This window comes from Yersinia massiliensis CCUG 53443 (assembly GCF_000312485.1).
GTDB classification, from domain to species: Bacteria; Pseudomonadota; Gammaproteobacteria; order Enterobacterales; family Enterobacteriaceae; genus Yersinia; species Yersinia massiliensis.
In genome coordinates this window covers 548,806-664,148 of the sequence record NZ_HE997643.1, presented here as the reverse complement: position 1 = coordinate 664,148, position 115,343 = coordinate 548,806, and the positions used below count along the sequence as shown (strand labels likewise).

The following is a 115,343-nucleotide window of genomic DNA, read 5'->3' as shown; positions in this document are numbered from 1 at the left end:
CCTGCCCGTGTCCTATGATGTGGTGAGGGTCGTCAGCAGAGTTACCACAACCACAGCATTGCTGGGATTTAACCCACTTAAGCCACTTGGCGCTTTCCCACCGATACCGCTTAGGGATGCGCATAAAGCTGGCTGGTGGCTCATCATCAATTTTCAGCACCAGCACTTTCTTAACCTGTTCCACCTTGGTTTCAATGATTTGTGTCGGGTTTGGCGTCCAAGTGATATCACTCTCCCTTGTTGGGCCTGACTTCATCACTGCTGGCAGCATCCGCAAACTTGCTCGAGCGATTGAATCGGGGAGGAGATCGGAAACCTCATTAACGACAGCCCACCAACATAGCTCCGGCATGGTGAGCTGGTGGCCCTCCGGAAGCCGAAAATGACTGCATACAGTCGAGATTATCCAAGTGATGAGATTGGTTGTTGCTAGTTGCTCTAATCGGGGAAGTGTGTGCTCTCTCAGCTTATTATCATGATGCCAACACAGACGAATAGAACGCTGACCATAGCGTAATGTCGTGAGATTTTGAACGTGGGAATCATCCGAATCATGCCACTGGCACTCTTTCATCTGCTTAACCCACGCCTCCAACACTAGAGGCCCACCAGCGGCGTTAATAACCCGTTCCTGCTCAAAGAATGGCAAAAAGCGCGGATCATTAGCTAGTTGTTGATCAGTTGATGGTAGCCGACCGGATGGAAGTGATTTAAATTCCTCCGGCTCAGTGGCCACCAGCAAGCGACTAGATAAATATGGCAGCAGTTCAGCGCCCGGCTTCAATATCACAACACCAAGCTCATGCTGAATGAATGGGGTTAATAATGCCCTCATGCAGCACCTTTTTTAGCTAGATACTCAGCCCATAATCCACCAACCCATTTAACGCCCTTCGGTGTAAAACGGGATTGGGCGAATGCATGATTATTGATGGTATTAGTACCGGTCTTAACCTCAAATCGCCCTAAGTCGCTGTGATACTGACGTGGTGTTAATGCACCGTTCAAACGGTACATAATGTGTTGATTCAGTAGAAAACAGTTAAATTCATGCTCTTTAGCATTCAACAGCTTAGCTACCTGCCGGAATGTCATTGAACCATTAGCTTTAACATAGCGATCGACAAATTCGACCTTTGGCGCTGCTATAGAAAGCTGATTTTCAAGTTGCTGCTTTTCTTCTGCCAAATTAGCCGCCAGGCGCAAAGCCTCTGGCAAGGTTTGGGGGATCAGGTTCTGTTCCAGCTCTTGCCAGCGGTCAACCACTGCAGCAGTGAATTCAGGGGATAGTCGGGCAACTAATACCAAAGAATCGCGCTTATTGAACCGATACTCAAAATACTGGTTACCGTTGTGCTCAAAATCGAACTGCGCCAACGGCGCGGTTAAAATACCGCCTGCGCATAGACGTTCTGCAGAGCGCTTCACATCACCGTGTTTGCTGTTTACCAGTACAGCGATTTCACGGCTGCTCATAGTCACAACCGATGCGGTAACGCCTACGTAAGTATTCATACACGTACCTCGCTGATCTGTATTTCTACCTTCCCGCCCTTAGTCATAGGCATCCACTCCAATAACATCCGCTTTATCTGACTGTCGTCTGCCCACACTCCGGCATGCGTCAAGGCATCAAGAGGTGCTTTCAGGTAGTTGTCCATGTCCCTTATGCGCCGATCTGGTGGGTAAAAATTAATAGTTACGGCTACATGGCCAGTAATGGCTTTCGGTACCCGCCGTAATTGCTCGAGCACACATGCCAATGCTTCACTGCGGTATTTGCGACCGTCGACACTGATTAGGTGACGACCAGCTAGCGGTCCTTTGTTTGGGGCGCGCCAGTAGCCATTAACTGATGGTGGGAATGGCAGGGTGAGTTTCAAACCATCACCCCGCTTTCCGGTACCGGAATAATTTCAGGAATATTTTGTAGCTGGTTTTGTGGTGCAGCCAGAATAGTGGCAGGGGTTAATTCCAGACTATTGATGCACTCATTACCCCAACTATCCCAGCCCTCAGCCTGCGTTCTGGCAAACAGCTCTATGCGGGGAACATCCCCTAACAGAGAGACAAGCAGATCGCGGAAAATATCAGGTTTGGCACTGTGCTCACCCCGTGGGGCTGTTTGATGCTGACAAATAGCCGCATTCAAGCGTTCAGGCAAACGGCCTTTCACAGCAAACAACACATCTTCACTATTAGCGCGGGTCATGTGGCCCATACCGATCGCACTGTTGCCCTTTCTCTTGTTGGTTTTGTGCCAAGTGAAACCCTTCATTGTCATCAGCCTGAATCCCCAAGCCTCAACAACTTTTAATGCCTCCAGTGGTTGAGTCGGTACCCACCACATAGCCAACAAACAGCTATCACCAGCTATCTCCCAAATCGGCAGGCGGCAAATATCAGCAAGGTTCATAGTTTCGTATTTAAAATCAACACCACGTTTGCCGCTTTTAGCTTTATCTCGATATGGCCACGGTGGATCGGCATAAATAACTTGGTAGGTCATGCTGCGTCCTCCCCACTCATGCGCTGGCTGCATTCTTTCCAGATGGAGTTCCAACGCTGAACCGCAAAACTGGCGTTCATTGAACGGATGCCTGCTTTGCTGGCTTCACCGCTTACGGTTACTTCCAGTTGGCTTGGCTTAACGTTTTGACCGGTACCAGAAATAAAACGTTTATAAGCCGCATCTCTCTCGGTGTGATCTGCAGCCTGAAGCTGTTGCGATGGAGATTTCCTACCCTCACTGTGCCAAGCACTGGCAGCCAGTAAGTTTCCATCGAATTTAGTCGGGCGAAACATAGTTTCAGGATTCAAGAATTTCGCCCACTCAGTACCCAACCAGCGGCTTACCAGATAATCAACAACTAGCAGCAGTGATTGCTTGTCATGACCATCAGTCAAACGAGCACGAATATTCTGAAGATTGGTTTTTATGGTGGTGTACTTGGCCCCCGTGAGCTGATTCAGATGTTTAAGCACCTCGATAGCTTCATCGGTGAATTTAATTTCTTTAGAAAGATTCTCATCTCGGGCTGCCGCCAGCGGCGGTTGCCCAAAAGTGTTTTTACTTGATGGATCAGGTGTTGAATTTACTGACGGATCGCCCCCAGATTCTGGTGGGTCAAAAGTGCCATTCTTGCCAGATTCTGACCCGTCGAATTTTGAGCCATCAGATTTTGACCCGTCAGATTTTGAGGGGTCGGATTCTGACGCATGAGCAGCGGCCTTGAGTTTGGCAACATTCAGCTGATAAACATTGCTGGCGTTCCTGTTACCGGCACGGCGCTGCTTTCTGCTAAGCCAACCATCTGTTTCCAGCTCTGCCAATGCAGTCCGAACAGTGCTCTCGCCTGCCCCTATCTGGCGGGAAATCGTCGTTACTGACGGCCAGCAAACACCCTCATCATTAGAGAAGTCGGCAAGACGAGCCATGATTGCCACTTTCGATATTTTCATACCTGCAGCCGCACAGCCGTCCCATACATAACTGGATAGCTTTACGCTCATATAACCGCCTTATATTCTTTTCTAAACCGCCTGATGGGTATTGAACAATCATGTTCATAGTCATCACGCCGAAAAATGACCTCACCGGTAGTACTGTCGTAACCAATAACGTGAACGCGAATACCGCGCTTGTCGTTGTAGTACCGATCAAGCAATTGAATGGGGTTTGTTGTGGTTGAGCCGGGATTAGTCATACACGACCCCACTTGCGGCGAACTACACCCACAATTCCCCGCGCTCTGCTGTGGTTGCACGTTACCCACCGGCCCTTTATCATTCGTTCATACCGGAACGGACTGACACAAACGCAACGCAGTTGCGGAATAGAACGTTTAGCCGCTACAATGTTCATGCGTTAATTACTCCACACGTTTAGTTAATGCACCCGACGCCTCAGTGCCGCACACTGGGGCGTCACCCTCACCTAAGAGCATTTCTGTTACTACCCATATCTCTGCTATCAATGACTGCGCTCTGTAACCTTTTGCTTTTAATCGCTTGCTTTCATTGCGATCCAAAATGCCATCAGCGGTAAACTCATTGTGAGCGCGACTGAAATCACCTAAAGCCCCCAACAAATCATTAAACTTAACAAGCAGTTCCTCATTCTCTACTTCATCTATCACTGGTAATTTCACGAAAACACCACCAGCACGTTTGCACATGGCTTCGGTGATATCGGAACGTCCAGAGATTGATTCCATCTCTACCGCCATCCCAAATGGCACCACCTGCCCTGCAAGCTGACGCACCCGATTACGTAACGCATTCTCGGTACCAGTCAGTGGACAAAGCTGTTTTGCCATCGCGTCATACTTGCCCGGCGTTTGAGTGATCAGCTGATGTATTGCGTCACTGATATCCGGCTGAGTTGGAAAGTGTTTGTTATCCACAATGTTTCTCTCTCTTTGGCTGTTTTGGTTGTTAATTTATTGCTTTAATCTCTATTGGTAATCGGTCTTATTGATTGACCATTTCCAAAACTGTGTGTCTTCATAGGCCCGCTCCAGCCCGTGGCATTCCTTCATATCTCTAAACCAATGGCGCTGTTCCCATATTTGCCAGCAACGGGGCTTAATGCGGCGGGGTATGGACAAGATTAAAATCATCGCCAGCGGGAGTGCTTTCGGTACTCGACGCTTTGATTTATGCTTAGCCCAGTCGTGGCGAAGCGTTCCCCGCATGCCGAAATAAGCGCCTAATGGTAATAAAAACAAAGAAGTAGCAATCATGCTTAAAAGGAGTTGCCAAAATTTATGACTACCCTCTGGAGTGAGTTCGCTCTGTTTTTCAACACTAACCCTCCCCTCATCATTTTTTTGTGGGCTGTTATTTCTTTTGGTTTGGGTACTTGGTTCGGCCACTGGCTTAGTGTGAATAGAGACAGGCGTAAGGAATTCAACACCGTTTCCGTTCCACTGCGGCGGAGATTTCTGCGGGTTTTGAGAGAGTTTGAGGCTGGAGATGCTGACTACCCCTACATCAGTCGAGATGAACTCGAACATCTCAGCATTCACATGAGCATTAGACAGGCAGAAAAATACAATAGAGCCATTGATAATTACTTTACTGCTCTTGATGCCGTTGAGTACTACCATGACAACAGCATGATCGCGAGCATCCGCCATGGTGAGGGAATTATTCCCGCCATAAATGAGCTTCTTACGTTTATCAGAAAGAAATAACCACGCTATATCCACAATCTATCTCCCCTTTTGGTGGTTTAACTTAAGCCGCTGGTGCCGTAGTCTTTTTGTAAAGCGCGGGGTCGTATTTCAAATCACCTTTAGTTATCTTCTCCACTTTTAGCGCTTGTTTCTCAGGGATTATTTCACCCCACCGACATACTGCGGGATGACTGATATTTAGAGCCGATGCTGTTTTCGCTACGCCTCCAAAATAATCAGTAACTAATATCTTTTTCATGCTCACTCCTGTAGTTGGTTACAAAATAAAGGTAACAAAAGGTACATGATAGAGCAAACACTTTTCACATTAAACTCATGTAACATTGGTTACATGAAAAGTGAAATGAATGAGAGAATTCGTTCTCGGCGGTTACAGCTAGACATGACTCAGGCAGGATTGGCTAAAGTGCTTGGGGTTAGTCGCGTCTCCGTTACCAAATGGGAAACTGGTGTAACTAAGCCGGATGGAGAGAATCTTCACCAATTGGCTATTGTTTTATCTACAACACCAGAGTGGCTTTTATATGGGACCGGAGATAACCCTAAAGATGATACAGTCCTTAAGCCCGTCCCCTTAGTACCATTCGCAGTGCCTGTAATATCTTCTGTACAGGCTGGGGAGTGGACAGATACAAACGCAGCAGCACGTCTATCTGATGTCATTGGGTGGTGTCACACAACAATGAAAGTTTCAGATGAAGCATTCGCATTGATAGTTCGCGGGGAGTCAATGACAAACCCGAATGGTCTGCCGACAATCCCAGAGGGTTCTATGGTTATTGTGGAGCCTCATTATGGCTCCCTTGACGAGATTTACGGAAAAATTGTTGTGGCGGTAATAGATGGTACAGCGGAGGCTACAGTGAAAAAACTTGTTTGGGATGGCCCTAATCGTTACTTGATGCCTTTAAATCCAGCATTTAAGCCTATAGAAATAAATGGTAACTGCCGAATCATAGGAAGAGTTATCCAGGTTACTCAAGACCTCTAATTCAACCAAACAACAAAAACCGGCATATGCCGGTTTTTTTGTACCTGTCATTCTACAATCAAAATTAAATGTAACCTTAGGTACTCTTTGTGTTGACATGTAAAGGTAACTTTAGGTACATTCAACTCATCAACAGCGAACAGGAAGGACGCCCACGTAGTAGCTACCGGTGGCATACGAAACACCGGATGATTCGCTAAACAGGGTTAACAGTGTGGAGTAATTGAAATGGCTAACTACAGAAATATCAGTATCGAATGGCTTCAATACATGTATTCAGATGGGTATATCGCCCTGTGTGATGGCGATCTGCAGGAAGTTTTAAACGTTGTCTTTGAGTAATACCACGAACACCACACTGCATACGGTCGCTCTTTCCTTCGTTATCAGCGCTGATAAAGCGACACAAAAGGGAATCGACACCGGAGCCGTAACCGGCACACAACAGGTAAGAGCATTGACGAGCAAGGCATTGAGTCCGGTTCAATTCCAGACGCCAGATAGATTTTTTATTATCTGGTGATGGGCAAGGAAATGGTCTGTTCGATTCAGACACCGGCAATGCTCTTACCGTTGTGGTATAGCTCAATCCGGATAGAGCGCCCTCAGAAGAGGGAGGTGAGCACTAATCAAGGTTCATAACCCAGATTATCTCATGCGGACCGGCCGGACGTTATGTGGGTTCGAATCCCACTACTACAACCTTGTTCCATTGCTGTGCTGTGTCTTTAGCGGCTGCGCCTGCCAACACCAGTTATGGCCAGCCGCACTTTTTACACACAGAGAAGTGCTCCGGACGGGTTTTTCCTTTAAACCTGTACAGTATAAAGCCCCCGGATCGGTGCACTTCTCTGTGTGTGGAGTAACTAACCTGCAGTGCAAGCTGCATAACAGAGGATCACCCCGATGAGCGAAGAAAGAAAAACCGTGGTGCCGGAATTTCTTGGTGAGCTGGATGCCGGTATTTTCGAAAATAAAATATCAGCTGCTTTAAATGCTGCCGCGTTAGGCGTTCTAAATAATGGCGGCAAAGGAAAGGTAACCATTGAATTTGATCTATCTCGCATGAGTAATTCAATGGAAGAAAAGCGCGTAATGATCGCCCATAAACTGAAATTTACTACCCCAACACCTCGCGGTAAGTCCTCCGAAGAAGATACGACCGAAACGCCTATGTATGTTGGGAAAGGCGGCAAGCTGGCAATTATGCAAGAAGATCAGGGCCAGCTATTTACAATTAAAGGTGAAACAGACGGTAAATTAAAAACCGTAAATTAATTACTCATCACTCGATCATAATTTATTTATATTCTTAAGGACTTTATATGTCTCAACAATTAGATTCATCAGCCATCACCGAAATTCGCGATATGGTTTTAGCATCATTAGTTGAACGGAAATTAGCTTCCACCGCTTGCGATACCATTGCTTTACCCTCTAGCGTTTCAGTTAAAAGTCTTGAGCAGTTCCAGCTTGAGCGCTACCGCTTCCGTGGTTCTATGGAAACCAGCAGCATTGATGAGTATGTAAAATATTCTTCTGGTTATGCTGGTGAAGGTGTTCGCTGTTTTATTGATGCTGATGAAATGCGCGCACAAACCATCTTTAATATTGGCACGTTATCTAATCCCGGACATGCAGATAACACCGCCAGTCTGAGTCTCAAGAAAACCGCTCCATTCCGCGAACTGCTTAATATTGATGGTCGCAAGCAGTCTCAGAAAGAACTTGCTGAATGGTTAGAAGATTACCGTGAGTTCTTGCTAGCCTTTGATGCAGACGGCGTGGTACTCGATATAAAGAAAGCCGTTGGTGCAGTTCGTCGTATCACTATCGAGCAAACCAGCTCTGCCGATCATGAAGACCAAGATTTCAGCGCGAAACGCTCCGTAATGGAAAGTGTCGAAGCCAAAAGTAAAGATGTTATGCCAACAGCGTTTGAATTTAAATGTATTCCCTATGAGGGATTGGGTGAACGCCGTTTTAAATTGCGTTATAGCATCCTCACTGGTGGCAATGTTCCCGTTTTAGTATTACGCATTGTTCAATTAGAAGCGGAAGAAGAAAAAATTGCTGTTGAATTTCTAGAACTACTTACCGATAAATTTAAAGACGTCGAAGTTGAAACGTTTATCGGTAAATTCAAAGCATAATTAATTAAACCTTAATTTAATAGTATCACTTCAAATATCCCAGCAATGGGGTATTTGGCTGGATATTACCTAAAAACCGTGTGGAGTATATTTATGACTTGTATTACTACTTATTCAGGTTTGACCTTTGATTATTTGAATCCTATTCCTAGCAGTATTAGCGATAAAGATATTATTCAAGGCTTATCCAATGACTGCCGTTTTGCTGGGCAATTACCAGTATTCTACTCCGTAGCTCAACACTGCTGGTTAATGAGCCAAATTGTGCCGGAAGAATTCGCTTTTGAAGCCTTATTGCATGATGCAAGCGAGGCATATTGCAGAGATATTCCCTCCCCTCTTAAACGCCTACTGCCTGATTACAAAGTTATTGAGCATCGAATCGATATGGCCATTCGTGAAAAGTTTGGGCTTCCTGCGGAAAAGTCAGAAGTCGTCCATTACTGCGATCTGATTATGCTGGCAACCGAACGCCAAGAACTAGACATCGATGATGGTAAGGAATGGCCGATGCTTGAGGGTATCCCTCTGGCTGACATTGCAATAGTGCCAATGACGCCAAGCCAGATCCGTGTCGTATTCGCGGCACGACTCAATGAGTTAACTGCGGCCACTCAATCATGATGTACGGCCTGTTTCTACTCGTCTGCTACACCTTTCAGCCGTGCCAGTACGAGCCGCAAGGCTACGTCTATCCGGATGATAAGAACTGTATAGCCGACATCCAACAGCAAGGTCTACCACCTGAATATGAATGCCTGCCAGTAGATGGCGTCATTGCTGAGCCGGTACAGCTTGATCCACCAGCAACAGAATGATTTTAGTCACGGCCCGTGTGCGGAGGGCCTTTAAATAAATAGTGTGGAGAATGACTATGGCGAGAACGCAGGCCTTAACAGTGTGGGCAAAAGAGGAATTTGATGAACCAATTCCTAGTTATGCCACTCTTATAAAATACGCCAAAAGCGGCATGATCTCGCCACCACCAATGAAGGCGGGAAAATGCTGGCGGGTCGATAAAACTGCAAGGTTCATCGGAATGGAAACTAAACCAATGGTTAAACAAAACGATGATCCACGCCTGAAGAGGATAATGGAAGATGGCCAGACCTCGTAAGTACAACATAAATGTACCAGGTCTATCGTGTTATACAGACGCCAGAACCAAAAAGGTCTACTGGCGTTATAAGCACCCTATCACCCTTAAATTTCATGGGCTAGGTGATGATGAGAATGCGGCAAAGGCTATCGCTATAGAGGCTAATACTCGTTTTGCTAAGCAACAAATGGGGCAGCTATTAAAAGCGAGAGATGAGATCAGTCTCAAAATTGGTAAGGCAATTACAGTTAACACTTGGTTAGATCGCTATCTCTCTATCCAGCAAGAACGTTATAACAATGAAGAAATAAAGCTCAATACACTTAAGCAAAAAAATGCACCAATCGAAGCGTTTAGACGTCATTGTGGAATGTTACTCCTTCCTGATATTGGCGCTAGGGATATAGCTTCTGTAATCGAGGAATATAAAGACAAGGGACAAAAACGAATGGCGCAGGTTGTCCGTATGGTACTGATCGATACGTACAAGGAAGCGCAACATGCTGGTGAGGTTCCTCCCGGCTACAATCCTGCACTTGCAACTAAACAACCGACGAATAAGGTTACTCGTTTACGCCTGAGTTTTGATGAATGGGAGTCAATATTTAGCACAGCTGCTGGCATGCAGAACTATATCCAGAACTCTATGCTTCTTGCTCTTATTACTGGCCAACGGCTTGGGGATGTCGCAAAAATGAAATTTAGCGACGTGTGGGATAATCACCTCCATATTGTGCAGGAGAAAACCGGCACCAGACTGGCTATACCACTAACTCTAAAATGTGACGTTCTTGGATATACGCTACAGGATGTTATAACTCGATGTCGCGACCTCATTATCAGCCCATACATGCTTCATTACCACCACACGACATCAATGGCTAAACGTGGGGGGAAAGTATCAAGCAACGCTGTCACCACAGGTTTCTCTGCCGCAAGAGATAAAAGTGGATTAGATTGGAAAGACGGTACGCCTCCAACATTTCATGAGCAACGCTCATTATCTGAAAGGCTATACCGCGATCAAGGAGTAGATACCAAAACATTACTTGGACATAAAAACCAAGTCATGACGGACAAATATAATGATGATCGCGGCAAAGATTGGATTGTTTTAGCTGTATAAATTGGTTCGTTTTATGTTCAGTTTTGCAGAAGGGTTTTGCAGGAGTTTTGCAGAAGAGTTGAGACAGGCACTAAAAACACACGGAAGCCGAAGCCTCCGTGAGATATTGCAATCAATATGCAATTACATATGCTGAATAATGGCATCGCCAAATTCACTGCATTTCAACAGTTTAGCGCCGTCCATCAGACGTTCGAAATCGTAAGTCACTGTCTTAGCCTGAATCGCGCCTTCGGTGCCTTTGATAATTAAATCAGCCGCTTCGAACCAGCCCATATGACGCAACATCATTTCAGCCGACAGAATGATAGAACCCGGGTTCACTTTATCTTGACCCGCATATTTCGGCGCTGTGCCGTGTGTCGCTTCGAACAACGCGCACTCATCACCGATGTTAGCACCTGGAGCAATACCGATACCGCCAACCTGCGCTGCCAATGCATCAGAAATATAATCGCCGTTCAAGTTCATACACGCGATAACATCATATTCCGCAGGACGCAGCAGAATTTGTTGCAGGAAAGCATCTGCAATCACATCTTTTACGATGATGTCTTTGCCGTTATTTGGATTCTTAATTTTAACCCAAGGGCCGCCATCGATCAGCTCACCACCAAATTCCTCACGCGCCAACTGGTAACCCCAGTCCTTAAATGCGCCTTCAGTGAATTTCATAATGTTGCCTTTGTGAACCAGCGTCACAGATTCACGATCATTGGTAATTGCATACTCGATCGCTGCACGAACCAAACGCTTGGTCCCTTCTTCTGAACAGGGTTTTACACCGATACCACATTGCTCAGGGAAGCGGATTTTTTTAACGCCCATTTCTTCACGCAGGAATTTGATGACTTTTTCGGCTTCTGGTGAACCGGCTTTCCATTCGATACCCGCATAAATATCTTCTGCGTTCTCGCGGAAAATCACCATGTTAGTCAATTCAGGGTGTTTGACTGGGCTTGGCGTGCCTTCATAATAACGAACTGGGCGCAGACACACATACAAATCGAGTTGTTGACGTAAAGCAACGTTTAAAGAGCGAATCCCACCACCGACTGGTGTGGTTAATGGACCTTTAATCGCAACACGGTAGTCACGAATCAGATCCAACGTTTCTTCTGGCAACCAAACGTCTTTCCCGTAGACATGCGTTGATTTTTCACCGGTATAGATTTCCATCCAAGAGATTTTACGCTCACCCTTGTAGGCTTTCTTAACCGCAGCATCGACTACGTTAATCATGGCTGGCGTCACATCAACGCCAATACCGTCACCTTCAATAAATGGAATGATCGGATTATGCGGAACAACCAGTTTACCCTGAGCATCGACAGTAATTTTCTTACCTTCTGCCGGAACTACTACTTTGCTTTCCATCAACCTCTCCTTCAGCGCAATTTTGTTAATGCCTTGTAAGATTCGTGTCAATACTACTTGAATATTCGTTCCACGCCAATCCGAAACGGATTGAGGTATAATGCGCTAATCATTCGAAATCGCAATAATCATGAATAAATTCTCTGTTAAAAATCACAAAGTTAACCGATTCAGCACTAAGTCACAGGCGAAGTCAGACACGCCAGTATCCCCACGTCGAGTGCTGTTATTCAATAAACCGTTTGATGTGTTACCACAGTTTACGGATGAGTCTGGACGCAGGACATTAAAGGAATTTATCCCTTTTAATGATGTATATGCTGCAGGTCGACTCGATCGGGACAGTGAAGGTTTGCTGGTATTAACCAACGATGGCAAGTTACAAGCCAAACTGACGCAACCGGCCCAAAAAATAGGTAAGGTCTATTTCGTTCAAGTAGAAGGTGTCCCTGGAGAGGAAGCACTCACGATGCTCCAACGAGGTGTGACCTTAAAAGATGGCCCAACCTTACCAGCCGGTGCTGAATTAGTGAGCGAACCCGAATGGCTTTGGCTCCGTAACCCCCCAATCAGAGAACGTAAATCTATTCCGACTAGTTGGCTTAAGATCACGCTCTTCGAGGGTCGTAACCGGCAAGTCCGTAGAATGACGGCTCATGTTGGCTTCCCGACCCTACGTCTGATACGTTTCAGTATGGGAAATTTGAGCCTTGGTGACTTACAGCCAGGCGAATGGAAGGAGATAAAGCATGTTTAAGCCCCATGTGACTGTTGCTTGTATCGTTCATGCACAAGGAAGATTTTTAGTTGTCGAAGAGACTATCAACGGTAAGAAACTATGGAATCAACCTGCGGGTCATTTAGAAGCCGATGAAACCCTATTACAAGCCGCCGAAAGGGAACTCTGGGAAGAAACGGGCATCCGCGCCACACCCCAATCATTTTTACGGATGCATCAATGGATCGCGCCAGACCGAACTCCGTTTTTACGTTTCGCATTCGTGATTGAACTGCCGGCCCCATTACCTACCGAACCCCACGACAGTGATATCGACTGCTGCTTATGGCTCACTGCCGATGAGATTCTACAATCGACTAATTTGCGTTCACCTCTGGTGGCTGAGAGCATTCGTTGTTACCAACAACCGGAGCGCTATTCGCTTGATTTGGTAGGCAGCTTTAATTGGCCACTCTAAAAGGTAGATTCGATTTACACGGGTAATTTCATTCAGACTGCGATTGTGCAATGCAGTGGCGCGATCAACGTGATAAAATCCGGCGCTTGTTTTTATAATGCCTTCCCGCGCGGGTCTATCGTTTGAATAGTCTATCCACCATCACGCTGCTGGACCTGAGGTATTTACGTTAGTGAGACTCCCATGTCAGATAATAGCCAGAAAAAAGTAATCGTCGGTATGTCCGGCGGTGTCGACTCTTCCGTTTCCGCGTACTTGCTCCAGCAACAAGGCTACCAAGTTGCGGGTCTTTTCATGAAAAACTGGGAAGAGGATGATGGTGAAGAGTATTGCTCAGCAGCGACCGATCTGGCCGATGCGCAAGCGGTATGCGACAAACTGGGCATGGAGTTACACACCGTCAATTTCGCCGCAGAATATTGGGATAACGTTTTCGAACTGTTCCTGGAAGAATACAAAGCGGGGCGCACCCCTAACCCTGATATTCTCTGCAATAAAGAAATCAAATTTAAAGCCTTCCTTGAGTTCGCTGCCGAAGATCTCGGCGCTGACTATATTGCTACTGGCCATTATGTCCGCCGTCAGGATGTTGACGGCAAAAGCCGCTTACTGCGTGGATTGGATGGCAATAAGGACCAAAGCTATTTCCTTTATACGCTGAGTCACGAACAACTTGCTCAAAGTCTATTCCCCGTGGGGGAGTTAGAAAAACCAGAGGTTCGTCGCATTGCAGAGCAACTGGATCTTATCACCGCCAAGAAAAAGGACTCGACTGGCATCTGCTTCATCGGTGAACGTAAATTCCGTGATTTCCTCGGCCGTTATTTACCCGCGCAGCCTGGCCCTATCATGACTGTTGATGGTCAGCATGTGGGTGAACATCAAGGTTTGATGTATCACACGCTGGGGCAACGTAAAGGTTTGGGCATCGGTGGTACCAAAGACGGTGGCGATGATCCTTGGTATGTGGTGGATAAAGATGTTGCGAACAATATCTTGTTGGTCGCACAAGGCCATGAACACCCACGTTTAATGTCTGTGGGCCTTATTGCTCAGCAGCTACATTGGGTCGATCGTGAACCTGTTACGGCATCTTTCCGCTGTGTGGTAAAAACCCGTTATCGCCAACAAGATATTCCCTGCACCGTGACGCCGTTGAATGATGAGCGCGTTGAGGTTCGGTTTGATGAACCCGTTGCTGCGGTAACACCTGGCCAGTCTGCCGTCTTCTATCAAGGTGAAGTCTGCCTTGGTGGTGGTATTATTGAAGAGCGTTATCCACTCACTGATTCAACTGCCAATTAATACCAAAGTGCATCGAGTTAGTCATGAACCAGAACGTTTACAGGAGTGACCGTGGCGAAGAATTATTATGATATTACGTTGGCATTGGCAGGAATTTGTCAGTCAGCTCGCTTGGTTCAACAATTGGCCCATGAGGGCCAGTGCGATAATGACGCATTAAATACAGTGATGGGCGGGTTGTTGCAAACCAACCCTCCTTCAACTCTGGCCGTGTATGGTGGTGATGAACAATCCCTGAAAATGGGGCTGGAAACACTGCAAAGCGTTCTAAACGCCAATCGTCAAGGGCCAGCAGCGGAATTGACTCGCTATACCCTGAGTCTGATGGTGTTAGAACGTAAACTCAATGCAAATAAGTCAGCCATGAATACCTTAGGTGATCGTATCAATCAGCTTGATCGCCAACTGGCACACTTTGACCTTGAATCTGAAACCATGATGAGCTCATTGGCATCTATTTATACGGATGTCATTAGCCCGTTAGGCCCACGCATTCAGGTCATAGGTTCACCTGCAATTTTACAAAGCACGCTGGTACAGGCAAAGATTCGCGCCACCCTACTCGCAGGTATCCGCTCAGCCGTACTTTGGCAGCAAGTTGGCGGAAGCCGCTTGCAATTAATGTTTTCTCGAAATCGTCTGTTTAAGCAGGCACAGAGTATTCTTGCTCATAATTGAAATCTGATCTCAGGAGTCGCCACCGATGGAATTATCCTCACTGACCGCCGTTTCACCAATTGATGGACGCTATGGCGATAAAGTCAGCGCACTGCGCCCAATCTTCAGCGAATTCGGGTTGCTGAAATTCCGTGTGCAGGTCGAAGTACGTTGGCTGCAAAAATTGGCCGCCTGTGCAGAAATCAAAGAAGTCCCGGCTTTTGATGCCGACGCAAACGCTTACCTTGATGAGATTGTGCAAGAATTCAATGAACAGGACGCACAGCGCATCAAAGTCATTGAACGCACCACCAATCATGATGTAAAAGCGGTTGAGTATTTCCTGAAAGAGAAAGTAGAAAGTATTCCTGCTTTGCATGCAGTCTCAGAATTTATTCACTTCGCATGCACCTCAGAAGATATCAATAACCTATCCCACGCCCTAATGTTGCACACTGCTCGTCAGGACGTTGTCTTGCCGATGTGGCGACAGATCATTGATTCGATTAAAGCGTTAGCACATCAGTATCGTGACCTGCCATTACTGTCTCGTACTCATGGCCAACCCGCCACGCCGTCAACTATCGGTAAGGAATTTGCGAACGTCGCTTACCGAATGGAGCGCCAGTTCCGTCAACTGTCACAAGTCGAGATTCTGGGTAAAATCAACGGTGCGGTAGGTAACTATAATGCGCACATCGTGGCTTACCCTGAAGTTAATTGGCATCAGTTCAGCGAAGAGTTTGTCACTTCGCTGGGTATCACTTGGAACCCATACACCACTCAAATCGAACCTCATGATTATATTGCTGAGCTTTTTGACTGTGTTGCCCGTTTCAATACCATCTTGATCGATTTTGACCGCGATATTTGGGGCTATGTTGCTCTAAATCACTTCAAGCAAAAAACTATCGCAGGTGAAATTGGTTCCAGTACCATGCCGCATAAAGTGAACCCGATTGACTTCGAAAATTCTGAAGGCAATTTGGGGCTTTCTAACGCAGTGCTGGGCCACTTAGCCAGTAAATTACCAGTTTCTCGCTGGCAGCGTGACCTCACAGACTCCACTGTCCTGCGTAATCTGGGTGTCGGTCTGGGCTATGCATTGATCGCCTATCAAGCAACATTGAAAGGGATCAGTAAATTAGAAGTTAACGAAGCGCACTTACTAGAAGAACTGGATCATAACTGGGAAGTGTTAGCTGAACCAATCCAAACGGTTATGCGCCGTTACGGCATTGAAAAACCTTATGAGAAACTTAAAGAGTTGACTCGTGGTAAGCGTGTTGATGCCGCAGGTATGCAAGCGTTCATTGATGGTCTTGCCTTGCCGGATGAAGAGAAAACCCGTTTGAAAGCTATGACACCCGCTAACTATATTGGTCGGGCGGTCACCATGGTTGATGAATTAAAATAATAAATCGCCACTGCTTGAGCCTCAAGGATGAGGCTCATTAGCGTTAATCATTTTTATCCCGTCACGCTCCTGCCCTGTTTACACCCTGTTTAGTCGTTGTGATTGATAATAATAACGATATCAAAAGGATTTCTTACACGCAGGAGTTATTATCAGATGTTGAAACCAACCCTACTCGCACTCACCTTGATGGGAACTTGTGCCACCTCAATGGCGAGTGACTACACATACGTCGCTGGTGGACTTCAATACGGCGCAATCAATAATAATGCGAGTTTTGACAAACAATTTAGTCAAAATAACTACGCGCATGTCGGTAACCGCGATATGGGTGGTATCTATATCAACGGTGGTTATGGCTTTGATAACAATGTGTTTATTGATGGTCGCCTAAATAGCATTGCCAATAGTGACCGAGGTCTTGCAGAAGCCGTTCTCGGCGTTGGGTATCACTTTGCTTTTTCCCCTAATATCGATTTTTATAGTTTAGTGGGCGCAAGTCGCCGCGCAATGGTATTTGATGCCAGCAAAGATGGTAAAAAAACCAATACCTACAATAGTGTCACAGGCGAAATTGGTATTAAAAGCAAGCTATCGCAGAATGTCGGTATGGATGTTGCCTATCGAATGGCGAGCTATGACCATCGTGCCTTCCATGAAGCTCGCATTATGACTAGCTACGCGTTCACACAAAGCCTCGCGGGCGAAGTGGGATACACCTATCATAATTGGAAGGTGAGTGACCAAGCAATGCAAGTAGGTTTGCGTTATAACTTCTAATTAATAACTTACCGGGTAATATTGCTTATCCGGTTATTTACTTATCGAGGGACGTGGTATGCGGGTTCTAGTTGTGGAAGATAATGCTTTGTTGCGCCACCATCTTACGGTGCAAATGCGGGATATGGGCCATCAGGTTGATGCCGCAGAAGATGCGAAAGAGGCAGACTATTTCTTGCAAGAGCATGCCCCTGATATCGCTATTATTGATCTTGGGCTGCCTGGTGAAGACGGATTAAGTCTGATTCGCCGCTGGCGGAGCCACCAAACTAACTTGCCTATACTGGTATTGACGGCACGCGAAAGTTGGCAAGATAAAGTCGCTGTATTAGAAGCCGGTGCTGATGATTATGTGACCAAACCTTTCCATCTGGAAGAAGTCATCGCGCGGATGCAGGCCTTGATGCGGCGTAATATTGGCCTAGCATCTCAGATCATAGAATTCCCGCCGTTTCAGATTGACCTTTCGCGTCGAGAGTTGTGCGTAAATCAGCAACAGATTAAACTGACCGCCTTCGAATACACCATCATCGAAACCCTGATTCGTAATTCCGGTAAAGTTGTCAGCAAAGAGACCCTAATGCTGCAATTGTATCCTGATGCAGAGCTACGTGAGAGCCATACTATTGATGTATTAATGGGGCGATTACGTAAAAAACTGTTAGCGGAACATGAAGGTGAAGTGATTACGACCATTCGTGGTCAGGGATATCGTTTTGACGCCAACTAAATATTATGTTCCGGAAAAATAGCAAACCGTTCTCTCTTCGTGCTCGTTTTCTTATGGCAACAGCGGGAGTTATCCTTGCGCTATCGCTATCTTATGGCATGGTTGCTGTCGTAGGCTATATTGTCAGTTTTGATAAGAACACGTTCAGAGCCCATCGCGGTGAAAGTAACTTATTTTTCAGCTTGGCACAGTGGCATGATAAGAAACTCAGTATTTCAGTGCCCCCTGAACTTGAGCTGAATATCCCGACGCTGATTTTAATTTACGATAAAGATGGCAATATATTGTGGCGCCAGCGCCACGTTCCTGAACTTGAATCACATATCGAAAAAAGCTGGTTACAAAAACCAGGTTTTTACGAATTGGATACAGGGACCCACATCAGTAGCATGATGTTGGGTGATAACCCAAAAGCCCAAGACCAGCTCAAGAAATACGACGATAACGATAGCACCGCTCTTACTCACTCAATCTCAGTCAATACTTATCCTGCAACGACTCGCTTGCCACAGCTTACCATTGTGGTCGTCGATACTATCCCACAGGAATTACAGCGTTCTGATTTGGTTTGGGACTGGTTTAGCTATGTCTTATTGGCCAACTTACTTTTGGTTATTCCTTTGTTGTGGCTCGCCGCCTACTGGAGCTTAAGGCCGATAAAAGCGTTGGTTAGCCAGATTAGTCAGCTTGAAAAAGGTGAGCGCGAGCAACTGGATGAAAACCCGCCGCGAGAATTGCAGGGGTTAGTACGTAATCTCAATATATTGCTCAACAATGAACGTCAACGATATACCAAATATCGCACCACATTGGCGGATCTGACCCATAGCCTTAAGACCCCACTGGCGGTGTTACAGACCTCATTGCGATCTTTGCGCTCAGGTAAGCAGACGACTATTGAGGAAGCCGAACCCATCATGCTTGAGCAGATAAGCCGAATATCTCAACAGATTGGTTATTATCTACACCGTGCCAGTATGCGTTCGGAGCATAGCGTGGTTGTGAGAGAAATTCACTCTGTTCCTGCGCTGCTTGATAGCCTATGCAGTGCACTGAATAAAGTTTATCAGCGTAAAGGGGTCGTTTTGACACTGGATATCTCACCGGAAGTGACGTTTATCGGTGATAAAAATGACTTTATGGAAGTGATGGGCAATGTCCTCGATAACGCCTGTAAATATTGTTTGGAGTTCGTCGAGATTACCGCCCTGCACTCTGAAAAACATCTCACTATTGTGGTCGAAGATGATGGCCCTGGTATCCCTGAGAACAAGCGCCAACTTATTTTTCAGCGGGGTCAGCGGGTGGATACACTACGCCCAGGGCAAGGGCTGGGTTTGTCCGTCGCCGCAGAAATTATCGAACAATATCAAGGCGAAATCACCATCACTGAAAGTCCCTTAGGTGGGGCGAAAATGATGGTCACCTTTGGTCAGCAAAACGATCATCATGATGATTAATAAAATTTGTCTATCAACGCTGATACTGACAGCGGGCATCCGTTATAATCACAGCCATGCCCTCTCCTATTTGGAATAAACATGGATTACCAACTTGATCTCGATTGGCCTGATTTTCTGCAACGCTATTGGCAGAAACGTCCCGTAATCATCAAACGTGGCTTTAAAAACTTTATCGATCCGCTCTCGCCCGACGAGCTTGCAGGGCTTGCAATGGAAAATGAAGTTGATAGCCGCTTGGTAAGTCATGAAGATGGCCGTTGGCAAGTCGGTCACGGCCCTTTTGAGAGCTTTGATCACTTAGGCGAAACCAACTGGTCGCTACTGGTTCAGGCTGTTGACCATTGGCACGAACCCGCCGCAGCACTAATGCACCCCTTCCGAGCACTTTCAGACTGGCGAATGGATGACCTCATGATCTCCTTCTCAGTACCCGGGGGGGGCGTAGGCCCACATTTCGATCAATATGATGTCTTTATCATTCAGGGCACAGGCCGTCGACGCTGGCGGGTTGGCGAAAAAACGGAAATGAAGCAGCACTGCCCGCATCCAGACTTACTGCAAGTTGACCCGTTCGAAGCCATCATTGATGAAGAAATGGAACCCGGTGATATTCTCTATATTCCGCCAGGTTTCCCCCATGAAGGTTATGCGCTCGAAAATGCGCTCAATTACTCTGTCGGTTTCCGCGCGCCGAATGGGCGAGAACTGGTTAGCGGCTTTGCCGACTATATCCTATCGCGTGAACTCGGTAGCTATCGCTACAGTGACCCTGATTTGCCATTGCGAGAGCACCCCGCTGAAGTGTTACCACAGGAAGTCGATAAACTGCGCGCGATGATGCTAGATTTAGTTCAACAACCTGAACACTTCCAAAGCTGGCTCGGTGAGTTTATTTCTCAATCTCGTCACGAACTGGATATTGCGCCACCAGAGCCGCCTTATCAGGTCGGCGATATCTACGAATTGCTCCAGCAAGGTGAGTCATTACAGCGTCTGAGCGGCCTGCGTGTTCTGCGTATTGGTGACCGTTGCTATGCGAACGGCGAATTAATTGATACACCGCACCTGCAGGCGGCGGATGCATTGTGTCAGCATTTCAGTGTTGATGCCGAGACGCTCGGTGATGCGCTAGAAGACCCGTCGTTCTTAGCGATGCTAGGTACGTTGGTGAACAGCGGGTATTGGTACTTTAACGATTGATCGCTGAAACAATGAATCTTTACAACTTATGACGCACAAACGCCCCACTTTATGGGGCGTTTTAGTTCGCGTATTGCATGCTTCTTTATTCATTCGCAACTTAATGCATCAGCGCACCACTTATGCCTTGTTAGCCCGTTTAGCCGTCAACTCAGCGATTCGCATGATAACGGAGATGGCTTTCTCCATCCCTTCCAGAGTAATAAACTCATGCTTACCGTGATAGTTATAACCGCCAGTAAAGATATTCGGGCAAGGTAGCCCAAGGAAGGATAATTGGGCACCATCTGTGCCACCGCGAATCGGTTTCATAATCGGGGTGATATCACAATCGCGCATTGCCTGTTGGGCTAACTCAATAATATGCGGATACTTGATGATATGTTCACGCATGTTGTAATAGCTATCATCCATAATGATCTCGATGTAGCAATCACGGTGTAAGCCTTTACCTACCCGCTTAGCAATATCCACCATATTCTTCTTCCGCGCTTCGAAACCATCGCGGCTGAAATCTCGTACGATATAGTGCATCTCCGCACGCTCGACGGTGCCTTTAATACTTTGCAGATGATAAAAACCTTCATAGCCTTCAGTACATTCCGGTGTTTCACTTGCTGGTAGTTCTTGATGGAAACGGGTTGCCAGCGACAATGCATTGACCATAACCCCTTTCGCACTACCTGGATGAACATTGTTACCAACAATTTTAATCGTCACGGATGCCGCATTAAAGTTCTCGTACTCTAACTCCCCTACACCGCCACCATCAACGGTATAAGCCCATTGAGCACCGAATTCAGCCACATTAAAGAATCGCGCACCTTTGCCCACTTCTTCATCCGGCGTGAACGCAATACGAATATCCCCGTGAGGAACATTACTATTTTTTAAGCGCACCATTGCAGTGATAATTTCGGCTATGCCCGCTTTATCATCCGCACCTAACAAGGTCTTTCCATCCGTGGTAATCAATGTATGCCCGAGTAGCTGATGCAGTATCGGGAACATTACCGGTGATAAAACTTCGTCGCCGATCCCCAAGGCAACATCACCGCCACGGTAATTTTCTAAAATCTGCGGATTGACATTTTTACCTGAGAAATCAGGTGAAGTATCAAGATGGGCAATAAACCCAATAGTGGGGACTGGCCATGAGACATTAGCAGGCAATGTAGCCATGACACAGCCATGGTCGCTCAAACTAACCTGAGAAAAACCAAGCGTTTGCAACTCATGGAATAATGCCTGAGCAAGCTTGCGCTGTCCTTCAGTGCTCGGCACGGATTTTACATTGGCTTTTGCTTGTGTATCAAAAGAAACATAGTTGAAAAAGCGGTCGAGTAATTTGTCCATGGTTCCCACCCTCATAATAGTGATTATCATTATGGGGAAGTGATCACGATCAAATATTGCGTCAGGTCAGTTTTAGACAAACTTAAGCCAGAATAAAGGCGGTGACTGGAAAAACCACTGGTTGATTCATCTATCAACCTGTGGTGACATCTTGAAGCCACAATGAGCTAACACCAACGAGTGATTCAAATCAGCGAATACATCAGACTGCTGACAAACACGATGCCCCGACCGAGAACGGTTAGGACAGGCCGTCCGCGCCAAATATGGCGCGGCTTTGATTTAGCAGGCTACTGCTAAGAACCATTAGTCGCCTTGAGGATCATCTCCTCTGACCGTCAAAAATTCACGCACATACTCTGGAACAACCTGACTCGCCAATCCATAGTGCTTTTCATCAAACTGGCTTTCTACTTGGCTAGGTTCCAGATTCAACTCGACGGTATGAGCACCATGCAGGCTGGATTCATGAACAAAACCTGCGGCGGGATAGACATGCCCTGAGGTACCGATCGAGATAAAGAAATCAGCTTCAGCGAGCGCTTGATAAATTTCATCCATCCCCATCGGCATTTCACCGAACCAAACAATGTGCGGTCGCAGCGGTGAAGGGAATTGGCAGCAATGACACCGTTCATCAGCAGAAAGGTCACCTGGCCAGTCCAATACTTGTCCAGACTGTGTACAACGGACTTTCAGCAGCTCGCCATGCATATGAATGACTCGCTTACTACCTGCTCTTTCATGCAAGTTATCGATATTTTGAGTCACTAAAACAAAGTTATCACCGAGCGCAGCCTCTAGATCTGCCAGTGCGAAGTGAGCCGCATTGGGGGCAATGTCTGGTTGTTGTAACTGACGGCGACGCGCATTATAAAAGGCTTGGACTAATTCAGGGTCACGACGATATCCCTCTGGCGTGGCAACATCTTCCACCAGATGTTCTTCCCATAAACCATCTGCGGCGCGGAAAGTACGAATGCCAGATTCAGCCGAGATACCTGCGCCAGTCAGGACAACCACGAAGGGCTTTTTCATTTCTGAGATCGCGGCGCTGTCCCGATGAAAAATACGGGAGCGAAAACGTTGATGCCGCAAATGCTTATTCTTGCGAAACCGACATAGCCGATGGCGAATGCGCATAACTTCTTGCCTCTTCTATAGCCTTCCCATTTGATGCGACTGAATTGCCAGCGACGCTAACTATCGAATCACTAATTTATGTCAGTTATTCGGGCTTATTGACTGGCCTGCGACATCAATTGGTTTGGCTATTGTTATAGTTTGAAACGACGATTACTCAGCCAAAGATAAATACTATTGGTCATTCAAATGCAAAAATGCCGCCCCGCGCACACCACCAGCATCGCCATAACGCGCTTTTTCAATGCGCGGCAGCCGCGCCACTCGTAATAAGTGTTGTGGTAAGCGCTTGGGCAACTCTTCGTATATCTTGCCAAAATTCGACAGCCCACCACCGATCACCACCAAATGGGGGTCTAGCATAGTCAATAAATTACCCAAACACACGGCTAGCACATCCATAAAACGCTCTACATGTGCGACAGCGTTAGGTTCGCCAGCATTATAATTGATGATAATCTCAGTCGCTGGCAAGGATTGTTGGTTGAAGTGCTGATACATCCATTCAAAACCACGACCCGAAATATAATTTTCGATGCAGCCATGATGGCCGCAACCACAAGGCACGCGTGGAATGTCCGCACCCAAGATATCCAGTGCGTCGACAGGTAAGCGGAAGTGACCGAATTCACCGGTGATATGGTTTCGCCCGCTAACGATACTGCCATTGACTATCAAGCCCCCCCCTACGCCGGTGCCAAGAATCAGCCCTAGAACGGTTGGGTAAGCACGAAATTCAGGATCCCAAGCTTCGGACAAAGCAAAACAGTTGGCATCGTTATCAATTCGAACGTCGCGCCCAATCAATTTAGACAGGTCACCTTGCAGCAATTGTCCCATTGCTGCGGGGACATTGGCGGTAAAAACTGTGCCATCATCTGCATTGGGTAACCCAGGGATGCCAATACCGACACTGCCGGTAGCACCGCAATAAGCATCTGCTTCTAGCGTTAGACTCTGCAATGTTTGGAGTAGTTGTTGGTAGTCTTCACGCGGTGTAGGGACTCGTTTATGCCAGATTCGTTGCAAGTTGGCATCAAAAATGCCCAACTCAATCTTGGTGCCGCCCATATCAAAACCGTAATACATAAAGTTGTCCTTATATACCCTAAATCATTACGTTGCAGGCAGGCGGCAACGGCGCGAATTCTATCTTTTAGTTATGTATTTTTCAGCCAACGACTTGCCACAGCCTGAGTCCAGCGGAGGCGACTGACACATCAGTCGCTTATCGCATAATGGGCAGTATCATTGCCCGCTCAATACTCGCGCTGGATCAATACGGCTAGCACGGCGAGCGGGATACCAACTGGCAATCAAACTCAACACCAACGCCGTTGCCAACACGCAGGCCACATCAAACCAATGCAGCTCTGAGGGTAGAAAATCGATGAAGTAGATATCACCCGATAAAAATTGATGCCCAATCAGCGTTTCTAGCCCACGAATAATAGAGGTTAATTGCAGCGAAATAATCACCCCAACCACAACCCCGCTAATACTGCCAATAAGCCCAGCCAGTAAGCCATACCAAATGAAGATGGCACGGATCAGGCGGTCTTTAGCGCCTAATGTCCGTAATACCGCAATATCGCTACTTTTATCTTTCACCGCCATGACCAACGTGGACACGATATTGAAACTGGCAACACCAATCACCAATACCATCGCTAAGTACATGATAGTGCGGATCATCTGGATGTCTCGGTACATATAGCCATAAGTCCCAATCCAACTGCTGATATAGACATAGGCATTGCTCACCTCACCGGCATCGCGCACCAGTTTATTGGCGTTGTAAACATCATTAACCTTGATGGCGATGCCTGTCACGCTGTCGCCCATATCAAGATATTGCTGCGCATCAGCCAAAGGCACCAGTGCCAAGCTGTGATCAAGTTGGCCACTGAGTTGGAAAACCCCAGCGACTTGTAAACGAATCCGCTTAGGTTGCAGTAATTTCAACTCTGGATCGCTATTGGGGATCATCACTGTCAGCCAAGAGCCTTGTTTCACGCCCAAAGCATCTGCTAAGCCTTTCCCCAAAATAATCTGTTGCTGCCCAGCGTTGAAATTATCCCACGCGTGGTCAGCAACGAAGCTAGGTAATGCGCTAAGACGTTGTTCGGCTTTAGGATCGACCCCTTTGACCTGTACCGCCCGCAGTTGCGTGGCATTTTCAATCAACCCAGTGAAATTGATATATGGGGCGGCTGCCACGATACCAGGGACTTTTTCAATACGCTCGAGAGCTTGCGGCCATTCAGCAAAGGGTTGATTAACGGCAGCAATTTCGCCATGCGGAACGACGGCTAAAATACGGTTTTTCAATTCACGTTCGAAGCCGTTCATGGCACTTAGACCGACGATCAATACCGCGACCCCTAAAGCGATACCCAGCGTCGAGATAACCGAAATTAACGACACCATGCCGCCACGGCGGCGGCCACGGCTAAAACGTAAACCGATTAAGAGTGAAAGTGGCAAAGCGCCCATCACTAAGCCCCCACCAGCGTTAAGTGCTGCTGTAACTGACCATCACGCATTTCTAGCTGACGGCTCATGCGTTTTGCCAACTGTAGGTCGTGGGTAACCACCAAAAATGCCGTCCCCTGACGCACATTCAATTCACCCAGTAAATTAAAGATGCTATCCGCATTACGTTGGTCCAGATTCCCTGTCGGTTCATCTGCCAGCACTAGCGACGGATTATTGACCAGCGAACGGGCAATCGCCACACGTTGACGTTCACCGCCAGATAATTCAGATGGGCGATGCTTGCTGCGTTTTTCCAGCCCTACAGCCACTAACATTTCACGGGCTTTATCCTGCGCTTCTGCCGGTTTAGCACCGCCGATAAGCAGTGGCATCGCCACATTTTCGAGTGCAGTAAAATCAGGCAATAAATGGTGGAATTGATAGATAAACCCTAATTCGCGGTTACGCAGTTCAGCTTTCGCCGTAGAAGAGAGCTGATTCAGCGAGCGCCCCTGATAAATCACTTCGCCGGAGGTTGGGGTATCTAAACCGCCCAACAAATGCAGTAAGGTACTTTTCCCCGAACCGGAACTCCCGACAATCGCCATCAGTTCGCCCGACTCGATAGTGAATGACACATTGCTGAGAACATCAGTATGCAGTTGGCCTTCCTGATAGCGTTTGCACAAGTTTAAACACTGTAATAAAGGATGATTACTCATAGCGTAAAGCCTCAGCAGGTTGTGCGGCGGCAGCGCGCCAAGAAGGATAGAGCGTGGACAGTAATGCAATCGCCATCGCCGATAGGGCAATAATGGTGACTTGAACAGGGTTAATTTCCACCGGCAACGTGGCCCCATCAATCAATAATCCGAGCACGGGGATAATCGTGTTCAATTGGCTAGCCAGTAAAATACCCAACCCAGCCCCCAGCAAAGCACCAATGACTCCCGCCGTCGCCCCCTGCACCATAAATATCAGCATAATTTGGCGGCGACTTAATCCTTGTGTCTGCAGAATCGCCACCTCTCCCTGTTTCTCCATGACCAGCAGGCCCAGCGAGGTGATGATATTAAAGGCCGCAACGGCGATAATCAGGCTAAGCAGCAACCCCATCATATTCTTTTCCATCCGTACGGCTTGGAACAGTTCACCTTTACGTTCACGCCAATCTTTCCACACCGTGCCTTCCGGCAGGGTTTGTTGGCTCAGGCTATCAACTGACAGCGGCTGTGAAAGGAATAAGCGCCAGCCTGTAATATTACCGGCAGGATAACGCATTAGACGTGACGCATCCTGCTGGTTAACCAGTATTTGATAGCCATCAACTTCACTCTCAGCGGCGAATGTGCCGATGACATTAAACAATCGCTGGCTTGGGATGCGCCCCATTGGGGTAAATTGGCTGGCACTCGGCACCATCAAACGCAGGGTTTCGCCACGCTTAATCCCTAACTGACCCGCCAGCTTTTCACCGAGGATCATATTGTAGCTACCGGGTTGCAAATCCTTTAGGTGCACGTTCACCAAATAATCGGCTAAGGGTTCGCGCTGCGAGGGATCAATGCCCAACATCACCCCTGCGGCCAGATTACGCGCACTCTGCAGCACCACATCAGCGGTGGTCAGCGGCACAATATCGGTCACCCCCGTCAATGACTTCAGGGAGGAAGCCGGTATTTTATTTGGATCGAGTGAGCCTTGCGGTGTGGTGATGAGCGCCTGTGGCATCAGCCCCAAAATATTATTTTGCAAATCACGCTCAAAACCATTCATCACAGATAATACTGTAATCAATGCCATCACTCCCAAAGTGATGCCAATGGTTGAAAGCCACGAAACGAACCGACCGAATCGGTCAGATGCACGCCCGCGCATATAACGCAGGCCGATAAATAGTGCGACAGGTTGATACATGAAATCTGTTTAGATCCTGTTGCTAAAGCAAAGTGATCGAGGATAATAAAGGGTACTACCGCTTTATGGAACCATTAACCGCCTATATCTCCGGCTTTTATTCCAAAAAAGAGCACCAATCTGTGGCTATGCGCGTTCACGTGCTAGGATAGCCGCCGAGATAATTTGTCCTGATAAAGAGACTGTTTAACTGCTTATGTCCCAACAATATCGTTATTCACTACCTGAACGACGTGGCGATACCCGTCAGTTAGGTCAGTTGACCGGCTCTGCCTGCGCGGTCGAATGTGCGGAAATCATTGAGCGCCATAACGGCCCAGTAATGTTAATTACTCCCGATATGCAAACGGCGCTGCGGCTACGTGATGAGATCCAACAATTCTCGCCTTGGCCGGTGAATACCCTCTCTGATTGGGAAACTCTGCCTTACGACAGTTTTTCACCGCATCAGGATATTATTTCGGCCCGTCTGTCCTGCCTTTACCATCTTCCTACTATGGAACGTGGGGTTATTATTCTCCCGATTAATACCTTGATGCAACGGGTATGCCCCCATGAATTCCTGCATGGACACGCATTGGTGATGAAAAAAGGCCAACATCTGTCACGGGATAAATTACGTGCGCAGCTTGAGCAGGCTGGTTATCGCAGTGTGGATCAGGTCATGGAACACGGTGAATTCGCTACCCGTGGCGCGTTATTGGATCTTTATCCGATGGGCAGCGAAGAGCCCTATCGAATTGATTTTTTTGATGATGATATTGATAGCCTGCGTATATTTGATGTTGATACCCAGCGCACATTGACCGAAGTTGAGCAAATCAACTTACTGCCCGCTCATGAATTTCCCATTGATAAAGCTGCTATTGAGTTGTTTCGCAGTCAATGGCGTGAGCAGTTCGATGTCCGCCGTGATGCGGAACATGTTTATCAGCAAGTCAGCAAAGGCATTTGGCCCGCCGGTATTGAATATTGGCAACCGCTGTTTTTTAGCCAGCCATTGCCTTCACTTTTCAGCTACCTGCCCGAAAATACGTTATTAGTGAATACCGGCTCGCTAGAAAGTTCAGCCGAGCGTTTTTGGCTGGATGTGAATCAGCGATTTGAAAGCCGCCGCATTGACCCAATGCGCCCGTTGCTCGCCCCCGAAACGCTCTGGTTACGAGTGGATTCGCTGTTCAGCGAGCTAAAAGAGTGGCCACGGGTCCAATTTAAAACCAATGAAGTCCCTGCCAAAGCGGCCAATACTAATCTGCATTATCAGGCACTGCCTGACCTGTCGGTTCAAGCACAGCAAAAGGCTCCGTTGGATAACCTGCGCCGCTTTATCGAGGCATTCAGCGGCAGCATTGTATTCTCCGTGGAAAGTGAGGGGCGGCGAGAAACGTTGCAAGACCTCCTTGCGCGGATAAAAATCAGCCCAACTTTAATAACTGAATTATCGCAAGCCAGTGCACCGGGACACTATTTGATGATCGGGGCTGCTGAACGCGGCTTCCTTGATACAGATAAAAAGTTAGCGCTAATTTGTGAAAGCGACTTACTCGGGGAGCGCGTTAGCCGCCGCCGGCAAGATAACCGCCGCACGATTAATACCGATACGCTGATCCGCAATCTGGCAGAGTTGCGTCCTGGTCAGCCAGTGGTCCATTTGGAACACGGTGTAGGGCGTTATCTGGGCTTAACAACTCTTGAAGCGGGTGGCATCAAAGCCGAATACCTGATTTTGACCTATGCTGGTGAAGATAAGCTCTATGTACCTGTCTCCTCCCTGCACCTGATCAGCCGTTATTCTGGCGGCGCAGATGAAAATGCCCCTCTGCATAAGCTGGGCGGGGACGCGTGGAGCCGTGCACGGCAAAAAGCGGCTGAAAAAGTGCGTGACGTGGCGGCTGAGTTGCTGGATATTTACGCGCAACGCGCTGCTAAATCCGGTTTTAAATTTAAACTCGACCGAGAACAATATCAGCTGTTCTGCCAAAGTTTCCCCTTTGAAACCACGCCCGATCAAGAGCAGGCTATTCACGCCGTTATCAGCGATATGTGCCAACCATTAGCCATGGATAGATTAGTGTGTGGTGACGTTGGTTTCGGTAAAACCGAAGTGGCAATGCGGGCCGCTTTCCTTGCTGTAGCCAATAATAAGCAGGTTGCCGTCTTGGTACCGACCACCCTACTCGCTCAACAGCACTTCGATAACTTCCGTGACCGTTTCGCTACTTGGCCGGTGCGCATCGAGATGATGTCTCGCTTCCGTAGTGCTAAAGAGCAACAGTTGGTGCTGGAGCAAGCCGCCGAAGGGAAAGTCGATATTATTATCGGGACTCACAAGCTGTTGCAAAGCGACCTCCGCTGGCAAGACCTCGGCCTGTTAATTGTCGATGAAGAACACCGCTTTGGTGTGCGTCATAAAGAACGTATCAAAGCGATGCGTGCCGATGTGGATATTTTGACGCTCACCGCGACCCCTATCCCACGCACTCTGAATATGGCCATGAGTGGCATGCGCGATTTGTCGATTATTGCCACGCCACCGGCGCGCCGTCTGGCGGTGAAAACCTTTGTACGCGAGTACGATAGCTTGGTGATACGAGAAGCCATTTTGCGTGAAATCCTGCGTGGTGGTCAGGTTTATTACCTGTATAACGACGTGGAAAACATCGAGAAAGCCAGCCAGCGACTAGCTGAGTTGGTGCCAGAGGCCCGTATTGCAATTGGTCACGGTCAGATGCGTGAAAGGGATTTGGAGCGCGTGATGAATGATTTCCATCATCAGCGCTTTAACGTTCTGGTCTGCACCACGATTATTGAAACCGGTATCGACATACCAAGTGCCAATACCATTATCATTGAACGTGCTGATCATTTTGGTCTGGCACAACTTCACCAATTGCGAGGCCGTGTTGGGCGTTCACATCACCAAGCTTATGCTTACCTGTTAACGCCGAATCCGAAAGCCATGACAACCGATGCCAAAAAACGGTTGGAGGCGATTGCCTCACTGGAAGATCTCGGTGCTGGCTTTGCGTTAGCCACTCATGACCTCGAGATTCGCGGTGCGGGCGAGTTGCTTGGCGAAGACCAGAGCGGCCAGTTGACCACCATTGGTTTCTCGTTATACATGGAGCTGCTGGAGAACGCTGTTGATGCGCTGAAAGAAGGCAGAGAACCGTCTCTGGAAGATCTCACCAGCAACCAGACAGAAATCGAAATGCGCATGCCTGTGCTGCTGCCCGATGATTTCATTCCTGATGTAAATGTCCGGCTTTCATTCTATAAACGCATTGCTAGTGCACGTAATGAAACAGAACTCGATGAGTTAAAAGTGGAACTTATCGATCGCTTTGGTAAGTTACCAGACGCAGCCCGCTATCTGCTACAAACCGCCGAACTGCGTCAGCAAGCGCTGAAATTGGGCATTAAGCGAATTGAGGGCAATGAGCGCGGTGGTTTTATCGAGTTTAGCGATAAGAACAAGGTCGACCCCGTTTATCTGATTGGTTTGCTACAGCGCCAACCTAAAATATATCGACTGGAAGGGCCTACCAAGTTGAAGTTTATGCAGGATTTAACTGACCGAGCGCAGAGATTGAAATTTATCAGTGAATTGCTGTCCGCGTTTGAACAGCATCGCATAGCCTAATCAATTCATTCATATTTTCAGCAAAACTAACGCGGGTTTTTCAGCAATGAGAAACCCGCGTTAATGTTAGTGCCACTCGCTTAACCGTTATACTCATTATGTTGAGTAAACATGATGTTAAGCGATCAGAATTAACACTAAATCGCGGGTTCTTGGAACAAGGTCTTGGACAACGGATTTTGTATTATGCTTGGTTGTTCAGCATCAGTTGACCATTTTTATCGATTGGGATCTGCGTACCTGGATCACGATCCATACGAATTTTTCCCTGCTGATCGCCAATTTTGTAGGTTACGTCATATCCCAACATTTTCTGTGACTTATCGTAAACAGTTTGGCAACGTTGTTGGGTGGTCGTATAGGTATCATTTTCCTGCATATTACTTTGTACACGGTTACCGGCATAGCCTCCAGCCAACGCACCTGCGACTGTTGCAATGTCTTTACCTCGCCCACCACCGACCTGATGACCAAGTACCCCACCCGCGACAGCCCCAAGCACTGAACCAGCGATTTGGTTCTCGTCTTGTACTGGTTTACGGTGAGTGACCGTGACATTACGACATTCTTGACGAGGCGTTTTAATCGTCTCTTTAATCGGTGTCGCGGTCAGAACTTGCGCATATTGTGGTGCGCCAGAAAAAACATTCATACTGGCGACAGCGGCAATTCCCAGAGCGGCTGCAATACCGATACCTACACCTGCTAACATTGATTTGTTCACAGGAAAACCTCCTAAAGTGTTATCACGCATCTTCTGCCCCAGGATTCCAATGTGAGAAATGGAAATCTGGCAGCGTCCAGTACTGAGGATTGCCCCTCTTATTACTGGAGTACGGCGTGCGTGACTCGCCGTCTTGACTCAGTAGACAGGTGGAGTCTGCACAATGTGCTTTGGCCTAGCAATAAGACAAATGGACTAAACGTCCAGATAATAGGTGTGAATGAATGTGTTTAGGAGGATTCCGACTGGCGATGATCGTTCGTGCGGAATTAAATGCTGATAGTTTAACTTTATGTGCGGAATCTTTTAGCGATCTGTGCGTTGCATTGAGGGGAATGAACGCCGCTAACAACGCTGCGGCGTTCAGGAGCAAACCGGTTCCCCAAAGTCATGGACGTTGCAGCTAGGCAGCAAGGAGCGCATCCCGATGAGCTGACATCAGTCAGTGATTCGGGTAAGCGAACGCCGCTAACAACGCTGCGGCGTTCAGGACGAAGGGGAAATTAGTGAAGCTTAAGACGTGGCCGAATAACCCGATTAATCCCACCCACCAGCATCATCAAGCCAGTCTTGGTATAACCATGCAATGCCACTTGATGCATACGATACAGCGAGATATAGACGACGCGTGCTACCCGCCCTTCGACCATCATGGAGCCACGCATAAGGTTGCCCATCAGGCTACCTACGGTGCTGAATTTAGACAGAGATACCAGTGAACCGTGGTCTTTGTAAATGTATGGCTTTAGCGGTTGGTCGTTGAGCAGTGCCAAAATGTTGCTGTAGCAACGGCTGGCCATCTGATGCGCTGACTGTGCACGTGGTGGCACAAAACCGCCACTCGGTTGAGGGCAAGAGGCACAGTCACCGATAGCAAAAATATTTGGATCACGGGTGGTTTGCAGAGTCGGCTCGACGACCAACTGGTTAATGCGGTTGGTTTCCAGCCCAGCGATATCTTTCATAAAATCCGGCGCTTTGATCCCCGCAGCCCAAACCATGAGGTCCGCATTAATAAACTCACCGTCTTTGGTATTCAGACCGTTCTCGTCAGCGCTAGTAACCATCGTTTTGGTTAATACGCGGACACCCAACTTAGTCAGTTCCTGATGCGCAGCCGTTGAAATACGCGGCGGAAGTGCCGGCAGAATACGCTCACCCGCTTCGACTAGAGTCACATTCAGTGCTTGGTTATCCAAACCTTCAAAACCGTAACTGTGTAGCTGTTTTACCGCATTATGTAACTCCGCAGAGAGTTCTACACCTGTCGCGCCACCGCCAACGATAGCAATGTTAACTTTGCCCTTCTCACCCGGTTGCGCTGAGTATTTTAGGAACAGGTTAAGCATTTCGTTATGGAAACGATGTGCTTGATGCGGATTGTCCAAGAAGATGCAGTTCTCTTTAACGCCCGGCGTACCGAAATCATTCGAGGTACTACCCAGCGCCATCACTAAGATGTCGTAGCTTAATTCACGCTCGGTGACCAAAATATCACCGTGTTCATCGCAAATCTCAGCCAAGCTCAACGTTTTCGTCTCACGGTTGATGTTCGTTAAAGAACCCAACTGGAAATTAAAAAAGTGGTTACGGGCATGGGCCAGATAGCTCAGTGCATCGACACCATCATCCAAGGAACCCGTTGCTACTTCATGCAACAATGGTTTCCACAAATGGCTGTGATTGCGATCGACCAGAACTATCTCAGCTTTTTTGCTGCGGCCCAGCTTATGGCCCAAACTTGTTGCCAGCTCAAGACCGCCAGCTCCACCACCAATAATAACGATTTTTTTCTTCGGCGTTGTCAAAATGACCCCCTAAATGTGAACCAATTGTTAGCTAAGGGTAAACAAATAATATCCTTAGATAACATAGGGTTCGCTGATACTAAGTCGATAATCTGTAGTCAGAATATCATGCAGGGTCATTTGGTCATACCAAAATTGATATATATCAAGTTTTTTTGATTAAAGTGGCAACAAAGAGATTTTTCTCGAATAGGATTCAAATAGTTAGGCGTATGTCACGTTTTGAAAATTTTCTATGTGTTGTGCAAAAGGAAAGGGTTTTGACATTTTCAGCGATGGAAATGGCCTAAAAAAAGGGCTCGACGAACCCTTTTCAAACCAGGTGACTATGTGTGATGGGCAGTACTATTAACCCATCATTAACATAAACTGGTTTAGCCTAGCGTCTTAAATGCCTTAATACGCTGTAGATGAGGCGAAAGATCTTTAAATTTGTGGCTTTGTTTCTCATCCCAAACAATTTCATAGAAAGGATGCAAATCACCCGCTGTTCGCTGGCTATCAAGCATTTCATCATGGCGAGACAGCACGACGAGGCAACGATCACGGTTCTTCTCGCGGAAGTTATTGATACATTTGCTGGCGATATCCACATACTCTTCAGGACGGTCTATTTTTCCGCCCATATTATCCTGCGGGTAGAGATTGGGGTTGAAAGCGACTTGACGGATCCCACACAGGAAACCAATACGCTCAGCCCAAAATCCGCCCAACCCGACACCACAAATCAATGATCGAGTATCGCCACCTTGCTGAATGGCTTTATCCACTTCTTTCAATAAATGCTGCATATCATGGCGAGGATGCAAGGTGCTATAGCTGATAAAACGCACATCCGGATCGATGAACTGCAACTGCAGAACTTTTTCATGATTGCCGGGGCTGTTGGAATCAAAACCATGTAAGTAGACGATCATATTTATCCTCGCGACTTAAAACCTATCCCAATGAATTCTTATGTGCATCCCAACGTTCGCTGAGCTCAGTTAATGCCTTATTTGCCTGCTGCCAGCGCGATGATGCCATCAACGCTTGACGACTGAACTGCCCAGAATGATACAAGCGCGTCAGTTGGTCTGCTTTGACCGGGGACAGGTTATCGAGCACACTGACAGCCCCCTGACGGTTATTGCACACCAAAATCATGTCGCAACCCGCATCCAACGATGCTTGGCCGCGCTCAGCGTAACTGCCCATAATCGCAGCACCTTCCATCGATAAATCATCGGAAAAGATGATGCCATCGAAGCCTAACTCTTGCCGCAATATCTGTTGAAGCCAATAAGCGGAACCGCTTGCCGGACGCGCATCTGCTTCAGTATAAATGACGTGGGCAGGCATAATGGCGTCCAATAATCCACGCGCAATCAGTTCACGAAATATAACCATATCATGAGTGCGGATTTCTGCCAGTGTTCGATTATCACGGGGGGTTTCTTTGTGGGAGTCTGCTGTGACCGCGCCATGACCGGGGAAATGCTTGCCCGTCGTTTTCATCCCTGCGCTATGCATCCCGCGAATAAAGCACTCGGCCATCTTCAATGCCTGTTGCGGGTCACTGTGGAACGAGCGTTCACCAATCGCGGCACTGACATGCCCAATATCCAGTACTGGCGCGAAGCTGATATCGATATCCATTGAGATCATTTCTGCTGCCATCAGCCAACCCGCTTCTTGTGCAAGTTGAGCGGCGGTTGCCACATCGTTGATGGCCGCAAAAGACTGGGCCGCAGGTAAGCGAGTAAAACCGTCACGAAAACGCTGCACCCGACCACCTTCCTGATCAACTGCCACCACCAACCGATCATGGGATGCCGCCCGAATTTGGCGAATTAGCTCACGCAACTGTTCGGCATCATGGTAATTGCGGCTGAACAAAATCAGCCCGCCCACCAGCGGGTGTTTTAAAATCTCACGTTCTTCTGCGTCCAGCTCATAGCTGGCAACGTCTAACATCACTGGACCCACAACAACCTCGTAAATTTAGATTAAGCCTTAAAAAGGCAGATTAAAACGCTGACGCAATGGCGCAGCCCATTGTAGAAATACCGCATCCCGTGTCTGCTGCCAACGCACTTCAAACCACATTAGCATCAAGTAATCAACCCACGGCAGCCATTGCTGTATCTGGCAAGAAAGGCGCGCAATATCATGATAGCCCTGCTCGCCACGGCAATAGTGCTGTAAGAAAGTTGTTTGCTGTTCCGCCGACCACGGGTTGCCACGAAACAATGCTGCAATATCCAGTGCAATATCACCATCAGCGGCATATTCCCAATCAATTAGCTTCAACCCAGTCGAAGTACTCAAAAGATTGCCGGGATGAATATCCATATGCAAAGGGGCTAATTTTATTGGCTGCGGCTGTGGCCTGCGCAGAAAATCATGATGATGCCTTAACCAACCGGGCGAGCAACGCTTGGGATCACACAAATGACCGTAGCGGATTAACTGAGCACGCAAATCAAGACGATAACCACTGGGTGTTAACCCATGTAGACGCGTTAATATTTTCGCCAGCTCACCATTATCTGCAAATTCAATGAATTGCTTACTTGTGACAACGTCACCATCAAGCCATTTGACGAGTAACCAGTGCTGATCCGCGCCAATAATAGACGGTGATATTTCACTGCCAGCGACATGTCGCAACAGTTTTCGTTCTCGCCGACGCTCAACGCCCAGTTGCGTTCTATGCGCCGACTGTTCCCGCGCTAGCCAATCGATATTGGGGGCTGTGATTCGCCAGCTTTCACCGGTCAGGCCAGAAACAGCGCTAATCTGATAATCGGCGACTTTCATCGCCGGATTGATGCTTTTAATTAGCGCTAGCAGGGTAGAATCAGCGTTGGATTGGGCCATTACCTGACCAGATAATTTCGCCCGTTTGAGCTTGCATCAGTTGCATTTCAATAGTCGGCGTTTTCACATCACCGCTAACATCGCTGTACAACACATATTGCGCACCGACATAACGGGCCAGACCAATCGCTTTGCTTCGTGAGCCTAAACTATCCTCTTCCGATAATCCCAACGTCTGTTTCGCAACAGCTAATTGTTGCGGCGAGATCAGTACAAATTTCTTATTTGATGTCAGTACCTGATGCAATGCAGCAGTGGCTTTTGCCATCTGTAATGTGCCATTAGTATTATTTTTTACGCTATCGACTAGCAAGATACTGCCATTAGCCACCTCGTTACTGTTCACCATTTGCGCCACTAACGGCTCTACGCTGGGTGCCCAATCAATCGACTGCTGCACTTTCGGTGGTTGCGGTACGGTATCTACCGGTGGGGGTGTTTCGATGACTGGTGGAGTGACCGGCTCTATAGTGACTGGCGGTGTAGGCGTTTGCTCTACCGGTTGCGGATTTATACACCCCGTCAACACCAGCGCTGCGAGTGCTACAGATAAATACCTTTTCATTGTCCCACTCCAATAGTGACTGAATTTTTTTAAAATCAGTCAGTTATAAAAAAACATAAAGTCGCGCACTGCGCGCATTAAAATTATTATTGATGGATTGAACGTCTACATCATCGTCCGGAGCAATCAGAATCGTGCGCGGCACTTCAACCGGTGCAACTTCTAAGCCCTGCTCATCATACCAATAAAAACGATAGTTGATTTTGACTGACTTATTCTGGCTATTGCTGATGACTGAACGCGCAACATTGTTGCCCGAAGAGGTTGAGATTGAGGGTTGAGAAGCCAAAATACCCGCCGTCAGTACTGACGAATCCATAACCACGGTTTGCTGTTTATTGACTGCAATCCCTTTTGGACTGCTGCACCCCAGCAATACCGCTACACTCGCGAATACTATTGCTGGTAACAAAAACGCCTTCACACGGCGCATAGGCTTACCTCTGTTAGTCTCAACATGATTATCGCTATTTATGTGGCGACTGATTTATCTGGCAATTGACTTATGCAACAGCTTTACAGGCGTGACAGCTTTATTTATGTGACAACAAGGAACCCAAATCACGGCCACCCACCAGATGCATGTGGATATGGTAGACCACCTGCCCCGCATGGCGGTTGCAATTGATAATCAGGCGATAGCCATCTTCAGCAATGCCTTCCTGCTCTGCAAGTTTAGCAGCTACAGTGATCATGCGGCCCAATGTTGCTTCATGCTCAGCGGTGACATCATTCACAGTCGGAATAAGAATGTTGGGAATGATTAAGATATGGGTTGGTGCCTGTGGGGCGATATCGCGAAACGCGGTCACCAGTTCATCTTGGTAGACCACGTCGGCAGGGATTTCACGGCGGATAATTTTGCTGAAAATCGTTTCTTCGGCCATAACGCATTTCCTTGATCATGATAAAAATGAGGAATGCGTAGTATGAGCGACAAATTCTATTGATTTCAACCTCAATCATCAACCTCGGGCGTAAGCCGCCGCTTTTTCAAACAAAGCTTGATCAGGACGAATACCGGTATACAGCACAAATTGTTCAACCGCTTGAATAGCAAAAACTTCCGCCCCAGTAATAACGGTTTTTCCTTGCGTTTTAGCATAACTGATCAGCGGCGTGACGGCCGGTAGCGCCACGACATCAAAAACTATCTCTGCGTGATTCACTTCATGCTCAGTAAAAGCCATGCTGTCCGCTTCTTTACCGCCAGCCATCCCCACTGGGGTAGCATTAATCAGCATATCGGCCTGCACTCCTTGCATATCAGACTGATAGCGATAACCTGATTGATCAGCTAATTGTTTGCCCGTTTTTTCATTGGTGGCAATAATGAATCCCTGCTTGAAACCCGCATTTTTAAGCGCAAACGCCACCGCCTTCGCCATTCCGCCGCTGCCACGCAGCGCAAAAACCTTGTCGCTAGGCACCTGATAGGTTTGTAGCAATTTCGCGATAGCAATATAGTCAGTGTTATAGGCTTTCAGATAGCCATCTGTGTTCACCAAGGTATTGACCGAGTTAATTGCTGCGGCTGATGGGTCCATCTCATCGACCATAGGAATAACGGCTTCTTTAAATGGCATTGAAATGGCGCAACCACGGAACCCTAATGCTCTGACCCCACCAATAGCCGCCGCCAGATCGGTCGTCGTAAACGCTTTATAGAGATAATCGAGTTCGAGCGCGTCATACAAAAAATTATGAAAACGGGTGCCAAAGTTACTGGGTCTAGCGGCCAGAGAAATACAGACTTTGGTGTCTTTGTTTAAGTATCGCGTCATCATTTCACCTCAAATATTATCGTCATCTTCGTTTTGCCCTGTATGTCTCTCGTGATGGGCAACAAAGTCTTGCTGTGATAAAAATTATCGGCTAAAAAGATGAGATTAAAAACAGCTCAATTTTCATCAAAAAGGTTCCGCTTTTATGACCAGTCGACGCCTTGAGCAACAATATTTGCGATTAATGAATTTGCTCGGCGCACAATCAGTGTCAATTACGCTACAAGAATTAGCAGACAAACTGTGTTGTACTAAGCGCCACATGCGGACATTACTGGTCCAGATGCAACAAGCGGGCTGGTTAATATGGCAGGCTGAGGCAGGTCGTGGTCGACGCTCATATTTACAACTATTGCGGAACACACATCAGTTATTAATTGAAAAAGCGGAACAACTGCTAGATTCAGGCGATTTCAATGAAGCCATTGCCTTGTTGGGGGACGATAAACAACTCATTACCCCCTTATTACGGACCAAACTGGGATATCGGATCCGCGATGATTATCAAGCGCTATGCATTCCTTATTACCGCACCATGCCTAACTTATACCCCGGTACGCCATTGCGCCGATCTGAACTGCATTTGGTGCGGCAAATATTTAATGGGTTAACACGAGTCAATGAGGAAAACGGTAACGTTGCACCTGATTTAGCCCATCAATGGCGAATGCTTGATCCGTTACATTGGCGCTTCTATTTACGCCCAGCCGTGCAATTTCATGATGGCCGGGAACTGTCCAGCCATGATGTGGTTAGCTCGTTAACCCGCTGCGCTCAGTTGCCGCTGTTTTCACATATTCAGCAAATTAGTGTGCAAGGACCATTGAGTGTGGTTATCGAGTTGAACCAACCGGACCCACGTCTTCCCTTGTTATTAGCCCATCACTCTGCACTAATCTTGCCGCAAGACCATGCTACACAGCCAAATTTTGCCTCTCATCCTATTGGCACTGGCCCCTATCGGGTTGCTGAAAATGATAACTGGCATTTGCTAATGAAGTCCTTTGACCATTATTTTGGTTTTCGCGGACTGTTGGATGAAGTTGAGGTGCTGATTTTCCCTGATTTGGCACGGACTCAAGAACGCCCGCCAGTTGACACATCGGCGCTCTCTTGCGAACAACTGAATATTGCCCATGTACAAAGCGCGACTTGGCTAAGCTCCAGCATCAGTGATATTGATTATGTCTCGGGATTCGCTGCCAGTCTAACCGGTAGCCCTTCGGATGCGACTCAAGAGATGTTCCTTGAACGTGGTGGTTACTTTTTGCTCTGTGATAGCCGCTCACCACATTGGCGCAGTATTGAACAACGACGTTGGCTGCGAGAAATACTCAACCCTTATCATTTGATCCAAGGGCTAATCGCACCGATTCGCCCTTTCTGGGTCCCTGCCAGCAGCGTGTTACCGACATGGTTCCATGGGATTGATACAGGGGACGCATACTCGCCCTTTTATCCGAACTTAGTATTAGAGGGGGTCGGGTCTGAGGATGGGCCAGTGTTGACATTGGCTTACCACACTGAGCATCCAGAATTTTCAATGCTAACGGCCGAAATGGCAAAAATGTTGGCGACACAGGGTATTCGTTTGTCCTTATTGGCCTTGGATTATGCCACTTGGGCCAAAGGAGAAGCCGATGCAGATTTGTGGCTTGGAACAGTTAACTTTGCAATACCGGAAGAGTGGAGTGTCGGCGCATGGTTATTGGGCACCCCGCTGCTGCGCCAATCTATTACCGGTGGTGATGACGGATGTATAAAGACGTACCAAAATGAATGGCGTAACCGAACGCTCAGTAGCGAGCAATTGGTTAGAACGGTAACAAGCAGCGGTTGGTTACAACCTCTATTTCATCACTGGATGCGGCTAAAAGCTCCTGAACACGCACAAGGAGCCCACCTGAATAACCTCGGCTGGTTCGATTTCCAAACCACGTGGTTAGAGCCGGAGTAAGAGCAGTTAGAGTGAAAATCCCCACAATATCGCGTATATTTGTTTTACTTGAATTTCTATACGCGCTACCGGAGATCGTAATGGCTGATGTAATGACGAGTCTGGCTGAGAAGAAACAGTATTTTAACCGTGTAAAGTTAGAAAACTACCGCGAAAGTATGCGTTTGGAAGGACTCAGCAGCAGTAATCAAACGCTGCCAATGTCAAAAAATGAAAGGGCTAAACTGAAACAGAGCCTGGTGAATAAATACGCTGCCAAAAACCAGCCGAGTTCGCGTTGAGCAGCGATAAATACGGTAATGGGCCAGATCCCTATACCTATCCGAGAAGTCAGGTGTTAATCAATAAATTCGGCATTACTGATGATGACCAGTTTATTGAGATGGAAAAAGATTTTTCCGAACTGGCTATTATGGAGCTAGAATTTAGCCCCCCACCCTATGATTTACGATACTGGTGTACACTGCACCAAACCCTTTTTGGTGATATTTATGTCTGGGCTGGGGAACTACGCACCATTGATATCACCAAAGGAACAACCCGATTTTGCAATATCAATCGTATTGAACCTGAAGCTAATCGATTATTTAACCAACTTGCGCAGGATAATTATCTCGTTGGCCTGCCCTATGACTCACTGATTGTAAAACTGGCGGAATACTATTCTGACCTCAACGTTATTCACCCATTCCGTGAAGGTAATGGGCGAGCGCAAAGGCTACTCTTCGAGCATATCGTTATCAACTGCGGTTATAAAATCTCCTTTGCCGGCATAAATCCCGATGAATGGATTCAGGCCAATATTGATGGTTACAACTGCCGCTATCAACGCATGGCTGTGTTATTCGCGCGCTCTATAAGCTAAACCATCTCGCATTTCCCCTCGCATGTTGTCGGTCGGTCTCCTATAACTGCCGCGTGCGGGCTTTTTTGTATCTGAAGGTGGTCAATCTTTGAGTGGGGTCATGATGTGGACGGTGAAAATAAATAACTCAATAAAATGAACGTAAAAACCATAAAAAAAGGGAGGCTTTCGCCTCCCCTTTGCACTCCCCAAACCCGAATTAATGGTTACGAATATATTCGTCCATATCAGTTTTCAGGTTATCAGATTTGGTCCCAAAGATAGCCTGAACACCTGAGCCGGCGACGACAACGCCTGCAGCACCCAGTTTCTTCAGACCTGCTTGGTCAACCTTGGAAATATCCGCCACGCTGACACGCAGACGGGTAATACAAGCGTCCAAGTTAGTGATATTTTCTTTACCACCAAACGCAGTCACCAGTGCCGCTGACATTTCTGTGCCGCCCTGTACCGTTTGTTCAGTAGAAGAGTCTTCACGACCCGGTGTTTTCAGATCCAGTTTGGCAATCAGCACGCGGAAGATGGTGTAGTACACCAGACCGTAGCAAATACCGACCAGAGGGAACAACCAGATACGGCTGCTGTTGCCACTCAATACCACGAAGTCAATCAAACCGTGGGAGAAGCTGGTCCCATCACGCATCCCAAGCAGGATACAGATTGGGAAAGCCAGACCCGCCAGAATGGCATGAATAACATACAGAATCGGCGCCACGAACATGAAGGAGAATTCGATTGGCTCGGTGATACCTGTCAGGAACGAGGTCAGTGCTGCGGAGATCATGATCCCGCCCACTTTAGCCCGGTTCTCAGGTTTAGCTGAGTGCCAAATCGCAATCGCTGCCGCCGGCAAACCGTACATTTTGAACAGGAAGCCACCAGACAGTTTACCTGCCGTTGGGTCACCTGCCATATAGCGTGGAATGTCACCGTGGAATACCTGACCCGCTGCGTTGGTGTACTCACCAATTTGCATTTGGAATGGTACGTTCCAGATATGGTGCAGACCGAATGGTACTAACGCACGTTCAACCACGCCGTAGATACCAAATGCAACCACGGAGTTTTGATAGGCAGCCCACTGGGAGAATGTCTGGATAGCCGTACCAATTGGTGGCCATACGAAAGACAAGATCACGCCGACGAAGATCGCGGTGAAACCGGAGATAATCGGAACGAAACGTTTACCCGCAAAGAAGCCCAGATATTCAGGTAACTGAATACGGTAGAAGCGGTTGAACATGTAGGCGGCTATCGCACCTGCAATGATCCCGCCCAACACCCCGGTATCGGCTAAATGCTTAGCCGCAATTTCTTCTGCTGGCAGATGCAAAACCAGTGGCGCGACCACCGCCATGGTTTTCACCATGATGCCGTAGGCAACCACTGCCGCCAACGCGGATACACCGTCGTTATTGGTAAAGCCAAGTGCCACGCCAATAGCAAAGATCAGTGCCATGTTAGCAAAAACGGAACCGCCCGCTTCTGCCATTACGTGAGAGACTACCGTTGGTAGCCAGCTAAAATTCGCGGAACCGACACCCAGCAGGATACCTGCAATGGGTAAAACGGATACCGGTAGCATTAGCGATTTACCTACCTTTTGCAGGTTTGCAAATGCGTTCTTAAACATAGTTGAGTGAGCTCCTGAGTAATAGTGCTTTTCTGCTTTTTCTCGCGTTTATTGGCGTTACAAAGGGGGGAGTAAGCCTTTGCGAATAAGGGTGTCTAAAGCACCCTTTTAATTTTTACGAAGAGTAAAATAAATAGCCTGCTTAATGTTTGATGGCAGTCACGTTTCTTTCAAGAAGGCGCTTGTTTTGCTTCAAACTACGCATTTTTTGTAAAAAAACGTCAATAGCATCTGCCCTCACCCAATAATTCGGGTGAGAACATTACTCGTTTCGGGGATTAATTACGAGCTTAAAAATAAGTATTATTAAGGAAGTTAGCGCTTTTCACTGCCTAAACTTGACGAGTCCAGATGAAACAGTCGACAGAAGTTATCTGTCGTGGTCTGAGCCAATGACTCAATACTCACGCCTTTCAATACAGCCATATATTCTGCAACATCACGGACATAGGCCGGTTGATTCTCTTTGCCACGATGAGGCACGGGTGCCAAATAAGGTGAATCTGTCTCAACCAATAACCTATCCAGTGGTACATATCGGGCAACATCACGCAGTTGTTCTGCATTGCGGAAAGTAAGGATCCCCGAGAAGGAGATGTAAAAACCTAAATCCAATAAGGTGGCTGCGGTTGCTTTATCTTCGGTAAAGCAATGTAAAACACCACCGCACTCTTGCGCGTTCTCCTCACGCAAAATAGCGAGGGTATCTTCGCGCGCATCACGGGTATGTACGATAACGGGCTTATTTAATTCACGACCGATGCGAATATGCTCGCGAAAAGAAGCTTGTTGCAGTGGGATATTGTCTTGCTGATAAAAGTAATCCAGCCCAGTTTCCCCCATCGCCACCACATTATCGGCCGCAGCCAATGCTCTCAATTGCTGAAAATCATAACCACCGTCGAGATTCAGTGGATGAACACCACATGAAAATGCCACATCTTTGCGATCGCCAATGAGCGCTGTCATGGCAGAAAAACCCGGCAACGTCGTGGCAACCGCCAAGACGAAACCGACGTCTCGTGCATTCGCTTTAGCTAATACATCATCAACGCTGCTGTGCAACGTTCCATAATCAAGGCTATCTAGGTGGCAATGCGAATCGACTAACAACATAATATTAAACTCTTTTACAACGTAGGTAAGGTGGCATAAGTGCCAGTGGTCAGGGCGGTTTCCCAATTAAGTAATTGCTCGGTGAGCAACAACTCACGGTTAACACCCACCACGGATAATAATTGATGGCGGCACTGCGCTAGCTGTTTTGCTAATTGCAATAATAGTGGCGTGATCGCGAGCTGGGCTAATTGCTGTACCAACGGGAGCCTATCTTGATTGACCACAAACTCACTTGCGCTCTGTTGCCATTTCAGAGCATCCAGTAGCAACGAAGAGATCCATTGTAAACGTTCAGCAACATCATCATGGTTCAGTTGCGGTAGTAACGACAATAAATCCATACTGTTCAACGCATGGCTTAGTGCATCACACAAAGTCGTACGTATCGACCAACGCTCCGGTTGAAGCAAACGTTCTGCCGCTAACGGTGCGCCTTCACTCAGTTTAAGCGCGGCCAGCGCCGCAACGGGTTCAGTTGGAATTTGCCGTTGAAGCCATTGCAAACTGAGTGCGGTCTCAGGACAAGCTAAGAACCAGTAAAAACAGCGGCTACGTAAAGTGGCTAATAAGCTCGCGGGCTGGTGACAATCGAGCAGAAAATAGGTCTTCTCCGGGGGTTCTTCCAGCGTTTTCAACAAGGCATTTGCTGCGGCATCGGTTAGTCGTTCAGCGTGAGGTAACCACACCACTTTCGCGCCGCCTTGCTGTGCGTGAGAATAGAGTTTTTCAATCTGTTGGCGTACTAACTCAACGCCAATGCTGCTTTTACCTTTCTCTGGCTCTAACACATACCAGTCAGGATGATTACCCGCCAACATCAACCGGCAGCTATGGCATTCACCACAAGTTTTCTCACCTTGCCGATGCTGGCACATTAACCAACGACTTAGGCCGTAAATGAGTGCGTCGTCACCATTACCCGGTAAAGAATGTAGCAACAAGGCGTGGTGTCCACGCCCAGCGATATGTTGCCCGATTAACTGACGGTAAGGCACTGTCAGCCATGGATACCATTTCATTGCAGCTTTTCCTGGCTGAGTAGCCATTGACTCAGCTCGCGGCGGATAGATTCACTCACTTTCTCAAGTGGTTGCGAGGCATCAATAGTTTTGATGCTCGGGTCCGCAGCAGCCAAAGCCAGATATCGCTCACGCGTGCGCTCAAAAAAGGCCAGCGACTCTTGTTCAATACGATCCAATTCGCCACGCGCACGGGCGCGCGCCAACCCCACTACAGGAGGGAGATCCAAATATAGCGTCAGGTCGGGGCGAAATGTCCCCAGCACGGTATCACGCAATGAGGTCATCAGTTGGCTGTCAATCCCACGCCCTCCCCCTTGATACGCCTGTGATGACAAATCATGGCGGTCACCCACCACCCAGCTACCACGCGAAAGCGCGGGCTTAATGACGTTTTCAACTAATTGCACACGCGCGGCATACAGCATCAAGACTTCCGCTTTATCCGTCAAAACTTCACCGTCAATGCCTTGCTTAATCAAATCACGCAGTTTTTCGGCCAATGGAGTTCCACCCGGTTCACGGGTAAAAACAATATCGTTAATCCCTTGGGCACGTAGTGTGGCAACCACGACATCTCTGGCGGTGGTTTTCCCTGCCCCTTCAAGCCCTTCAATAACGATAAATTTACTGTTCATTTTTATCCTTTAGCGATTGACGATAGACTCGCACCGCTTGGTTATGACTGGCTAAATTGGTGGTAAAAGTATGCCCGCCCTTGCCATCTGCCACAAAATACAGGTAAGCAGTTTTCGCTGGATGCGCAGCAGCGGTCAACGATGCCAGCCCCGGCATGGCGATCGGCGTCGGCGGTAGACCGGAAATAACGTAAGTATTATAAGGTGTCGGAGTATCTAAGTCTTTACGGCTAATGTTGCCGTTATAATTATCGCCCATGCCATAAATGACTGTTGGGTCTGTTTGTAGGCGCATACCCATACGCAGACGGTTGATAAACACCGATGCCACTTTGGTCCGTTCTTCATTTACCGCGGTTTCTTTTTCGATGATGGATGCCATCGTAACTAGCTCACCCGGCATTTTGTAAGGCAATGACTTGTCTCGCCCTTGCCAGATTTCATCAACCGTTTTCTCCATCTTCACATGAGCACGTTTCAGTAATGCCAGATCAGTGGTGCCGGCAGTGTAAGAATAGGTGTCGGGATAGAGCCAACCTTCAGGATGTTCACTGTCTTTCAATCCCAATAGTTTGGCAATCTCAGCATCACTCTTTCCCGCCAACACATGCCTCACGTATTTTGACTGTTGTAACTCATCCATCCAATCACGCAACCGCTTACCTTCGATAAAGCGTACGGTAAATTGAGCTTCTTTGCCGCTAGCGAGTAGTTGCAGCATATCTCGAACCGTCATACCAGGGGTAAAACGGTAAGTCCCCGCTTTGAATTGGGCTAACTCAGGCTCGATACGCAACAGCCAAGGGAATAAGCGCGTATTTTTAATCAGATGGTCACGTTGCAACAGATTCTCTAATGCGACCCGCCCCGTTCCGGCCGGAAGCTTAAAGAAGGTTTCTTGCGTAATCGCCAATGGCTGATTTGCAAAGCGTTGCACTGCCTGATAGCCAGTAAGCAGTAATCCCACACAGATCACTACAAACAGGATTATTACTCTGGTACGTTTTATTTTCATCGGACAGTCATCTTCAAATTAATCGTATTCATAAATGGATAATAATGAGCCATTTATATGTCACAACAGTGCTGACTCAAAAAATCAAACAACTGACGCGAATGGTATACCCAGTTATCCGCGCGATTGACCGGTAAAAGCGGCATCAGCGCATTACATATCATCACTTCATCTGCATCAGCCAAAACGTTTGGCGGTTGTGAAACAATCTCTATCCGCCGGCCATGGGCGCTAAGGCAAGACATAATCTGCTGGCGCATGATGCCATCAACACCCGACAGACTGAGATCAGGCGTAAATATCACCTCTTTTCGACGCCAAAATAAATTAGCCGCACAGCATTCCACCAGCATGCCTTCAGTGTCAAGTACCAGCGCCTCATCAGCCATTGTGCGCTCAAGATGTGCGCGAATCAGGACTTGTTCCAGACGATTGAGGTGTTTCACACCCGCCAGCAATGGGTTGCGCGCCAAGGGCACTGGACTGAGCGCCAATGAGACACCTCGCTCACGCCAGTTATGATATTGGGCAGGATAATCACTAAGAGAAATAATCCGCGTAGGATGCTGACATGCCGCACCGCTATAACCTCGTCCGCCGCTCCCCCGACTAATAATCACCTTCAGCACGCCTTCCTCGGTGTGGCTTCCCGCCTCAACCATTTCTTGAGTCAATGCATTCCAGTTTACCGTCGGCATCAGTAAGCGTTCGGTCGCCTGCTGCAAACGTAATATGTGTTTATCCAGCCAGACCACTCGCCCATCACAAACCCTTGCCGTCGTAAAACAGCCATCACCAAACTGCACCGAGCGGTCAGACGCGGAAATCAAATTTTGCTCTACACCATTAATCCAGAACATTCAGATTCTCTTTAAATGGGATGCGATAGTTTGTCATCTGACAGTATCAGATTTAAGCCTGTGATGTTTTCAGAACTGAGACAATTATTATTGAGGGATGTTATAGGTCATGGCGTTGTACCTAATAAAAGACCCGGAAATCCGGGCCTTTTATGCAGCATTAGCTTAGTGGCTAAGGCTAAATCTTACGGAAAACCAAAGAGCCGTTTGTGCCACCGAAGCCGAAGGAATTACACAGCGTGTATTCCATCTCTTTAACCTGACGGGCTTCATGTGGTACATAGTCCAAGTCACAACCTTCATCTGGGTTATCCAGATTAATGGTTGCAGGTATGGCTTGATCACGTAGCGCCAGCACAGTAAAGATAGATTCAACCGCACCGGCAGCACCTAACAAGTGCCCAGTCATGGATTTGGTGGAACTGACCATCACTTTACGGGCATCTTCACCAAATACAGACTTAACCGCCTGCGTTTCGGCTTTATCGCCAGCAGGGGTCGATGTGCCGTGAGCATTGATATAACCAATTTGAGCAGTCGTCACACCTGCATCACGTAATGCATTGACCATTGCCAGCGCTGCGCCAGAACCGTCTTCCGGTGGCGAGGTCATATGATAGGCATCGCTGCTCATCCCAAACCCAACCACTTCTGCATAGATTTTCGCGCCACGTTTTTTCGCATGTTCGTACTCTTCCAGTACCATCATGCCTGCACCATCACCCAGCACGAAACCATCACGGTCTTTATCCCATGGGCGGCTAGCGGCCTGTGGGTTATCGTTACGGGTAGACAACGCACGTGCTGCGCCAAAACCACCGACACCTAATGGTGTACTGGCTTTTTCAGCCCCACCCGCCACCATGACATCTGCATCATTGTAAGCAATGATACGTGCCGCGTGGCCGATGTTGTGCACACCAGAAGTACATGCTGTCGCAATAGAGATGCTTGGTCCACGCAGACCATACATAATGGTCAAATGGCCAGCAATCATATTCACGATAGTTGAAGGCACGAAGAAGGGGCTGATTTTACGAGGGCCACCGTTCACCAGTGAAGTGTGGTTTTCCTCAATCAAACCCAAGCCACCAATACCCGAGCCAATAGCGGCCCCGATACGAGAAGCATTGGCCTCTGTGACTTCGAGTCCGGAGTCTTGCATGGCTTGCATGCCAGCAGCAACACCGTACTGAATGAAGGCATCCATTTTGCGTGCATCTTTACGCGAAATGTAATCTTCACAATTAAAATCTTTCACTAAGCCAGCAAATCGCGTTGCATAGGCACTAGTATCGAAATGGTCGATCAGGCTGATGCCACTCTGCCCGGCAAGAACAGCTTTCCATGTGGATTCGACTGTATTACCGACAGGAGACAACATGCCCAGTCCAGTCACAACAACTCGACGCTTAGACACGGTTGTCCTCCAGGGAGGGAAAATAACACTTAGGACAAAAAAAACTTAGGCGGTCGAGTGACCGCCTAACTATCTAAACTTAAAGCATGTACGCTTACTGCTGGTTAGCGTTGATAAAATCAATAGCTGCCTGAACAGTAGTGATTTTTTCTGCTTCTTCGTCTGGAATCTCAGTATCAAATTCTTCTTCCAGAGCCATTACCAGCTCAACGGTGTCCAGAGAATCCGCGCCAAGATCTTCAACGAAAGAAGCACTGTTCTTCACTTCGTCTTCTTTAACACCCAGTTGTTCAACGATGATTTTCTTAACGCGTTCTTCGATAGTGCTCATACTCTTAAATTTCCTATCAAAACTCGCTTTCGCGATGGTTTTCGTAGTTTATAAAATGTTGAAAAAGATGCAACTAAATCTCGGCTGGTCGAACCACGATTTTATGCTATTTTGCGGTTTTCACCTCAAAAAATGCAAATACTTTCGTGATTTTTAAATCATATACATGCCGCCATTGACATGTAACGTTTCACCAGAGATATAGCTGGCCTCGTCAGAGGCTAAAAATGCAACAGCGCTGGCGATTTCTTTAGCTTGCCCAAGCCGGTTAGCTGGTACTTGGGCTAAAATGCCTGCGCGTTGATCATCTGTCAACGCCGTCGTCATGTCTGTCTCAATAAAGCCAGGTGCCACAACGTTGACAGTAATGCCACGTGAAGCAACCTCACGCGCCAAAGACTTGCTAAAACCGATCAGACCCGCTTTAGCTGCCGCGTAGTTAACCTGCCCCGCATTGCCCATTGTCCCCACTACAGACCCGATGGTGATGATACGCCCAAAACGCTTTTTCATCATAGCTCGCATTACCGCTTTTGACAGGCGGAACACGGAAGTCAGATCGGTGTCAATAATATCTTGCCACTCTTCGTCCTTCATACGCATCAGCAGGTTATCACGCGTAATACCTGCATTATTCACTAAAATGTCAACTTCGCCAAATTCCGCACGAATCGTTGCCAAAACAGACTCGATTGATGCAGGATCCACGACATTCAGCATTAAACCTTTGCCAGAGTCGCCTAGATAGGCGCTAATTGCTTCTGCACCCTTTTCACTCGTCGCTGTACCAATAACACGGGCACCACGTTCAGCCAATAATTCTGCAATCGCACGGCCAATACCGCGGCTAGCGCCTGTTACCAGCGCAATTTTTCCTTCGAAGCTCATGTTATCCTCTATTTTAGTTTTCAAGCGCGTTCGTCAGTGTTGCCACATCGTTTACTGGTGCTGCGGCTAACGTGTCAACGATACGCTTAGTTAAGCCAGTCAAAACCTTACCAGGCCCAACTTCTAACAGCAGCTCAACGCCTTCTGCTGCAATAAATTCAACAGTCTCAGTCCAACGTACCGGATTATATAGCTGACGCACCAATGCGCTACGGATAGCCTCTGGTGACACTTCAGTTTTCACATCTACGTTATTCACAACAGGGAAAATAGGTGCCTGGAATTCAATATTTTCCAGTGCTTCTGCCAGCTTATCGGCGGCAGGTTTCATCAACGCACAGTGGGACGGTACGCTGACAGGCAAAGGTAAGGCTCGTTTTGCCCCCGCCGCTTTACACGCTGCGCCCGCGCGTTCTACGGCCTCTTTATTACCTGCAATCACCACTTGACCTGGTGAGTTAAAATTGACCGGTGAAACAACCTGCCCTTGAGCGGATTCTTCACAGGCTTTGGCAATGGATTCATTATCCAGACCAATAATGGCGTACATCGCACCCGTACCTTCAGGTACGGCTTCTTGCATGAGTTTACCGCGCAATTCAACCAGACTGACCGCCTGTTTGAAATCCAGTACACCCGCACAAACCAACGCTGAGTATTCACCCAAGCTATGGCCAGCCATCAACGTAGGCAGTTTACCACCTTGATGCTGCCAAACACGCCAGATAGCAACGGATGCCGTCAACAATGCAGGTTGTGTTTGCCACGTTTTATTCAGTTCTTCTGCTGGGCCTTGCTGCACTAACTGCCACAAATCGTAACCCAAGACCGATGATGCTTCACTGAAGGTTGCTTCAACTATCGGAAATTGTGCGGCCAAATCAGCCAGCATGCCGAGGGATTGAGACCCTTGGCCTGGAAATACCATTGCAAATTTCGACATTCTGCATTCCTGTTAAATCAAAAGAATCGCTATAGGCTTAAAAACGAACCAACGCAGAGCCCCAAGTGAAGCCGCCGCCAAATGCTTCCAACAACACTAACTGCCCGCGTTGAATGCGGCCATCTCGTACTGCTTCATCTAACGCCGCAGGTACCGATGCCGCAGAGGTGTTGCCGTGACGATCAAGCGTGATCACCACTTTATCCATCCCCATGCCGAGCTTTTTAGCCGTTGCGCTAATAATACGCAGGTTGGCTTGATGCGGCACCAGCCAATCCAGCGCTGAGCGATCCAGATTATTGGCCTGCAATGTCTCATCCACTATGTGAGCAAGCTCAGTCACTGCCACTTTAAAGACTTCATTCCCTGCCATCGTCACGTAGGCAGGTTGATCTTGCTGTTGGCGATCTTGATACGGCAATGCGAGTAATTCGCCATAACGACCATCAGCATGCAGATGGGTCGAAATGATGCCCTGTTGTTCAGATGCGCCCAAGACGACAGCGCCAGCGCCATCGCCAAACAGAATAATTGTGCCACGGTCTTCTGGATTCAGTGCGCGTGATAATACATCTGAACCGATAACGATGGCATGCTTGACCGCACCACTTTTGACATACTGATCTGCAACGCTCAATGCGTAGGTGAAACCTGCACAGGCCGCAGCCAGATCGAAAGAAGCAGCATCTTTGATGCCCAGCATTTGCTGCACCTGACAGGCAGAGCTTGGGAAAGCATGACTTGAGGAAGTGGTCGCAACAATGATCAGCCCGATGTCGTTTTTATCGATGCCAGCCATTTCCAGCGCTTTTTCAGCCGCGTGGAAACCCATAGTCGCCACTGTTTCATCCAGACCAGCGATACGCCGCTCACGAATACCTGTCCGAGTGACAATCCACTCGTCCGACGTATCCACCATTTTTTCTAAATCAGCATTACTGCGCACTTGTACGGGCAGATAACTCCCCGTACCGAGAATCTTAGTATACATGTACGATCAGTCACTCTTGGGTAATACCGCTTCAAGGCGCGCGGCAATTCGTTGAGGAACTTGCCGCTGCACCGCCTGCACAGCCTGTTCGATGGCGACGGCAAATGCGCGTTGATTCGCCGCACCGTGGCTCTTGATTACGATGCCCCGTAATCCTAACAGACATGCACCATTATACTGGTCGGGGTTCAAATGACCGAACCGCTTTGCCACACGTTTTTGCAGCCAACGCCCAATGAGTTTAAGCCACCAGGATTGCTTACCGCTTTCGCCCGATGATTTGAGCAGTGACAAGAACATTCTTATCACACCTTCCATGGTCTTTAGAGTGACGTTACCCACGAAGCCGTCACAAACCATTACATCAGTCTTTCCAGTCAGCAAATCATTGCCTTCCAGATAGCCAATATAATTGATTGCCGGTGTATTTTTTAATACTGCGGCGGCTTCGCGGATATTATCTAGCCCCTTAGTTTCCTCTTCGCCGATATTGAGCAAAGCAACACGTGGGTTCGTTATTCCAACAACTTCTTCTGCCATCACCGATCCCATGACAGCAAATTGCACCAACATTGTACTATCACATTCAACGTTAGCGCCTAAATCTAATACCACAGTCTTACTACGCTGTTGGTTAGGAATGACAGTCATCAGCGCTGGGCGTTCTATTCCGTCCAGTGGCGTAAGCATCATCTTCGCCAACCCCATCAATACCCCGGTATTCCCTGCACTAACACAAGCTTGGGCATCACCGTTTTTGACCAGCTCCAATGCGATACGCATAGAAGTCCCGCGGCTGGCACGAATGGCTTGTGAGAGTTTAGCATCGCTGGCAATAACATGCTCAGCAGGAATCACTTGTAACCTCTCCAGCAACAAAGGAGTGGCATTGACAAGTAACGGATTGAGAGTGTCGGGATTCCCGACCAGCAAGAGTTTTAGCTGTGGATTAGAGGCCAGTGCCTGCAATGAAGCAGGCACTGTGACGCAGGGACCGAAGTCCCCACCCATTGCATCTAACGCCAGGGTTAGACAAGTCAAGGTATCGCCTTGCTAAAGATTAGCAAGTACTACTCAGCCGATAACCTTGCGGCCACGGTAGAAACCGTCGGCTGTGATGTGGTGACGCAGGTGAGTTTCACCGGAAGTTTTGTCCACAGACAGAGTGGCAGTGGTCAGCGCATCGTGTGAACGGCGCATGCCACGTTTGGAACGAGTTGGTTTGTTCTGTTGTACGGCCATTGACCTTACTCCTTAATTACTTTTCTTTAAACTGGCTAATACGGCAAATGGATTAGGTTTCTCCACCTCTGCAGGCAGTTTACCAAATACCATGTCCGCCTCGGACACTTCACAGTGTTCAGAATCATGTACCGGAACGACAGGCAGTGAAAGAATAATTTCGTCTTCAATCATTGCCAGCAGATCAACTTCGCCAAATTCGTCGACTTCAATCGGCTCGTACGCTTCCGGTAATGCTTCAGCCTGCTCATCATTGACGATCGGGCTAAAACAATACGTTGTATGAACATGGTGTGCAAACGTGTTATTGCAGCGCTGGCACATCAATGTGACATCGACATCCGCATGACCTGTAATAACCGCCAGGCGCTGATTATCGATATTAAACGATAATGAGGCCACGACATCGCTGTCCACACTTACCACTGAATCGGCTACTCGTGTAACCTGCTCAGGCGAATAGATACCTGCGTAGTCTAAACGTTTCTGAGCGGTACGAACCGCATCAATGGTCAGGGGTAATTTTACCTTTTGCATAGGGCGCGCATATTAACTTTGTAACGACATAGAGTCAAAGAAAAAGGCCGTTTTACCGCACCTTTCACCAATATTCGCTTCCGAAGCGGCGGACAGTTTAAGATGCCTGATTAAATTTCGCCACGGTTTATGGAAAATATTATGCCGCAACTTGTTCTAGCCTCAACGTCTTCTTATCGTCGCGCCCTGCTCGAAAAACTGCAATTGCCCTTTATTAGCGCAGCGCCAAAGGCCGATGAAACACCCTTGGGGGGAGAAATGGCTGATGCGCTGGTGCAGCGATTGGCGCTCGCCAAAGCCCAAGCACTGGCTGAATGTTACCCACAACATGTGATTATTGGTTCAGATCAAGTGTGCGTCATTAACAATAAAATCGTCGGAAAGCCCCATAACCATGTAAATGCGCTGAAACAATTACAGCAAGCCAGTGGGCAATGTGTCACTTTTTATACCGGACTGGCGCTAGTCAACACCGCAACAGGTCACGTCAATTGTGTTTGCGAAACCTTTGATGTTTATTTTCGAATCTTAAGCGAAGCCGAAATAAATGGCTATTTAACGCGAGAGCAACCGTGGGATTGTGCCGGTAGTTTTAAAAGTGAAGGGTTGGGTATCACATTATTTGAACGGTTGTCGGGCCGTGACCCAAATACCTTAATCGGCCTGCCGCTCATTGCCCTCACCCAAATGTTAATTGAACAAGGGATAAATCCATTACTGTAGGCAAATTTTTCTAACATCACTATTTAACAATAAATGTTTAATAATGATGTTAGAACGTGAGTGTTTTGAAAAAAATGACGAATGGCAATTTTCTCATGCGCCCATATTAAACTGCCATTTTTTTGCGCAATATCAGTAAGCAATGACGTAACTGATTATCGAGAGGGGCCTCAATACGCATTGTTTCACCGGTATTTGGGTGCTCAAAACGTAAAGCCGCAGCATGCAAGAATAAACGATGCAGACCTGTTCCCTGCAATTGCTGATCAAACTCACGGTCACCGTAGCGGTCATCAAAAGCTATTGGGTGCCCTGCATGTAACGCATGAACACGAATCTGATGAGTCCGACCTGTAATGGGGCTAGCTTTAACCAGCGTCGCATGCTCAAAACGTTCTTCCACTTTGAACCGTGTTTCTGAAGGTTTACCTTCACTGCTAACCTTCACCACACGTTCGCCACTTTGCATGATATTTTTCAGCAAAGGTGCTTGTACCGCTTTGCAGTGAGACTGCCACTGACCGCGCACAAGCGCTAAATAGTCCTTCTGCATTCCTTTTAAACGCAACTGCTCATGCAAAGAGCGCAACGCAGAGCGTTTTTTAGCGACCAACAAGACACCGGAAGTATCGCGGTCTAGGCGGTGAACTAGCTCCAGAAAACGGGCTTCAGGGCGCAATGCTCGTAATGCCTCAATCACGCCGAAACTCAAACCACTGCCGCCGTGTACTGCTGTGCCTGAAGGCTTATTCAGCACTAAGAGATAATCATCCTCGAATAGAATGCAATCGGCCAGCGCCGCAACTTTATCAAGCTTCGCAGAAACTTGGACCTCTTCGCGCTCAGCAACACGTACTGGAGGAACACGCACCACATCACCGTCAGCCAATTTATATTCTGGCTTAATACGGCCCTTATTCACGCGAACCTCACCTTTACGCACGATACGGTAGATCATACTTTTTGGCACACCCTTCAATTTGGTAAGCAAAAAGTTATCTATCCTCTGGCCTGCTTCATCGGCAGAGATGGTGATTAATTGTACTGCTGGATTATTCGTTTTCATGGTGCGCGATTCTAAATACACCGAGGAATTAGCGCCACCCCTTTTTATGTGCTTAACTGTCATTCTGACTAATTAGAGATATCGTTTGCGTGCATTTATTGTTTAATAAGACAACGATAGCCGCAAACACTGTGATAACAGTAAAAGAATCTTTATGTAGACAGGTAAAGTCATCTTGCTATATCAGTGTCAGCAATGGAATAATGTCACTAATTCTGCGTTGATTCTCGTTAGACCAAGAGACTTGTGGAATATAAAAATTTGCCTGATCACACAAAAACGCAGCAATGGCGTAAGACGTAATGTGAAATCAAGCAATTAGCGGGCTGCGGGTTGCAGCTTGGTCGGCTAGTGGGTAACGCTCTGTTGTCTTATATTCAGAAGCGACCCTTTATATAAAAGTGCTGTTTTTCAGAACGAAACACAGGCTTACCGAAATAATGCGCCCCTATGCAGGCGACAACCGTGAGGTTGACGGCTTTGCTAGAAGACTCGGGGTCATCGGTTTACCCGACCATGAGGTTATTTTGCCCGCAGTTCTAACGCCAATGTAAAAATAACGAGTAAGTTAAGATGAAAAGAATGTTGATTAACGCAACTCAGCAAGAAGAGTTGCGTGTTGCCCTTGTAGATGGACAGCGGCTGTATGATTTGGATATTGAAAGTCCAGGCCATGAACAGAAAAAAGCGAATATTTACAAAGGTAAAATCACCCGAATCGAACCCAGTTTAGAAGCTGCTTTTGTTGATTATGGCGCTGAAAGACACGGTTTCCTTCCCCTAAAAGAAATTTCTCGCGAATATTTCCCTAGTAATTATTCCTCCCATGGCCGCCCAAACATCAAAGATGTGTTGCGCGAAGGCCAAGAAGTTATTGTTCAAGTTGATAAAGAAGAGCGTGGCAATAAAGGTGCTGCACTCACCACTTTCATCAGCTTGGCTGGCAGTTATTTAGTTCTGATGCCAAACAACCCGCGTGCAGGTGGTATTTCTCGCCGCATCGAGGGTGACGACCGCACTGAATTGAAAGAAGCCCTATCCTCTCTACAGTTGCCTGATGGCATGGGTCTGATTGTCCGTACTGCTGGTGTTGGTAAATCGGCTGATGCGCTGCAATGGGACTTATCATTCCGTCTGAAGCACTGGGATGCGATTAAAAAAGCCGCAGAAGGTCGCCCTGCGCCCTTCTTGATCCATCAAGAAAGTAACGTGATTGTCCGTGCTTTCCGTGATTATCTGCGCCCAGATATCGGTGAAATTCTGATCGACAACCCGAAAGTACTCGAGTTGGCAAAAGAACATATCGCCGCATTAGGTCGCCCCGATTTCAGCAGCAAAATTAAGCTCTACAGTGGTGAGATCCCTCTGTTTAGCCATTATCAAATTGAATCGCAGATTGAATCGGCATTCCAACGTGAAGTGCGTTTGCCATCCGGCGGTTCTATCGTTATCGATACCACCGAAGCCTTGACCGCGATTGATATTAACTCCGCACGAGCAACCCGCGGTGGTGATATCGAAGAAACAGCCTTCAATACCAACCTTGAAGCCGCTGATGAAATTGCTCGTCAGTTACGTTTACGTGACTTAGGTGGTCTGATTGTTATCGACTTCATCGATATGACCCCTGTGCGTCATCAGCGTGAAGTTGAAAACCGTTTACGCGATGCTGTTCGTCAAGACCGCGCGCGTATCCAGATTGGCCGCATCTCCCGTTTCGGTTTACTGGAAATGTCCCGCCAACGCCTCAGCCCATCGCTGGGTGAATCAAGTCACCACGTGTGCCCACGTTGTAGCGGCACGGGTACTGTTCGTGATAACGAATCCCTGTCACTCTCTATTTTGCGCCTGATTGAAGAAGAAGCGCTGAAAGAAAACACCCATGAAGTTCATGCCATCGTGCCGGTACAAATTGCGTCGTACCTGCTAAACGAAAAACGTGAATCCGTTAATGCCATTGAAAAGCGTCAAGGTGGTGTGCGTGCAGTGATCGTGCCAAACGATCAGATGCAAACCCCGCACTATTCTGTTCTTCGGGTACGTAAAGGCGAGGAAGTTCCTTCCCTGAGCTATCTGCTGCCACAACTGCATGAAGCAGAAATGGCGCAGCCGCAGGAAGAAACTACGATTGAACGTAAGCGCCCAGAGCAGCCTGCACTGGCGACGTTCTCTCTGCCGACTGAAGTACCACCGGAATCAACACCGGCGACCGCCGCCACTAAACCTGCTGCGGTGTCACAAGCTGCTACCTCAGCGACTGCTGAACAACCAGGCTTCTTTAGCCGTTTGCTCACCGGGCTGAAGGGTATCTTTGGTGCATCACCTGAAGCCGAAGTTAAACCGGTTGAAGTTGAGAAAACCGAAGCAAGTGATAATCGTCGTAATGATCGCCGTAATCCACGTCGCCAAAACAATGGGCGTAAAGATCGTGGGGACCGTACACCACGTGAAGGTCGTGATAACGGCAACCGTGACAGCAATTCTCGCGACAATAATTCTCGTGATAACAGCTCTCGTGACAATAACAGCCGTGACAGCAACTCTCGTGACAACAATAGCCGTGACAACAGCAGCCGCGACAATAGTCATCGCGAAGGTCGTGATGATCAGCGTCGTAATAACCGTCGCCCAGCTCAGCAGGCAACAGCATCGCAAGCATCAAATGACGTTGTTGACAGCAATAACGAGCAACGTGAAGATCAGCCGCAACGTCGCGGTGATCGCCAGCGCCGTCGTCAAGATGACAAACGTCAAACACAGCAAGATGTTAAAGCTAATGTTGATGTTTCTGCTGTTAATGTCGATGAAGCGCAGCCTGAGCAAGAAGAACGTCAGCAGGCTATGCAACGTCGTCAGCGCCGCCAGTTGAATCAGAAAGTCCGTATTCAATCGGCGAACGATGAGCTGAATAATCAGGAAAATACCTTACAGGTAGCCCCTGCTAGCACGCCTGTGGCTAATTTGCCTGTACCTGCTGTGCAGGAAGAAGTGAAGTTACTACCTCAAGTGACTGCTGCTGATGACGACGCAACGAATGACCGTAATGGCAATAACGAAAATGGAATGCCTCGTCGTTCCCGCCGTTCACCTCGCCATTTGCGTGTTAGTGGTCAGCGTCGTCGCCGTTATCGTGATGAGCGTTATCCTACCCAATCTGCAATGCCTCTGGCTGGCGCTTTCGCTTCACCAGAAATGGCATCAGGTAAGGTGTGGGTACGTTATCCGGTCGCTCAACCATTTGAACAAGCCGCTTTTGTAGAAAATCCGGTTGAAGAGCAATCGCCAATCGCAATCGCTGCAACTACGGTAGACGCTGCGACGGCAGACGTTGCGCCGGTAGAAGTTACAGCGGTAGAAGCTACAGTGGTAGAAATTACACCGATAGACACAGCGGTCGTTGAAGCAGCTAAGGTCGAGGAAGAAGCGCCCCATGCTGAAACTGCGGTAAATGTCCCGACTGCAATCATAGCAGCGCCAATTGTTGCGACGGCAACCGCTGCAGCACCAGTTTCGCAGCATAGACAAGGCGGTTCTGCATCTTCAGCCGCAGCCGTTCCAGGCCGTGCACCGATTGTCACCCCAGCAATCATCGCTGAGCCGGTCGTAGACACTGAAGCTATTGCAGCAGTTGAGCCTATCGAAGCAAATGAAGCTATCGAGGTGAATGAAACCGCGCCTACTGTCGAAGATGTTATCGCAGCAGAAGCCGTTATCGAAAACACCATCGTGCCAGATGCAACAGTTGAAGAAAACCAGCCTGAAAACGTTGAGGTTGTTGAACCAACCGCTGTTGAAGTAACTGCTGCGGAAGCACCCGTTACCGAAGTGGCAGTTGAGGAAACGGTTGTTGAGGAAACGGTTGTTGATGAGCCGGTTGTCGATGAACCAATTGTCGATGAACCGATTGTCGCTAAGCCAGTTATCAATGAAGAGCAGGTTAAAGAGCCTATCGACGTTGAAGCTGATGTTACTGCTGAAGCAATGGCACCTGAAGCGACTAATACTACTGAAGCTGTCGTGACTGCGGTTCCACAGCCTGTTGTTGCTCATCCTGAGGGCGTACTATTCAAGCATTTTGCGTCAGCACCGATGACCAAAGCACCAGCACCTGATTATGCACCAGAAGCGCAAACCAAAGGTTCTTGGGAACGTCCGGCCTTTGATTTCTCAGGAAAAGGATCTGCAGGTGGCCACGCGGCTGTGACTCAGGCAACAGCACCAGCGACAAAACCGCAATCAGTCGAATAAATGCAATCGCATTAATCACTAGCATTAAAAAAACCCGCTTCGGCGGGTTTTTCTTGGGCGCTAATGTCAGCTATCAGGCAATCTGTTTTACTTTCTTTATTTCAATACTTTCCAACTTACCTTCTATCGATTTTACGAAATCGCCGAAATGTTGAGTTTTATTATGTTTGTCTAATGCTGCATCAGACTCCCAACGTTCAAAGAAGACGAAAGAACCATTTTGACCATATTCAGCATGGAGGTCATATTGCAGATTCCCCTGTTCCTCACGACTTGGTTCTATCACCTGAAGAACAGCTTCTTTGACTTCATTCACAAACTCAGGTTTAGCCACTAAGCTGGCAATGACACGGACTTCCATCGTATTTCTCCCATACAGTACATTCAATTCGTGTATTTTGCGGCTAATCAACCGCTCATTTTTGGGGTGCTTCTATCCATAGCCCGTCTATAAGATGCCCTTTTTACATTATTTTCAACTCACTCTAAGCAAAGTTTTCAACTTACCCCTAACAATCAGATGCATCTTGTGCACTTTCCGCTTATTCTTACACCCCGCCGGAAACAGCACAAAAAACCGAAATCTCATCATGACTGCGGAGCCCGTTGAATGACTGCACAACCTCAAACCCTGAAAATTCGCCGCCCAGATGACTGGCATATTCACTTACGTGATGACGAAATGCTCAGTACCGTGCTGCCTTATACCTCCGAGGTGTTTGCCAGAGCGATTGTCATGCCGAATCTAGCCCCCCCTATTACTACCGTATCCAGTGCTATTGCGTATCGGGATCGTATTCTGGCAGCCGTGCCAGCAGGGCATAAATTTACGCCGTTGATGACCTGTTACCTCACCGACTCACTTGATATCAATGAGCTGACCGCTGGCTATGAGCAAGGTGTGTTTACCGCAGCGAAACTGTATCCGGCTAATGCCACCACAAACTCGAATCATGGTGTATCTGATATCCCGGCGATATATCCCTTGTTTGAGCAAATGCAAAAGATGGGCATGCCACTGCTTATTCACGGCGAAGTCACCGACGCTGCAGTGGATATCTTTGATCGCGAAGCGCGGTTTATTGACCAAGCCATGGAACCAATACGCCGTCATTTCCCCGAGCTAAAAATTGTCTTTGAGCATATTACGACCAAAGATGCCGCCGATTATGTGCTGGCAGGCAATCGTTTCCTTGGTGCGACCATCACCCCACAGCACCTGATGTTTAACCGTAACCACATGCTGGTTGGTGGGATTCGTCCTCATCTCTTCTGCCTACCAATACTGAAACGTAGCACTCATCAGGAAGCGCTGCGTCAAGCGGTCGCCAGTGGCTCCGATAGATTCTTCCTAGGCACTGACTCTGCACCTCATGCCAAACACCGCAAAGAGTCATCCTGTGGCTGCGCAGGTGTGTTTAACGCACCATCAGCACTGCCAGCTTATGCAACTGTGTTTGAGGAACTGAACGCGCTACAACATTTAGAGGCATTCTGCTCGTTAAATGGCCCGCGTTTCTATGACCTGCCAGTAAACGACGATTATGTTGAGTTGGTTCGCAGCCCCTTCCAACAACCAGAAGAGATCACGTTAGGGAATGAGTCCATCGTTCCTTATCTCGCAGGTCAGACGATCAACTGGTCAGTAAAAAGCTGAGGTCCATTAACGGGCTTTTTACTGCTTCGAAGATTTTTGGATCAGTCACTTGCAACTCGAATATTCATACTGTATAAATAACCAGTATGAATATTCGGAGGGCCATATATGCGTGTTGAAGTGAGCATTGATAAGAAAAATCAGTTACCCGCAGGTGCTATCGAAGCGCTAACCAATGAATTAAGCAAACAACTGGAAGCGAAATTCCCAGACACAACAACGAGTGTGCAAGTTCGCTATGCCAGTGCAAATAATCTTTCTGTTTTAGGTGGGGCTAAAACTGACAAAGATCTGATCTCTGAAATATTACAAGAAATATGGGAAAGCGCTGACGACTGGTTTGACGCAAACTAACCCACAAGAATGCTGTTTTTTGCCGGGGAGTCGCTCCTCGGCTTTTTTATACTCACTTCTCAGCCTTATTTCTGCACCATCTCTTATGTCCCGCGTTTTTTATAGAATTTATCATCAATAAAAAAATAATTTGTAAAGATTCGTGGATAATCACCAAATTGGTTACCTGTTGCGTATACTGAAAAAGCTCACATGATAATGAGCCGCATTGATCCTCGTTAGTCACTCCAGTCAGTAACTACTATATAAGGGGTCTTTATGGACAGAAATGATGAAGTTATTCAGACTCACCCGCTTGTAGGTTGGGATATCAGCACGGTAGATGCATACGACGCGATGATGATACGTCTTCATTACCTGTCTTCTATGGATCAACTGCCAGAAAATGCACTTGTTGATAGAACGCTTTGGTTGACAACTGATGTTGCTCGCCAATTAATCAATATTTTAGAAGCAGGCATCGCTAAAATTGAGTCATCAGAATATCAAGTTCTTGATCACCGGAAGCATTAATTTTTGTCCATTCACTTATTTTCAGTACTCGCAAAAACAGGCACCAGTGAATATCACTTGGTGCCTTTTTATTAACCACTTCCATCGCTTTAACGTTCACATCCCTTTTTCTCCCCTCACTCCCGTGTTATTACTATCGTCTTAATTTCTATTGTCTCTGTCGCCCGGTTAAATTTAATAGTGCATGCAATGACCACGATAATTACTCGTAACCGCGTCAAAATAGATTGAATAAAATAGAAGCGAAATCCTCAAGGGTACACAATATGGATTATGATTTGATTGTCATTGGCAGTGGTTCGGTGGGTTCTGCCGCAGGTTATTACGCGACACAGGCCGGTTTAAAGGTACTCATGATTGACAGTGCAATGCCACCTCATCAAGCCGGTAGCCACCACGGAGACACACGAATCATTCGTCATGCGTATGGCGAGGGCGAGAAATATGTCCCTTTAGTCTTACGTGCTCAGGCGCTTTGGAATCAACTCTCGGCCCAAACTGGCGAGGCGTTATTTCAGGCTAGCGGCGTGCTTAATTTGGGGCCTGATAACTCCACTTTCCTGCAAAATGCGCAGCTCAGCGCGCGGCAGTATAATTTGCCAGTCGAGATGTTAACGGCAGAACAGGTCCGTCAAAAATGGCCGGTATTTACCATACCCGATAATTACGTCGGCGTATTCGAGCCACAAGCAGGCTTCCTGCGCTCTGAGCTTGCGATAAAAACACTGATTAAAGCCGTCACTGAGGCCGGTTGTGGCATCCTGTTCAATTGTCCTGTTACCGCGATTGAACCGACAAATGAAGGGATTGATGTGGTGACTATTGATGGTACCTATAGTGCCAAAAAGGTTGTCGTCACTGCCGGGACTTGGGTTAAAGAGCTACTTCCTACATTACCCGTGACGACAATACGCAAAGTTTTCTCTTGGCACCATGCCGATGGCCGCTACAGTGAGGGGAACCGTTTCCCCGCATTTACCGTCGAAACACCAGATAACATTCATTACTATGGTTTTCCCTCACAGAATGACGAACTAAAACTCGGTAAGCATAATGGTGGGCAGCCTATCGAATCGGCTGTGCAGCGTAAACCCTTTGGCCGCTATGCAGAAGATGGCACAGAAGTTTTTGATTTTTTACGCAATTTTTTACCGGGTGTGGGTGTGTGCCTTCGTGGTGCTGCATGCAGTTATGACATGAGCCCAGATGAAGACTTCATCATTGATACACTGCCCGATAATAAAGACATCATGGTCGTGACGGGGCTAAGCGGTCACGGGTTTAAATTTGCTACAGCATTGGGTGAAGTTGCCGCTCTCTTCGCGCAAAATAAGTCGTCATCCATTGATATTTCAGCTTTTTCTCTTTCTCGATTCGAGAAAAGTTAGCTTTGTAACCGCTCATTTATCAGGCTTTTTTAGTTGCGATCAATTAAGTAATAAATTGATCGCAAAGTTATATTTATATAGATAATCACTCATTTTATGATATAAAATATCGCCACATTAATGATGGGTGAATATTTGTTCGTCATTTCCGTCAGAATCAATCGATATTATCGAGTTGACGTTTTAGGCCACTCAGGATTAACTTATCCTTGTATGCAGCCAGGTACGGTTGCAGTTAGACAAGGATTATGTCACATGAGAATATTAATTATTGATGAATGCTATTATACCCGATACGGTGTAAACACTTATTTTAATAGCACAGCATCGCTTAACTTAATGGATTTACCCACTGTTGAGAAAGCAACGTTATCAATCCAAGATTTCGCTCCAGATATAATATTTATCAACCTCACTAAATATTGTCGGTTCGGTGGGCACTGCCCATTACTCGAGCAATTTTTAGCTTGTTGCGGTCATGCTAAGATTTATATTTATCTGGATGCCTCTTATCCATTCAGTGAAACGCCCATTGCTCTAACGAATTCAGTTTCAATTCTGGCAAAAAGACATTTGCCAGAGTTGCTACAAAAAGTCTCTGATATTTCAAATGATATAAACCAACCACATACATCCTATCCAACCTCGTTGTTCAGCCCGCAAGAGCACAAAGTGATGTGCTACTGGATGATGGAAATGCCAAATTATCGTATCGCTCGTAAATTGAATATCAGTGATAGTACGGTATATTCACATAAGCGGCATATTACGGAAAAAATAAAAGTTAGAAACAGATTGGAATTATGCTTTATTTATAATGTGTTTAAATATCTATATTGAAACTCGCTATTAATGTAATCGTTAGAGCATCTAGTACACATCATCATTAGCTAAGGCAATCGATGTGTACGCTGCTTTAATGCAAAAAAACACAGCCGAAATCATATTATTAGAGCGGAATCGACGATTTAGAAGAGATTAAATTGACGCTGAATTTAAATTTTTAATATGCCCTATCCATATTTCTACCTATTAGATTTTTATTTTTATAATTATACCCATCCGTCTTTGCACATCGCCCTTTCCAAACACATGAATTTACTCGGCTAGCTTATTGTTTACTAAAGTTAAACTCCCTATAATGGGCAAAAATTTTAGCCGCAGGCAGTCAGAATGTTAAATAAATTGCTCTCGATAGTTATCAATAACGTACGAGAACATCTGTTGCTCTATATCTGCTTATGGTTGATTTTATTGGCTTTAGATATTTATTTCTTTTTCTACTAATCTGTTTCACTGCCCATCCCTATCTATCTTCGTCTGAGGACCTATAAGTAGCTATTTACCCAAGGCCCTCAGCCGATATTTTCGCGTTTTATTTACTCAACTTTGGCGGGTTTGCCATCACTCAGCAAAACTGCAAATTTATAGCCTGCAGGCGTTAACTCAAGCACAATCTTGGCAATAATGGTTAAAGGCACTGAGAGCAGCATACCTATCGGCCCTAATAGCCAGCCCCAGAAAATCAAGGATAAGAACACCACCAATGTCGATAGACCCAAGCCGCGGCCCATCATGCGTGGATCGATGATATTACCGCCAATCAAGTTTATCAGGATATAACCGCTAGTCACGGCAAGCGCATCGCCAAAGCCATTAAATAGCATCGCCTGAACGATGGGAGGAATAGCGGCAAGCACTGAGCCTATATTAGGTATGTAATTCAAGACAAAGGCCAACAGCCCCCATAGGAAGGCAAATCTAACCCCCATCGCAGCCAAAAATAGCCAGATAACAATCCCCGTCGCAATACTAATAATTGTTTTAATCACGAGATAATGGGTGACACCATTCAATGCACGTTTGAGAATGGCATTACCTTGTTCTGGGTTGTCAAACATCAACTGCATTTTATAAGGCAGTCGTTCGACTTCAAATAACATAAAGACCACAGTCATTAACAACAAGAATGTGCTCGCCATTGCACCAGAAAGATGGCTAAGCAACCGAGTAACAAAGTTCATCGCCATACTGGGATCAACATGTTTCATGATGTCATCTACCGAGAATTCGATATTAAAGCGCATAGCAAATTCTTGCAGGTCACGCATTTTTTCCAGCATCATGCCACGATATTGCGGTAATGAGCGGGCAAATTCATTTAATGAAGAACCTAACCGGCTGAAAAGAAGTGCCATCAGTAAAATAATCAACGTCACTAATAAGACAATAGCCAACGTGCGGGGAATTCTTATTTTCTCAAGCAATTTCACTAACGGATTCAGTACAATAGCGAGGAAGATCGCCAGTAAAAATGGCACAACAATAGGCGATGCAGCCTTAATGCCCGCCATAATGACCACCAGCATTGCTAACATCGCAACAAGCCGTAACCCTTGGTTGCCTACCATAGGTGTTTTCATTATCGATCCTTGTTTTGGAATCGCCATTACTCAAATGGCAAAAAAAGACGCTGTCGAATAAAATAACCGACAACGTCTTGATTTAATAGTACTGCTCACAGGTAAATAACCAGATTAATTAGGCATCACTCTTTATTAGCCGGAGCCTTTTCTGGCATTGGAATATGCATGGTTGTTTGCAATAGTCCTTTTGACTTATTAAAAATCTTAATGCCGTTTTCACGCCCTGCTCGGCGAGAGCGTTGTTCTTCCTGCGGCAATTTTAATTCTTCTTGGCATATCTGACTGCAGCAACCTTCAAATTTAGCTGCACAAGCTGGACACTGAATAAACAGTAAGTGGCAACCATCATTCTTACAATTAGTATGTGCATCGCAAGCTGTACCGCACTGATGGCAATGAGCGATGACATCATCAGAAATTCGCTCCCCCATGCGCTCATCAAAAACAAAGTTTTTACCAATAAACTTCAGTGGTAAACCTTGTTCTTTCGCTTTACGGGCATATTCGATGATGCCGCCTTCAACGTGATACACATTTTTAAAACCGTTGTGCAGCATATAGGCGCTGGCTTTCTCACAGCGGATCCCGCCGGTGCAGTACATCACAATATTTTTATCTTTGTCATGTTGCAGCATATCAACCGCCATTGGCAGTTGCTCACGGAAGGTATCTGATGGGACCTCAATCGCGTTTTCGAAATGGCCCACTTCATACTCATAATGGTTACGCATGTCGACAAACAGGGTATCTGGGTCATCAATCATCTGATTGACTTGGTCCGCTTTCAGATAATGCCCGACATTGCTGGGATCGAAGCTATCATCATCAATACCGTCAGCGACGATGCGCTCACGAACTTTCATCCGCAGTACCCAAAATGACTTACCGTCATCTTCATGGGCCACATTTAATCGCACTTGATCCAGTGCAGGATGTGAGGCGAACAGCGCAATTTTAAATTCGTCATAGCGGTTAGCAGGTACACTGATTTGCGCATTGATCCCCTCTTTCGCCACATAAACACGGCCAAAGACACCGAGTTTAACAAATTGGCTATAGAGGCTATCGCGGAAGGTTTTAGCATCTTCTAGCGAGAAATATTTATAAAAAGAAACTGTGGTGCGCGGTTCGGTTTCAGCCAACATGCGCGCTTTAAGTTCCTCATTAGAAATTCGGTTATGTAACACTGGCATGGTGTACGTTCCTGTCTTTCAAAGAGGTTACTGATAAGTATTGTGTTACTGCTCAATGGGTTATTTTGGCGATTAGAAGACTTACCGCAATAATTCATCACGCAATAGAACGGATATTCCGAGCGCCTGGTTTCCAGCGCGGCGCATATTATACCTGAAACCCACCTGCGGCGCACCCCGTGTAGCGTAGCACTTGACGCCAACGGCAATTATCGATATTCCTGTTTTATTCCTTTCTGTGTGACCAAGTGATGCTAATGCGCGCGATTTATTATGGCCTTGCCGCTTCTTTCTTTTTTGCTTTTACTTTTATTCTTAACCGTTCCATGGATCTAGGCGGGGGGAGTTGGATTTGGAGCGCGTCGCTGAGATTTATTTTTATGGCACCGATGCTATTGCTCTTGGTGTTATTACGCGGTCAATTAAGCCAAAGTTTAAAACATCTGCGCCAATATTGGCGGGGTTATTTACTGTGGAGTACCGTTGGGTTTGGCCTGTTTTATGCCCCCATTAGTCTGGCTGGGGCCTATGGGGAAGGCTGGCTCGTGGCAGGTTCATGGCAAATTACCATTATTGCGGGCTCACTGTTGGCCCCACTGTTTAAGCGTGAGATATCGACACCCGACGGGTTGAAATCTGTGCGTGGAAAGATTCCATTCAAAGGCCTGCGTTGGTCACTATTGATTTTAATTGGTGTGAGTTTGATGCAGTGGCAACACGCGCAGGCGCTGAATCTGCAACAAATGTTATGGTGCGTGTTGCCAGTCACATTGGCAGCGTTTATGTATCCATTGGGTAATCGCAAAATGATGGATATATGTCAGGGGGATGTTGATACCTTACAGCGCGTACTCAATATGACACTCGCCAGTTTGCCTTTTTGGTTATTATTGTCGTACTACGGATGGTCGCAAACGGGCTGGCCTTCACAGATGCAAGTCAATCAATCCTTGCTGGTGGCCTTATTCTCAGGGGTCATCGCGACATTGCTGTTTTTTGCAGCCACCAATTTGGTCAAGCAAGATTATTCGAAGCTGGCTGCCGTCGAAGCAACCCAATCAGGTGAAGTGCTTTTTGCTTTGTTGGGTGAAATGCTTTGGTTAGCCGCAGCATTGCCCTCAGGATTATCCCTGTTAGGGATAGGCTTGGTGATTGTCGGTATGATTGTGCATAGTATCGCACCCTTTATTGGCCAGCGGACGACGCTGAAAGCACCAACCGTACCCACTATTTACAGCGACGATCCTCATCGGTAAATCGAATGCGGTCAGTGAAAGCAGAGGCAATGATACCGGCGAGTAAAGCAATGCCCGCCGCAATCAACAATGACTTTGACTGCCAATAGGCCCCCAAATAGCCTAAAAGACCGCCGGATACCAAGAGACACGCACTGATTTTTGCTGCTGACATGGATTAGGCTCCGCCGAAGACACTTGATGATGATTTATACACCAAAAGAATCATAACCCAGAAATAATAAATCCCTTTCAGGGTGAAGGGATTTAAGCAAGATAAGCCAATGGCGTGTTAACACCTTGATGAATTAGCTCATTATCATTAATTTTGCCGGTAACCCCTGACGAACAGCCGCACCACTGACCCAATCCAACCACGTATTGGGAATTTCTCGTGTTGGGTCAGCAAACCCTAAGTCATTTAGATTGCTGCCTTGGCCGATGCGCGGATCCGACGCCATCACTTCCCCGTCGAGCACATGAGTTCTGGCGCCCATTTCCCGATGCCCATAGCCATGTTCAATCGCCACAACTCCGGGCATTACACCATCCAACAAACTGACTTGCACCGTCATCTCACCACCTGGCGTCATCAACCGCACTGTATCACCCTGTTGAATGCCATAGTGGAGCGCATCTCTAGGGTTGATGGCGACGAGGTTAGTCGGCTTAACCGCGCGTAGCCGCTCAATCATTGCCGTTGAACTGCTCATCAAATGCGATTTAAATGACATCAGACGCAGTGGCCACTCTGCCGCAGGGTAATGCTGGAACACATCTGAACCATCGGCCAAGCGTGATGGATACCATGTTGGGCAACCGCTGTAACGCTCACCGGTCATCGCATGATGATGTTTCGCCACATTCTCATTCCAGATTTGCAGTGGTTTTTTCCACTGTGGGCCCGTAGCCTCCCCATTCCAACTTTTCTCATAAGGCGCAAAACGCCCGCCACGTGCCAACAAATAGGCCACTCGACGCTGTTCATCCACCAGCAAACTCCGTTGCAACGCAGGCCACAGACGATCCACGCCAGTTAACTTGAGTTCATCATCTTGCGCGGCGGGCAAGGGCTTTTCACCGCCATAGGCAATGTTAGCTGCTGCGCGCAAATAGTAATCTTCCGCACTGTCCAACGGGTAATAATGACCTTCATTGTCCTGCATGGCATTGGCACCGAATCCCGGCAACTGTAATGCTTTCGCCACCGCAATCAGGAAGCTTTCCATTGCAACAGGTTCGCCTTGGGCTGTGCGCGCAGTACGTGGTGCAACAACCGGCCAACGGGCGGTGCTCGCTTTGACTAATACACCTGCCCAAGGCGCACTAAATCCCCAGCTTTCGAAATTGTGGGTATCCGGCACGATGTAATCCGCCAGTGCGGTGGTTTCATTCATAAAGGCATCGATGGCAATAAATAGCGGCAGTTGGCGCGGGTCTTGCAGTTTTTCCGCAATCAGATGACGTAAACCCGCCACGCCGTACAAAGGATTGGTCATGTGGCTGATCCACGCTTTTAACGGATAGGGGTAGCCTGACAGCGCAGGTGCAAGTTGCTCGGTCAATTGCCCGCCGACAAAGGGATACCAAGGGCCACGAGCAGGATAACCCGATTGGCCTTGCTGAATTTTTTGCTGATACTCCGCTGATTGTTCGTAAGGTTGTTTGCTGCGCGATAACGACAAGCCCTTCGGCTTGACCATGCCGTCAAAAGTCGCCAGTTGATAACGAGGTCCGTCCGCAAATCCATCAAATTTACCGCCACCGACAGAGACACCACCTTTAAGATTCAGGTTACCGATCAGGGCATTGAGCATCATCACTGCCCAAGTGGCATAGAAACCATTGCCACTCATCATTCCACCATGGGAGATCACCGCAGCCTGCCGTTGATGCGCAGTAAACTCACGTGCCAATCCAATAATAGTGGCCTCCGGCACGCCGCATTGCTGGCTATATTCTGCCAAGGAAAAACGTGCGGCAGCCTGTTGTAGGCAAGTCATGCCAGATTGGACTTCGACCACTTGCCCATCATGTAAGGTCACCTGCCGCGTGACAAACAATTGTGCTTGCAACATTGAGGCCGCGGGTTGTAATGCCGCCTCTTCGGCGACTTGTACCATCACTGGGCTATCGCTCCCCTCGGCCAGCGTTTCACCACTTATATGGTTTTCGCGCAGGAATTGGCCTGCCAATGGATGCGTTGGTGTCATAATCACCAGATGGCTGGCGTTGGTCCAACTGCGCTCACCGGCGGCCTGCATGGCCATTTCACCGGGCAGTGATAAGTAATCGTGATTAAAACGCTCTTGTTCAATAATCCAGCGAATCATTCCCATCGCCAATGCGGCGTCTGTTCCTGGTAATACCGGCACCCAGCGGTTATGTTGATTTGCCAATGTGGTGGTGAGCGGCAATGCGGGTGCGACGACCACATAATTAAAATCATCCCGCTGGCGCGCATTGGCTAACTGACGCCCTTGCCGCTTGAATGGGTTGCCTGATTGCGCCGGCGAGGTGCCAAGAAACAGGGCAAAACGCACGTTATCCCAATCCGGTTTGACGTGCGCATTTTTATCTAAATCCCCCATCAGAGCACCGGAACCCGCGCGATATGCCAACCCACAATACGCACCATGACTCCCGAGATTCTTAGTGCCAAAAGATTGGTTAGCAAAACGTCGGATAAAAGCATCGCGGCCATCATCACCTGCATTAGTCACCAAGAGCTGATTGGCTTTTGGGCCAAGAGATGGCTGTTGAGCATCGATGGGTGTCACCAGATCACGAATAGCGCGTAACCCTTCCACATGCCCTTCGCCAAACAAATCCCCGCCTTCGGTGACTTCTGTCACCAGTTGTTCAAAGCTTATCCGTTGCCATTGACCACCGCCCCGTGGCCCTACCCGCTTCATCGGCTCCGTAATCCGATAGGGGCTATCCACCCCCTCCAACAACGTGGCTCCCCGAGCACACGCGGTTGAGCGCCCTTCCATACCTTGTTCACCACCAAGGCGTTGCAGTGCTTCACTCAGCGGTAACGGGTAGGGGAAATGATGGTCATGGGATAACGGATGGTAAGGATTGCCGGCGATCCGCAGAATTTTATTTTGCTGCGTATCCACTCGCACCCGCAACCCACAGAGCGTCCAGCAGCCAAAACATTGCGTCATCGACACTGCCTGTTGCGGATTCGGCTGCCATTGCGGCCCAATACGCCCTTCCGTTGGCAAAGCATTGGCGCTGATAGGATCGAGCGTAAGTTTGCCGGCACTGCCATCCACCAGCCCTGCCAACGTCTTACGTGCCACCGCATGGTAGCTGGCACCAAATGCAACGACGCCGCCCAACGCTAAGCTGCCTTTTAACCATTGACGTCTAGTAGACTTAACCATGACGCATTTCCCCTTTAAGTGATTTTCCATCTGACACTTTATGTTGAAGCCACCTGACACCTTCGCGAACAGTAATTATTAGCGCTATCCATAGGCCGAATGTACCAACAATCGCCAGCAAACCTTCGCTACCCAGCGGCAAAGAGTAGGTGTTCACGAGTATGTTGAATTTAGGCAATGTTTGAGTTTGCATTAGCAGTAACCAACGGACTGACCAGCAAAGGCTGAGGGCGACGCCCCCCTGTATCACTACCATCGGCATCAATAATTTTTTGGCTTTATTGACCACAGCCAACCCGAGCAATAGCAACCACAGCACCACAGGGATCGCAGCTAATACCGGGGATTGCACGCTCCAGTCACGCAGTGCTTGTGCGGAGGGGTTACTGCCGCTGGCCCAAATTAAGGTTACCCCTGCTAGCGCCCCTAAATTAATGAATTGCCAATGCGCCAACGTCAGTTGATATTGCGGCTTTCGCCAGAGCCAGAGTGCCAGTAAGGGCGGGATGGCCTGCCATGCACTCAGGAAAATAACCAGCGGTAACCACAAACTGAACCACAGCGGTTGAGCGCGTAAGACGGATACCTCTCGTCCGGTGTAAAGCAAGATGCTAACGGCAGAAAGCGCGCTGAGCCATGCTAACGCAGCCAGTAGCCGTGGTCGTGTTTTCCCCCACAGGCGGCTGTAAGTCAGCGCCATAAAATAGGTCACCACCAACACACTAAACAGAGGGAGGAATAGCGATCCCCAAGACATCCATGACCATGGGGTGAAGTGCGCATAAAAATGCCAAACTCTGGCCGGTTGATGAAGATCCGCATTCAAGGCCAAAGGGGCAACAATGACTGCGGTCACGGCTATCATCAGTGCCGCAAACTCTAATACGTTAGGTTGTTGGCGAGAAAATGCTCGCTGGCATCCGGCAAATAGCACCGCACTACACGCCAACCCAATAAAGAAGAAATACTGCACCGCCCAAGGCAACCAAGCGATATCCTGCGGTCGAGCTAAAATCTCGCGGATCATGGATGTACCTCCTGCCAAAGTGCGGGTTGACCTTGCAGTGGCTGCGTGAAAACTTCATTTAGCCCAAGGTAAAATACCTGTGGATGCGTGCCTTGCTCCGGTTTCAGCACCTTGATATCGGTAGCATGTGCCAGCAGCATTTGGCGCAATGTGCTGTTGCCATCACGTAAATCACCGATGATCCGTGCACCGCCGACGCAAGACTCAACACAGGCCGGTAAGAGTCCGGCGTCCAGTCGATGAACGCAAAATGTGCATTTATCGGCAGTTTGGGTGCTGTGATTAATAAATCGGGCCTCGTAAGGGCATGCTTGCACGCAATAGGCGCAACCCACACAACGTGTATTGTCGATAACTACAATGCCGTCTTGGCGCTGATAAGTTGCTTGCACAGGGCAAACTGGCACGCATGGCGGGTTATCACAATGATTGCACAGCCGTGGCAGCAACACGTTAGTCACGCTGTCGGCACCCGACAGCGCAATCTGGTACTGATTAACGGTGGTACGAAACTGCCCCTGAGGGAGCTGGTTCTCAATGGCGCAACTGACAGTGCAAGCCTGACAACCGATGCAGCGGCGCAAATCAATCAACATGGCATAACGCCGTTTGATATCGCCCTGTTTGCGCACAGGTTCCATTTGCCAGCCCGCTTGCGCCAATGGCACCAGCGTCGCGCCTGCAGTTAACACGCCTAGCCGCTGTAAGAATGCTCTTTTCCCTTGATCCATTTTTCTTCTCATCTTTTTTAATAAGAATCTTCTTGGTGATGAGCAGTGTAGAAATCTATGCGTAGAAGCCCTATTGTGGTTTTCCACATTCCCTTTAGGGACTTGATCCAGGACAATTGCACACCGCGATCGGGATCATAAAAAGGACCATGCATGCTGTTTAGAGTGCTGACGATAATGCTGTTTTTCGGCATTTCAACCGCCGATGCTCGCGAGTGGACCATCGGGGTCTTGGCGTTGCGTGGCAATGCACAAGCGCAAACTCATTGGCAACCACTGGCTGAGAGGCTGAATCAACAATTACCCGAGGAGCATTTCCAGTTATTGCCCCTCGATTTGGCGGCGATGAAAACAGCGGTGGCGCAGAATCGAATCGACTTCTTACTCACCAATCCGGCGCAATATGTGCAGATTGACAACCACTATCCTTTGCGTTGGTTGGTTTCGTTACGGTCCAGCCATGAACCCGACAGCACCAGCCGAAATGTGATTGGCAGTGTGATTTTGGTGCGTGCCGACAGTGATATCTATCACCCACAAAATCTGATTGGTAACGATGTCGGTGCCGTGTCGCCCGAGGCGTTTGGCGGATACTTATTAGGCTATAAAGCGTTGCGCGATGCGGGTTTTCAGCCCGAACAAGACTTTCAGTTACGTTTCTCTGGCTTCCCCGTTGATGCCTTAATCTACTTGCTGCGTGATCGCGCTATCTCCGCCGCCATCGTTCCCACGTGTTTGCTAGAGGATATGCAAGCCGAAGGATTGATTCATGCCGCCGATTTTCGGCCATTGCTGGCAAAACCGGCAACAATCCCCTGCCTGACCAGTACTGAGCTGTATCCTAATTGGTCGTTTGCCGCATTATCACAAGTGCCGGATAAATTGGCTGATAATGTCACTCGAATCTTACTCAGCCCCGCTGGTCAACCGGATCTCCTGTGGGGCGCGGCCTCCTCCACCAGCCAGGTCGAAAGTCTGTTGCGTTCGGTCAATCAACATCCGCAGCAACCGCAATTTTGGCAGCAGATAGTCGATTGGGCACAAGCGCATCGACTATTGATTGCCGTTATCACATTGATTCTACTTTTATTAGGTGCCAATCATATTTGGGTCGCTTTCCTAGTGCGCCGCCGTAGCCGCCAGTTAGAGCAGTTGCATCAGCAGTTAAGGAGCCGAGAGAATGCCTTGGAACACGCGCAGCGCCTGAGTATCTTGGGGGAAATGGCCTCCGGATTTGCGCATGAACTAAACCAGCCACTAAGCGCCATTCAACACTATGCTGATGGCTGTGCTATCCGCCTACAACAAGAACAACCTGACCACCCCTTATTGCCGATTTTGGGGCAAATCACCCACCAAGCCCAGCGAGGAGCAGATACCATCGCTAATCTGCGCCTGTGGGTGGGGAAACAGCCTGCCGCTCACTCGGCGACTAAACCTGCGACCCGCACCCTACCATTGCATGAATTACTGAATCATCTTTGGCAGTTACTCGAGGCCGAGCGGCATTATCCTCACTGCCAATTCCATGCGGATCTTCCACTGTCATTAACGTTACATTTGCCTCCCACCTTGATCGATCAAGTGTTATGTAACCTGATCACCAATAGCTTGCAGGCTGGCGCACACCAGCTATGGTGCCGCGCTTATCAGCATGCGAGCGGCATCACAATAACATTGCAGGATGATGCAGGCGGCTTAACGAAAGAGCAACTTAGCCAACCTTTTACCCCTTTCCGCTCCAATAAAGATGGCGGTTTAGGACTAGGTTTGGTGATTTGCCAACGATTAATTCGCAGTCAGGGCGGTGAATTAGCACTGCTTAACCTCATCGCGGCTAACGGCAAAATGGGGCTGCAAGTCACCCTAACTCTCCCCCCTAACTCACCTAAGGAGCTCACTTTTGTCAATGATTCACTTGGTTGATGACGATATTGCTGTCACCGATGCTTGCCGTTTTTTGCTCGAAAGCCTTGGCTACAAAGTGAAGGCATGGCACGACGGCGAACGATTTCTGGCGCAGGCTGATTTGCATCAACTCGGCGTGTTGCTGCTGGATATTCGTATGCCGCAAATAGAGGGGACGCATGTCTATGCACAGATGCGCGAGCGAAACAGCACACTCGGCGTGATATTCCTCACTGCGCATGGCGAGATACCGCAAGCGGTTGAGCAAATGAAATTGGGGGCGGTAGATTTCTTGCAAAAACCGGTGGCAACTGCCCCGTTGATGGCGGCCTTACAGCAAGGTTTACTGCAATCAGAGTTGCTCTGTACCCGTCGACAAGTCCAACTGCGTTATGCCACGTTGACATCGCGGGAACAAATGATCGCGCAATGGGTCATGCAAGGATTAATAAATCGCGATATCGCTGATAAAGCCTGTGTTTCCGTCAGAACCGTTGAAGTACATCGAGCCAAAGTCATGGAGAAGATGGCGGTTAACAGTTTGGCTGAATTGGTCAGTCTGCTCAAAACTTAACATAACCATACTGTTTTTAGGGATACGTTGCATTTTATCTGTCTAAATGTTAAACGAAGAACATAATAAATGGCTTATTAGTGCGGTCTTTTTTCCAGTTGCACACCAAAAATGCGACAATAGTCTATTCTAAACCACTGATGAGACAGTTAAACAGGTTGGCATGGACTGCCCATCAAGATTCGCTAATGCACACATGTCCGCCAGCAAGATTAATCGTTAACTGTCCGAATAAATGACATTGATGCTGAGAACAGATATGCAAGTTCCTTCTTTTGATCGCTCACTACTGCACCCACGTTATTGGCTGACTTGGTTCGCCCTAGGTATCCTTTACCTCTTGGTCCTGCTCCCCTACCCCGTTATCTACACGATAGGGACTGCCCTTGGCCGTTTTTCTATGCGTTTTCTCAAACGGCGCTTACGGATAACTCGACGTAATCTGGAACTTTGCTTTCCTGACATGCCGCAAGCAGAGCGTGACGAACTGCTGGTTAAGAATTTTGAATCAGTGGGAATGGGGCTGTTTGAAACCGGCATGGCATGGTTTTGGCCAAACTGGCGCATTGAGCGCTGGTGTCGTGTCAGTGGGCTCGAGCATATTCAGAAAGCGCGTGATGAGGGAAAAGGCGTTCTGTTGATCGGTTTACATTTTCTCACCCTAGAACTGGGTGCGCGTATCTTTGGCATCTACAACCCCGGCATTGGTGTCTACCGTCCCCATGATAATAAAGCCATGGACTGGATTCAGACTTGGGGTCGAATGCGTTCCAATAAAGCCATGTTGGACCGCAAGGATCTGAAAGGCATGGTCCGTAGCCTAAAACAAGGCGAGATTATTTGGTATGCACCTGATCACGACTATGGCCCACGCAGTAGCGTTTTTGTGCCGTTGTTTGCTGTCGATCAAGCCGCAACGACCACCGGCACTTACCTGTTAGTGCGAATGGGTAAACCTGCGGTGATTCCATTTACCCCCAAGCGCTTACCGAATGGGAAAGGTTATGAATTGATCTTGCAGCCGGCGGTTGAAAATATCCCGTTGGAAGATGAACTCGCAACGACCGCTTTTATGAATAAAGTGATTGAAAAAGAGATTACTCAGGCAACTGATCAGTATATGTGGCTGCACCGCCGTTTTAAAACACGTCCAGAGGGCGCACCTTCGCTCTATGAATAGCAGAACTTATACCGAAATGTAATAACACAAGTGATAATGAGAATTAGTCTATATCAGTTTATTTGATATAGTCTGTCAGTATTATCCGCTATAAGAATAGTAGGTATCTGACAGATAATTAAAAGTAATTAATCCTAGTTATTATATGGTTATCTTCTCTCTCAGGGGGGATATCCAACGTAGATGTATATCCAAGCTAATTGGGATTTTTGGCAGGCACCGACAGACTTACACACAAGAGTTAATGATTTAGATAATAAGAGCAGCTCACAACACTGCAACTTCAATTAAGAAGGAAATACACATGCTGGGAAGTTTAAATCTCTGGTTCACACGCTTAACGAATCATCAAGATGGCGGCAAACTGTTATTGCGCCTGACCTTTGGTATTTTGATGCTGTTCCATGGCGTGGCAAAAATTCTGCATGGCACCAGTTGGATTGCTGAATCTTTACAGGCGCAAGGTATCCCCGGTTTCGTTGCTTATGGCGTTTATATTGGTGAAATCTTAACCCCAGTGCTGATTATTTTGGGTCTATTCACGCGCCCTGCGGCATTTATTTACGCGGTTAACTTGTTGGTTGCAGTACTGATGGTCGGCACCGGTAAATTCTTCACTCTCACTCAAGTAGGTGCATGGGGTTTGGAAAACGAAGCCATGTACTTCCTCGGTGGCGTTGCCATTATGTTGCTGGGCAGCGGCCGTTATTCGATTACCAAAAACGAAGCGTATCGCTAAGTACGAATTGCCCCTATTGAGCCACTCCACTTAATGTGCGAGTGGCTTTTTTTATGTGCTTTCTGCATCAGATATCATCCCTTAGCAATCATTTATTTCTGTTTTGCATAAGCCGAATAAATAAACTTCTCAATTCTAAACTGGCCTCCCAATTTAACAAAAATCAGCATTATCTTGTGAGTGTCACTTCCCCATAAGCACACATTTAGCAAGTTAACCGTTTTCACCTTACGCTTTGCCCCTTCCCCCGACCTGACGCATTCATCTGTATCAGTGTGATCCTCGATAAGAAAGCTGAAAAAATAATCATATTCGGTTTTAACTGATTGATAATTGTTATGAGTATCGACTTTTCATCTAGAAATACGCTATAACCCAGAGTGAAAATATAAAAATGACGTTTTTAATGCGTTAAATTCATATGAGAAGACATTATGCAAACCTCTGTTAAATCTGAAGGTAGCCGAACGTTCTTTGGCCACCCTTACCCGCTCAGCGGACTCTTTCTTTCCGAAATGTGGGAGCGATTCTCGTTCTACGGTATTCGCCCGCTATTAATTTTATTTATGGCCGCGACCGTTTTTGACGGTGGTATGGGCCTGCCTCGTGAACAAGCCTCGGCAATTGTTGGGATCTTTGCCGGTAGCATGTATCTGGCGGCCTTACCCGGTGGTTGGCTTGCCGATAACTGGCTCGGTCAACAACGCGCAGTCTGGTATGGCTCGATTCTGATTGCCTTGGGCCATTTGTCTATCGCGCTTTCCGCCTTCTTTGGCAATGACCTGTTCTTTATCGGTTTAGTGTTTATCGTGCTCGGTACGGGGCTGTTTAAGACCTGTATTTCGGTCATGGTTGGAACGCTGTATAAACCAGGTGATGCTCGCCGTGATGGCGGATTCTCCCTGTTTTACATGGGCATCAATATGGGGTCATTTATCGCGCCGCTGTTGTCTGGCTGGTTGCTTAAAACCCACGGCTGGCATTGGGGCTTTGGTATCGGCGGGATTGGGATGCTAGTGGCATTGCTCATCTTCCGTTACTTCGCTATCCCTTCAATGAAACGCTATGACGCCGAAGTCGGGTTAGATTCAAGCTGGAATAGACCAACGAATAAACGCCAAGGTGTGGGTAAGTGGGTGACCGCCATTATGGTGGTGGTGGTTGCCATCATCGCAATGGTCTCGCAAGGGATAATCCCCATTAACCCCGTGCTGGTGGCGAGTCTGTTGGTTTACGTCATTGCCGCCTCAGTCACACTCTATTTTGTCTATCTCTTCGCCTTCGCTAAATTAAGCCGTCAAGATCGCGCGCGGCTCTTCGTATGCTTTATTTTACTGGTTTCAGCGGCCTTCTTTTGGTCAGCATTTGAACAGAAACCAACCTCATTTAACCTGTTTGCGAATGACTATACCGACCGCATGATAATGGGTTTTGAGATCCCAACCGTTTGGTTCCAATCCATTAATGCGCTGTTTATCATTATCTTAGCGCCGGTATTCAGTTGGGCATGGCCAGCATTAGCGAAGAAAAAAATTCAGCCAAGCAGTATCACAAAATTCGTTATCGGTATTTTATGTGCTGCTGCCGGTTTCGCCGTAATGATGTATGCGGCTCAGCATGTGCTTAACAGCGGTGGCGAGGGCGTTTCTCCTCTGTGGCTGGTGATGAGTATCTTGTTACTGACGCTGGGTGAACTTTGCCTTAGCCCTATCGGGTTGGCGACCATGACGTTACTGGCACCAGACAGAATGCGCGGTCAAGTGATGGGGTTATGGTTCTGTGCCAGTTCGCTGGGTAACTTGGCGGCGGGTCTCATTGGTGGTCATGTTAAGGCCGATCAGCTTGATATGCTGCCAACCTTGTTTGCACGTTGTTCAATTGCGTTAGCCATCTGCGCGGCAGTGCTGATATTGCTTATCGTGCCAATTCGTCGATTGATGAATAACACTCAAGAACAAAAAACCGCTTGATGGTGAAAGTGCAACCTGCATAAGTTAGCAGGCAACAATTTTCATCCTATCCAGACGGCCCTTCTTTGGGCCGTTTTCTTTTATCCGACAGTACAATTTTTTAGCCATTAGTACATATATAAGCGTTTGCTGGGATGGTTAGTTCATTACATCCTGACGGTTAGATTCAACTTTACCGTTAAGACTGAACAAGTTACCAGTATTGGCGTTGGCTTTTATCTCTGCGTTTCTATCAGCCGCTTTAATTTCTTTTCGCGATGGTATGTCTGTTTTTGCACTATCCCGTTGTTGAGTTATGGCTGTTAATTCATGTTTTAAACCCGTCAGCGCAGCCATTTTCTGTTCTTTCATATTAGAACTTTGTGCGTTTAACGTTCTGATCATACTGTCAATTTGTTGAGTAAGGACATCGGCAGTGTTTTGGGTGATTTGGTTATCCATTTTCGTAAAAGTGTTGCTATTTTTAATTTCTTTCATCATACCGGCCAATGATTTCATATCAGCTTTATGAAAACGATTATCAACCTTTGTGTTACTGGACGCGGTGGTAATAGCACTTCTGAGGCTTGCGATGTTGAAGCTCATGTTGACTCCTAATAATATTCATGTGAATGGATTAATTAGGCGTAATCATGAATAAGTCGCCAACAATGATCTTTCATAAATCGATTCTAAGCTGAATGCCTATTAGGTGAACTGCTTGCTTTAGCAATATCGGAAAACTTAGTCGGCTGAGATGGTATATCAAGGTTGCCTACTGTTATTCATACGGCCCATGCTGGGCATCAATGGGTAGCATAAAAGTATCAACAATCATTGACAGCGGAACGTCAATTACCGTGATGTACTTCCACGGCCCTTCACGCATGTCCCACTGCACGCCGGGATAATATTGATGCCCATGGCCCTGCCCCGGCACCGTGCGGCTGATGATACTGCCACATCCCGTCAATAGGGTCATGCCGACGAGTAATAGCGTTATACGGATGACGCTTTTTGTCCGCTGTATCTGTTTAACCATGGGGCTCACGCAAACGCTCTTTTAGATTGATAGAAAATAGAATGATAGTGAATAAATTGATAGAAAAAACGAGCGATACAATCATGTATGCCCGTTTTTAGTCAACGATACGATAACGAAAATGCCATTACTTCGCGGCGGGAAACGCCTTCATATTGTGTGCGAGTTGACGATAATACCCATTCCAGATTCGGTACTGCTCAGGTTGCTGCCAGACGTGTTGATGCAAGCGAGAAATCAATACCGGATCGCTGAGCAACTCTAAGCGCTGAGATTTAGCCAACTTATCCGGCCCTGCTTCCAGAGCTAGCGCCACACGCTCGGCGCGAACTTGCTCAATTATCGCGCGAGTATGATGGCGAGCCGTTGCCATCGCACTGGCTAACGCGTTATACGATGGATTCATCACGGCATGGAAGAAACCATTTTTCAGCGCCCGCTGGTGATTGAGTTTCAAATAAGTTTCCGTCGCCAACAGTTCTCGCGGCGGATCATACTCTTCCGGAATCAAGAACAGTTTTGCGCGCTTGCTGGCCAGCCCCAGAGTACGGCGGCTAGACAGGACAGAGACTATCGGGGATAGGATCAGCGAGAAGACAATCGGGGATAGCCACCACAGGAACAGCAGATCCAGCCAAGCCACACCACCAGCCCAAACCACACCGAGCAGCAATTGGGGGCCATGGCGCACCATGGCTTCACTCCACGGCGTTGCATCATCATCGCGCTGCGGTGAATTCCATTGTACTGACCAGCCGAGGAACGCACTGACCACAAATACTGTGTGGAACAACATTCGCACCGGTGCCAACAACACGGAGAACAGCATTTCTGCCAGCATGGATAACAGCAGACGAATCGCCCCACCGTACTCTTTCGCCCCTTTTGCCCAGATCAAAATGATGCTGAGTAATTTCGGCAAGAACAGCAAAACCAACGTGGTGGAGAACAACCCAATGGCTAATTCTGGCCGCCACTGGGGCCAAACAGGGAACAACTGCCGCGGTTGCAGGAAGTATTGCGGTTCCATCAGGGTATGGACGACTTGCAATGCGGTACACAGCACCAAGAACATAAACCATAAAGGCGCAGACAGGTACGACATGACACCGGTAAGGAAGACCGCACGATGAACCGGATGCATCCCTTTCACCAAAAATAGGCGGAAGTTCATCAGATTGCCGTGGCACCAGCGGCGATCACGTTTCAACTCATCTAACAAGTTAGGTGGCAATTCTTCGTAACTGCCCGGCAGATCATAAGCAATCCACACTCCCCAACCCGCACGGCGCATCAAAGCCGCTTCAACAAAGTCATGTGACAAGATGGAACCGGCAAAAGAGCCTTCACCCGGCAATGGCGCCAAAGCACAATTTTCAATAAAGGGTTTCACCCTGATGATGGCGTTATGGCCCCAGTAATGGGATTCACCCAACTGCCAATAATGCAGGCCAGCCGTAAATAAAGGACCATAAACCCGCGTTGCAAATTGCTGGATACGAGCGTAAAGCGTATCCATGCCAGAGGCTTTCGGCGCAGACTGAATGATCCCTGCATTCGTGTTGGCTTCCATCAGCCGCACTAACCCCGTCAGACACTCGCCACTCATCACGCTATCGGCATCCAAAATCACCATATAGCTGTACTGGCTGCCCCAACGGCGGCAAAAGTCATCGATATTGCCGCTTTTGCGTTTAACTCGGCGGCGACGACGGCGATAGAAAATACGACCGTGACCATCGACATCACGGCACAGCTCCAGCCAAGCCTTTTGCTCTGCAACACAGATATCAGGATCATAGCTATCGCTCAGGACATAGATATCAAAGTGTTCTAGCTGGCCAGTGGCGGCAACGGATTCGTAGGTCGCACGTAAACCGGCAAATACCCGTTCCACGTCTTCATTACAAATCGGCATAATCAACGCCGTGCGATGGGCCGGATTGAGCGGCTCGTCCCCTTTGATGGTGGACGAGATGCTGTATTTATCTTTGCCAATTAGCAGTTGCAAGAAGCCCATTAGCGCAGTCCAGAAGCCCGCTGACACCCAGCAGAACAGAATCGCGAACAGGATCAAAATGCCCGTTTGTAACAGATATGGCAGCAATTGCATCACTGAAACCAACCAGTTCTGTTTCCAAATCTCAAAGGGGTCGAGGAGTGCCCAACCCTGATAAGGCAGGATGGTCTTCATATAGCTGGTCGCAATGGCGGTTTGCAACACGATCAGTATCAGCAAGATGTATCGACGCAAGGACCCGACGCTACGCCATTTCTTTTCTGCTGCCGCCTGCTCGTGTGTTGTCGCACGAGATACCGGTGTGCGGCCCAGTAAAGAATCCCAAAAGCGACCAACAGGATTGGTTCGCCATGCCTGCGGGGCCATGCTAGTGCGTTTGATAGGCGGCGTGGCATGAATCACCGTGCGCCCTTCGCTATCTTTCCCCAGCACCTTGTCGCCTTTAACGGCGTCCGGCCATGCCGCTTGCAGACGAGCATTGACGGATACCAATGCGCTGTCATCTTCAGTAAAAACGGCATGTTCTGGTGTATCAGCCGCCAGTTGTTGATGCAAAAGCGACATCGCATCCACGCGGCTATCGAGCAGAACATCTTCAGGGAAAGCGTCACGTAATGCCCCTTGCTGCTGCGCAGTCAGGGGCAAGTCCGCCATATAATCCTGAATAGGAGATTGAGTTAACTTATTCATTGGCAGGTAACTGATAGCTCCAAGTTTCGGTCAGGGTTTTATCACCGTTAGCCAGCGCTGCGCGCATTTCTATTGGTTTCTTCGCATCCTTAACTTTCAACCGCAGTGTTAAACGCCAACCTTTGGTGACGGGGTTATAGCGCACACTGTTTTCAATCAGTTCACCGTTATCATCAAGACTGACCTGAGACGCTAACGGTGTTTTCTCATCAAGTGCTTTCAATGCTGGGCCAACAAAATCAACCAAGAACGCGACGCTGCCGTCAGGCTCACGAATCAAATTCGACTGTTTAACATCACCCGTTGAGCGCAGTGTTTGTTTAACGTAGCCCACATCAGGTGAATGCAATTTCTCTTCATCACGGGTGAAGTACAGGCGGTAATTTAGGTCGAGTGATTTTTTCGCATCGGGCAACACGTCAGGATTCCAAAACGCGACGATATTATCGTTGGTTTCATCCGCCGTTGGGATCTCTACCAACTCCACTTTCCCTTTGCCCCAATCACCACGAGGTTCTACCCAAGCACTCGGCCGCAGATCGTAACGATCGTCTAAATCCTCATATTGCGAGAATTCACGCCCACGTTGCAGCAGACCAAAGCCTTTCGGGTTTTCAACGGTATAGGTACTGACAGACAGGTGTTTTGGATTATTCAGCGGTCGCCATATCCATTCGCCATTACCGGCATGAATAGAAAGGCCATTGGAATCATGTAATGCCGGACGGTAGTTCAACACAGTAGAGGGTTGGCTTGGGCCAAACAAGAACATGCTGGTTAACGGCGCAATCCCTAATTTCTCCACTTTATCGCGCAGGAAAACTTTGGCTTGCACATCAATAGTGGTATCGCGCCCTGGATAGATAACAAACTTATACGCGCCAGTGGCACGTGGGGAATCCAGCAACGCATAAATCACCAAATGTTTATCATTAGGCTTAGGTCGCTCAATCCAAAACTCACGAAAACGCGGGAATTCCTCACCGGAAGCCAATGCGGTATCAATTGCCAGCCCACGAGCAGAAAGGCCATAAACCTGACCTTTACCAATCACGCGAAAATAGCTAGCACCGAGCATACTGACAATTTCATCTTTCTTATCCGCTTTATTAATCGGATAAAGCACTTTGAAACCGGCAAAACCTAGATTTTTAACGGCATCAGGATCGTGCTTCACTGAACCAAAGTTAAAATAATCAGGGCTATAACTGATAGGTTTGACACTGGTTGCCGTCACTTCGTTAATCTGTACCGGCGTGTCAAAATACATTCCTTGATGATAAAACTCTAACTTGAATGGCGTATCCAGCTTAGTCCAATACGATTTGTCGTGGTTAAACTGAATCTGTTGATAATCGGCAAATTTCATCTCGCGAAATTGCGAAGGAAGGTTGCTTTTCGGCGCGTCAAAACTTTTACCTGCTAATGCTTGCGCCTGCTTGGCAACATCATCGAGCGAAAAAGCCATGGCCTGCGAAGCAAATAATGACAGCAAGAGCGTGACCCCCAACCATCTGGTTTGGTTTGCTCCGGCCTGTTTTAACACACGATTTACATTTGAAAAAATATTAACTTGCACATCTCCCCCTAAATCATAACAGCCAAATTATTGACGGTTTATCCAATAGGCCAAGCAGATAAGCTCAGGTGATTGTTATGTCCGGCGTTATGCTGCCTGCGTATTGCGCAAACCCGTGGCTAAGCCACAAACCTGGTAACCCAGATTAAAATACACTATGGAAAATTATTAACCCTTATAGTAGTGTTTCTCGCCGTACTGATCCATTAATAACGTATATCGTTATCAACGATATGATTGCGATTAAAAAGCAATGCTCAAAAAACCAATACGTTATTCTATTTCTGATAGCAACTTGCGAATAAGTATGAAAAAAAGCACTAACCAAAGAGAGTACTTTCTAGACGCTATTCGCGCCTATTTGATGTTACTCGGCATTCCTTTTCATCTTTCTCTTATATACTCTAGTCATCATTGGGCGGTTAACAGTAGCCATCCCTCACTGGTATTTACTTTACTGAATGACTTCATTCACGCCTTTCGTATGCAGGTGTTTTTTGTTATTTCCGGCTATTTTTCGTTCATGTTATATCAGAGATATGAGCGTCGCCGTTGGCTGCAAGTCCGCTTGGAGCGGGTGGTTATCCCTTTACTGGCCGCTATCCCTATTATTACTTTACCGCAATTTTTCCTTCTCAAAAATTATACCAACAAATTACAAGATTGGGATTCATTTACAATTTATCAAAAAATAAATATTGCTATTTGGGAATTTATTTCACATTTGTGGTTTTTACTGACACTCGCATTACTGACGGGTATCTGTTTTTATCTGTTTAGTAGAATAAAGAATAACCTACATTCTATTCCGGCCATGATAAAAGGAATGAATAATATAGGAAAAGTCTCACTACAAGTGTTTCTATATGTATTTATCTATTCCATAATACGCAGAATAATATACCTACTTAACCCTGAAATACTCTTTAATAGTATCTTTAACTTTACTGTTATGGAGACGCTATTTTATCTTCCGTTCTTTCTTCTTGGTGCCTATAGCTTTATCTATCCACCACTCAAACAAGTATTTCTTAAATTCTCACCCGCCGCATTATTCGTCTCATTGTTGTTATTCGCAGCTTACTTTGCAAATCAACATGCTAATACTGCTGAATTTTTTGCCTTTGAACTGGATCTCATCATCAAGGCATTGATGGGCGTGAGCATGACCAACGTCGTTTTTGCCCTTGGCTACAAACTCGTCAACTATCCCTCACCACGAATCACTTATTTGGTGAATGCATCACTGTTTATCTATCTGGTACATCACCCATTAACCTTGATTTATGGCGCATTCGTGACGCCGCATATTGGCAATAACGGCCTTGGTTTTTTCGTTGGCATGGTGTTTGTTTGCCTCATCTCGTTCCTACTGTATGAGATTCATCGTCGAATTCCCTTACTTAAATTCTTATTTTCGGGCAGAGCACCGCAGCAAACTGCGTGATCAAATTATTATTCAAACGAATAATGTTATTGCTAAGTGATATTGATATCTGAATACCGCTTGCTTAATAAACCCGCTACACTGATTAGCCGTCATGTGATCTACCATCATATCGATGCGGGATGGCGAATGCCTTACTGTACGTTCTGCTTGCAGAGCCACTATCCTGTAGATTCCTTATCAGGATTTGTTTCACTTGCTGTGACAACAAAAGAGGAATTGTGATGACGAAACAAACTTCTATTGAGAAAAATCCCGAATCTGAGACGCCAACTGTCACTGAATTCACCACCTTGTTGACCTTGATTGGTCGACTCAGTGGCGCATTAGACGGTGCAATCACGGGGAAAGATCGCAGTATCTTAGTCCACGAGCTTTCACAACTTTCTGTCGATAACTTGCCTGAACAAGAAAAAGCAGTGACCGCTGAAGCATTGAAACGGGTGTTAGCAACCCTGAAACGCGACTAGTTCTATCAACAAACGCTCACCCTTGATTCCCCGCTGGGCGATTAAAGGTGAGCGATCTCTTCCTTCTTCCCTTCTCACTCTTCCCTTCTCACAGAAGTACTCTGCGATACAACAGTTCAATCCCGTTACTTAACACGTTGAATTGGGTCATATCCTCCCATCGTCCCCCATAAATCTGTGTATAATAATTTTGCATTAACATTCGCTAGCCACCCATTTGCCTAAGTATTACTTCAGGAGAATACCCACCTTGAACGCCATCACGATAAATAGCCTCTTTTTGATCGGCGCAGTGCTGGTGGGTGCCAGTATTTTACTGAGTTCGCTCTCGTCACGGTTAGGCATCCCTATTTTGGTTATCTTTCTGGCGATTGGGATGCTGGCAGGTACAGATGGGATTGGGGGTATCGCATTTGATAACTATCCGGTTGCATATTTAGTCAGCAACCTTGCATTAGCCGTAATATTACTCGATGGCGGAATGCGTACTCGAGCCTCTTCTTTTCGTGTCGCTTTATGGCCTGCACTTTCTTTGGCAACCATTGGCGTCGTGATCACTGCTGGCCTAACAGGAATGGCCGCAGCTTGGCTATTCGATTTGGATATCATTCAAGGATTATTGATTGGCGCGATTATCGGCTCAACAGATGCCGCCGCTGTGTTTTCGTTGTTAGGTGGCAAAGGGCTTAACGAACGCGTTAGCGCCACGCTAGAGATTGAATCAGGCAGCAACGATCCGATGGCTGTCTTTTTGACCATCACCTTGATTGCCATGATTTCAGCCGGTGAAACTAGCCTGAGCTGGATGTTCTTGGTGCATTTGATTCAACAGTTTGGTTTGGGAATTATCATCGGGTTGGGCGGCGGTGGGTTACTATTGCTACTTATCAATCGGATTGAGTTGGCAAACGGGCTCTACCCATTACTGGCGGTCAGTGGCGGGATTTTAGTTTTCTCACTCACCACCGCAATGAACGGCAGTGGTATTTTAGCGGTCTACCTCTGTGGCTTACTGCTCGGTAACCGCCCGATCCGTAACCGTGCCGGCATCTTACAAACATTTGATGGGCTAGCTTGGCTCAGCCAGATTGGTATGTTCCTCGTCTTGGGGCTGCTCCTTAATCCAAGCGAGTTACTGCCAATTGCGATACCAGCGTTAATTCTCTCATTGTGGATGATTCTGTTCGCTCGACCGCTCTCCGTTTTCATCGGTCTGCTGCCTTTCCCAAGTTTTAATCTACGGGAACGAATCTTTATTTCATGGGTGGGTTTACGCGGCGCCGTGCCCGTTATTCTGGCCGTATTCCCTATGATGGCCGGCATTCCCAACGCAAATTTATTCTTTAATGTCGCCTTTTTTGTTGTATTGGTATCACTGCTGTTGCAGGGCACCAGCCTGTCCTATGCGGCGCGTAAAACAAAATTGGTGGTGCCCCCCGCATTATCACCCGTGGCGCGAATTGGTTTAGATATTGATAAGAATAATCAGTGGGAGCAGTTTATTTATCAACTGAGTTCCGACAAATGGTGTATTGGTGCCGCCTTACGCGATTTGGAAATGCCGCATGAAACACGCATTGCTGCGCTATTTCGTGGCAAAGACTTGTTACATCCGACGGGCAGTACCCGCCTGAAAGAAGGCGATATTCTATGTGTCATTGGCCAAGAGCATCACTTACCGGCACTGGGTAAACTCTTTAGCCAATCTCCTAGCATTCAGTTGGACGAGCGTTTCTTTGGTGATTTCATTTTGGAAGCCGATGCAAAACTCGATGATATCTCGCAAATCTATGGCCTCAATCTGGAACCCGGTGTCGACAAACAGCAAACATTGGGTGAATTTGTCCTTTATCTTTTTGGTGGCGAACTGGTTATCGGCGATCAGATTGAGTGGGATGGTTTGACTTGGACCATTGCTGAAATGGATGCTGAGCGTGTCGTCCGTGTGGGGGTGAAAATCGTTACCGATAAAGCCTGATGCTGCCGTTAGCGTTGCTGCCGTCACCGTTGATAGGGCGCTAACCCTCTCTTTTGATTAGCGCACCCGACTTTTTGATTAGTACCCGACGACAATGACGCACGTGACTAAACGCGGTTTGGCTTAATTCGATTAACCAGCACGATCCCCACACAGACGAGTATCAATGCAACGGCATTTTTCCATTCTAAAATGCTTTCGTTTAGGAATATCGCAGAAAGCACGGCACCCGATACTGGGATGAGAAAATTGAACGGCGCGACCATCCCTACCCGATTATATTTCAGTAACAAGCTCCACAACGCAAACGCCGCAGAGGATAGCAGGACCAAATAAGCCAATAGCAATAAGGCTCGCCAATCGACATCATTTAAATGTCCGCCAAAGAGATACCCCCCAACCGTTAACACCAATCCGCCAATCGCTAACTGATAACCGGTCATTACTGTGGTATCCATGGTTTGCGAAATACGTTTTCCATAAATACTGGCTGCTGAAAGAATAAATGCCGCTAGCACGACAAAGCCTTCCCCCATCAGTGAAAAATTAAAATCCATTAAATCTGAGCCAAAGTTCACCACCATGACACCCGCAAAACCCAATATGCATCCGATCACTTTATTGAAGGTTAGCCGATCATTTTGATAAATATAATGCGCCAATAGCACACTGAAGAATGTCCCTGTCGCATTCATAATGGAGCCTTTAACCCCAGTGGTGTATGCAAGACCAATATAGAAAAAGACATATTGCAGCGTTGTTTGAGTCAGCCCTAGAAGCGCTATTTGCTTATATTGGCCCTTTTTGAGGCGGCCAATCGCCTTACCACTGACCATCGCCACTATCAGCAGTACCAGTCCAGCTAAAAGAAAGCGATAGCCGGCAAACACCATTTTGCTCGGAATATCATCAGGGGCGATATGGAATAGCGCATAACCATTTTTTATCGCAGGGTACGCACTCCCCCAAAGGAGGCAACAGAAGGTCGCCACGAGGAATACAAATTTTTTATTGGTAAAAAGCGGAGAACTGCGGTCCACGTGAACATCCTTTTCGAACAAGAAAAATGAAATAATGTTTCGTTATAACTATTCTCTATCAAAAAGTCTCGCCTCACGTCACTTTTCTCTTAAAAACATCTCGATAATCACTCCTTTCGCACTTATTGAACATGCGAGTCAAAAAATAGATTGTTCCGTCGCTCTTCATTCACAAAATAATCATACTGCACATCTTTTCTTCATTGGATATTCATACAGTGGCCCTACTCGTTCAATGTTTGCACTGATAGACATAGATCGTGTACGATGCGTACTATAAATAAATAACTTTGGTTTTCATTATGTTAAAACTATTTAACGTAAAATTTAGCAGTATGCCCGAAAGAAAGTTGGACGAAGTTTTCACACTGCGGAGAATAACGTTCAAAGATCGCTTAGATTGGAAAGTGACTTGTATTGATGGTAGAGAAAGTGATCAATATGATGATGAGAATACTCATTATATATTAGGTACAGTAGAAGACACGATTGTTTGTAGTGTCAGATTTATTGAAATGAAACATCCAACAATGATTACAGGTCCATTCTCTCCTTATTTTACGGATGTTAATTTACCTATTGAGGGCTTTATTGAATCCAGCCGATTCTTTGTTGAAAAGGCATTGGCACGAGATATGGTCGGTAATGATAGCTCACTGAGTACTGTCCTATTTCTGGCAATGGTTAACTATGCTAGAAGCCGCGGATATAAAGGTATTTTGACTGTAGTAAGCCGAGGAATGTATATACTACTGAAGCGTTCAGGCTGGAATATCACTGTTTTAAACCAAGGTGAATCAGAAAAAAATGAGGTCATCTACCTACTAAGCCTGGGGGTCGATCTTGATAGCCAACAGAAGCTCATCACTAAAATATGCAAAAAGCATCACGTACAACCTGAAATTCTTGATAATTGGCCGTTAGCCATACCTGATATTATCAAATAGGTTTAATTAATTTCAATTCAATGCCAAGCCTAATTGCATGCTTGGCATTCAATACACCGAGTTTTCTGACCACATTGCCAATATGAAATTTCACTGTACTTCTTTTAATTTCTAAAATAATGGCAATCTCGGAGTATGTCTTGCCAACACTGGCCCAGTAGAGAATCTCATTTTCTCGAGGAGAAAATATCTCTCTCGGCTTACCACTTCTTTGTAATTCATTGTTTGCATTGAAATCTTGCCGATACAAGCCCAACATTTTGTCATGCGTCAAGATAAGCAACATTTGAATTTTTTCTTTATGAGTTTCAATACTTTCATCAAAAGAAATGCTGTCATCACTCCCATTCGAGATGTTCAATGTGGCCATATTATTGTTATTATCGTGAAGAACAAAAGTATAGCCATTAATAATGTTATATTCTCTCGCCAAGTTAAACACAGCGGAGTCAGTTGATTTTTTATTGATAACTGAGTTGTCATCCCAGGCAAAAGGTGCAACGTTATCTTTTGCGGTCAAAATGACGGGATCGATGAGGTGGTAACTATTTTGCCTGTACTTCTTCACCCAATCTAACGGGTAATTAGAAATAATAGCCGGGTGCAAGGGTGTTTTCTTATTCATGACAAGATACGAATAACGAAGGTCACCATAGGTTTTTATTCTTCTTTGAATATAGTTTTTAATGTCTTCATTAATACTTTCATTGTCAAAATAATCAATTATCATAACAAACCAATTTCACCCTTATACATCCTGCAACAATACAATTTTATTACATTGTTTTCAATACAATTCAGAGTATAACTAGTCTTACAGATATTCCTCAAATGAGCAGAAACCGCCTAATAAAATACTGAAAACCTAGACTAAAGGTTAGTTTTTAAAACTAGACCTAAGGATAGCTATTATTATAGCCCCATGTTAATTAGACTGTTTTTGCTTTAAAAAATTAGCTTTTAATATAATGAACTAATATCTTAGCGCACAAATGCGAAGAAAGTTAGTCTGCAAAGAATAAAATTTCGCCAATACCAGGGGACTTTCTCAGTCCATTAGTACCGCTTTACCCCAGCCATCTAGATGCCCTTACATTTAGATGGCCGTAATCGTTAATCCCCATCATTCAACTTCCGATTATGTCTGTCACCCTTCTTCAATCTGCCTCTGCAAAATGCTGCGTTTTCTTTGCGAAAGTTAATGCCAGCACATGATATGTGACAGGTTACATCGCCAAATATTGCACATAAATCAAACAGTCAGTAAACGCAATCGAGCGATATTCTCTAATTACCATTGATAAATATTCTTTTTACGCATATAAACATTAAACTTATTTATGTAATCTTGGTAAACTTGACTTAAGTCATGTCCCTAACCGAAATTAATCGTATGATAAATCAACGGTTATAATGTTTCCCTGGTGTTGGCCGAATTGGCATCCCTTACCAAATGAGATTGGTAAGGGTTTTTTTTACCTAAAATTCGAGGTGGGAAGAGGCTAGGAGGCGTGTTGCATCATCCGCGCTAATGCCAGCGCTTGAATAATCACCGCACGATCGACGTCAGGATTATCACTGTCCAGTAACTGCTGCCAGATGGCGATGGCTTCCACGTAGCGCCCATGGGTAAATTGATCAGAGGCTTGTAGCATAAGCGCGGTGTATTGCAGTGGCTCTTTTGCCAACGACTGTTGTAACCAATAAGCCACCTCTTTGGTCATCTTTTTATCCGCTTGGTAATACAGTACGGTCGCCCGAGCAGCGTCCAGAACCGCATTTGCACCCTGTAGTCGTTCTGCCTGCTGTAAGGCAAATAGCGCATCGTCAAACTCATTTCGATACAAATAATGTTGAGCCAAACTTAGCCAACCCCCCCCGTTATCCGGTGACTGTCGAATACGCTGTTGTAACCGGTATAAGGTCGGGTCGTCACTTTGCTTATCCAGCATATTATTTAAGCGCATCGCTTCTTGTTGCCTTAGCACTTCCTGTTGTAGCAAGGTAAAGCGGCCCAGATGTTGATATCCCAACAGCATTAGGCTTAATACCACCAGTGTGAAACCCACAGGCCAACGCCAACTGATACGGCCATATTGGGCAAACCAAGGCCAACCAATTCCAGCCAGAATCAGCAACAACATGAATGCCAACCCAATAGCCAACACCATTAACGTGGACCTTTTATTGTTGAAGAGGATCGGGTGCGTATTCGCCACACTAACCCCACCAGTAATCCCACCAGCAACACACCTGGTCCATACCAAAGCACGAGCGTTGTTCCGCGTAAAGGGGGTTGATAGCGTACAAAGTCACCATAGCGTTGCGTCATCAATGTCATGATTTCTGACGAGCTGTGCCCTGCATCGACCAAACGGTAGACCTCTAAACGTAAGTCCTGCGCAATGGGGGATGTTGACTCCAGCAAATTCTGATTTTGACATTGTGGGCAACGCAGCTCTTTTGCCAGTGCCAATGCTTGCTGCTGATGCTGAGGTGAACTAAAGGTATAGGTATCCACCAGATCGGCTGACGCCCATGCGCAGAAGAACAGGGATAACATCAACACTATTATTCTCATGATCCCCCCACTTTCGTCGATTTCACCAACAACGGCATAAATTGTTGCTGCCATATCGCAGGGGTCATCTCACCGGCATAGCGTTGACGAATCACCCCAGCAGCATCGATTAGCCAAGTTTCAGGCGTACCATAAACCCCCATCGCCAGTGCTAAAGTGCCTTGAGGGTCATACACACTTTTTTGGAAAGGATTGCCGTAGCGTTGGAGCGTATTCAATGCCGCCTGACGTTCATCTCGGTAGTTCAATCCATAAAACTGTACGTTCGGATGCTGGCGAGCTATCTCACCCAATGCAGACATTTCTTGTTTACAGCTAGCACACCAACTGGCCCACACATTGATCACCGTGACTTTACCGAGCAGTTGATCTCGCGTCATGCGCTGTTCAGGTCGCTGCAATTGTGTGAGCGAAAAGTCAGGAAAAGGCAATTCATTCGCTGCTAACTCGATGCGATGCGGATCGCGTTTTAAACCACCGTAAAGCACGATGCCTAATAATAAAGCCAGTAAGGGGACAATCAACCAAGGCCAGCGCTGTTTCATCCTTCCTCCCCTATGCCATCATCACTCTGCTTTAATCGGTGCCAAAGTGCTAATGCGCCACCCAAGACCATCATTAATGCGCCCCCCCAGATCCAACTCACCAGCGGCTTATGATACAGACGTACGCTGTATTCTCCTGATCCCAAGTTATCCCCCAAAACCGCATAGAAATCAGCCAGCGGACCACTGGCGATGGCAGGTTCAATCATCAAGGTTTCACGCACGGTATAACGCCGTCGTTCTGGTAATAGCAAGGTGATCGGTTGCCCCTGTCGGCTGACCAGAATATGTGCCCGTTCGCTGGTGTAATTTGGGCCAACCTGCCGTTCAGTTTGGCGATAGGTAAATTGGTAACCTGCCAACGTAATTTGCTCACCGGGGGACATGCGACTGCCCTGCTCCACTGAGTGATACGACGCAAACAACATGCCCAATAAACTGACGGCGACACCACCATGTAACAGCCAAGAACGATATTGTATTGTTGGTGCAAATAGCGGGGCCAGTAAGGCCCAAAGCGCCAGTGCGACACCCGGTATCATGCCGACTTGCCAGGATGATGCCCCCAATCCCGAACTGAGCAACGCACCGATAATCGCGAGCAAGGCCGGTATCGCAAGCCGCCAAAGTGCAGCTTTAGGGCTTTGTTGCCATCGGGCGAAGGGCATGATGCCCATCAGCAAAAGCAGTAGGAGGACAACGGGGGTTAACGTCTGATTAAAATAAGGTGCGCCGACAGACAACGAGCCCAAACCTAATATGCTAAATATCAGTGGATATAACGTGCCAAGGAGGACCGTGACCGTTGCCACAGTGAACAAAACTAACGCCGCTAGTAGTAACGCTTCCAGTGAGAACACGCTAAAATTAGCCGCGCGATGGTTCCCCTTCACTCGCAGCGCAAACAGGGTTAACGAGGCCAACGTGACGATACCAAACAGTGCCAGCAGCGCCTCACCTCGAGCGGTATCGACGGCAAAAGCGTGTACCGAAGTCAACACCCCAGAGCGCACGATAAAGGTGCCGAGCAGGCAAAGTTGGAATGTCACCAGCCCCAACAAAATGCCCCAATGATGATATAAACCGCGCCGCTGGCTGATCGCCAATACATGTAATAGTGCGGTGGCCGTCAGCCAAGGCAACAAGGACGCATTTTCCACGGGGTCCCAAAACCACCAGCCGCCCCAACCCAGTTCACTGTACGCCCACCAAGCACCCAATAAGATCCCCATGGTCAGTAAACACCAAGCTGCCAATACCCATGGGCGACTATAGCGCGCCATACTTTTCCCTGTTTGCCCCTCGAGCAATGCTGCGATTGCGAACGCAAAACTGATGGCAAAACCGCTATACCCCAAATACAGCAAGGGAGGATGAAATATTAGCGCGAGATCTTGCAGCATTGGGTTCAAATCACGCCCCTCCGCCAACGTGGGGAATAAGCGCTCAAACGGATTCGAGAAGAAAAGGATAAATAGACTCAAGATAACGAGTAATCCACCCATAACACCCTGCGCTCGGGCAAAAAAGCGCAGCGGAAGATGGTGGCGAAAACAGGTTAACGCGGCGCTCCACAAGCTCAACGCAAAAAGCAGGAACAGCATAGAACCTTCATGCCCGCCCCATATCGCCGCAATCTTGTAAAACAACGGCAATTGGCTGTTCGCATGCTGCGCAACATACAGAAGTGAAAAATCATCAGTAACAAAGCACCAGCCAAGTAAAAATATCGCCAATGCCAAGAATAACGTCACGCCATAACTGAACGACGGTAACCAATACAACAAGGGCAACCGCCGCCCAAGCACAGCAATAAAAGGCACACAACTGAGCAAAAGCGCCAATGACGCCGCAGCCAGCAATGACAACAGCCCTAATTCACCGATCATTTCAGCCCACTCATCACGCCACCGTCATCTGTCCGGCATAAAGAATGAAGAAACGTAGAACGAATACGCCGAACAAACTGAAGCCGGATACGGTGATCAAGAATGATACTCGGTGGCGTATGCGATGGCTGCAATATTGGTTTAGTGCCATCGGCAGCACCATGCCGCAGCCAATCACCCAGAACCAAAACATGGCCGCCCAGAAGCCGCCCCCAAGCGCGACAGCCACCGAAACTTCTTTCTGGCCGCCACCAAACCATAGCCCGGTAAAGAATGCCAACAACAGAAATAGTTCCAGCCAGACCACCGGTTTTTCCAGTCGATGGACAAATGCCAGTGCAGGACTGTCTATCGGCTCTTTAAAAAATGTCACCGCACACAATACCATCGCCGCTATCCCTGAAGAGACGCCAGAGAACAGGAATAACACCGGTAAGACAGGATTATTCAGCAAGGGATAGCTCTTTAATGCCGATAGCAGAAAACCGGTATAAGCCCCCAGCGCTACCGCCAGAAACAGCATAAAAGGTTCAAGTTTGCGCTCAAATGGTGCGATTTTGTTGAGTACAGTGCTCACCCAGTTCAATTTGGCATAAGGCTGGATCAATGCCGCTAACCAGTGGCGGAATATCACCGCCAACCAGACCAGCAAAACCACCATATAGACCTGAAACAGCATCACGCCCAACGACATCACCGAGCTGGTGCTGTAGAAAAACATCAGTTTCCAGAAAGTCCATGGCCGAGTGAGGTGCAAGATCAAGATAAACAAGCCGAAGATAACGGCCAGTGGCGCAATGATGGCGGTAGATTTAAGCAACCCACTCTGAGCGGCTTCATCCCCCAACACCCGCCGTTTAACCAATAAACTCACCACCACCATCCCAGCAGAGACGCCGATTAAAAACAGATAAATCGCAATCGGCCAATCCCAGACTAAAGACTCGAAGTGGAACGGCGTATTCGGTTTAGGACTCATCCGGTAATCTCCCCATACTGAAAAGGCACACGGTACAGCTTCGGCTGTGTTCCCAGATGTAGCTTGGCACGATAGATCGTCCGCTGATGCAACAGTTTCACCAGTTCACTGTTAGGATCATCCAGATTGCCAAAAACCAATGCCTTGGTAGGGCAAGACAGCACACAGGCAGGCTGTTTTCCTTGTTTAAGATTGGTCTTTCGGCAAAAGTCGCATTTATCCGCCGTTTTCGTCACGGGGTGAATAAAGCGCACCCGATAGGGACACGCTGCGATGCAATACTGGCAGCCGACGCAGAGATCAGGATCAACATCGACGATGCCCGTTGCCTTATCACGATAGGATGCGCCCGTCGGGCAAACATCCACGCAAGGGGCTTTATCGCAATGCTGACAAGAGTGGCGGTAGAACTGATATTTCACCGCAGGAAACTCACCAATAGGCTGGCTGCGAATGATATTGAGCCGCGAGACGCCCGTAGGGACGTGATTGACTTCGCGGCAAGCATCCATACACGCAGTACAACCGATACAGCGTGTCTCATCATGCAACATACCGTAACGCACACCTTCAATAGTGCCGCTCAGCGCCAATGAACGCCCGATCGAACCGGTCATAAAAATCAGCGCCCCCATACTGACGATAAAGTGACGACGATTGGTTTTCATGGTGTTTCCTTCGGTATCAGCTCCTGCTGGCGACGATGGCAATCCACGCAGATCTTGACCCGACCTTTGTCATCCAAACCCTGCATCGGATCTGTTTTTGGGTGCAACTGATGGCAACTGACACAAGACAGCTTCAGCATATGCACATCATGGGGCCAAAATGCCTCTCGTAATTTCTCCGGCTGATGACAACTCATGCAGACACTGTTTTGTTGCGATACGCTGAACATCGCTTTATCGGCATTCAGCATATCGCTATTAAAACGCATCACATCTTTAACACCGTTTCTGTGTAGAAGTGAGGCTTTACCATGACAGTTGGTACAAGTGACGGCCAATTGCGTATTCGGATTAATGGCTCCCGCATGCTTGCCGTGTAACTCATCTTTTTGCTCTTTGTGGCACTGGGTGCAAGCCGCATCTGGATCGCGCTGCGGCGTCACAACATGACGCGAATCCGCCGCTTGCGGTGGTGCGGTCTGTGTTGTGGCGTGGCTGGGCAGCGTGCACAAGGTCAACACTGCCAGCAGCGCTGCTGAACAGAATGAACGTAAAACGCGCATAGTGATTCCACCTTTGCTATGGCCCCGTATGGAGCCAGTTGTCCCTAGAAGAGATCCGGTGAAAGTCGTTCACCGGAACGCCGCTTACTGGCTCAAACGGCCTGCTTTTCGGGCCTGATCATCCCAGGCTGGCACCACTTGTTGCAGAAACTCCTGTTTCTCGCGATTCAGCTTATCCATATCCATTCCCAACGCTTTTTGCGCATTGAGTTTGGTCGAAATATCCGGCAACGGGATCTCGTGGCTAATGCCTTTCGTTGCGAGCAGGCGCGTCAGTTTGGTACGCGCATCGGCGGCTTTATTCAACGCACCACCCAGCACTTTCAAACCAACATCAGGGGCATGCATATGAATGCCGTGGGAAGCGATGGCATAGTCCCAACGCCACTGCGCATGACGGATATCTTGCAAGATAGGCTTCATTTCTTCTTCAGTCGCGCCGGCATCCCAAGCTGCTTTGGCTTCGTAATGCGCATGGACCAGTTGTTTTTCGACATTCAGTTTCATTTCCTGAATGCTGGCTTTACGTTCAGCGACGATGTCCTGCAACGTTTTTTTGTCTTGGGTATGGCAATTAACGCAAGTGGTTTCGAAACTCTCGAAAGGATTACGAATTTGGTGATCGGTATAGACTTTGCCCGCCGCGTTTTGAATTTTCGGCATATGGCAATCGATACAACTGACATTATTTTTGCCGTGAATACCAGCGCGCCAAGTTTCATACTCAGGATGCTGTGCTTTTAACATTGGGGTTTTAGAAAGCGGATGAATCCAATCAGAGAATGCGATTTCATCATAATATTTCTCCATTGATTCCACGTCGGTGCCTTTGTCCCAAGGGAATTTCACCGCTTTGTCTTTACCCGCGAAGTGATATTCAACATGGCACTGACTGCAAACCATGGATTGTTGGTCTAGACGGCTGGCATGATCGAAAGGCTTATTGATAGATTGCAACGCGCGCTCTGCATAAGGGCGAGATAACACCAATGCAGGTTTGCCCGCCGCAAAATCGGCTGACGCGGTATCATGGCAGTCCGCGCAACCTAACTGATTGACCACTTCCGGCCCGCCTCTGGCCCATGTTCCTTTGAAGTAACCTTCTTCGCCCTGTTCATTGATTAAGCGAGCGACATCCGGGCTTTTACAACTCCAACATGCCATGGGTAAAGGGCCATCCTCGGCGGTTTTCGGTGCAGCTGTACGCAACGTTTCCCGCACATCAGTGACAGCATAATAGTGTCCACGAGGCTTGTTATAATCTTTCGCGAAGGGATAACCCGCCCAAAGGATGACCAAGTTTGGGTCTTCTGCTAAGGCATCTTCACGGGGTCCACTCTCTTTGGTTTTTAGCCAAGAAGTGAACTGATCAATATGCTGCTCAGCGAATTTATCGTTGCGGGCCTCAATCGGTGGCGTCGGTGCTGCCGCCAGAGAAAATGCCCACCCTATCGCCAAAAGAGCCAATATCCCTACCGACATCTGTCTAATCAATTTGCTCACAATATTTACTCCAGTGTATTTTTCCATCCCGGACGCTGTCAGTGTCCGCACCAGATAGTTATTTTTATTTTTAAACCCGTAATAGGAGGAGAAATGCTCAGCCAAGCGAGAGCCTCAGACTGATAACACCCATTGGGTTAAGGCGATATTAAGGAGGTTTTGCCATAAAAGATTTGTAGTAGTGAGAATGCTTGTTTTAGATCAAACAATTTTTGTGTGGGTATTCACTTTTATGAAGTAGCTCAAATAAAACGCTGTAGCGAAACATTTTTGCATAAAAGTCAATGATATACCTCTTTATAGGTAGTCGATGGATTTATCTGAATGTCGTGCAATTTTGTATTTTCTTGAAAAACATCTCTATACTCTTCTCCTGAGATCGATAATTGCTATCGGGCGGTCATCAAAAATGATTCATTTGATACTGTTTTATTTGTCATAAGAATCACAATGAAGATTATCGACATGAGATAGATAGGTATAAGACATTGATAGTATTGTTGATTATTGTCGCGTTTTTGGCGGTTATTGCTCTTTTCTCGTGGTGGGTGATCCATTCAGCAGCGAAAGATACAAAAGATGATTATTGAATTGAGAATGTGAGAAGCAGCATTGCTTCGACGCTACGCAACTATCGCTATGAGTTTGAATCAACGTTGAAAGTCACTGAGGCATTTTTTGTGGTACTGAGGCATTGTTTGTCGTACTGAGGCATTGATTCATAGCTAAAACAAGAAATGCCATTAGAAATTTTGACTGATAGCGTACTAACATGACGCCCTGCTAAGACACCAATGGTAGCTATTTAGGCTATTTCAGGTAAGTCTAAAAAAACAGTAATACTCTCTTTATCACTTCAGAATTCTATTAATTTAAATAGCAATCTCACTCTATCATTCTATTATCCCGATATACCATCAATCATACATCAATAAAGGCTACTTGTAGTTTGATGCCATGATTAATTTTAATATAATGATATATTGGATTGAGAATGCCCAATAAAAAATAGAATCTTAGTATTAATATTCCTAAGATATATAAAATATGGCCCTGCTATCCTTTCATTTACTATTGCTGTACCGACATATTGCAGCACCGACATTCTCTTGCGTCGCTATGGGAGCGAGTCATACCTGCCACAAAAATTGTCAATCTTGGCCATGGCCTTGGCAAGCACTATGTGTCTGTTGTGGGGAACAACATCGGTCATTTTAGTACCGACAACAATGGAAATCTGAGTATCCATTGTTCAATTATCTTTAATATACGGCCTCGTTGTAGAACAGTTGATCAAAAGTCCACATCAATGCAGTGGTACTCATCTGCTGATGGGAATCGGGATTCGCGGTGGTATAGAACTGAAATGGTTTTGGCCGCTTTCATGATTTGTATCCTGACCGAGTAACGCCATGCTTTTGTATGCGGGCATGCCATATCTATCAGAAAAATAATGAATCCTCTTTCCCTACTACAACATAGGTCAAAAGAATATGTGGCGATACGGAGCTGACGGAGGATGGCCAACAGAACCTGAAAACTTGGTGAACACGCCGAATTGACGCACCTAATGAAGCATGAAAAAGTACGATCTGAAGGTGTTTATCGATTAAAGTACAGTGCTTGACTGTACTTTAATCCATCTAGCATTCATTAACAAAACACCTTATTGTTTACGCACAAGAACGAAATGTTTTACCCGTAAAAACTGATCCCACTTAAAGGTTCAGAAGCCAATTTGGCCAACACCAAGGAAGTTTTTAAGCATTATTACTAATAGTTAATAACCTGTCAATTTTTAGTCTCATTCGGTGAAAGTCGAATGAGACTTTTTGCATACTCATAAATCCTAGCAACTTATCCCATTGTTATTTAATAAATAATACGAGCTAATTATCATTTGGTCGATGATGCTCGCCCGAAGAAAGGAATAGCAAGGCGCGCTGACACACTCATCAAACTCAATATTGATTATGCTAAAGCAGATATATTCAAATTTGGCTATTCTTCCTCTCTGCTTGACAGAGACTAACACTTGTATGACATATTCATGCATTATAGCTCGAAAGCAATTAGTATAACTTCCTCATTCTAATATTATGAATTCCAGCTCGACGTCAGAAGAGAGATTCATACAGTATCAATCTTATGTTATACTATTGAAACTATAATGGATTTCGTTCAAGGAGATGACGGGTGTCAAGTTCATTTTTTAGCAATACTTATATTAATGCGTCCATAAAAAGCTATTTGGAGAAAAACCTAAAACCCTTTAACAACATCAAATATGCCTATGCAATAATGAACAAAAAAAACCCCACAAACTTTGCAATTATATCGAATAGAACTGAATGGTTTGAGTTTTACACTAAAAATAATTATCAATTCATAGACCCTGTCCTTATTACAGCATCGTACCGTGTTACCCCCTTCCCTTGGGATGAGAATTTAATGATCAGCTCAGGGTTAAAAATGCCGAAAATTTTTGATATGGCAAAAAATTATAACGTCATTAGTGGATATACCTTTGTCCTTCACGACCACCATCATAACCTTGTTGTTCTGTCTATGATAATTGATGACACTTGTGATGATGATATAGAAGCGTTAATCGCAGACAAAAAAAACGATCTTCAAATGTTATTATTAACAACGCACGAGAAATTGCTAACACTTTACCAAGAGTTTAGTGCCGCAAGTAATCTAGAGAAAACAGCCCCCAAAGAGTTATTCTCCGAACGTGAAAATGAAATACTTTACTGGGCGAGCATGGGAAAATCCTATCAGGAAATTGCCCTTATTTTAGGCATTAAGCTCACCACAGTAAAATATCATATTGGTAATGCGGTCAAAAAACTAGGTGTTACCAATGCCAAGCACGCCATAAGGCTCGGGATCGAATTGAACCTTATCAGACCGGTTTTCCCTACTACTGAATGATAATGGCCAAGCATTTAAATTTCCATTCAAGATGAACGGGGTTTCATTGATGCGGTTGATTAAGATCTGCTGGTTATATTCATCCACAGGCATATAAATTAGATAAATATTTTGGTTTTTCTCTGAAAGCCCCGTTTCAACAACAGAAATCTGCCAGCCAGAACGCTGGAAAATAATCAGCATGGGATGGCTAACAATCGCATAAATACCTTGATAACTCATTTTTTTTGCATAATTGATCATCGATAAAAAAAGAATCAAGCTGATAGGATGTTGTTGAAGACAAAGCGATTTTACCCTCTCTTTATCAATAAACAACCGACTAGCTTCAACATAGTTCCCTTCCGGTAAACTTAAGTTTTTAAAATAAGGTCTAAAAGTATCGATTATCATATTAGGAAATTTTGTTTCTATAAACCTTAAACTGCAGATAACAGCATCATTATATGCACCTAAGATGTAGGTGGTGTTTTTATTATCATAGCCATCGAATTCCATATTTTCTTCACAATCTACTCTCCAGTTAAGGCGATCTTTAAATGTTTTTTTTCTTAGGGAAAATAACTCACTCGATTTTCTTTTGGATAAAGAATCATAATCTAAAGCAAAGAAATCCATCATTACGGCACTCTCACAATATAATAAATTTTTTCAATATTATTATATCAAAGGAAAAACAACAAGTAAATTCGACCACCATAATACAGAACAATCTAATCACCAATGTATAGTATAAAAAAATACATATAAATTTACCGATTTATCTTTCGCTTGCAATGATAACTTTTATAATTAAAGCCAACATCATAGCTTAAGACATGATGAAATAAAACGCTGCTGCATGCAGGGTTTCCATAGCAAATCGTAATCTATTGATGCCAAATACTCCCTCAATGGGCTGATCCATTATTAGATTGCGCTCAGATAATTACGAGTTGAGAATATACTCTCACCAGAATATTCTTAAACATGACGAAATCAACTCCATTTGTGGCCTCCTCCTATAAAGTGAATACCTACATATCAGTAGGGTAGATATTCAAAGCAGTCATCTAATACCACGATTAATAATATGACCACACACTCTATAGCAAATAACCCACGGTGATAAACGGAGTGCGCTTTTTCATACATCGATATTTTCAGCGCAGCCTCATTCTTTGGGCTGTTCGGAGGTACGACTAATACGGGATTGACGACCAAGAGCACGCATAAACCCTGTGCGATTCAAATCCCCGCCTGCGTACGTGTCGTGTTCTAACCCAGTGTTAAGGCCGATTTTTTGTCGATGGTTCATTTTTCCTGCCGACCGAGTTCACAGACAGAACCTGTTAATTTCGGTACTCTCAGATATCCGCAAATGGCTTTGAAGTAAGATTCGATGTTGAGATGCAACAATGAACAGCTTTGACCTGTCATTCTTAAAATATATTCAGGAGCACAGCCCTGTATTAATCAAAGATATTACGACCAAATTCGGCAAAACCACGTCGACACTAAAGCGAGCAATGAAAGAAATTAACGAATTTCTTAAGCCCGCCTACCACCTTCATATCGAGGGGGCGTCGATCATTACGGCCATTACTTATCGAGAATATATCGATTTCCTAGAGCATATTCCTTTTAACCGCTACATAACCACTGGGGAGGAACGCATTAAGGATCTCTGCGTGGCATTGTCCCTGCGGGATGTGGTGAATAAAAGCGAATACTATCGGAAGTTCAATGTTAGCCCCACCACCCTCAAAAATGATAATCAGCCGCTATTGGCATTTCTGCAGAGCAACCATCTCGCTATTACCACTATTCACAAACAAGGGTCGCGGCTAGAGGGTGACGAAATTCACCTACGTATCGCTATCTGCCTGACTATTCTCAAAACCGTAGAAATTGGTGAAGGTCATCTGCTGGTGCCACACAAAGCTAACGAACCAATCAATAAATCGATTGCGACGCAGTTTCTGAGCGAGTGCCAATCGGAGATCCGCACTGCCGCCGAGATTTATCAGCAACGACTAAGCAACAAGATCACGCTAGGTTACAACAGCAAGAAATATTTTCTGGTGTACATGAGTATTGCCCTGCAACGTCGGCGGCGTGGGCACGAGATTACCCACAGCCATAATCTCAACTTTATTCAGTCGCTCGATTTCGCACTGCTGGACAATGAACATGAAAATCGCTTTCTTGATCTTCTGATCTCCTCATTGACCTACACTTGGCGTCCATTTGATGTCTATGACCCTAAGCTAGTCATACTGGTCAGGCATTTTTGTGAGTACATTTCCCCGCTATTACGCGCTGAAATACACAACGCATCGCCGTTCTTTGCTGAGGTTTATCAGTTCATCTATTCCACCATCGTACAAAGCAAGTTCAATTTATACTTCGACGACAAAAAACTGCATGAGGTCCAGACTCGGCATGCCCTGTTATATCAGGCAGTGTTTCAGGCCACCTCAGCCGTTGCGCACTATTATCAGACCACATTTTCGACGGTGCATCTGTCAACACTCGTCTTAATCCTAAAGAAATATGAATTGCAGAATCGGGTTCACAGCGAATATAAGAAACGCATTATTATTGTGACCAATTCTTCGGAAAGTAAGGTCGGCTATTTCAAAGAGGTTTTGAAATCGCACTTCCATATTGAGATCCTTTGCTGTGTCAATATTAACGAGTTGCACACGTTGGAACAGACGCCTTTTGATTTGCTCATTACCTTCACCAATAAAATATCCAGCTACCTGAAGTACTATCAGTTGGATTACATTAAAGTGAATTTCTATTTGAGCCGTGATGACATCTCGCTGCTTGGCAAACATGGACTTTCACGGGCGAAAAAGAAAATCCCTACCGAGGAATTTCTTCAAGATATAGAGGGGTTGGATCATCAGCAACTGCAAACCTTGTTGGGGCAGAAGTATCCTGACTTTTTTATTTAAAACGAAACACAGGGTTGTTGGCAACAGAACGGATGTGAACCGTTCTGTTGCGTGGAACTACACTTCGCGAAGTTGTACCTGGCGCAGCCCGCGACAATAGACATCGATCAAATTGAAATCATCATCCAACACCAGAATATCAGCATCCTTCCCCGAGCATAGAGAGCCTTTCCTGTCCTGCGCCCCCGCCAGAATCGACGGGTTTTCACAAGCGATTTTGGCCACCGATATCCAGCCATTATCCAGACGATCGAAGATGCTCTTTACCGAATCCAAGAAGTTCATCTCAAGTTGCTTCACTGATGAATAGTCGCAGGGACAAACATACTGTGTTTCACCACTATCCGCGGCAATCTCCAACTGCCCTTGCTTGATGCGGAATGTCTCTTTGCGCAGATAATGGTAAAACTCATAGCCCTCAGGGAAGTCGACATAACCCATGCAATCACTCATCAAAACCATTCTTCGGTCGCGTTTAAGGCGATAAAGCAGATCAAAGGCTTCAGGCTTGATGGTGATACCACTCTGTTTTGCCACTTCCGCGTAAGTATCCTGATGGTACATCAGCGCCCCAACCACACCGAGCTCACGATGATGAAAACCACGCATCCCACTGTAAGCGTGAGTGAAATGGCTTAATCCAGCTTCAACCGCCGCCGTCACCTCAGCAAAAGTGGCATCAGTATGCCCTGCCGACGCGGTAATTCCCTTCGCGCGTAGGTGACGAATCAGCTCTAGCGCTCCCTCTAGTTCTGGTGCCAACGTCATCAGGCGGATATTCTGGCCAGCCAACCTATTGAAGTGGTCAAATCCACCAATACTGGGAGGCTGTAGCGAATCGGCTCGCTGCATACCAAGATGTTTTTCGCTGATGTAAGGCCCTTCCATATGGATGCCAATCGCCTCCGCCCCCTCGGCGGGGGTGGCCGTGGCGATATAATCTGCGGCCTCTACCAGCGAAGCTTCCAGAAATGTATTCGGCATCGTCCCAGACGTCGGCAAATATGACGTCACCCCGACCTTCACCAGATCATGACTCATCCATTTAAGCGCCGCTTTATTTCCCTTATAAGCGAAAGAGCCCCGCCCCCAGCCGTGCACATGAATATCGACAAAGCCGGGCATAATAATCTTGTCGCTAAAGTCGATATGCTCGCCGGAAAAATGGGTTTCAAATCCGCTGATTTTCCCTTCTTGCACCAACAAATAACCGGCCTTGACCCCATCAGGGAATACGATCCTGTTGGACTTAATGACGCCAGAGCGGAGGTTATTCATTTCTGCCTCTCAGTACCCGATCAGCCAATTCAGCGGCGATGACGGCACACAGTCCGGTATAAGTGCGGGGATCGAGCAGCTCGGCTATCTCATCAGCCGTGAAATTATCAGCCATCATTGGATCATTGCTCAGTACTTCGCTGTATTCGAGATGCTCATGTGTACTGCGCATCGCCATGCTATAAACCAGTTCATGAGCGGGGTCTTTGCCCAATTTATCGATCAGTTTCATCATGATTTTCTCACTGTTAATCAACCCATGTGTCAGCATGACATTGTCATGCATCCGCTCAGGGTTAATCACCAGCGTCCGCGTTAGCTCCTCGGCGCGCAGGATAATTTCCGCCATCAGTTCAATACTTTCTTGCAGGCTAGCATCAAAAATGAAGTAAGCGGAGCTGTCGGCTTCAAAAGGCCGCGGGCAAACATACAGTGTCGCTGTCAGGACCGAATACAGCTTTTGCGCGTTCGCAATAATGCCTTTCGCGAGTTTGGGATTGACCTTCTGCGGCATGGTACTGCTGCCTACGGTGCCTTTAGTGAATGCCTCTGACACTTCACCAAATTCCTCACTTGAGGTCTGATAAACCTCCTCAGCGATTTTATGCAAGGTCGTCGCCAGCAGACACAGATTGGTGATGTACTCGGCACGAAATACCCTGGCATTACGCGACGGAACCAACATCGAATGCATACCGAGTTCTTCGGCAACCAAATCCTGTACCCTTCTGCCCGGTTCTCCTGTCGCATGAAAAGCGCCTACGGCACCGCCCATCATGACAGTAAACACGCGTTTTTCGGCTTCCTGCATACGTTCGACCGCCGCCAGCAGTTCATAGATCCACACAGAGACTTTATAGCCGTAGGTAATGGGTAACGCGTGCTTACCGTGCGTGCGACCCGCCATCAGCGTGTCTTTATGTTCTTTCGCCAGATGCGCTAGATTGACCAGCGTGTCATCCACGAATTTCATCAGCTTTTGGTGGAATTTCTTCACGATCAGCAGATGGGCCGTCTGTTGAATGTTCTGGGTGGTCACACCGTAATGCACATACTTACCGCTTTGTGCATCACAGGCTTTCACCAACACCTTGATAACCGGAACAAAACCGTGACCAATCTGGCGCAACAGCCGATCAACTTCGGCAAGATCAATGCGCTCAAGCCGGCAGTTAGCTGCGATATTTTCCGCCGCAGCCGTTGGGATCATACCGACCTTGGCTTGCGCCATCGCCAGAGCACCTTCGACATCAAGCCATGACTGTACTCTGGCCTCATGTGTGAACAGGTCTTTCATTCCTTGATGGTCGATGGTCTTACTTTTTGAATCATATAATGCGCGCATGCTGTACCCTCTTAACGCTGTGTAATGCCAGCAAGTTGATCGTCTACCGCATTGCGGACAAACTCGACGTGCGGTCCAAATACGACGTGAATATGGTTGCTGGATGGAATAAACGTCCCCAGTGACCCAGACTCTTTCAGTAATTCCATGTTCACCAATTTCTGATCACTGAGATCAATACGCAGCCGTGACACACAGTTTTCCACTCGTTTGATATTATTCTTGCCACCCAAACCTTCCACAACCAATTGCGCCACCTTGTCATACTCTTTGTTATTTAATAGAGCACTATCGGCCATTTCATTTTCGCGACCTGGCGTTTTAATATCGAATTTTCCAATGGCGTAGCGGAAGACAAAATAGAACACGACGAAGTTGATCGCACCCAGAATGATAAGGTTCACCCAATGGGTATTTTCGTACATTAATCCGAAGATACCGAAGTCGAATATCGTGCCACGAATATAACCAATCGAGACTTCAAGTATTTGCAGTGGAATCGTTAACAGGCCGCACAATATGGCATAGATGATGAATAGCCTAGGTGCAATAAACAGGAAAGAGAACTCCAACGGCTCAGTAATATTGCCGAGGAATGCCGTCAAGACGACTGTTAGGATCATCCCCTTGGCAAACTTCTTGTTCTTAATATAGGCCATGTGATACATCGCCAAACCAATAGCCGGAACACGAAATAACGTGGTCAACATTTGTGATGATGCCAAATAACTGGACAGTGTCGGCATAAACTCATTCCAGGCCGGATGATTTGGTCCCAGTTCAAACAGGATTTTATTCATGGCCGGCAGAATGCCAACGTAGGTTTGCCCATCAATCAGATAAGTGCCGCCGGCTTCGGTAAAGCGGACTGTCGAACTCAACACATGATGTAAACCGAATGGAATCAATAAACGGTTTAAAGTCATGTAAATCCCAGCACCAATGTTCGGCGCCATCATGACGGTCGAAATGCTTCTCATCCCATAGGTAAAGACGTCCCATACAAACGGGATGATCAACCCGACCGGAATAGTGAAGGCAATGGACAAGATAGCGACCGATTTTTTTCCGCTAAAGAACGCAAATGCCAACGGCAGTTGCAGTCGGTAAAACCGGTCCGTGACCTTGGCGGCAAGCAAACCGGCAATGATCCCTCCCAACGCCTCTATTTTGAGTGTTTGGATACCGAGAACCATTCCCTGCCCGACAAAGGCCATATTCTCCGTCACTAATTGATCCATTAATTTCAAATGCACATGCATTGAAATCAACAGCGTCAAATAAGCGATGACTGATGAGAAAACGGCAATGCCCTTCTCTTTCTTCGACATGCCATAGGCAACCCCCATGGCAAATAGCAACGGAATGTTTTGGAACACGACGCTGCTGATTAAACCCACAGAAGACAATATCGCCTTGCAATACGCATTTCCCAGAAAAGGTAGCTTGTCTATCATATACGCCTGACCTAGCGCGCTACAAATCCCCATTAACATCCCTACTGGTGCTAAAACGGCAATAGGCAATAATAGGGAGCGTCCGAATGTCTGTATTTCGTTTTTAAAGTTAGATTTCATTGCTTGGACCCCTGGTTCACTTAACGCCCCTATCAAACTATGCCAACATGCTCACCATCAAGGCCAAATACTGCCTGATTCAAAGCTCAGAATTTGTCCATCAAAAAGGAATAAATACTCAAGGTGCCGGTAATAAGGTGAGATTGCGCTTTCGGCAGAGATGACTGAACAGCCATGACTTCCCTTCTTTCCACAGTCGAAGGAAATTGCTATGTTGATTATTCCATAATTAATATAGGGATTTAAAAAATGGCGAAATTTACTGTTAGGGTTGAGCTACGTGATTCAGAAGATGCCGACTACGACGACCTACATAAAAAAATGGAAATCAAAGGCTTCTCACGCACGGTGATCATTACGGAGTCTGGTGTAAAGAAATTACTTCCAAGCGCCGAATACAGTTATAAAAGTGACACCAAATCCACATCTGACGTTGGTGAACTAGCCGAATCTATTGCTGAGAAAGTAAAGAAGAATCCTAAAATTATGGTGACTAAATCAGCGGGTCATTATTATGCTAATTTTGATTTAGCCTAGAGTTCTCATGCTTATCAGATCCCATTGCTTATTAGCCATCCAAATGCAGGACTCGATTCCTGCATTTGGTAGTATTGGGTGAAGTTGTTTTGGGTAGACGAATTGAGTGGGGGTATTAAGCAACCCATCTATGGGCCACAGTTTTATATCCCTACTGGGGCTTACGAGATATTCTTTCGGTACAAATAAACCAGCGAAGAGAATTGTTAATAGGGCGAGATGAAATGTAGACCTTTCCTTCTTTCACCAGAGTCAACAATAAGGTCCGCGTCGTATAGATATTCTCATCGCACTGGTCAGCCATTTCCCGTGTTTTAGGCCACAATTCCGGCGGCGGCAAGCGCGCCCCCTCGAATGAACTCATCCGTGCTGAGCACAATCTTGCCAATGCATTTAACATGTTTGATTTTCGAATGGTATACGCTTGTGATGTCTTGCTCATATCACTATTCCCTATATGTACCTGGCTTAATCAGCCGCTGAACACCTGTTCGTTTCCTGTTTACTCAAACACCACTTAGTGCGACACAATCCGTCCATCACATCACTACAAGGCTTGATGTCACGTTAACAAGCATATTCACGGATACAAAAAAGTGACGCCAACCACTGACTTGACGTTACCGGCCACGACTTGGCCGGTGGTTCGTGCATAATTGGCGGTCAACCCTAAACTGGTTGACGAGGTGCCAACGACACCCAGCGAGATGTTCTGATTAGTGGCAATCACGCCATTGCGGTTGGCAATCTGAATACCCACCCCTTGAGCGACAGGTGTAGAGGCGGTATTGGCAAAAATCGTGTTTGCGAGATCCGTGGTTTGCCCTGTCAGGTAATAGGCCAAGTTTTGGTTCTGGGCACAACGTATCGTCAACGGTATCGACACGGTTCCCGGATATTCTGGCAGACTCACGTTGACGTCGCGGGAAGAGACGTCACAGCCGCCGGTGGGGATCACCACACTATTGTTGGCGTAGATATTCCAAATATACGCGAACGAGTCCGCATTTTGATTATTGGTCTGATGCATATTTAACACAGCAATTAACGAGCCGTTCTCTACCGCCACGCCACCAGCCGTGCCCATCGGTGTAAGATTAAGTACCGCAGGCCAGGACTTTGGGGTTCTGGAATTATAAATCACCCGGGGGGTTTCAGCCGTGGTCGGGAATGCGTAAGGCGTACCGTCATAAATAAAACTCCCCATAAAGTTCGCCAGTACGCCACCATAGGCTGAACCCGCTTGCAGAGAAACGTAGTCTATCATGGAGTCTGGATAATCATTATGACAGAAGATCCTACGGGACAAATCAACCACCAAGTTTTGGCCCACCCCGATCTGTGGCTCCAAATCCACATACACATTGGCGCTGCCGCCGCCAATAGGAATGGTCGTCCCTGTCGCTGTTTGGCAAGCAAATGCATGGGTATTGGATGAATAGCCAATCATGATCGCAGCTACACCAAGATATTTCAAAAATACGCGGATTAAGTCTTTCATATGTCCTTCATCATCAGGAATAGGTGTAAGTCACGTTGATCAGGGATTGAATCGAACCCTGTGTCGCATTACCGCTGGGTGTGATGGCCCTCACCTGCAACACTAGGTTGGCGGACAATGAGGCATTATTCACCGCCACGACTTTGGTACTGCCGTTGGGCAGATTCACACCGTCGCTATCGACCAGTTGCAGCGCAATGTTGCGGGCCTCGCCCTGATTGGCGTAATAACTGTTGGTGCTATCGGCCGTGCCAGAAAAGGCCGCGGTGACCTTTGTGGTCCCTTCCGGGCAGTTGGTGAGACTCAACGTCACCGAATGCCATGGCGAAGTCGCATTCACCGCTAGCAGGTTGAAAGTATACAAATCATCCAGTTCTACCGTGGTAGATACGGTGGATACCGTGCAAGGTTTGGCCACCACCTTGCCATTGATAGTGATGGTGACATCTGCTGCTTGTGCCAGAGGGAGTACTGTTATCAGTAACCCACCAACGAGCATCAGTAACCACCCAGCGAGCGACCCCAGTTTGTTTATGTTCATAGCCCTTTCTCCGGTTACTGAAATTCCAGGGTAAAGTTTGCCGTAGCGCTGACCTGACCAGCAGTCACCGGTGTACCGGTCGCCATCAAACGCGCATAGAAATACAGCGTATTGGACTGTCCAGCGGTTATGCTTGACCAGTTCAGCCCGCTCGATGTCTCATTGAGAGCAATGGCATTGCCGTTGTTATCGAGGATCTGTATACCCATGCCGGCCGCCGCACCGGCACCACTGTCGATTTTCAGCAGGCTGAGGTTGTCGCTGTCTGCTCCACCGGTGAAACCCGTTTTCACCGCGATCGCCGAGCAATTATCGAGCACAATGCTGAACGGTATCATCGGCGTTGTTGCCCCTACCCGATGCAACTGCTTGGCCGCATTACTCAACAGATCCACCACAAAACTTTGTGAGCCCGGTGCAACAGAGCAGGCATTGTCCTTAACGTAGCCGCTAATGGAGATGGTGCTGTCCGCGGCCTGCGTTACTTTGGTGCTAAACAGCGCCAGCAGACACAGGATATAAACTTTTGTTCTCATTACTTGCCTCTCCCGCATCACGTCATCGGCATGCTGCCGTTAGATAGCTAAGTGCCCGATGTTGACTTTCCGGCGGCAGTTGGTAACTCACCACGCACTGCTCACCAGCCCCCTCACCCCATTTGGCTTTCACTTCACCACTTGGCGGCAAACCGGTCAGATACACCTGCCCACCGTCGGCCACAATGCTGCCAGAACGGCCATCATCGAAAGACACCACCGATCCGAACGGCAAGGGTTGTCCGTTATAGGTCAGCGTCATTAGTACCTTCAAACCAACACGGGTTTTAAAGTCGGCCAACACCACGGCGCCGTGATTCGGCACCACATTGATTACCGCCTCGTCCAACTCGACGTTGTTTGCCAGCGTATTGGGGTTCAGTGCCACGCGATTTTCTCGGTAATCCATGGCAAACGGCAGCACGGCATATCCCCGCCAGTCGGTATAGATCCCGCTCTGATTTTCCACCGAAACGTTGCCTGCCCCCGGCGCTTTGACCAAGATCAGGGTGTCGTTCAGCGGTTGACTCAGGGTGATACCATTCTCATGCGCCAGCACGCCGCCGCTCAGTCCGTAAAACAGTTGGCTGGTACCACTACTGCGGCTGTACCCAATGTTGGCATTGCCAGAAGCCCCGCGATAAGACAGCGATGTATTCCCCGTCTCGCCTGAAGTGCCCATTCCGCCGCCGGCGTAACCGGCCTGCACGTTGTAACTCAGGTTGTTATCCTCCAGTAACGTGCCATATAGCCCAGCCTGATTGGTCATCCTGCCGCTCAGATCGTCAGACATGCTGTAACTGACGGTGGAGCGATTGAAAGCGGACTTGTTGTCGGAACGCAGCCAATGGCTGAACGGGATGCTGACGTTGAAGGCCAACATATTGTCGCGTCCCTCCTGCCAGGCATTTTTGGTCAGGCTGTAGCTGAGGGTGTAAGTGATATCCTCCAGCGTGCCGCTGTAACCGGCCTGAAGTTGTTCATCTGCCTTACCAACCCCCCAATAAGTCTGGTGACTGCCGGTCAGATAAAAAGTCGCATTGTCCCCAACCTGCTGAGTTAGCGTTATCTGCAACCGACCACGCTTGTTGTAGGCCAGATTGTAGTAATCGGTGAGCTTCGGCGTGAGCTGGACAATACCGTCATCTGTTGCCACGCTGTAGCCATTCATCCGGCTCCAAGTGGTGTCAGCCAGACTGTAATAGCCGCTGGTGGAATAACGGTAACCGAGCAGTTGCAGGTTGGTGCCCCACTCATTTAGGGCCTTGTTATAAAGGAAGCGCAGTGACTGCCCCTGATGCGAGCTGTCATCCGGCAGGGTGGCTCGGGCTTGGGTGATGTCCAGCGACACGGCACCGGCAATGCCCAGATCTTTAGCCATCCCGAGATTGAATGCACTATAACGATCGGCAAGCTGGGTACCACCGGACACCGTCCAGCCGTCAGCCAGCCCCCACATCAGC

Annotated in this window: 110 protein-coding genes and 1 tRNA gene (1 of these 111 running past the window's edge); 42 read left to right on the top strand and 69 right to left on the bottom strand. The window is 47.2% G+C overall.

Annotation, left to right across the window (positions count from 1 at the left end):
* From BN68_RS02970 to BN68_RS02935, 9 genes are all read right to left on the bottom strand, one after another.
* On the bottom strand, positions 1-835 hold the 5' portion of the coding sequence (locus BN68_RS02970) for a DUF968 domain-containing protein (protein ID WP_019209659.1). It extends 167 nt beyond the left edge of the window; only the first 835 of its 1,002 coding nucleotides appear in the window; the start codon lies at positions 833-835; the stop codon falls past the left edge of the window.
* A complete protein-coding gene (locus BN68_RS02965) occupies positions 832-1,515 on the bottom strand; it encodes a phage antirepressor KilAC domain-containing protein (RefSeq protein WP_019209658.1) in 684 nt (227 codons plus the stop codon). Before BN68_RS02965 ends, BN68_RS02970 begins: the two co-directional genes overlap by 4 nt.
* Complete coding sequence (locus BN68_RS02960) at positions 1,512-1,883, bottom strand: RusA family crossover junction endodeoxyribonuclease (RefSeq protein WP_019209657.1); 372 nt, start codon at positions 1,881-1,883, stop codon at positions 1,512-1,514. Before BN68_RS02960 ends, BN68_RS02965 begins: the two co-directional genes overlap by 4 nt.
* Positions 1,880-2,509 (bottom strand): MT-A70 family methyltransferase, encoded by a 630-nt coding sequence (locus BN68_RS02955; RefSeq protein WP_019209656.1) that lies wholly within the window; start codon positions 2,507-2,509, stop codon positions 1,880-1,882. The genes BN68_RS02960 and BN68_RS02955 overlap by 4 nt, the downstream gene beginning before the upstream one ends.
* Positions 2,506-3,513, bottom strand: a complete 1,008-nt coding sequence (locus BN68_RS02950; RefSeq protein ID WP_019209655.1) for a conserved phage C-terminal domain-containing protein — start codon at positions 3,511-3,513, stop codon at positions 2,506-2,508. Before BN68_RS02950 ends, BN68_RS02955 begins: the two co-directional genes overlap by 4 nt.
* Positions 3,510-3,707 (bottom strand): DUF4222 domain-containing protein, encoded by a 198-nt coding sequence (locus BN68_RS23145; protein ID WP_071822385.1) that lies wholly within the window; start codon positions 3,705-3,707, stop codon positions 3,510-3,512. Before BN68_RS23145 ends, BN68_RS02950 begins: the two co-directional genes overlap by 4 nt.
* A 165-nt stretch (positions 3,708-3,872) precedes the next feature.
* A complete protein-coding gene (locus BN68_RS02945; RefSeq protein ID WP_019209654.1) occupies positions 3,873-4,406 on the bottom strand; it encodes a YmfL family putative regulatory protein in 534 nt (177 codons plus the stop codon).
* A gap of 51 nt (positions 4,407-4,457) precedes the next feature.
* Positions 4,458-5,213 carry a hypothetical protein gene (locus tag BN68_RS02940; RefSeq protein ID WP_019209653.1) on the bottom strand — a complete coding sequence of 252 codons (756 nt, stop codon included), beginning with the start codon at positions 5,211-5,213 and terminating at the stop codon, positions 4,458-4,460.
* Between the two features lie 28 nt (positions 5,214-5,241).
* A complete protein-coding gene (locus tag BN68_RS02935) occupies positions 5,242-5,439 on the bottom strand; it encodes a Cro/CI family transcriptional regulator (RefSeq protein ID WP_019209652.1) in 198 nt (65 codons plus the stop codon).
* 93 nt (positions 5,440-5,532) lie between these two features.
* Between BN68_RS02935 and BN68_RS02930 the strand changes: the two genes are divergently transcribed.
* From BN68_RS02930 to BN68_RS02900, 8 genes are all read left to right on the top strand, one after another.
* Positions 5,533-6,192, top strand: a complete 660-nt coding sequence (locus BN68_RS02930) for a LexA family protein (protein WP_186375654.1) — start codon at positions 5,533-5,535, stop codon at positions 6,190-6,192.
* A 574-nt stretch (positions 6,193-6,766) separates the two neighbouring features.
* Positions 6,767-6,894 (top strand) — tRNA-OTHER (locus tag BN68_RS23810).
* Between the two features lie 204 nt (positions 6,895-7,098).
* Entirely contained in the window at positions 7,099-7,470 is a 372-nt protein-coding gene (locus BN68_RS02925) for a hypothetical protein (RefSeq protein ID WP_019209649.1), read from the top strand.
* Positions 7,471-7,517: 47 nt separating this feature from the next.
* A complete protein-coding gene (locus tag BN68_RS02920; RefSeq protein ID WP_019209648.1) occupies positions 7,518-8,345 on the top strand; it encodes a YfdQ family protein in 828 nt (275 codons plus the stop codon).
* Between the two features lie 93 nt (positions 8,346-8,438).
* Positions 8,439-8,969 carry a hypothetical protein gene (locus tag BN68_RS02915; protein WP_019209647.1) on the top strand — a complete coding sequence of 177 codons (531 nt, stop codon included), beginning with the start codon at positions 8,439-8,441 and terminating at the stop codon, positions 8,967-8,969.
* A complete protein-coding gene (locus tag BN68_RS02910) occupies positions 8,966-9,163 on the top strand; it encodes a hypothetical protein (RefSeq protein WP_019209646.1) in 198 nt (65 codons plus the stop codon). Before BN68_RS02915 ends, BN68_RS02910 begins: the two co-directional genes overlap by 4 nt.
* A 56-nt stretch (positions 9,164-9,219) precedes the next feature.
* Positions 9,220-9,462 (top strand): excisionase, encoded by a 243-nt coding sequence (locus tag BN68_RS02905; protein WP_019209645.1) that lies wholly within the window; start codon positions 9,220-9,222, stop codon positions 9,460-9,462.
* Complete coding sequence (locus BN68_RS02900) at positions 9,446-10,570, top strand: phage integrase Arm DNA-binding domain-containing protein (protein WP_019209644.1); 1,125 nt, start codon at positions 9,446-9,448, stop codon at positions 10,568-10,570. The genes BN68_RS02905 and BN68_RS02900 overlap by 17 nt, the downstream gene beginning before the upstream one ends.
* 123 nt (positions 10,571-10,693) lie before the next feature.
* On the opposite strand, the gene icd is transcribed toward BN68_RS02900, so the two are convergent.
* Positions 10,694-11,947, bottom strand: coding sequence for an NADP-dependent isocitrate dehydrogenase (icd, locus tag BN68_RS02895; protein WP_019209643.1), 1,254 nt, complete (start codon positions 11,945-11,947; stop codon positions 10,694-10,696).
* A gap of 130 nt (positions 11,948-12,077) precedes the next feature.
* Here icd and rluE point away from each other — a divergent pair, with 130 nt between their 5' ends.
* From rluE to BN68_RS02850, 9 genes are all read left to right on the top strand, one after another.
* Positions 12,078-12,704, top strand: a complete 627-nt coding sequence (rluE, locus tag BN68_RS02890) for a 23S rRNA pseudouridine(2457) synthase RluE (protein WP_019209642.1) — start codon at positions 12,078-12,080, stop codon at positions 12,702-12,704.
* Entirely contained in the window at positions 12,697-13,143 is a 447-nt protein-coding gene (locus BN68_RS02885; RefSeq protein ID WP_019209641.1) for an NUDIX hydrolase, read from the top strand. Before rluE ends, BN68_RS02885 begins: the two co-directional genes overlap by 8 nt.
* 183 nt (positions 13,144-13,326) lie before the next feature.
* A complete protein-coding gene (mnmA, locus tag BN68_RS02880) occupies positions 13,327-14,448 on the top strand; it encodes a tRNA 2-thiouridine(34) synthase MnmA (RefSeq protein ID WP_019209640.1) in 1,122 nt (373 codons plus the stop codon).
* Between the two features lie 51 nt (positions 14,449-14,499).
* Positions 14,500-15,126, top strand: a complete 627-nt coding sequence (gene hflD, locus BN68_RS02875) for a high frequency lysogenization protein HflD (RefSeq protein WP_019209639.1) — start codon at positions 14,500-14,502, stop codon at positions 15,124-15,126.
* 25 nt (positions 15,127-15,151) lie between these two features.
* Positions 15,152-16,522: an adenylosuccinate lyase gene (gene purB, locus BN68_RS02870; RefSeq protein ID WP_019209638.1), complete on the top strand. Its 1,371-nt coding sequence runs from the start codon at positions 15,152-15,154 to the stop codon at positions 16,520-16,522.
* Between the two features lie 156 nt (positions 16,523-16,678).
* Positions 16,679-17,302, top strand: a complete 624-nt coding sequence (locus BN68_RS02865) for a YPO1635 family putative outer membrane beta-barrel protein (protein ID WP_019209637.1) — start codon at positions 16,679-16,681, stop codon at positions 17,300-17,302.
* Between the two features lie 58 nt (positions 17,303-17,360).
* Positions 17,361-18,032 carry a two-component system response regulator PhoP gene (gene phoP / locus BN68_RS02860; protein ID WP_019209636.1) on the top strand — a complete coding sequence of 224 codons (672 nt, stop codon included), beginning with the start codon at positions 17,361-17,363 and terminating at the stop codon, positions 18,030-18,032.
* 5 nt (positions 18,033-18,037) lie between these two features.
* The gene (phoQ, locus tag BN68_RS02855; protein ID WP_019209635.1) at positions 18,038-19,492 is read left to right on the top strand and encodes a two-component system sensor histidine kinase PhoQ; all 1,455 of its coding nucleotides are present in this window, start codon (positions 18,038-18,040) and stop codon (positions 19,490-19,492) included.
* An 81-nt stretch (positions 19,493-19,573) separates the two neighbouring features.
* Positions 19,574-20,695, top strand: a complete 1,122-nt coding sequence (locus tag BN68_RS02850; protein ID WP_019209634.1) for a ribosomal protein uL16 3-hydroxylase — start codon at positions 19,574-19,576, stop codon at positions 20,693-20,695.
* 120 nt (positions 20,696-20,815) lie between these two features.
* On the opposite strand, the gene pepT is transcribed toward BN68_RS02850, so the two are convergent.
* The 6 genes from pepT to lolC all read right to left on the bottom strand — a co-directional run bounded on the left by pepT (position 20,816) and on the right by lolC (position 27,589).
* Positions 20,816-22,051 (bottom strand): peptidase T, encoded by a 1,236-nt coding sequence (gene pepT, locus BN68_RS02845; protein ID WP_019209633.1) that lies wholly within the window; start codon positions 22,049-22,051, stop codon positions 20,816-20,818.
* A gap of 306 nt (positions 22,052-22,357) precedes the next feature.
* Positions 22,358-23,194, bottom strand: a complete 837-nt coding sequence (gene cobB / locus BN68_RS02840) for a Sir2 family NAD+-dependent deacetylase (RefSeq protein WP_019209632.1) — start codon at positions 23,192-23,194, stop codon at positions 22,358-22,360.
* A 174-nt stretch (positions 23,195-23,368) separates the two neighbouring features.
* Positions 23,369-24,283 (bottom strand): N-acetylglucosamine kinase, encoded by a 915-nt coding sequence (nagK, locus tag BN68_RS02835; RefSeq protein WP_019209631.1) that lies wholly within the window; start codon positions 24,281-24,283, stop codon positions 23,369-23,371.
* A 159-nt stretch (positions 24,284-24,442) separates the two neighbouring features.
* A complete protein-coding gene (lolE, locus tag BN68_RS02830; RefSeq protein WP_019209630.1) occupies positions 24,443-25,690 on the bottom strand; it encodes a lipoprotein-releasing ABC transporter permease subunit LolE in 1,248 nt (415 codons plus the stop codon).
* 2 nt (positions 25,691-25,692) lie between these two features.
* Entirely contained in the window at positions 25,693-26,394 is a 702-nt protein-coding gene (gene lolD, locus BN68_RS02825; protein WP_019209629.1) for a lipoprotein-releasing ABC transporter ATP-binding protein LolD, read from the bottom strand.
* A complete protein-coding gene (gene lolC / locus BN68_RS02820; RefSeq protein ID WP_019209628.1) occupies positions 26,387-27,589 on the bottom strand; it encodes a lipoprotein-releasing ABC transporter permease subunit LolC in 1,203 nt (400 codons plus the stop codon). Before lolC ends, lolD begins: the two co-directional genes overlap by 8 nt.
* Before the next feature lie 196 nt (positions 27,590-27,785).
* On the opposite strand from lolC, the gene mfd reads away from it, so the two are divergent.
* On the top strand, positions 27,786-31,232 hold the full coding sequence (mfd, locus tag BN68_RS02815) for a transcription-repair coupling factor (RefSeq protein ID WP_019209627.1): 3,447 nt from the start codon (positions 27,786-27,788) through the stop codon (positions 31,230-31,232).
* Positions 31,233-31,416: 184 nt separating this feature from the next.
* On the opposite strand, the gene BN68_RS02810 is transcribed toward mfd, so the two are convergent.
* The 9 genes from BN68_RS02810 to BN68_RS02770 form a co-directional block, all read right to left on the bottom strand.
* Entirely contained in the window at positions 31,417-31,956 is a 540-nt protein-coding gene (locus BN68_RS02810; RefSeq protein ID WP_042806494.1) for a glycine zipper 2TM domain-containing protein, read from the bottom strand.
* Positions 31,957-32,459: 503 nt separating this feature from the next.
* Complete coding sequence (locus BN68_RS02805; RefSeq protein ID WP_019209625.1) at positions 32,460-33,764, bottom strand: NAD(P)/FAD-dependent oxidoreductase; 1,305 nt, start codon at positions 33,762-33,764, stop codon at positions 32,460-32,462.
* Between the two features lie 374 nt (positions 33,765-34,138).
* Positions 34,139-34,681 carry an alpha/beta hydrolase YcfP gene (gene ycfP / locus BN68_RS02800; protein ID WP_019209624.1) on the bottom strand — a complete coding sequence of 181 codons (543 nt, stop codon included), beginning with the start codon at positions 34,679-34,681 and terminating at the stop codon, positions 34,139-34,141.
* A 22-nt stretch (positions 34,682-34,703) separates the two neighbouring features.
* Positions 34,704-35,732 carry a beta-N-acetylhexosaminidase gene (gene nagZ / locus BN68_RS02795; RefSeq protein ID WP_019209623.1) on the bottom strand — a complete coding sequence of 343 codons (1,029 nt, stop codon included), beginning with the start codon at positions 35,730-35,732 and terminating at the stop codon, positions 34,704-34,706.
* 27 nt (positions 35,733-35,759) lie between these two features.
* A complete protein-coding gene (gene thiK / locus BN68_RS02790) occupies positions 35,760-36,566 on the bottom strand; it encodes a thiamine kinase (protein ID WP_042806493.1) in 807 nt (268 codons plus the stop codon).
* 40 nt (positions 36,567-36,606) lie between these two features.
* The gene (gene lpoB / locus BN68_RS02785; RefSeq protein ID WP_019209621.1) at positions 36,607-37,191 is read right to left on the bottom strand and encodes a penicillin-binding protein activator LpoB; all 585 of its coding nucleotides are present in this window, start codon (positions 37,189-37,191) and stop codon (positions 36,607-36,609) included.
* 43 nt (positions 37,192-37,234) lie between these two features.
* Complete coding sequence (locus BN68_RS02780) at positions 37,235-37,624, bottom strand: YcfL family protein (protein ID WP_019209620.1); 390 nt, start codon at positions 37,622-37,624, stop codon at positions 37,235-37,237.
* A gap of 100 nt (positions 37,625-37,724) precedes the next feature.
* On the bottom strand, positions 37,725-38,078 hold the full coding sequence (hinT, locus tag BN68_RS02775; RefSeq protein ID WP_005273079.1) for a purine nucleoside phosphoramidase: 354 nt from the start codon (positions 38,076-38,078) through the stop codon (positions 37,725-37,727).
* A gap of 78 nt (positions 38,079-38,156) precedes the next feature.
* Positions 38,157-38,975 carry a shikimate 5-dehydrogenase gene (locus tag BN68_RS02770; RefSeq protein WP_019209619.1) on the bottom strand — a complete coding sequence of 273 codons (819 nt, stop codon included), beginning with the start codon at positions 38,973-38,975 and terminating at the stop codon, positions 38,157-38,159.
* A 145-nt stretch (positions 38,976-39,120) separates the two neighbouring features.
* Here BN68_RS02770 and BN68_RS02765 point away from each other — a divergent pair, with 145 nt between their 5' ends.
* The 3 genes from BN68_RS02765 (at position 39,121) to BN68_RS02755 (ending at position 41,797) form a co-directional block, all read left to right on the top strand.
* On the top strand, positions 39,121-40,932 hold the full coding sequence (locus BN68_RS02765; protein WP_019209618.1) for an SgrR family transcriptional regulator: 1,812 nt from the start codon (positions 39,121-39,123) through the stop codon (positions 40,930-40,932).
* Positions 40,933-41,012: 80 nt separating this feature from the next.
* Positions 41,013-41,213, top strand: coding sequence for a YhfG family protein (locus BN68_RS02760; protein WP_019209617.1), 201 nt, complete (start codon positions 41,013-41,015; stop codon positions 41,211-41,213).
* Positions 41,210-41,797 carry a putative adenosine monophosphate-protein transferase Fic gene (locus BN68_RS02755; RefSeq protein ID WP_019209616.1) on the top strand — a complete coding sequence of 196 codons (588 nt, stop codon included), beginning with the start codon at positions 41,210-41,212 and terminating at the stop codon, positions 41,795-41,797. Before BN68_RS02760 ends, BN68_RS02755 begins: the two co-directional genes overlap by 4 nt.
* 199 nt (positions 41,798-41,996) lie before the next feature.
* Here the strand turns inward: BN68_RS02755 and ptsG are convergent, their stop codons facing one another.
* The 14 genes from ptsG to yceD all read right to left on the bottom strand — a co-directional run bounded on the left by ptsG (position 41,997) and on the right by yceD (position 54,433).
* Positions 41,997-43,430: a PTS glucose transporter subunit IIBC gene (gene ptsG / locus BN68_RS02750; protein WP_019209615.1), complete on the bottom strand. Its 1,434-nt coding sequence runs from the start codon at positions 43,428-43,430 to the stop codon at positions 41,997-41,999.
* Between the two features lie 315 nt (positions 43,431-43,745).
* Positions 43,746-44,546 carry a metal-dependent hydrolase gene (locus BN68_RS02745; RefSeq protein ID WP_019209614.1) on the bottom strand — a complete coding sequence of 267 codons (801 nt, stop codon included), beginning with the start codon at positions 44,544-44,546 and terminating at the stop codon, positions 43,746-43,748.
* A gap of 14 nt (positions 44,547-44,560) precedes the next feature.
* Entirely contained in the window at positions 44,561-45,568 is a 1,008-nt protein-coding gene (holB, locus tag BN68_RS02740) for a DNA polymerase III subunit delta' (RefSeq protein ID WP_019209613.1), read from the bottom strand.
* Positions 45,565-46,206: a dTMP kinase gene (gene tmk / locus BN68_RS02735; protein ID WP_019209612.1), complete on the bottom strand. Its 642-nt coding sequence runs from the start codon at positions 46,204-46,206 to the stop codon at positions 45,565-45,567. The genes holB and tmk overlap by 4 nt, the downstream gene beginning before the upstream one ends.
* Complete coding sequence (mltG, locus tag BN68_RS02730) at positions 46,196-47,221, bottom strand: endolytic transglycosylase MltG (RefSeq protein WP_019209611.1); 1,026 nt, start codon at positions 47,219-47,221, stop codon at positions 46,196-46,198. The genes tmk and mltG overlap by 11 nt, the downstream gene beginning before the upstream one ends.
* 53 nt (positions 47,222-47,274) lie before the next feature.
* Positions 47,275-48,081, bottom strand: a complete 807-nt coding sequence (pabC, locus tag BN68_RS02725; protein ID WP_019209610.1) for an aminodeoxychorismate lyase — start codon at positions 48,079-48,081, stop codon at positions 47,275-47,277.
* Positions 48,082-48,259: 178 nt separating this feature from the next.
* The gene (gene fabF, locus BN68_RS02720; protein ID WP_042806378.1) at positions 48,260-49,501 is read right to left on the bottom strand and encodes a beta-ketoacyl-ACP synthase II; all 1,242 of its coding nucleotides are present in this window, start codon (positions 49,499-49,501) and stop codon (positions 48,260-48,262) included.
* Positions 49,502-49,595: 94 nt separating this feature from the next.
* A complete protein-coding gene (gene acpP, locus BN68_RS02715) occupies positions 49,596-49,832 on the bottom strand; it encodes an acyl carrier protein (RefSeq protein ID WP_002220787.1) in 237 nt (78 codons plus the stop codon).
* A gap of 153 nt (positions 49,833-49,985) precedes the next feature.
* Positions 49,986-50,720, bottom strand: coding sequence for a 3-oxoacyl-ACP reductase FabG (fabG, locus tag BN68_RS02710; RefSeq protein WP_019209608.1), 735 nt, complete (start codon positions 50,718-50,720; stop codon positions 49,986-49,988).
* A gap of 13 nt (positions 50,721-50,733) precedes the next feature.
* On the bottom strand, positions 50,734-51,663 hold the full coding sequence (fabD, locus tag BN68_RS02705; RefSeq protein ID WP_019209607.1) for an ACP S-malonyltransferase: 930 nt from the start codon (positions 51,661-51,663) through the stop codon (positions 50,734-50,736).
* A gap of 37 nt (positions 51,664-51,700) precedes the next feature.
* On the bottom strand, positions 51,701-52,654 hold the full coding sequence (locus tag BN68_RS02700; RefSeq protein WP_019209606.1) for a beta-ketoacyl-ACP synthase III: 954 nt from the start codon (positions 52,652-52,654) through the stop codon (positions 51,701-51,703).
* A 6-nt stretch (positions 52,655-52,660) separates the two neighbouring features.
* Positions 52,661-53,695, bottom strand: coding sequence for a phosphate acyltransferase PlsX (plsX, locus tag BN68_RS02695; RefSeq protein WP_071822384.1), 1,035 nt, complete (start codon positions 53,693-53,695; stop codon positions 52,661-52,663).
* A gap of 33 nt (positions 53,696-53,728) precedes the next feature.
* Entirely contained in the window at positions 53,729-53,896 is a 168-nt protein-coding gene (gene rpmF, locus BN68_RS02690) for a 50S ribosomal protein L32 (protein ID WP_002210931.1), read from the bottom strand.
* Between the two features lie 12 nt (positions 53,897-53,908).
* Positions 53,909-54,433, bottom strand: a complete 525-nt coding sequence (gene yceD / locus BN68_RS02685; RefSeq protein WP_005273034.1) for a 23S rRNA accumulation protein YceD — start codon at positions 54,431-54,433, stop codon at positions 53,909-53,911.
* A 141-nt stretch (positions 54,434-54,574) separates the two neighbouring features.
* On the opposite strand from yceD, the gene BN68_RS02680 reads away from it, so the two are divergent.
* Positions 54,575-55,156, top strand: a complete 582-nt coding sequence (locus tag BN68_RS02680) for a Maf family protein (RefSeq protein ID WP_019209604.1) — start codon at positions 54,575-54,577, stop codon at positions 55,154-55,156.
* Between the two features lie 106 nt (positions 55,157-55,262).
* Here the strand turns inward: BN68_RS02680 and rluC are convergent, their stop codons facing one another.
* Positions 55,263-56,222, bottom strand: a complete 960-nt coding sequence (gene rluC / locus BN68_RS02675; RefSeq protein ID WP_019209603.1) for a 23S rRNA pseudouridine(955/2504/2580) synthase RluC — start codon at positions 56,220-56,222, stop codon at positions 55,263-55,265.
* 573 nt (positions 56,223-56,795) lie between these two features.
* Here rluC and rne point away from each other — a divergent pair.
* On the top strand, positions 56,796-60,470 hold the full coding sequence (gene rne, locus BN68_RS02670) for a ribonuclease E (protein WP_042806377.1): 3,675 nt from the start codon (positions 56,796-56,798) through the stop codon (positions 60,468-60,470).
* Positions 60,471-60,543: 73 nt separating this feature from the next.
* Here the strand turns inward: rne and BN68_RS02665 are convergent, their stop codons facing one another.
* Complete coding sequence (locus BN68_RS02665) at positions 60,544-60,831, bottom strand: putative quinol monooxygenase (protein ID WP_019209601.1); 288 nt, start codon at positions 60,829-60,831, stop codon at positions 60,544-60,546.
* 249 nt (positions 60,832-61,080) lie between these two features.
* On the opposite strand from BN68_RS02665, the gene pyrC reads away from it, so the two are divergent.
* The 6 genes from pyrC (at position 61,081) to BN68_RS23140 (ending at position 65,669) form a co-directional block, all read left to right on the top strand.
* Complete coding sequence (gene pyrC, locus BN68_RS02660) at positions 61,081-62,127, top strand: dihydroorotase (RefSeq protein ID WP_019209600.1); 1,047 nt, start codon at positions 61,081-61,083, stop codon at positions 62,125-62,127.
* A gap of 108 nt (positions 62,128-62,235) precedes the next feature.
* Entirely contained in the window at positions 62,236-62,481 is a 246-nt protein-coding gene (gene dinI / locus BN68_RS02655) for a DNA damage-inducible protein I (RefSeq protein WP_019209599.1), read from the top strand.
* Positions 62,482-62,739: 258 nt separating this feature from the next.
* Positions 62,740-62,994: a biofilm formation regulator BssS gene (gene bssS, locus BN68_RS02650; protein ID WP_019209598.1), complete on the top strand. Its 255-nt coding sequence runs from the start codon at positions 62,740-62,742 to the stop codon at positions 62,992-62,994.
* A gap of 266 nt (positions 62,995-63,260) precedes the next feature.
* Positions 63,261-64,382 (top strand): N-methyl-L-tryptophan oxidase, encoded by a 1,122-nt coding sequence (solA, locus tag BN68_RS02645; protein ID WP_019209597.1) that lies wholly within the window; start codon positions 63,261-63,263, stop codon positions 64,380-64,382.
* Between the two features lie 255 nt (positions 64,383-64,637).
* Positions 64,638-65,222 carry a LuxR C-terminal-related transcriptional regulator gene (locus BN68_RS02640; protein WP_019209596.1) on the top strand — a complete coding sequence of 195 codons (585 nt, stop codon included), beginning with the start codon at positions 64,638-64,640 and terminating at the stop codon, positions 65,220-65,222.
* A gap of 333 nt (positions 65,223-65,555) precedes the next feature.
* The gene (locus BN68_RS23140) at positions 65,556-65,669 is read left to right on the top strand and encodes a DUF2770 family protein (protein ID WP_049605264.1); all 114 of its coding nucleotides are present in this window, start codon (positions 65,556-65,558) and stop codon (positions 65,667-65,669) included.
* Positions 65,670-65,761: 92 nt separating this feature from the next.
* Here the strand turns inward: BN68_RS23140 and BN68_RS02635 are convergent, their stop codons facing one another.
* Both BN68_RS02635 and trhO read right to left on the bottom strand, forming a co-directional pair.
* On the bottom strand, positions 65,762-66,805 hold the full coding sequence (locus BN68_RS02635; protein WP_019209595.1) for an AI-2E family transporter: 1,044 nt from the start codon (positions 66,803-66,805) through the stop codon (positions 65,762-65,764).
* A 125-nt stretch (positions 66,806-66,930) separates the two neighbouring features.
* Positions 66,931-68,001, bottom strand: a complete 1,071-nt coding sequence (gene trhO, locus BN68_RS02630) for an oxygen-dependent tRNA uridine(34) hydroxylase TrhO (protein WP_019209594.1) — start codon at positions 67,999-68,001, stop codon at positions 66,931-66,933.
* 257 nt (positions 68,002-68,258) lie between these two features.
* Here trhO and BN68_RS02625 point away from each other — a divergent pair, with 257 nt between their 5' ends.
* Positions 68,259-69,257: a DMT family transporter gene (locus BN68_RS02625; RefSeq protein WP_019209593.1), complete on the top strand. Its 999-nt coding sequence runs from the start codon at positions 68,259-68,261 to the stop codon at positions 69,255-69,257.
* Here BN68_RS02625 and BN68_RS02620 read toward each other — a convergent pair.
* From BN68_RS02620 to ttrB, 4 genes are all read right to left on the bottom strand, one after another.
* On the bottom strand, positions 69,229-69,411 hold the full coding sequence (locus BN68_RS02620; protein WP_019209592.1) for a hypothetical protein: 183 nt from the start codon (positions 69,409-69,411) through the stop codon (positions 69,229-69,231). The genes BN68_RS02625 and BN68_RS02620 overlap by 29 nt on opposite strands.
* 133 nt (positions 69,412-69,544) lie before the next feature.
* Positions 69,545-72,631 carry a tetrathionate reductase subunit TtrA gene (gene ttrA, locus BN68_RS02615; RefSeq protein ID WP_019209591.1) on the bottom strand — a complete coding sequence of 1,029 codons (3,087 nt, stop codon included), beginning with the start codon at positions 72,629-72,631 and terminating at the stop codon, positions 69,545-69,547.
* Positions 72,624-73,658, bottom strand: coding sequence for a tetrathionate reductase subunit TtrC (ttrC, locus tag BN68_RS02610; protein WP_042806376.1), 1,035 nt, complete (start codon positions 73,656-73,658; stop codon positions 72,624-72,626). Before ttrC ends, ttrA begins: the two co-directional genes overlap by 8 nt.
* Entirely contained in the window at positions 73,655-74,389 is a 735-nt protein-coding gene (gene ttrB, locus BN68_RS02605) for a tetrathionate reductase subunit TtrB (protein ID WP_019209589.1), read from the bottom strand. The genes ttrC and ttrB overlap by 4 nt, the downstream gene beginning before the upstream one ends.
* Before the next feature lie 153 nt (positions 74,390-74,542).
* Here ttrB and ttrS point away from each other — a divergent pair, with 153 nt between their 5' ends.
* From ttrS to BN68_RS02580, 5 genes are all read left to right on the top strand, one after another.
* Positions 74,543-76,315 (top strand): tetrathionate respiration histidine kinase TtrS, encoded by a 1,773-nt coding sequence (gene ttrS, locus BN68_RS02600; protein ID WP_019209588.1) that lies wholly within the window; start codon positions 74,543-74,545, stop codon positions 76,313-76,315.
* Positions 76,293-76,871 (top strand): tetrathionate respiration response regulator TtrR, encoded by a 579-nt coding sequence (gene ttrR, locus BN68_RS02595; protein WP_019209587.1) that lies wholly within the window; start codon positions 76,293-76,295, stop codon positions 76,869-76,871. Before ttrS ends, ttrR begins: the two co-directional genes overlap by 23 nt.
* Before the next feature lie 259 nt (positions 76,872-77,130).
* Positions 77,131-78,051, top strand: a complete 921-nt coding sequence (locus tag BN68_RS02590) for a Kdo(2)-lipid IV(A) acyltransferase (RefSeq protein ID WP_019209586.1) — start codon at positions 77,131-77,133, stop codon at positions 78,049-78,051.
* Between the two features lie 304 nt (positions 78,052-78,355).
* Positions 78,356-78,790, top strand: coding sequence for a DoxX family protein (locus BN68_RS02585; RefSeq protein ID WP_019209585.1), 435 nt, complete (start codon positions 78,356-78,358; stop codon positions 78,788-78,790).
* A gap of 434 nt (positions 78,791-79,224) precedes the next feature.
* Entirely contained in the window at positions 79,225-80,760 is a 1,536-nt protein-coding gene (locus BN68_RS02580) for a peptide MFS transporter (protein WP_019209584.1), read from the top strand.
* Between the two features lie 138 nt (positions 80,761-80,898).
* Here the strand turns inward: BN68_RS02580 and BN68_RS02575 are convergent, their stop codons facing one another.
* From BN68_RS02575 to BN68_RS02560, 4 genes are all read right to left on the bottom strand, one after another.
* Positions 80,899-81,345: a hypothetical protein gene (locus BN68_RS02575; protein WP_019209583.1), complete on the bottom strand. Its 447-nt coding sequence runs from the start codon at positions 81,343-81,345 to the stop codon at positions 80,899-80,901.
* 175 nt (positions 81,346-81,520) lie between these two features.
* Positions 81,521-81,781: a YceK/YidQ family lipoprotein gene (locus BN68_RS02570; protein WP_042806491.1), complete on the bottom strand. Its 261-nt coding sequence runs from the start codon at positions 81,779-81,781 to the stop codon at positions 81,521-81,523.
* Between the two features lie 127 nt (positions 81,782-81,908).
* Positions 81,909-84,491 carry a glucans biosynthesis glucosyltransferase MdoH gene (mdoH, locus tag BN68_RS02565; protein ID WP_019209581.1) on the bottom strand — a complete coding sequence of 861 codons (2,583 nt, stop codon included), beginning with the start codon at positions 84,489-84,491 and terminating at the stop codon, positions 81,909-81,911.
* Positions 84,484-85,959, bottom strand: coding sequence for a glucan biosynthesis protein G (locus BN68_RS02560; protein ID WP_226720526.1), 1,476 nt, complete (start codon positions 85,957-85,959; stop codon positions 84,484-84,486). Before BN68_RS02560 ends, mdoH begins: the two co-directional genes overlap by 8 nt.
* A gap of 418 nt (positions 85,960-86,377) precedes the next feature.
* Between BN68_RS02560 and mdoC the strand changes: the two genes are divergently transcribed.
* The 3 genes from mdoC (at position 86,378) to BN68_RS02545 (ending at position 89,965) form a co-directional block, all read left to right on the top strand.
* Positions 86,378-87,517, top strand: coding sequence for a glucans biosynthesis protein MdoC (mdoC, locus tag BN68_RS02555; protein WP_042806375.1), 1,140 nt, complete (start codon positions 86,378-86,380; stop codon positions 87,515-87,517).
* A 224-nt stretch (positions 87,518-87,741) separates the two neighbouring features.
* Entirely contained in the window at positions 87,742-87,987 is a 246-nt protein-coding gene (locus BN68_RS02550) for a hypothetical protein (RefSeq protein ID WP_019209578.1), read from the top strand.
* 250 nt (positions 87,988-88,237) lie between these two features.
* Positions 88,238-89,965 carry a potassium/proton antiporter gene (locus BN68_RS02545; protein WP_019209577.1) on the top strand — a complete coding sequence of 576 codons (1,728 nt, stop codon included), beginning with the start codon at positions 88,238-88,240 and terminating at the stop codon, positions 89,963-89,965.
* A 107-nt stretch (positions 89,966-90,072) separates the two neighbouring features.
* On the opposite strand, the gene BN68_RS02540 is transcribed toward BN68_RS02545, so the two are convergent.
* The gene (locus tag BN68_RS02540; protein WP_019209576.1) at positions 90,073-91,005 is read right to left on the bottom strand and encodes a DMT family transporter; all 933 of its coding nucleotides are present in this window, start codon (positions 91,003-91,005) and stop codon (positions 90,073-90,075) included.
* A 302-nt stretch (positions 91,006-91,307) separates the two neighbouring features.
* On the opposite strand from BN68_RS02540, the gene BN68_RS02535 reads away from it, so the two are divergent.
* Positions 91,308-91,952 carry an acyl-homoserine-lactone synthase gene (locus BN68_RS02535; protein WP_019209575.1) on the top strand — a complete coding sequence of 215 codons (645 nt, stop codon included), beginning with the start codon at positions 91,308-91,310 and terminating at the stop codon, positions 91,950-91,952.
* On the opposite strand, the gene BN68_RS02530 is transcribed toward BN68_RS02535, so the two are convergent.
* The 9 genes from BN68_RS02530 to nrfA all read right to left on the bottom strand — a co-directional run bounded on the left by BN68_RS02530 (position 91,945) and on the right by nrfA (position 100,659).
* On the bottom strand, positions 91,945-92,682 hold the full coding sequence (locus BN68_RS02530; RefSeq protein WP_019209574.1) for a helix-turn-helix transcriptional regulator: 738 nt from the start codon (positions 92,680-92,682) through the stop codon (positions 91,945-91,947). The genes BN68_RS02535 and BN68_RS02530 overlap by 8 nt on opposite strands.
* A gap of 772 nt (positions 92,683-93,454) precedes the next feature.
* The gene (locus BN68_RS02525) at positions 93,455-94,123 is read right to left on the bottom strand and encodes a TPR domain-containing protein (RefSeq protein WP_019209573.1); all 669 of its coding nucleotides are present in this window, start codon (positions 94,121-94,123) and stop codon (positions 93,455-93,457) included.
* The gene (gene nrfF, locus BN68_RS02520; protein ID WP_042806374.1) at positions 94,123-94,533 is read right to left on the bottom strand and encodes a heme lyase NrfEFG subunit NrfF; all 411 of its coding nucleotides are present in this window, start codon (positions 94,531-94,533) and stop codon (positions 94,123-94,125) included. Before nrfF ends, BN68_RS02525 begins: the two co-directional genes overlap by 1 nt.
* A complete protein-coding gene (locus BN68_RS02515) occupies positions 94,530-95,078 on the bottom strand; it encodes a DsbE family thiol:disulfide interchange protein (RefSeq protein WP_019209571.1) in 549 nt (182 codons plus the stop codon). The genes nrfF and BN68_RS02515 overlap by 4 nt, the downstream gene beginning before the upstream one ends.
* Positions 95,075-96,967 (bottom strand): heme lyase CcmF/NrfE family subunit, encoded by a 1,893-nt coding sequence (locus BN68_RS02510; protein ID WP_019209570.1) that lies wholly within the window; start codon positions 96,965-96,967, stop codon positions 95,075-95,077. The genes BN68_RS02515 and BN68_RS02510 overlap by 4 nt, the downstream gene beginning before the upstream one ends.
* A 13-nt stretch (positions 96,968-96,980) precedes the next feature.
* Positions 96,981-97,946, bottom strand: a complete 966-nt coding sequence (gene nrfD / locus BN68_RS02505; protein ID WP_019209569.1) for a cytochrome c nitrite reductase subunit NrfD — start codon at positions 97,944-97,946, stop codon at positions 96,981-96,983.
* Complete coding sequence (gene nrfC, locus BN68_RS02500) at positions 97,943-98,614, bottom strand: cytochrome c nitrite reductase Fe-S protein (protein WP_019209568.1); 672 nt, start codon at positions 98,612-98,614, stop codon at positions 97,943-97,945. The genes nrfD and nrfC overlap by 4 nt, the downstream gene beginning before the upstream one ends.
* Positions 98,611-99,177, bottom strand: a complete 567-nt coding sequence (gene nrfB, locus BN68_RS02495; RefSeq protein ID WP_019209567.1) for a cytochrome c nitrite reductase pentaheme subunit — start codon at positions 99,175-99,177, stop codon at positions 98,611-98,613. The genes nrfC and nrfB overlap by 4 nt, the downstream gene beginning before the upstream one ends.
* Positions 99,178-99,261: 84 nt before the next feature.
* The gene (gene nrfA / locus BN68_RS02490; protein ID WP_019209566.1) at positions 99,262-100,659 is read right to left on the bottom strand and encodes an ammonia-forming nitrite reductase cytochrome c552 subunit; all 1,398 of its coding nucleotides are present in this window, start codon (positions 100,657-100,659) and stop codon (positions 99,262-99,264) included.
* Between the two features lie 2,217 nt (positions 100,660-102,876).
* Between nrfA and BN68_RS02485 the strand changes: the two genes are divergently transcribed.
* A complete protein-coding gene (locus BN68_RS02485; protein WP_019209565.1) occupies positions 102,877-103,620 on the top strand; it encodes a helix-turn-helix transcriptional regulator in 744 nt (247 codons plus the stop codon).
* Here the strand turns inward: BN68_RS02485 and BN68_RS02480 are convergent.
* Complete coding sequence (locus BN68_RS02480; protein ID WP_071822383.1) at positions 103,537-104,241, bottom strand: acyl-homoserine-lactone synthase; 705 nt, start codon at positions 104,239-104,241, stop codon at positions 103,537-103,539. The two genes, BN68_RS02485 and BN68_RS02480, sit on opposite strands and share 84 nt — an antisense overlap.
* Before the next feature lie 776 nt (positions 104,242-105,017).
* Between BN68_RS02480 and BN68_RS02475 the strand changes: the two genes are divergently transcribed.
* Positions 105,018-106,565, top strand: coding sequence for a helix-turn-helix domain-containing protein (locus BN68_RS02475; RefSeq protein ID WP_019209563.1), 1,548 nt, complete (start codon positions 105,018-105,020; stop codon positions 106,563-106,565).
* A gap of 57 nt (positions 106,566-106,622) precedes the next feature.
* Here BN68_RS02475 and BN68_RS02470 read toward each other — a convergent pair whose 3' ends face one another.
* The 3 genes from BN68_RS02470 to BN68_RS02460 are packed head-to-tail and all read right to left on the bottom strand — an operon-like array spanning position 106,623 to position 110,765.
* The gene (locus BN68_RS02470) at positions 106,623-107,843 is read right to left on the bottom strand and encodes an N-acetylglucosamine-6-phosphate deacetylase (protein ID WP_019209562.1); all 1,221 of its coding nucleotides are present in this window, start codon (positions 107,841-107,843) and stop codon (positions 106,623-106,625) included.
* Complete coding sequence (locus tag BN68_RS02465; protein WP_019209561.1) at positions 107,836-109,188, bottom strand: class-II fumarase/aspartase family protein; 1,353 nt, start codon at positions 109,186-109,188, stop codon at positions 107,836-107,838. Before BN68_RS02465 ends, BN68_RS02470 begins: the two co-directional genes overlap by 8 nt.
* A gap of 11 nt (positions 109,189-109,199) precedes the next feature.
* Positions 109,200-110,765, bottom strand: a complete 1,566-nt coding sequence (locus BN68_RS02460; RefSeq protein ID WP_019209560.1) for a PTS transporter subunit EIIC — start codon at positions 110,763-110,765, stop codon at positions 109,200-109,202.
* A 249-nt stretch (positions 110,766-111,014) separates the two neighbouring features.
* Here BN68_RS02460 and BN68_RS02455 point away from each other — a divergent pair, with 249 nt between their 5' ends.
* Complete coding sequence (locus tag BN68_RS02455) at positions 111,015-111,302, top strand: type V toxin-antitoxin system endoribonuclease antitoxin GhoS (protein WP_019209559.1); 288 nt, start codon at positions 111,015-111,017, stop codon at positions 111,300-111,302.
* Positions 111,303-111,882: 580 nt separating this feature from the next.
* Here the strand turns inward: BN68_RS02455 and BN68_RS02450 are convergent.
* The 4 genes from BN68_RS02450 to BN68_RS02435 all read right to left on the bottom strand — a co-directional run.
* Positions 111,883-112,803, bottom strand: coding sequence for a fimbrial protein (locus BN68_RS02450; RefSeq protein WP_019209557.1), 921 nt, complete (start codon positions 112,801-112,803; stop codon positions 111,883-111,885).
* Positions 112,804-112,816: 13 nt separating this feature from the next.
* Positions 112,817-113,344, bottom strand: coding sequence for a type 1 fimbrial minor subunit FimG (fimG, locus tag BN68_RS02445; protein WP_019209556.1), 528 nt, complete (start codon positions 113,342-113,344; stop codon positions 112,817-112,819).
* Between the two features lie 14 nt (positions 113,345-113,358).
* Complete coding sequence (gene fimF / locus BN68_RS02440) at positions 113,359-113,880, bottom strand: type 1 fimbrial adaptor subunit FimF (protein WP_019209555.1); 522 nt, start codon at positions 113,878-113,880, stop codon at positions 113,359-113,361.
* A 22-nt stretch (positions 113,881-113,902) separates the two neighbouring features.
* Positions 113,903-115,343 (bottom strand): fimbria/pilus outer membrane usher protein (locus tag BN68_RS02435; protein ID WP_155965372.1); only part of this gene is annotated, 1,441 nt, incomplete at its 5' end.

Bases quoted from the DNA above. Each gene is read 5' to 3' on its own strand.
- BN68_RS02965 (WP_019209658.1), bottom strand. From the start codon at position 1,515: ATGAATACTTACGTAGGCGTTACCGCATCGGTTGTGACTATGAGCAGC.
- BN68_RS02955 (WP_019209656.1), bottom strand. From the start codon at position 2,509: ATGACCTACCAAGTTATTTATGCCGATCCACCGTGGCCATATCGAGAT.
- BN68_RS02950 (WP_019209655.1), bottom strand. From the start codon at position 3,513: ATGAGCGTAAAGCTATCCAGTTATGTATGGGACGGCTGTGCGGCTGCA.
- BN68_RS23145 (WP_071822385.1), bottom strand. From the start codon at position 3,707: ATGACTAATCCCGGCTCAACCACAACAAACCCCATTCAATTGCTTGAT.
- BN68_RS02935 (WP_019209652.1), bottom strand. From the start codon at position 5,439: ATGAAAAAGATATTAGTTACTGATTATTTTGGAGGCGTAGCGAAAACA.
- BN68_RS02930 (WP_186375654.1), top strand. From the start codon at position 5,533: ATGAAAAGTGAAATGAATGAGAGAATTCGTTCTCGGCGGTTACAGCTA.
- BN68_RS02925 (WP_019209649.1), top strand. From the start codon at position 7,099: ATGAGCGAAGAAAGAAAAACCGTGGTGCCGGAATTTCTTGGTGAGCTG.
- BN68_RS02920 (WP_019209648.1), top strand. From the start codon at position 7,518: ATGTCTCAACAATTAGATTCATCAGCCATCACCGAAATTCGCGATATG.
- BN68_RS02915 (WP_019209647.1), top strand. From the start codon at position 8,439: ATGACTTGTATTACTACTTATTCAGGTTTGACCTTTGATTATTTGAAT.
- BN68_RS02910 (WP_019209646.1), top strand. From the start codon at position 8,966: ATGATGTACGGCCTGTTTCTACTCGTCTGCTACACCTTTCAGCCGTGC.
- BN68_RS02905 (WP_019209645.1), top strand. From the start codon at position 9,220: ATGGCGAGAACGCAGGCCTTAACAGTGTGGGCAAAAGAGGAATTTGAT.
- BN68_RS02900 (WP_019209644.1), top strand. From the start codon at position 9,446: ATGGCCAGACCTCGTAAGTACAACATAAATGTACCAGGTCTATCGTGT.
- icd (WP_019209643.1), bottom strand. From the start codon at position 11,947: ATGGAAAGCAAAGTAGTAGTTCCGGCAGAAGGTAAGAAAATTACTGTC.
- rluE (WP_019209642.1), top strand. From the start codon at position 12,078: ATGAATAAATTCTCTGTTAAAAATCACAAAGTTAACCGATTCAGCACT.
- BN68_RS02885 (WP_019209641.1), top strand. From the start codon at position 12,697: ATGTTTAAGCCCCATGTGACTGTTGCTTGTATCGTTCATGCACAAGGA.
- mnmA (WP_019209640.1), top strand. From the start codon at position 13,327: ATGTCAGATAATAGCCAGAAAAAAGTAATCGTCGGTATGTCCGGCGGT.
- purB (WP_019209638.1), top strand. From the start codon at position 15,152: ATGGAATTATCCTCACTGACCGCCGTTTCACCAATTGATGGACGCTAT.
- BN68_RS02865 (WP_019209637.1), top strand. From the start codon at position 16,679: ATGTTGAAACCAACCCTACTCGCACTCACCTTGATGGGAACTTGTGCC.
- phoP (WP_019209636.1), top strand. From the start codon at position 17,361: ATGCGGGTTCTAGTTGTGGAAGATAATGCTTTGTTGCGCCACCATCTT.
- phoQ (WP_019209635.1), top strand. From the start codon at position 18,038: ATGTTCCGGAAAAATAGCAAACCGTTCTCTCTTCGTGCTCGTTTTCTT.
- BN68_RS02850 (WP_019209634.1), top strand. From the start codon at position 19,574: ATGGATTACCAACTTGATCTCGATTGGCCTGATTTTCTGCAACGCTAT.
- pepT (WP_019209633.1), bottom strand. From the start codon at position 22,051: ATGGACAAATTACTCGACCGCTTTTTCAACTATGTTTCTTTTGATACA.
- cobB (WP_019209632.1), bottom strand. From the start codon at position 23,194: ATGCGCATTCGCCATCGGCTATGTCGGTTTCGCAAGAATAAGCATTTG.
- nagK (WP_019209631.1), bottom strand. From the start codon at position 24,283: ATGTATTACGGTTTTGATATGGGCGGCACCAAGATTGAGTTGGGCATT.
- lolE (WP_019209630.1), bottom strand. From the start codon at position 25,690: ATGGGCGCTTTGCCACTTTCACTCTTAATCGGTTTACGTTTTAGCCGT.
- lolD (WP_019209629.1), bottom strand. From the start codon at position 26,394: ATGAGTAATCATCCTTTATTACAGTGTTTAAACTTGTGCAAACGCTAT.
- lolC (WP_019209628.1), bottom strand. From the start codon at position 27,589: ATGTATCAACCTGTCGCACTATTTATCGGCCTGCGTTATATGCGCGGG.
- mfd (WP_019209627.1), top strand. From the start codon at position 27,786: ATGTCCCAACAATATCGTTATTCACTACCTGAACGACGTGGCGATACC.
- ycfP (WP_019209624.1), bottom strand. From the start codon at position 34,681: ATGATCGTCTACTTACATGGTTTTGATTCCAACAGCCCCGGCAATCAT.
- thiK (WP_042806493.1), bottom strand. From the start codon at position 36,566: ATGAAAGTCGCCGATTATCAGATTAGCGCTGTTTCTGGCCTGACCGGT.
- lpoB (WP_019209621.1), bottom strand. From the start codon at position 37,191: ATGAAAAGGTATTTATCTGTAGCACTCGCAGCGCTGGTGTTGACGGGG.
- BN68_RS02780 (WP_019209620.1), bottom strand. From the start codon at position 37,624: ATGCGCCGTGTGAAGGCGTTTTTGTTACCAGCAATAGTATTCGCGAGT.
- hinT (WP_005273079.1), bottom strand. From the start codon at position 38,078: ATGGCCGAAGAAACGATTTTCAGCAAAATTATCCGCCGTGAAATCCCT.
- BN68_RS02770 (WP_019209619.1), bottom strand. From the start codon at position 38,975: ATGACGCGATACTTAAACAAAGACACCAAAGTCTGTATTTCTCTGGCC.
- BN68_RS02765 (WP_019209618.1), top strand. From the start codon at position 39,121: ATGACCAGTCGACGCCTTGAGCAACAATATTTGCGATTAATGAATTTG.
- BN68_RS02760 (WP_019209617.1), top strand. From the start codon at position 41,013: ATGGCTGATGTAATGACGAGTCTGGCTGAGAAGAAACAGTATTTTAAC.
- ptsG (WP_019209615.1), bottom strand. From the start codon at position 43,430: ATGTTTAAGAACGCATTTGCAAACCTGCAAAAGGTAGGTAAATCGCTA.
- BN68_RS02745 (WP_019209614.1), bottom strand. From the start codon at position 44,546: ATGTTGTTAGTCGATTCGCATTGCCACCTAGATAGCCTTGATTATGGA.
- holB (WP_019209613.1), bottom strand. From the start codon at position 45,568: ATGAAATGGTATCCATGGCTGACAGTGCCTTACCGTCAGTTAATCGGG.
- tmk (WP_019209612.1), bottom strand. From the start codon at position 46,206: ATGAACAGTAAATTTATCGTTATTGAAGGGCTTGAAGGGGCAGGGAAA.
- mltG (WP_019209611.1), bottom strand. From the start codon at position 47,221: ATGAAAATAAAACGTACCAGAGTAATAATCCTGTTTGTAGTGATCTGT.
- pabC (WP_019209610.1), bottom strand. From the start codon at position 48,081: ATGTTCTGGATTAATGGTGTAGAGCAAAATTTGATTTCCGCGTCTGAC.
- acpP (WP_002220787.1), bottom strand. From the start codon at position 49,832: ATGAGCACTATCGAAGAACGCGTTAAGAAAATCATCGTTGAACAACTG.
- fabG (WP_019209608.1), bottom strand. From the start codon at position 50,720: ATGAGCTTCGAAGGAAAAATTGCGCTGGTAACAGGCGCTAGCCGCGGT.
- fabD (WP_019209607.1), bottom strand. From the start codon at position 51,663: ATGTCGAAATTTGCAATGGTATTTCCAGGCCAAGGGTCTCAATCCCTC.
- BN68_RS02700 (WP_019209606.1), bottom strand. From the start codon at position 52,654: ATGTATACTAAGATTCTCGGTACGGGGAGTTATCTGCCCGTACAAGTG.
- rpmF (WP_002210931.1), bottom strand. From the start codon at position 53,896: ATGGCCGTACAACAGAACAAACCAACTCGTTCCAAACGTGGCATGCGC.
- yceD (WP_005273034.1), bottom strand. From the start codon at position 54,433: ATGCAAAAGGTAAAATTACCCCTGACCATTGATGCGGTTCGTACCGCT.
- BN68_RS02680 (WP_019209604.1), top strand. From the start codon at position 54,575: ATGCCGCAACTTGTTCTAGCCTCAACGTCTTCTTATCGTCGCGCCCTG.
- rluC (WP_019209603.1), bottom strand. From the start codon at position 56,222: ATGAAAACGAATAATCCAGCAGTACAATTAATCACCATCTCTGCCGAT.
- rne (WP_042806377.1), top strand. From the start codon at position 56,796: ATGAAAAGAATGTTGATTAACGCAACTCAGCAAGAAGAGTTGCGTGTT.
- BN68_RS02665 (WP_019209601.1), bottom strand. From the start codon at position 60,831: ATGGAAGTCCGTGTCATTGCCAGCTTAGTGGCTAAACCTGAGTTTGTG.
- pyrC (WP_019209600.1), top strand. From the start codon at position 61,081: ATGACTGCACAACCTCAAACCCTGAAAATTCGCCGCCCAGATGACTGG.
- dinI (WP_019209599.1), top strand. From the start codon at position 62,236: ATGCGTGTTGAAGTGAGCATTGATAAGAAAAATCAGTTACCCGCAGGT.
- bssS (WP_019209598.1), top strand. From the start codon at position 62,740: ATGGACAGAAATGATGAAGTTATTCAGACTCACCCGCTTGTAGGTTGG.
- solA (WP_019209597.1), top strand. From the start codon at position 63,261: ATGGATTATGATTTGATTGTCATTGGCAGTGGTTCGGTGGGTTCTGCC.
- BN68_RS02640 (WP_019209596.1), top strand. From the start codon at position 64,638: ATGAGAATATTAATTATTGATGAATGCTATTATACCCGATACGGTGTA.
- BN68_RS23140 (WP_049605264.1), top strand. From the start codon at position 65,556: ATGTTAAATAAATTGCTCTCGATAGTTATCAATAACGTACGAGAACAT.
- BN68_RS02635 (WP_019209595.1), bottom strand. From the start codon at position 66,805: ATGAAAACACCTATGGTAGGCAACCAAGGGTTACGGCTTGTTGCGATG.
- trhO (WP_019209594.1), bottom strand. From the start codon at position 68,001: ATGCCAGTGTTACATAACCGAATTTCTAATGAGGAACTTAAAGCGCGC.
- BN68_RS02625 (WP_019209593.1), top strand. From the start codon at position 68,259: ATGCGCGCGATTTATTATGGCCTTGCCGCTTCTTTCTTTTTTGCTTTT.
- BN68_RS02620 (WP_019209592.1), bottom strand. From the start codon at position 69,411: ATGTCAGCAGCAAAAATCAGTGCGTGTCTCTTGGTATCCGGCGGTCTT.
- ttrA (WP_019209591.1), bottom strand. From the start codon at position 72,631: ATGGTTAAGTCTACTAGACGTCAATGGTTAAAAGGCAGCTTAGCGTTG.
- ttrC (WP_042806376.1), bottom strand. From the start codon at position 73,658: ATGATCCGCGAGATTTTAGCTCGACCGCAGGATATCGCTTGGTTGCCT.
- ttrB (WP_019209589.1), bottom strand. From the start codon at position 74,389: ATGGATCAAGGGAAAAGAGCATTCTTACAGCGGCTAGGCGTGTTAACT.
- ttrS (WP_019209588.1), top strand. From the start codon at position 74,543: ATGCTGTTTAGAGTGCTGACGATAATGCTGTTTTTCGGCATTTCAACC.
- BN68_RS02590 (WP_019209586.1), top strand. From the start codon at position 77,131: ATGCAAGTTCCTTCTTTTGATCGCTCACTACTGCACCCACGTTATTGG.
- BN68_RS02585 (WP_019209585.1), top strand. From the start codon at position 78,356: ATGCTGGGAAGTTTAAATCTCTGGTTCACACGCTTAACGAATCATCAA.
- BN68_RS02580 (WP_019209584.1), top strand. From the start codon at position 79,225: ATGCAAACCTCTGTTAAATCTGAAGGTAGCCGAACGTTCTTTGGCCAC.
- BN68_RS02575 (WP_019209583.1), bottom strand. From the start codon at position 81,345: ATGAGCTTCAACATCGCAAGCCTCAGAAGTGCTATTACCACCGCGTCC.
- BN68_RS02570 (WP_042806491.1), bottom strand. From the start codon at position 81,781: ATGGTTAAACAGATACAGCGGACAAAAAGCGTCATCCGTATAACGCTA.
- mdoH (WP_019209581.1), bottom strand. From the start codon at position 84,491: ATGAATAAGTTAACTCAATCTCCTATTCAGGATTATATGGCGGACTTG.
- BN68_RS02560 (WP_226720526.1), bottom strand. From the start codon at position 85,959: ATGGCTTTTTCGCTCGATGATGTTGCCAAGCAGGCGCAAGCATTAGCA.
- mdoC (WP_042806375.1), top strand. From the start codon at position 86,378: ATGAAAAAAAGCACTAACCAAAGAGAGTACTTTCTAGACGCTATTCGC.
- BN68_RS02550 (WP_019209578.1), top strand. From the start codon at position 87,742: ATGACGAAACAAACTTCTATTGAGAAAAATCCCGAATCTGAGACGCCA.
- BN68_RS02535 (WP_019209575.1), top strand. From the start codon at position 91,308: ATGTTAAAACTATTTAACGTAAAATTTAGCAGTATGCCCGAAAGAAAG.
- BN68_RS02530 (WP_019209574.1), bottom strand. From the start codon at position 92,682: ATGATAATTGATTATTTTGACAATGAAAGTATTAATGAAGACATTAAA.
- BN68_RS02525 (WP_019209573.1), bottom strand. From the start codon at position 94,123: ATGGTGTTGGCTATTGGGTTGGCATTCATGTTGTTGCTGATTCTGGCT.
- nrfF (WP_042806374.1), bottom strand. From the start codon at position 94,533: ATGAGAATAATAGTGTTGATGTTATCCCTGTTCTTCTGCGCATGGGCG.
- BN68_RS02515 (WP_019209571.1), bottom strand. From the start codon at position 95,078: ATGAAACAGCGCTGGCCTTGGTTGATTGTCCCCTTACTGGCTTTATTA.
- BN68_RS02510 (WP_019209570.1), bottom strand. From the start codon at position 96,967: ATGATCGGTGAATTAGGGCTGTTGTCATTGCTGGCTGCGGCGTCATTG.
- nrfD (WP_019209569.1), bottom strand. From the start codon at position 97,946: ATGAGTCCTAAACCGAATACGCCGTTCCACTTCGAGTCTTTAGTCTGG.
- nrfC (WP_019209568.1), bottom strand. From the start codon at position 98,614: ATGAAAACCAATCGTCGTCACTTTATCGTCAGTATGGGGGCGCTGATT.
- nrfB (WP_019209567.1), bottom strand. From the start codon at position 99,177: ATGCGCGTTTTACGTTCATTCTGTTCAGCAGCGCTGCTGGCAGTGTTG.
- nrfA (WP_019209566.1), bottom strand. From the start codon at position 100,659: ATGTCGGTAGGGATATTGGCTCTTTTGGCGATAGGGTGGGCATTTTCT.
- BN68_RS02480 (WP_071822383.1), bottom strand. From the start codon at position 104,241: ATGATGGATTTCTTTGCTTTAGATTATGATTCTTTATCCAAAAGAAAA.
- BN68_RS02475 (WP_019209563.1), top strand. From the start codon at position 105,018: ATGAACAGCTTTGACCTGTCATTCTTAAAATATATTCAGGAGCACAGC.
- BN68_RS02470 (WP_019209562.1), bottom strand. From the start codon at position 107,843: ATGAATAACCTCCGCTCTGGCGTCATTAAGTCCAACAGGATCGTATTC.
- BN68_RS02465 (WP_019209561.1), bottom strand. From the start codon at position 109,188: ATGCGCGCATTATATGATTCAAAAAGTAAGACCATCGACCATCAAGGA.
- BN68_RS02460 (WP_019209560.1), bottom strand. From the start codon at position 110,765: ATGAAATCTAACTTTAAAAACGAAATACAGACATTCGGACGCTCCCTA.
- BN68_RS02455 (WP_019209559.1), top strand. From the start codon at position 111,015: ATGGCGAAATTTACTGTTAGGGTTGAGCTACGTGATTCAGAAGATGCC.
- BN68_RS02450 (WP_019209557.1), bottom strand. From the start codon at position 112,803: ATGAAAGACTTAATCCGCGTATTTTTGAAATATCTTGGTGTAGCTGCG.
- fimG (WP_019209556.1), bottom strand. From the start codon at position 113,344: ATGAACATAAACAAACTGGGGTCGCTCGCTGGGTGGTTACTGATGCTC.
- fimF (WP_019209555.1), bottom strand. From the start codon at position 113,880: ATGAGAACAAAAGTTTATATCCTGTGTCTGCTGGCGCTGTTTAGCACC.